Source organism: Curtobacterium sp. MR_MD2014, assembly GCF_000772085.1.
GTDB lineage: Bacteria > Actinomycetota > Actinomycetes > Actinomycetales > Microbacteriaceae > Curtobacterium.
Genome location: NZ_CP009755.1, coordinates 2,178,563 through 2,293,905, shown reverse-complemented (window position 1 = coordinate 2,293,905; position 115,343 = coordinate 2,178,563). Strand labels below are relative to the sequence as shown.

Genomic DNA, 115,343 nt, shown 5'->3' with positions numbered 1-115,343 from the left:
TTGTTCGGACCGGCCCCGCGCCCCTCGGCGACCTCCTGCACCATGCACCGGGCGACGATGTCGCGGGGCGCGAGGTCCTTGATGGTCGGGGCGTACCGCTCCATGAAGCGCTCGCCCGAGGCGTTGCGGAGGATCGCGCCCTCGCCGCGGGCACCCTCGGTGAGCAGGATGCCGAGGCCGGCGAGGCCGGTCGGGTGGAACTGGAAGAACTCCATGTCCTCGAGCGGCAGACCCTGGCGCCAGACGATGCCGACGCCGTCACCGGTCAGGGTGTGCGCGTTCGAGGTCGTCTTGTACATCTTGCCGAAGCCGCCGGTCGCGAAGATCACGGCCTTGGCGTGGAAGACGTGCAGTTCACCGGTCGCGAGCTCGAAGGCGACGACGCCGGCGGGCTGCTGGCGGGTGACCCCGTCGTCGCCGACGACGTCGACCATGACGAGGTCCAGCGCGTAGAACTCGTTGTGGAACTCCACGCCGAGCTTGACGCAGTTCTGGAACAGCGTCTGCAGGATCATGTGGCCCGTGCGGTCGGCCGCGTAGCAGGCCCGGCGGACGGGGGCCTTGCCGTGGTCACGCGTGTGCCCACCGAAGCGCCGCTGGTCGATCTTGCCCTCGGGCGTGCGGTTGAACGGCAGGCCCATGTTCTCGAGGTCGATGACGGCGTCGATCGCCTCCTTCGCCAGGATCTCGGCGGCGTCCTGGTCGACCAGGTAGTCACCGCCCTTGATCGTGTCGAAGGTGTGCCACTCCCACGAGTCCTCCTCGACGTTGGCCAGGGCCGCAGCCATGCCGCCCTGGGCCGCACCGGTGTGCGAGCGCGTCGGGTAGAGCTTCGAGATGACGGCCGTCTTCGCCTTCGGGCCGGCTTCGATGGCGGCACGCATGCCGGCACCGCCCGCGCCGATGATGACGATGTCGTGCTGGTGGTGGTGGACGGTGGTCTCGCTCACTGGGGCCTTTCGGGGTGGGTCAGCGCGCCGGCGGGGTGGTCGCGGCGTGCGCGTGGGTCTACGGCGCGGTGCTCGTGGCCGAGCCGTGCTGCTACTGCGCGGGGCAGAACGACGGCAGGTCGGCAGCGGCGGCGCCGGCCGGGCACGGGTCGAACGTCCAGCAGACGAGCAGGCCGAGCACGACCAGCGCGACGCACGCGATGAGCACCGCGAGCAGCAGGGTCTTCCGGATGCCGGGCTTCGCGACGTAGTCGTTGATGATCGTCCGCATGCCGTTCGAGCCGTGCACGAGGGCGAGGACGAGCATCAGGGAGTCCCAGACCTGCCAGAAGGGGTTCGCCCACTTGCCGGCGACGAAGGCGAAGTCGATCTGCTTGACGCCTTCGCCGGCGACCATGTTGACGAAGAGGTGGCCGAAGATCAGCACGACGAGCAGGACGCCCGAGGCGCGCATGTAGATCCACCCCCACTTCTCCCAGTTGGTGGTGCGGCGGGCTGCTGCGGCCGAACGAGGCGGCTCGACGATCTGCGTGGTCATGTCCGTGGGTCCCTTCGCCTACTGGAAGTCCGCGACGAGGTTCATGAGCTGACGGGGCAGGAAGCCCGCGATCAGGACGGCCCACACGACCAGGACGATCCAGAACATGGTGCGCTGGTACTTCGGCCCCTTCGACCAGAAGTCGACCAGGATGATCCGCAGCCCGTTCAGCGCGTGGAAGACGATCGCCATCACGAGCGCGATCTCACCGATGTTCATGATCGGCGTCTTGTAGGTGCCGATCACGGCGTTGTACGCCTCGGGGGACAGGCGCACCAGCGCGGTGTCGAGGATGTGCACGAGCAGGAAGAAGTAGATCGCGACACCGGTGATGCGGTGCAGCACCCAGGACCACATCCCCGTGGACCCGCGGTACAGCGTTCCTTCGAGCTTCCGGGACGCACGGGGCGCCTCGATCGTCACTCTCGGTTCGACGATCGTCGTCCCGCCTGCGGTCTGCTCGGCCATGAGCGAGTCCTCCCATAGGACGGGCTCGTCCGATCGGCGAGCCCTTGCCGTTCGTGTTCGTGTGGAACACGACCCATCCTATGCGCGTGCGCTGACACTCTCGTCCCACCCGACACGGAGGGTCCGGGACAGGGTCGGCGGAGCCCCGATCGTGCGGGCGGTGTCGTGGTGTGCGAGGAGCTGGTCGCCGACGGCCTCCCACGTGGTGCCCTCGACCCGGAGACGCCCGGCCGAGCCCATCCGTGCGGCCGCCGCCGGGTCCGTCACGAGCCCGAGCACGGCGTGACGGAGTGCCTGGGGCACGTCGGGGTCGTACAGCTCGCCGTCGAGGCCGGGCGCGACGAGGTCGATCGGGCCGCCCGATGCCGGCGCGACGACCGGCAGGCCACTCGCGTGGGCCTCCTGCAGGGTCTGCCCGAAGGTCTCGGCCGGACCCGTGTGCACGAAGACGTCGAGCATCGCGTAGGCGTCGGCCAGGGCGTCGCCGCGCAGGGGTCCCGTGAACGTGACGTCGAGGTGTCGCAGCCGACGCTCGAGGGACGCACGCGACGGCCCGCCGCCGGCGACGACCAGCCGGATGCCCGGGACGCCGCCGAGCTCGGCGAGCCGCTCGACCTCCTTCTCGGGCGCGAGTCGACCGACGTAGCCGACGATGGTCTCGCCACCCGGTGCGATCCGCCGCCGCGCCACACGGACGTGCGCCGAGCGTCGCCGGTCCGGGTGGAACAGGTCGGTGTCGACACCGCGGCCCCAGCGGGCGACGCGGGGCACGCCGTCCTCGGCGAGCATCGCCGCGGTCGCGCTGGACGGGGCGAGCGTCAGCGACGCCCCCGCGTGGATGCGGCCCAGGATCCTCCTGACCAACGGGACGGTCGCGGTCAGCCCGTTGCGGCGGGCGAACCCGGCCACGTCGGTCTGGAAGACGGCGACGGAGGGGATGCCGAGCCTCCCGGCGGCCGTGATCGCGCGACCGCCCAGCAGGAACGGGCTCGCCGCGTGCAGCACGTCGGCGCCGGAGGCGGCGAGGATCGTGTCGAGCACGGGGTGGGGGAGCGCGACCGGGAACTGCCGGTATGCCACGGCGGGCACCCGGTGCACGTCGAATGACCGGTAGCGCTCGACCCGGGTCCCCGAGCGGAACCGAGCGAGACCGGGGGTGTCCGGGGCGATCACCACCGCGCGGTGGCCGCGGCGCTCCAGGTGGTCGAGGACCGCCAGGACGCTGGTGGTGACGCCGTTCAGGGTGGGCAGGAAGCTCTCGGTCACGACGGCGACGGTCCGCTGGGACGTGCCGCGCTCCACGCTGCGTGCGCTCATGGTGCTGTCCATGGTCCGCGCGCGCCGTGACCGGCCGGGGCGGTGCGGGTGAACGGGCGGCGCGCAGCCGGTGAACTCGCGCTGCGCTGCGAGCCGGTCGGGAGGCGCGGGGCACGGTGGTCCCGTCGGCTGCGGCCCGTCCCGGTGCGAGCGGCCGCTGCGGGCACCCGCAGGAGCGGTGCGGCGGTCGTCCGGGTGGCGTCCAGGTCACGTCCGGCGACACCGGTACGGTGAGCGGGTGGCAGACGCACTCGAGGACTTCTACGCGATCATCCCGGCCGGCGGCATCGGTTCCCGCCTCTGGCCGCTCTCGCGCGCCGACGCGCCCAAGTTCCTGCACGACCTGACCGGCTCCGGCGCGTCGCTCCTGCGGCAGACCTGGGACCGGCTCGCGCCGCTCGCCGGCGAGCAGCGGATCATGGTCGTGACCGGGCGGGCGCACCGAGCAGCCGTCGAGGCACAGCTGCCCGGCGTGGCCGACCACAACGTCGTGCTCGAGAGCGAGCCGAAGGACTCGACCGCGGCCATCGGGCTCGCCGCCGCCATCCTGCGCCGCCGTGAGCCGGACGTGGTCATCGGCTCGTTCGCGGCGGACCACGTCATCGGTGACGCCCGGGGCTTCCGCCGCTCGGTGCGCGAAGCCGTCGCCGCCGCACGCGCCGGGTACGTGACGACCATCGGCATCACCCCGACCGAGCCGGCGATCGGCTTCGGCTACATCCACGCCGACGGCGCCGCGCTCCCGGTCGAGGGTGCGTCGACGGTGCACGCGGTGAAGTCGTTCGTCGAGAAGCCCGACCTCGACACCGCCCGCGGCTACCTGGAGGACGGCTCGTACCTCTGGAACGCCGGCATGTTCATCGCGCGGGCCGACGTGCTGCTCGCCGAGATCGGTCGCACGAAGCCCGAGCTGCTCGCCGGCATCGAGGAGCTCGCCGCGGCGTGGGACACCTCCTCGCGCGGCGCGGTCGTCGACGCGATCTGGCCGGGGCTCGAGAAGATCGCCATCGACTACACCGTGGCCGAGCCTGCCGCCGCCGCGGGGCGCATGGCCGTCGTGCCCGGCGACTTCGACTGGGACGACGTCGGCGACTTCGCCTCGCTCGCGAAGCTGCAGTCCGGCGGGCGGGCGAACAACCTCGCCGTGCTCGGCGACGGCGCACGGATCCTCGCCGACTCGTCGAGCGGCATCGTCGTGGCGCACAGCCAGCGGCTCATCTCGCTCATCGGGGTCGAGGACATCGTCGTCGTCGACACCCCGGACGCGCTGCTCGTCACCACGAGCGCGAACGCGCAGCGGGTCAAGGGTGTGGTGGACGCACTGAAGCTGAGCGGTCGGGGGGACGTGCTCTGACGGTCCGCCGACCTGGTGTACGGTGATGTTCCGGTCGCGGGGGCCGGGCTGACTCGGGGGAGTGCTGATGGGGGACATCCAGTTCGAGACTTCGGACGCGAGTGCGCTCGCACGTGTCGCGCGACGAGCCGCTGACACGTTGCGAGGGCAGGCCGGTCCGCGGTCGGGCGCCGTCGCATCCGCGCTCGACGACGCTGCTGGCTCGTACGCCGACCGGTTCCGTGAGGCGGCCGTGGTCGAGGCCGAGGACCGGGCACGACTGGCGGGCGTGCTGGTCGACCTCGCCGACCAGATCGACGCCGCGGTCGCTGCTGCGGAGCGCGAACGGGAGCGCCAGCGTGACCACGCCGACTGGAAGGCGCGTGACGCCGACCGGAAGCGGGCGGCGTCCGTGGCCGAGGCCTTCGCCGGTTCCGCAGGACGATCGGTCGTCGACGCACTGGAGCGCTTCACCGATCCTGAGCCGGCGACCGAACCCGAGCCGAGGCCGGAGGTCGACGCCGAGTTCCGCGGTCGGGAGCGTGCGCGCTACGGCGACGGAGCGAGCCGTGGCAGGAGTTCTGCCGATCCGAGCGCGCTCCGGGCCTTCGTGACGACGACCTCGGGACTGGACACGACCGCGTCGGCCGAGTCCGAGCGCGTGCGATCGGCGTGGTCCTCCTTCCGGTCCTCCTGCGCCTGGGTCACGGTCGACCGCGCGAGCATGCCGGCGGGTTTCGCGCGCTACGTGCGCGAGAACGACGAGGATCGGAGCTGGATCGGCAGGATCGCCGACGCCTTCGGGGCCGCCGGCGGCAGTGGGTCGCTGTCGAACGCGGCTCTCGACATCGCGGCGACCGGACAGGCGGCGCCTGCCCTCCAACGGCTGTTCGCGGAGCACCTGACGCCGACGGAGGTCGCGGAGCGCTGGGCTGCGCTCGGGCTGACGACGGCCGACGCCAGCGTGTTCGACGGTTTCCCGACGGACGTGCTCGCGCGACTCGGGAACCTCGAGGGTGTCCCGTACTGGGCGCGGAGTACGGCGAACGCCCTCGTGCTGAACCAGCGACTGGTCGACGTGGAGCGCCAGATCGAGCAGCTGGAGCGGACGGTCGCATCGGCGGGTGACGGCTCACGGGTGTTGGCGCGGGAACTGACGGCGCTGTACGCGGACCGCAAGGCCCTCCGGAACGTCAATGCTGCGTTGACGAAGAAGGGCTCCGACGGGAAGCGCTTCCTCATCGCTCTCACGGATGATCGACCGCCGCTCGCTGCCGTCTCGATCGGCGATCTGGACCGTGCGAAGTCAGCGACCTGGGCTGTCCCTGGTATGGACACCACGACAGCGGACATGACGACGTGGGCGAGGGCCGCTCAGAACATCGCCGATGAGCAAACGGACGTTGCGGACACCACAGACGTCGCAGACCCTTCGGATCGAGCAGTCGTCGCTTGGGTCGGCTACACCACCCCGGGACCACAGGATGTGCTCCTCATGGCCAAGGCGAAGGAGGGCGGCAAGCGTCTCGCAGATTCGATCCGCGGGTTCTCAGCCGTCCGCGGAACTGATGACGTGCAGACGAACGTCGTGGCGCACTCCTACGGCACGACCGCGGGCGCTGTGGCTCTGGCCGAGCGGGGTGTCCACGTTGATCGGTTCGTCGCACTGGGTTCTGCCGGGCTGCCCGATGGGCTCGACGATGCGCAGCAGCTGCACGCAGACCAGGTCTTCGCGGCTCAGGCGAAGGACGGCCCCACCGGCGAGTCCGGACAGGGTGACGAATGGGCGACGTTCGGCCGGGAGAAGAGCCTCGCCCATCGCGTCGACCCGACCGCGCAGGGTTTCGGAGCGACCGTGTTCGGCGCCGACGGCGGGACTGGGAGCGAGGGGCAGACCCTTGCGTCGGTCCTGCATCACGCCCCGGTGTTCAAGGACCACCGAGGTTACCTGGACCGTGGTACCGAGTCACTGCACAACGTGGCACTCGCCACCTCAGGTCAGGACGAGTTGCTGACCGGGGCGCGAGATCGATGACCCGGTCCGACGAAGGAGGAGGCACATGAACGCACGACACCGTGCTCGTCGCGCACTCGCGGCGACGGCGGCGCTACTGGCAGTCGTCGTCGTGACCGCCGGATGTGCCGGGCAGCAGGATGATGCAACCCGACCGACTGAGAGGACGTCCTCCGTGGACGCAGACACTGCGAAGCGAAACATGATCGACATCGTCGATCAGACAACGGCCGCGCTCGGCGGCGAATGGGAGACGCGGACGTCTCCCGATTACGTCGAGAGCTGCCAGCTGTCGAGCGACGAGGAAGGAGCTCGGTGGGTGTACCGAGTTGCTCGAGCAGAGTCCGCCGACGTCGAGGCGGACGCTGCTGCTGCCTCCGATGTCTGGAGGTCCGCCGGTCTGACCGTGGACCGACTCGCTGACTCCAAGGGGCCGGCGGTGGTCGCTCGCGGCGGCGATCGCGTCGAGATGATCCGTTTCTTCGCTTTCCCCGGCAACTACAGCATCCAAGCGCTCTCGATGTGCTTCGCTGGCGACGCAGACGAGATCGAGGAGCAGCAGGCCGACGAATGACCCGCGATCCCGGGTTCGTGGTGTCCTGGCCGTGCCGGATCAGCGCGCGCGACCTCGCAAGCCTCATCGTCGTCCTCGCGCTCGCGGGACTGAGCACCGGGTGTGCGTCCCGAGCGGTCGAGACGAGGACGGCCAGCGCAACGGATCCGATCGTGGACGCAGTGACCGCGAAGCAACAGATGATCGCCGCTGTGGACGACGCCACCGAGCTCCTCGGCGGAGTGTGGACGGCGCGGACCGGACCGGACGCAGCGGAGCGGTGCTCGTTGCCGGACGGGGAGCGCGGAGCACACTGGCGGTACCTGACGGGGAGCGCGATCGAGGGGCGGCCGGAGGAAGACGGCTCGGCGATGGCCGACCACTGGCGTGCGCAGGGCAAGCGCGTGACCGCGCGGGACACGAGCACCGGGCCGGTGGTCTTCGGTGGGGGAGGCGGGGACATCGCGTCCATCAGCTTCTACGCGGTCTCCGGCAACTACACCGGCCAGGCCGTCTCGCTGTGCTTCCCCGGCGACGCCGACCGCATGGCCGAGGACGACGCCGACGAGGTCGAGTGAGCCTCCGAGGACGAGACGCCGGAGCGTCTCGAGAGGAGACGAATGTCTGCCGAGCTGACCATGCGGCGCCTGACGAGCGTTGCCCTCACACCCCTCGCATTGCTGATCGTCATCAGCGGTTGCACGCAACACCCTCCGGTCGGCGAGACGCTGTCCGACGATGGAAGGACGGCCCAGGTGGACCCCGAGACTGCTCAGCGGAAGATGACCGAGCTCGTCGACAGGACCGCTGCGGCGCTCGGGGGCGAATGGGTCACCACGCAGGGTCCGGACTACGTCGACAGCTGCACGCTCCCCGACGGTGGACAAGGAGCCAACTGGGTCTACCTGACCACCAGGACGGACGGAGGGGGCAATCCGGACGACGATGCTGCGGCGGTCACGAAGACCTGGCAGTCCGCGGGCATGACCGTCGGACGAGTCGCGGATCCTGACGGCCCGGTCGTCGTCGGACGGGGTGGAGCCTCGACCGCGCTGATCGATCTGTACGCGTTCCCGGGCAAGTACACGCTGGAGGCCGAATCGCTCTGCTTCGCGGGGAGTGCCGACGAGATCGAAGAGGAGCAGAGCAGCGGGTCCTGATCCGCTCCGTCGAAGGAGGATGCGCATGCACGCAGGACGGCCCGCGCGTCGTCTGACCACGACCACGGGTCGAGGAGCAGCAGGCCGACGGGTGACGCACGGAGCATCGTTCACGGCGGTCTCCGTTCGCCGGAGCAGCGAGCGGATCGTCGCGAGCTCCGCCGTCGTCTTCGCGCTCGCGGGTCTGCTGCGCGGCTGTGTCCCCAGCGCGACCGACACAGCGACGGACCGACGAACGGAGTCCTACCCGGATGCAGCGACCGCGAAACAGCAGATGATCGACGCCGTGGACGATGCAACCCGACTCCTCGGCGGGCACTGGAAGGCGCGAGCCGGACCTGACCACCCCGAGGACTGCGTCCTGTCCGACGGCGAGCAGGGTGCGCAGTGGCGGTACCTCTCGGGGAGCACGCTGGCGGGTGACCCGTCCGAGGAGGGCGCCCGGATTGCGGAGCACTGGCGTGGGCAGGGGCTGCGGGTCATCGTCCGTGATCCAGACGACGGACCGGCGGTGCTCGGGCGCGGCGGTGAACAGATCGCTTCGATCAGTGCGTACGCCTCCCCCGGCAACTCCACGGTCCAGGCAGTGTCCCTGTGCTTCCCCGGCGACGCCGACCGCATTGCGGAGCAGCAGGCCGACGAGTGATGCAGGACCGTCGTCTGGTGCTTCCGTGCACGAACGACGGCAGGTGTCGCTCGCTGTAGCGCTCCACCACGAAATCCTCGGATCGTCCCCCGGACCGGGTCCCCGGGGGACGTCGGCGTTACGAGCGCGTTTCGTCGGGGTCGCGATCGGGTAACTGATCCCAGCAGTCCCTCAGGGGCGTTCTGTACCGGCCCGACGGTCGTGTACTGTCGCCACGATCGCCCGGAACGCACGTGGTCCGGGCACCGCCCCCCGGAGGAACCAACCCGTGACATCTCGTACCCGCAAGGTCCTGCTCAGCGGCCTCGCGCTCGCCGGCACCATGGCCGTCCTGGCCGGCTGCTCGGCTGCCCCGTCCGACACCACCTCGGCGAAGAAGACCGACTTCCGCCCCTGCATGGTCTCCGACGCCGGTGGCTTCGACGACAAGTCCTTCAACCAGCTCGGCTTCGACGGCATGGTCGACGCGGCGAAGGAGCTCGGCGCCGACTACAACAAGGCCGAGTCCAAGGACGCCACGGTCTACGACTCGAACATCGAGCAGCTCGTCAACCAGAACTGCAACATGATCATCACGGTCGGCTTCAACCTCGCAGACGCCACGAAGAAGCAGGCAGCTGCGAACCCCGACACCGAGTTCGCGATCATCGACGACAACTCGATCGACGCGAAGAACGTCAAGCCGATCACGTTCGACACCTCGCAGGCCGCCTTCCTGGCCGGCTACGCGGCGGCGTCCTACTCGAAGACCGGCGTCGTCGGCACCTTCGGCGGCATGCAGATCCCGACCGTCACCATCTTCATGGACGGTTTCGCGGACGGCGTGAAGTACTACAACGAGCAGAAGAAGAAGGACGTCAAGGTCGTCGGCTGGAACGTCGAGACCGGCAAGGGCTCCTTCACCGGTGGCTTCGAGGCGGGCACGCAGGCCAAGTCGGTCGCGCAGACCCTGCTCGACCAGGACGCCGACGTGATCCTGCCCGTCGGTGGCCCGATCTACCAGTCGGCCGCCGAGGCGATCAAGGACGCGAACAACGGTTCGGTCCTGATCGGCGCGGACAGCGACCTCTACGAGGCCGACCCCCGCTACAAGGACATCGCCTTCACCTCGGTGATGAAGGGCATGCGCCCGGCGGTCAAGGACGTCGTCGAGCAGGCGGCGGACGACAAGTTCTCGAAGGAGCCGTACGTCGGCACCCTGAAGAACGACGGCGTCGGCATCGCGCCGTTCCACGACTACGAGTCCAAGGTGGACTCGGGTCTGCAGGACGAGCTCGACAAGATCAAGTCGGGCATCATCGACGGCTCGATCACGGTCGAGACGCAGTCGGACAAGTAGTCGGGTGAACGCGGGCGGGGGATCGATCCTCCGCCCGCGTTTCCGCGCGTCCACCGATGGGTGACGCGCTGACCAACAGGAACGCAGTAGACAACATGAAGCTCGAGCTCCGCGGAATCACCAAGCGGTTCGGCCCCCTGGTCGCGAACGACCACATCTCCCTCACGGTCGAACCCGGTGAGGTGCACTGCCTCCTGGGCGAGAACGGTGCGGGCAAGTCCACCCTGATGAACGTGCTCTACGGCCTGTACCAGGCGGACGAGGGCGAGATCCTCCTGGACGACGTCGTCCAGGACTTCGACGGCCCCGGCGACGCCATGCGCTCCGGCATCGGCATGGTGCACCAGCACTTCATGCTCGTGCCGGTGTTCACCGTCGCCGAGAACGTCATGCTCGGTCAGGAGCAGACGACCTTCGGTGGTCGCCTCGACCTCGCCGGGGCCCGCAAGCGCGTCCGCGAGATCAGCGACCGCTTCGGCTTCGACGTCGACCCCGACGCCCGCATCGAGGACCTGCCCGTCGGCGTGCAGCAGCGCGTCGAGATCATCAAGGCGCTGTCCCGCGACGCGAAGGTCCTCGTCTTCGACGAGCCGACGGCGGTCCTGACGCCGCAGGAGACCGACGAGCTGATGGGCATCATGCGCCAGCTCCGCGAGGCCGGCACCGCGATCGTCTTCATCACGCACAAGCTGCGCGAGGTGCGCGAGGTCGCCGACCGGATCACGGTGATCCGCCTCGGCAAGGTCGTCGGCGAGGCCTCGCCGACCGCGACGAACAACGAGCTCGCTGCGCTCATGGTCGGCCGGGCCGTCTCGCTCGTCGTCGACAAGACGCCCGCGTCCGGCGGCGAGGACGCGCTCGTGGTCGAGGGCGTGACCGTCACCGACCCGTCGGGCGTCGTGCTCGTCGACGACGTCTCGTTCACCGTCCGCCGCGGCGAGGTCCTCGCCATCGCCGGCGTGCAGGGCAACGGGCAGACCGAGCTGACCGAGGCGATCATCGGCCTCGAGCCCGTGCACGCGGGTCGCATCACGCTCGACGGCAAGGAGCTCACCGGTCGCACGGTGAAGCAGGTCCTCGACGCGGGGGTGGGCTTCGTGCCCGAGGACCGCAAGGAGGACGGCCTGGTCGGGGAGTTCACGATCGCCGAGAACCTCATGCTCGACCGCGCCGACCACGACGAGTTCGTGCGGGCCGGCACGATCCGCGCCGCCGAGCGCGACGCGTTCGCCGACGAGAAGATCGCGGAGTTCGACATCCGCACGCCGTCCCGCACCACGGCGGCCGGTCGGCTGTCGGGCGGCAACCAGCAGAAGATCGTCCTCGCCCGCGAACTGAGCCGCGAGCTGCGGCTGTTCGTGGCCGCGCAGCCCACGCGCGGCATCGACGTCGGCTCGATCGAGTTCGTGCACAAGCGCATCGTCGCCACCCGCGACACCGGCGTCCCGGTCATCGTCGTCTCCACGGAGCTCGACGAGGTCGTGGCGCTCGCCGACCGGATCGCGGTCATGTACCGCGGCGGCATCGTCGGCATCGTCCCCGCGGACACCCCGCGCGACGTCCTCGGCCTCATGATGGCCGGGGAGATCCCAGAAGGAACGGAGCTGGCAGCGTGAGCACCCCCACGCCAGACAACACGCAGCCGGCGACCCCGGCCGAGGCACCCACCGACGACCGCATGCAGGACGTCGAGGGCACCACACACCTCATGACGGACTCGGCGGACGACACCGAGCGTCGGGCTGCCGGCGGTGACCGCTGGAGCACGGCGCTGCAGAGCATCGTCAACGGCTCCGTGCTCGTGACCGTCCTCGCCGTCGTCCTCGCCCTCGTCGCCTGCGGCATCCTGATCGCCGTCACCGACGAGAACGTCCGCGCGGCAGCCGGGTACTTCTTCGCCCGCCCCACCGACACCTTCCAGGCCGTCGGCACCGCGGTCGGTGGCGCGTACCGGTCGCTCTTCCAGGGCTCGGTCGTGAACTTCGGCGCGAGCTCCTTCGCGCAGGCCATCGCGCCGATCACGCGCTCGGTCGACTACGCCGTACCACTGATCGCCGCGGGCCTCGGCATCGCGCTGTCCTTCCGGGCCGGCCTCTTCAACATCGGCGGCCAGGGTCAGATCCTCATCGGTGCCGCCGCCGCCGGCTGGGTCGGCTTCTCGTTCGACGGCCCCGCCGCGATCCACATCCCGCTCACCGTCGTCGCCGGCATCGTCGGCGGTGCGGTCTGGGGTGGCCTGGTCGGGATCCTCAAGGCCCGCACCGGTGCCAACGAGGTCGTCCTGACGATCATGCTCAACTACGTCGCGCTCTACCTCGTCAGCTACCTGCTCCGCACGCCGGGGCTGCTGCAGGCGCCGGGCAGCTCGAACCCGATCTCGCCCGCCACGAAGGAGAGCGCGGTCTTCCCGGCGCTGTTCGGTCCCCGGTACGGCATCGACCTCGGCTTCGTCGTCGCGCTCATCGCCGTGGTCGTGGTGTGGTGGCTCGTCAACAAGTCGTCGCTCGGCTTCCGCTTCCGCACGATCGGTGAGAACCCGCGCGCCGCCCGCGTCGCCGGCATGAGCGTCCCCGCGCTCACCATCTGGGTGATGGTCATCTCCGGTGCGCTCGTCGGCATCGCCGGCGCCTACCAGGTGCAGGGCGCCGTGACCTCGGGCTTCACCTCGGGCATCGACGCCGGCATCGGCTTCGACGCGATCACGGTCGCCCTCCTCGGCCGTTCGAAGCCGTGGGGCGTGTTCTGGGCCGCGATCCTGTTCGGCGTCCTCAAGAACGGCGGCTACGCCATGCAGGCCGCGAACGACATCCCGATCGACATCGTCGGCGTGATCCAGGCGCTCATCGTCCTGTTCATCGCCGCACCGCCGCTCGTCCGCGCGATCTTCCGCATCCCGCAGCCGGGTGCGCGTCGTCGCGGTCGTGCCGCGAAGAACTCCCGGAAGGCGGTCGCCGCATGAGCACCACCACCACCGCGGCGCCCGCACCGGCGCTGTCCGACCGCCCGATCGAGACGACCCGGAGCTGGAAGGCCCCGATCGGCTTCGGCGTCTTCACCCTGCTCGCGCTGCTGTTCTTCGGCGTGCTCCACCGTGCCGGCGACACCACGTTCCGGCTCGCGAACGGCGGTGACTTCTTCGCGCTGCCGAACGTGCCGCTCCCCGCGACCGGTACCGGCATCGTCGTCATCGTCCTGCTGGCGCTCGCCACCGTGTACGCCGTCGTCGAGGTCCGCGCGAACCGCCGGATCCCGCTCTGGCTGACCGCGGTCTTCGCGGTCGTCTTCGTCGTCGGCTTCCTCGCCTGGTCGGCCGCCGGGGACACCATCCCCGTGCCGGGCCTGCTCCTGGGCGCCCTGGGCCTCAGCGTCCCGCTCGTGTTCGGTGCCCTCGGCGGCGTCATCTCGGAGCGTGTCGGCGTCGTGAACATCGCCATCGAGGGCCAGTTCCTCGCCGGTGCGTTCACCTCGGCGATGATCGCCTCGTTGACCGGGTCCGCGTGGGTCGGCCTCGTCGGTGCGCTCGTCGCCGGCGTGCTCGTCTCGTTCCTCCTGGCGGCGTTCAGCATCAAGTACCTGGTCGACCAGGTCATCGTCGGTGTCGTCATCAACGCGTTCATCTCGGGCCTGACGGGCTTCCTCTACTCGCAGGTGCTCTCGCCGAACGAGCAGACGCTCAACATCGGCGTGCGCTTCCCGAAGCTCGAGATCCCGGTCCTGCACCAGATCCCGGTCATCGGCCCGGTGTTCTTCGAGCAGACGGTCGTCGTCTACCTCGCCTACGTCGCGGTCGCGGTCGTCACCTTCGCGCTGTTCAAGACCCGCTGGGGCCTGCGCCTCCGCGCGGTCGGCGAGCACCCGCAGGCCGCGGACACGGTGGGCATCAACGTCGCGCGGACGCGCTTCTGGAACGTCTCGCTCGCCGGCGCGATCGCCGGTCTCGGCGGCGCGTACTTCACGCTCGACGCGGTCGGCCCGTTCACGAAGGACATGACCGCGGGCGCGGGCTACATCGCCCTGGCCGCCGTCATCTTCGGTCGCTGGGACCCGATCCGCGCGACGCTCGCGGCGCTGCTGTTCGGCTTCGCGTCGAACCTGCAGAACATCCTCGGCGCGATCGACTCGCCGGTGCCGAGCGAGTTCCTGCTCATGCTGCCCTACGTGGTCACGATCTTCGCGGTCGCCGGCCTGGTCGGGCAGTCGCGCGGACCGGCGGCCGCCGGCAAGCCGTACACCAAGAGCTGACGGCCTGGAGGCGCGGCACATGACCGACACGAACCCTTCCGGTGACCAGGAGGTCACCACCGGCCCCGCGACCGGCGAGCCGTCCTGGACGGACCCGGCCACGAGCCTCCCGTCCGACCCTGACACCGTGATCGACGCGAGCGTCGACGTCGACTGGAGCGCCCTGCGGGACGCTGCGACCGCCGCGATGCGGCGGGCCTACGCGCCGTACTCGTCGTTCCCGGTCGGCGCTGCTGCGCTCACCGACGACGGACGGATCGTCTCGGGCTGCAACATCGAGAACGCGTCGTACGGGGTCACCCTGTGCGCCGAGTGCTCGCTCGTCTCGCAGCTGCACATGACCGGCGGCGGCAAGCTCGTCGCGTTCACCTGCGTGGACGGCGACGGTGCGACGCTCATGCCGTGCGGCCGGTGCCGGCAGCTGCTGTTCGAGCACTCGACCGAGGGCATGCTCCTCGAGACGGTCTCGGGCATCCGCACGATCGACCAGGTGCTCCCCGACGCGTTCGGGCCCCGCACCCTCGCGACCTACCAGCAGGAGCACTGACATGGCAGTCGAGCCCTTCGACACCGTCGACCTCATCCGCACCAAGCGCTCCGGCGAGGCCCTGGCCACCGCCGAGATCGACTGGCTCGTCGACGCGTACACGCGCGGGTACGTCGAGGACCCGCAGATGGCGGCCCTGGCGATGGCGATCTTCCTCAACGGCATGGAACGGCGGGAGATCAAGGACCTGACGCTCGCGATGATCGCGTCGGGGGAGCGGATGTCGTTCGACGCCCTCGGCAAGACCACGGTGGACAAGCACTCCACCGGAGGCGTCGGGGACAAGATCACGCTGCCGCTCGCGCCGCTCGTCGCGTCGTTCGGGGTGGCGGTGCCGCAGCTCTCCGGCCGCGGACTCGGCCACACCGGTGGCACGCTCGACAAGCTCGAGTCGATCGCCGGATGGCAGGCGTCGATCTCGAACGACCGCATGATGGAGGTGCTCCGCGACGTCGGGGCGGTCATCTGCGCGGCCGGCTCGGGACTGGCACCGGCGGACAAGAAGCTCTACGCGCTCCGTGACATCACCGGCACCGTCGAGTGCATCCCGCTCATCGCGTCGAGCATCATGTCGAAGAAGATCGCCGAGGGCACGGGTGCGCTCGTGCTCGACGTCAAGTTCGGCTCCGGTGCGTTCATGCCGACGTACGAGGCGTCGAAGGAGCTCGCGCAGACGATGGTCGACCTCGGCAACGACGCGGGCGTGGCGACCTCGGCGCTGCTCACCGACATGGAGGTCCCGCTCGGCCTGACGATCGGGAACGCGCTCGAGGTCCGGGAGTCGGTCGAGGTCCTCGCCGGCGGCGGCCCGTCCGACGTGGTCTCGCTGACGGTCGAGCTCGCGTCGGAGATGCTGCGGCTCGCCGGGCTGCCGGACGCCGATCCGGCGGCAGCGCTGGCCGACGGTCGGGCGATGGACACGTGGCGCCGGATGATCGAGGCTCAGGGCGGCGACCCCGCTGCGGACCTGCCGGTCGCCCGCGAGCGACACGTGGTCACGGCGACGGAGTCGGGTGTGCTCGTCCAGCAGGACGCCCTGCCGTTCGGCATCGCCGCGTGGCGTCTCGGCGCCGGCCGGGCCCGCGCGCAGGACCCGGTGCAGGCGGGAGCCGGCATCGAGCTGCACGTCAAGCCCGGCGACACCGTCACCGCGGGCCAGCCGCTCTGGACGCTCCACACCGACGAGCCGGCGCGCTTCGACCGCGCGCTGGAGTCGCTCGAGGGTGCGTGGGCGATCGGGTCGTCCGCGCCCGAGCGCGGCCCCATCGTGCGGGAGCGCATCACCGGCTGAGCGCCGCGGCCGCCACCCGGCCCCACCGACCGGAGGCTCCCCACTCGTCTGTGGGGAGCCTCCAGTCGGTCCGTCCGTCTGTTGTGCACAGGTGCCGACGCGGCGTCGGCGACCACCGCTAGCCTGGGAGCATGAGCGCCGACGCCCCGACCTACCGCCTGCCCGACGCCGGAGCGGTCATCGACGACCTGCCCAAGGTCTCGCTGCACGACCACCTCGACGGGGGTCTGCGCCCGGCGACCATCGTCGACCTGGCGGACGAGGCGGGCATCGAGCTGCCGACGACCGACCCCGAGGCACTCGGCGCGTGGTTCGCCGAGCAGTCGAACAGCGGCTCGCTCGTCGAGTACCTGAAGACCTTCGACGTCACGACGTCGGTGATGCAGACCGCGCCGCAGCTGCACCGTGTGGCGAAGGAGTTCGTCGAGGACCTCGTGGCCGACGGGGTGGTCTACGGCGAGATCAGGTGGGCACCGGAGCAGCACCTGCGGGGTGGGCTGACGCTCGACGAGACGGTCGAGGCGGTGCAGGCCGGCATCGAGGAGGCGGTCGACGCCGCGGGTGGCGCGATCCGGATCGGCCAGCTGGTCACCGCGATGCGTCATGCGGACCGGTCGCTCGAGATCGCCGAGCTCGCCGTCCGGCACCGGGACCGCGGCGTGGTCGGCTTCGACATCGCGGGGGCCGAGGCAGGCTTCCCGCCCGCGAACCACCGTGCGGCGTTCGAGTACCTGGCATCCGAGCTGTTCCCGGTGACGGTCCACGCCGGCGAGGCCGACGGGCTGGCGTCGATCCGCTCCGCGCTGGTGGACGGTCGGGCGCTCCGCCTCGGCCACGGCGTCCGGATCTTCGAGGACATCACCCTGTCGGACGCCGGTGACGGCTCCACGCTGGCGTCGCTGGGCGAGATCGCGTCGTGGGTCCGCGACCGCGAGATCCCCCTCGAGGTCGCGCCGCAGTCGAACCTGCAGACCGGTGCGATCGCCGCGTGGGGCGACGACCTCGCCGACCACCCGTTCGACGTGCTGTACCAGCTCGGCTTCCGCGTGACGGTGAACACCGACAACCGCCTGATGAGCGGCACGTCGCTGTCGCGCGAGCTCGCCCTGCTCGCCGGCACCTTCGGCTACGACCTCGACGACCTCGCCGCGTTCCAGATCAACGCCGCGCTCGGCTCGTTCCTGCCGCTCGAGGACCGCGAGGAGATCATCGCGACCATCACGGCCGGACACCAGGAGGCCTAGCGATGTCCCTGCCGCCGCTGCCGGACGACGCCGTCGTGCTCGGAGCGAGCGCGTCCTCGTGGCGCGACGCGCTCCGGCTCGCCGGTGCCGCGCTCGTCACCTCGGGGTCGGCGACGCCGCCGTACACCGACGCGATGATCGACCTGGTCGAGGAGCACGGCCCGTACATCGTCATCTCACCCGGACTCGCGTTCGCGCACGCCCGGCCGGGGCCGGCGGTGCTGCGGGACGGGCTGGCCGTCGTGACCCTGCGCGAACCGGTGTCGTTCGGGCACCCGCACAACGACCCGGTGTCGGTCGTCCTCGGGCTCGCGGTCGCCGAGGTCGGGACGCACCTCGAGTCGATCGGCGACATCGCGAACACGTTCAACGACGCCACCGTGACCGCGCGGCTCGCGGCGGCGGGCTCGGCGGACGAGGTCCGGACGATCATGGGGGTGTCGGCGTGAAGATCGTGACGATCTGCGGTGCGGGGATCGGGTCCAGCGGGATCCTCAAGGTGAACGCGGAGAAGGCCCTCGCCACGCTCGGGCTGTCGGCGTCGGTCGTCGCGGCGGACGTCGCCTCGGTGCGCGCCGTGGCCGAGGACGCCAACGTGATCCTGACCAGCCAGGAGTTCGTCGAGGCGATCGGGGAGACCTACGCCGAGGTCATCGTGATCCGGAACCACTTCGACCAGGGCGAGATCACGGCCGCGGTCGACCGGGCGCTCGGGGAGCACTGAGCAGCTCCCGACGCTGCCTCTAGAGTTGGGGCATGAGCACGGAGAACCCGCTGAACGACCCCGCCGCCGACCCGTTCGAGGTCGCCCGCGACGCCGCCGCCGTCATCGCCGACCGGTCCGGCATCGAGCGGCACGACATCGCCCTGACCCTGGGCTCCGGCTGGGGCAAGGCCGCCGACATCATCGGCGAGACGGTGTCCGAGATCCCCGCGGCCGAGGTCCCCGGCTTCAGCGCCTCTGCGGTGCCCGGACACTCCGGCACGGTCCGGTCGATCCGTCTGCAGGACGGCCGGCACGCACTCGTCATCGGTGCACGGACCCACTACTACGAGAACCACGGCGTCCGTCGCGTGGTGCACAGCGTCCGCACCGCCGCGGCGACCGGGGCGTCGGTCATGGTGCTGACCAACGGCGCCGGCGGCATCAAGGAGCACTGGACGCCCGGCACTCCTGTCCTCATCAGCGACCACATCAACCTGACGGCGGACAGCCCGCTCGAGGGCGCCACGTTCGTCGACCTGACCGACCTGTACTCGGCACGGCTGCGCGAGGTCGCGAAGTCGATCGACCCCACCCTCGACGAGGGCGTCTACACGCAGTTCCGCGGCCCGCACTACGAGACCCCGGCCGAGGTGCAGATGGCGAAGACCATCGGCGGGCACATCGTCGGCATGTCGACCGCGCTCGAGGCGATCGCCGCCCGTCAGGCGGGCATGGAGGTCCTCGGCTTCTCGCTCATCACGAACCTCGCCGCGGGCATCCAGAAGACCCCGCTCTCGCACGCCGAGGTGCTCGAGGCCGGGCGCGAGGCCGAGCCGGTCATCGCGGACCTCCTCGCCCGCGTGGTGGCGGCGCTGTGACCCGGCACGAGGGTGCCTCGGACGGCGCCATCGCGGACGGCGACCTCGGTGACGGCGGTGCCCTCGCCGCCGTGGACGAGGACGTCCTGTCCCGCGCCCGCGCGTGGGTGGAGCAGGACCCGGACGACGAGACCCGTGCGGAACTCCAGCAGCTGATCGACCGCGGCGACGCCGAGGAGCTCGCCGCGCGGTTCGCCGGTCGCCTGCAGTTCGGCACCGCCGGCCTCCGTGCCGAGCTCGGCGCCGGGCCGCAGCGCATGAACCGCGTCGTCGTCACGCAGGCCGCGGCGGGGCTCGCGCGCTTCCTGATCGACACCGGTCGTGACCGCAGCGTCGTGATCGGCTACGACGGCCGGGTCAACTCCGACGTCTTCGCCCGCGACTCCGCCGAGGTCATGCGCGGCCTCGGGCTCGAGGTCACCCTCCTGCCGTCCGCGCTCCCGACGCCGGTGCTCGCGTTCGCGGTGCGCCACCTCGGTGTCGGCGCGGGCGTCATGGTGACCGCGAGCCACAACCCGCCGCGGGACAACGGCTACAAGGTGTACCTCGGGGGCGAGGACGACGGCTCGCAGATCGTCCCGCCGGTCGACGGCGAGATCGCCGCGGCGATCGACGCGGTCGCCGCGGGGGACGTCCGCGACCTCGTGCGCTCCACCGACTACACGGTCGCCGGTCCGGAGCTCGCCCGGGCCTACGTCGACGCGACCGCCGCGACGGTGCCGGCCCCGACCCTCCCGATCGACGCGCAACCGAAGGTCGTCTACACGGCGATGCACGGCGTCGGGTGGGAGACCGCGCGAGCCGTGTTCGCCGCGGCGGGGTTCGCCGAGCCCGCCGTCGTACCGGAGCAGATCGAGCCGGACGGCGCGTTCCCGACGGTGTCGTTCCCGAACCCGGAGGAGCCGGGTGCGATGGACCTGTCGATCGCGCGTGGTGTCGCGGTCGGGGCCGACCTGGTCATCGCGAACGACCCCGACGCCGATCGCCTCGCCCTGGCGATCCCCGACGGTGCCGGCTCGTTCCGTCGCCTGTCCGGCAACGAGGTCGGTTGGTTGCTCGGCTGGCGGGCCGCCGCTCGTGCGCAGGCCGCGGGCTCGTCGGACGGGTCGGGTGTGCTTGCGGCGTCGATCGTGTCCTCGCCCGCGCTCGCCCGCGTCGCGGAGCGGTACGGGCTCGGGTACCGGGACACCCTGACCGGGTTCAAGTGGGTCTCCCGCGTGCCCGACCTGGTGTTCGGGTACGAGGAGGCGCTCGGCTACCTCGTCGACCCCGGCGTCGTCCGCGACAAGGACGGCATCTCGGCGGCCCTGGCGCTGCTCGACCTCGCCGTCTCGCTCGCAGCCGAGGGCCGGACCGTCGCCGACCAGCTCGACGCCTTCGCGGCCGAGTTCGGGGCGTTCGCCTCCGGGCAGGTGTCGACCCGCGTGGACGACCTGTCGCGGATCGGGGAGATCATGGCGTCGCTGCGGTCGTCCGCGCCCTCGTCGCTCGGCGGCCGTACGGTCACCGGGGTGACGGACTACTCGGACGGGGTGGAGGGCTTCCCCCCGTCCGACATCCTGCGCTACGACCTCGAGGGCGGCGCGCGGGTCATCGTCCGCCCGAGCGGCACCGAGCCCAAGGTGAAGGTCTACATCGACACGGTGGCGGCTTCGCCGGCCGAGGCGCAGGCGCTCGTCGACGCCCTCGCCGCCGACGTGCGGCCCCGCGTGTCGTAGCGGCGCGGCGCTGGTCCGCCGCGCCGCCGCCGCTGGCGGCGCCGGCCGCGCCTGCGGTGCGGGTGCCGCCCGTGCCGCTGTGCGGATGCCGCCGGTACCTGCACAACCGGAAGCACCTCACGCCACGCAATCACGTGGCGCGAGGTGCTTTCCGTTGTGCACGAGCAGCTGACACCACCGATAGGCATCCGGGTACCACGGGACCGAGGACGAGCGCGAACCTCGTCGGGCGGCCGGTCCTCCTGCACAGAGCGGGGACGAGCGCTCGCTGCTCACAGGCACGGCCGGGAGGCGCGTGACCGGTCTGCGCGCGCGCCACGCTCAGGACATGGCGACGTTGGAGATCCTGGTCGGTGGCGGCGCGGACGAGACCGGGCGGCGCGGGCGGGACCACCGCGATCGCGCGCTGCGGGGAGAGCTCGTACGACTGGCCCCGGGCCGGTTCGTCGTCGCGGACGACTGGCGACGGGCGACCCCGGGGGAGCGGCACATCGCTCGGATCAAGGCGTTGCACGATCGGCTCGCCCCGCGACTGGTCGTCTCGCACGCCTCAGCCGCGGCGTTGCACGGGCTACCCTGGCCCGGCGAGTTCCCGGTCCCGATCGAGGTGATCGATCCGCTGCGATCCACCGGTCAGTCGCTGCGCTCCGTGCACAAGCGGGCCGGCGCGGGGCGCACACTCCGGACGTCGTACATGGTGGCGAACGGGCGAGCCCTGACCGACCTGGCGAGCACGGTGGTCGACCTCGCCGTGGCGTACCCGCTGCGGACGAGCGTGCCTGCGGTGGACCGTGCGCTCGCCCGCGGATCCAGCCTCGATGAACTCCGCGCGACACTGGACGAGAGCACCGCCGTACAGTTCCGAGCGAGGGCGGAGCGGGCTCTGGAGCTCGCAGACGCGCGCTCCGGGTCGCCGGGCGAGTCCGTCGCTCGCGTGGCGCTCGACGAGGTCGGCGCGCCGAGGCCGATGCTGCAGCAGGAGTTCCGCGACGGCTCGGGATCGATCGGCGTCGTCGACTTCTGGTTCGCCGACCAGGGCGTGGTCCTCGAGTTCGACGGTCGAGTGAAGTACGCCGACCCGTCCATGCGTGGCGCGGGCATGACGGCCGAGGACGTGCTCGTCGCGGAGAAGCGGCGCGAGGACCGGCTTCGTCGCCACCCTGACGTCCGAGCGCTCGGCCGGATCAGCGTCGTCGAGACGGACGACACGGAGCGGCTGCGCTCGGTGCTGCGCGCCGTCGGGGTGCCGACGGCGCGCGGCCACTTCACGACCGTCCGGTGAGCGATCCTCCTGCGGACGGCGGCCGGCGCGACGTGCCCGGACACAACCGGAAGCACCTCGCGCCACGGAACTGCGTGGCACGAGGTGCTTTCGGTTGTGCGGCGCGGCGCGCGGCGCGCGGCGCGGCCGCGGCGCCCGACCCGCGGCGCGCTACGCGAGCTCGAGCAGCACGTGGCCGGACGAGATCGTCTGGCCGACGGGGGCGTTCAGGCCGGTCACGACCCCGTCGCGCGGGGCCTGGACGGGCTGCTCCATCTTCATGGCCTCGAGGACGACGAGCAGGTCGCCCTTCACGACGGTGTCACCCTCGGCGACCGCGAGCTTCACGACGGTTGCCTGCATCGGGGACGTCACCGAGCCCGAGGACACGAGTCCGCCCTTCACGCCGGACGACCGGCGCTTCGGGGGAGCGGAGGGACCGGCCGGACGCCGACCGGCGGCACCGGCAGCGCCACCGCCGACGATCGAGGGCATGGTGACCTCGATGCGCTTGCCCTGGACCTCGACGACGACGCTCTCGCGGGCGGCCGGTGCGGGGAGCTCCTCGGGGAACCGCTCCAGGCCGGGATGTCGTTCTGGAAGTCCGTCTCGATCCACTGCGTGTACACGCTGAACGGCGTCTCGTCGTCCGTCGCGAACGCCGGGTCCGACACGACCGCACGGTGGAAGGGCAGCACGGTCGGCAGTCCGGTGACCTCGAACTCGGCCAGGGCGCGGCGCGACCGCTCGAGCGCCTCTTCGCGGGTGGCGCCGGTGACGACGAGCTTCGCGAGCATGGAGTCGAACGAGCCGGAGACGACGTCGCCGGAGACCACACCGGAGTCGACGCGGACGCCGGGGCCCGACGGCGCGGTGAACGCGTGCACGGGACCGGGTGCCGGGAAGAAGTTCCGACCCGGGTCCTCGCCGTTGATGCGGAACTCGAACGAGTGACCGCGCGGGGCGGGGTCCTCGTAGTCGAGCGTGCCGCCCTCGGCGATGCGGAACTGCTCGCGGACGAGGTCGATGCCCGTGACCTCCTCGGAGACGCAGTGCTCGACCTGCAGGCGGGTGTTCACCTCGAGGAACGAGACCGTGCCGTCCGCGCCGATGAGGAACTCGCACGTGCCGGCGCCGACGTAGCCCACCTCGCGCAGGATCGCCTTCGACGACTCGTACAGGCGCGTCTGCTGCTCGGGCGTCAGGTACGGCGCCGGGGCCTCCTCGACGAGCTTCTGGTGCCGACGCTGCAGCGAGCAGTCGCGCGTGGAGACGATGACGACGTTGCCGTGCTCGTCGGCCAGGCACTGGGTCTCGACGTGGCGCGGCTTGTCGAGGTACTTCTCGACGAAGCACTCACCGCGTCCGAACGCGGCGATGGCCTCGCGCGTCGCCGATTCGAACTGCGAGGCGACCTCGTCGCGCGTGCGTGCGACCTTCAGGCCACGGCCGCCGCCGCCGAAGGCCGCCTTGATGGCGACCGGCAGACCGACCTCGTCCGCGAACGCGATGACCTCGGCAGCGTCCGCGACGGGCTCGATGGTGCCCGGCGCGAGCGGCGCGCCGACCTTCTCGGCCACGTGCCGCGCGGAGACCTTGTCCCCGAGCTGCTCGATCGACTCCGGCGAGGGGCCGATCCAGGTGAGCCCGGCGTCGATGACGGCACGGGCGAAGTCGGCGTTCTCGGCGAGGAACCCGTACCCGGGGTGCACGGCGTCGGCCCCGGACCGGCGGGCCACCGAGATGATCTTGTCGACCACGAGGTAGGTGTCCGCGCTCGTGGTGCCGTTCAGCGCGTAGGCCTCGTCGGCGAGGCGGGCGTGGAGGGCGTCGCGGTCCTGGTCGGCGTACACCGCGACCGAGGCCTTGCCAGCGTCGCGGGCCGCGCGGATGATGCGGACGGCGATCTCGCCGCGGTTCGCGATGAGGACCTTGCTGATACGGGGCATGGTACGTCAGCGTATTCGTGCAGCGGCGGCCGGTTTTGACCGGCACGTACAAAGAAACAGCGTCCAGCAGTGTGGATGTCTACAGCGCCCACAGATCGTGCCAGGCGACGCCGAAGCCACGGAGCAGCATCGACCGCAGGACCGGCAGCGACAGCCCGACCACGGCCGACGGTGCTCCGTCGATGCGCGTGATGTACGCCGCGGCCCGTCCGTCGATCGTGAAGGCGCCCGCGACCTCGAGGGGCTCGCCCGTCGCGACGTACGCGTCGATCTCCTCGATCGACACGTCCTCGGCGAAGGTCAGCACGGCGCTGTCCACGGCGACGACGTGGTCGCCGGCGACGACCAGCGTGGACCCGCCCGGCGCGACGTCACCGAGGTGACCGGCGATGCCCAGCGGCCCGCCGTCTGCCGCGTCCACGTGTCGGACGGGAGGCACGGTGCCGGTCCGCCCCGCGCCTCCAGGCCGGTCCCCGGTCGCGTCCGGGGCCGTGTCGAGACCGCGGTCGAGGCGCCGGTCCACGACGCAGTGGCCGCTCCACAGGGTGCCGCCGCCCGCGGCGAGCATCTGCCGCCACCGTTCCTTCGCGACCTCCGGGTCGTGGGGCTTGCCGTGCAGGACGCCGTCCACCTCGAAGGCGGAGTCGCCGCCGAACACGAAGCCGTCCACGGCGGACCCGGCGACGCGGGCGTCCGCGACGGCGTCCGCCTTGGCGACCGCGAGGAGCCCGACGAGCTCCGGACCGGTGAGCTCTCGGCCGAGCGCGGCCCGCGCGGCGACGACGGCGGCGTCCTCGTCCACGCCCGGCGCGACGAGCACCGGCTCGATGCCGGTCTGCGCCAGGAGCGCACGGCGGGCGGGGGAGGTACTCGCGAGGTACAGACGCATGGGAACATCGAACCATGGGTGAATCCGTCGGAACGCTGCTCGAACTCGACGTCACCGGGATCGCCCACGGCGGCATCTCGGTGGCACGGCACGAGGGGCGTGTGGTCTTCGTCTCGGACGCGGTGCCGGGCGAGCGCGTCGTCGCGCGCGTGACCGAGGACCGCAAGAAGTCGTTCTGGCGTGCCGACACCGTGTCCGTCCTGTCGCCGAGCGAGCACCGGGTCGACCACGTCTGGCCCGAGGCCGCCCTCGACCGCGACCCCGCCGTGCGCGCCGGCGGTGCGGAGTTCGGGCACATCGCCCTGCCGCACCAGCGCACCCTCAAGCACGACGTCCTGGTCGACGCCTTCGCGCGGTTCGCCCGAACGGACCTCACCGAGGTGCTCGGACACGACGTCGCCGTCGAGGCCGCCCCCGGCGACGAGGAGTCGAACGGCCTCGGCTGGCGCACGCGCGTCCGGCTGCACGTCGACGAGGACGGCACGGCGGGCCCGTTCGCCTCGCGCTCCCACACGGTGGTGCCGGTGGCCTCGCTCCCGCTCGCCTCCGCGCGCGTGCAGGAGAGTGCGCCGCTCGGGCGCGGTGCGATGCCGGGCGCGTCGGTCGTCGACGTCCTCGCGCCGAGCGGCGCCGAGGGGGCCCGGCTCGTCATCGACGAGCAGAAGCCCACCGTCGTGACCGAGCTCGTGGGGGAGCGTTCGTTCACCGTCGACGACAACGGCTTCTGGCAGGTCCACCGCCAGGCGCCGGCCGTGCTCACCGCGGCCGTGCAGGACCTGGTCGACCGTGACCGGCTCGACCCGGAGGGGCAGCACCTCGACCTCTACGGCGGCGTCGGACTGCTCGCGGCGGCACTCGGCGACGTCGTCGGCCCGAAGGCCCGCATCACGAGCGTCGAGAGCGCGGCCCGGGCCACCGAGCACGCGCAGGAGAACCTGGCGGAGTGGATCGGCGCGCGTGCCGAGACCGGCCGCGTGGACCGTTGGCTCGCCCGGACGGCCGCCGACGCGTCCCGACCGGAGCTGCAGCGCTTCCGCGCCGGCACCGTCGTGCTCGACCCGCCGCGGTCCGGCGCAGGCCGCGAGGTCGTCGTGCAGGTCGCCGCGCTCCAGCCCGCGCAGGTCGTCTACGTCGCCTGCGACCCGGTCGCCCTGGCGCGCGACGTCGCGACCTTCGCCGACCTCGGGTACCGGCTCGACGCGCTGCGTGCGTTCGACCTGTTCCCGCACACCCACCACCTCGAGGCGGTCGCGCGGCTGGTCCCGATCGCCTGACCCCGGGTCCGCAGTGTGACGCGGTGTCCCACAACTCGGAGCCTGGGTCCGACCTGGGTATCCTTGGTCGGTGATCGCTCCCGGCGACAGGGGCCGGGCGCGCATCGGAACGAGAGGTCACCGTGGCAGCAGACACGAACACCAGCAGCGGGACGACCGGACTGGCCACCAGGCCCGTCCGCGTCGCGATCGTCGACGACCACGAGTCCGTGCGGCTCGGCATCCAGGCGGCGTGCCAGAACGAGGGGTTCGAGGTGGTGCTCACCGCCGCGAGCGTGCCCGAGTACGTGGCCCAGCTCGGCGGGCGTGAGGTCGACGTCGTCGTGCTCGACCTGTCGCTCGGCGACGGCTCGACCGTGACCGCGAACGTCAAGGGTGTGCAGGGCACCGGCTCCGCGGTGCTCGTCCACTCGATCGCCGACCGCGTCGCGAGCGTGCGCGAGGCACTGGCCGCAGGGGCGGCCGGCGTCATCCCCAAGTCGTCCGCGACCAAGACCGTGATGGCGGCCGTGGCGACCGTCGCCCGCGGCGACGTGCTCAACAACCTCGAGTGGGCGAGCGCCATCGACGCCGACCGCGACTTCGCCAAGGCGCAGCTCGGACGCCGCGAGCGCGAGATCCTGCACCTCTACGCCTCCGGGCTGCCGCTCAAGCTCGCGGCGCAGCAGCTCGGCATCGGGTACTCGACGGCGCGTGAGTACCTCGACCGCATCCGTGTGAAGTACGTCGAGGTGGGGCGTCCGGCGCCGACGAAGGTCGACCTGCTGCGCCGCGCGGTCGAGGACGGCATCCTGCCCGGGCTCGACTCGGGCATCGACCCCGACACCGACGGCCGCTGACCCCGATGGCCACCACGGCCGGACCGGCACGGTCGGCGGGTGTCCCGGCCGGGGCGCCCGACGGGTCGGGCTCCGCGACGGACGACGTCGCGCCGACCGAGGCGGCACCGTTCGGCGTCGACCCCCTGCGCGGTGTGCGACCCGCGCTGACGCAGGCATCGGTCGAACGACTCTTCGCGATCCTCATCGCGGTCGCCGCGGTCGGGTACGGCGCGGTCTACGCGCCCGCCGTCGTGCGGCAGCTGACGTGGCTCGATCCCGTGTGGGGCCCGGTCGCCGCGGCGGTCCTCGGCGCGTCGTTCGTGGCGGTCGGGGTGTCCGCGTTCGCGCAGCGGTTCGCGCAGGTCGCCCAGATCGTGTGCGCGCTGCTGTTCCTCGTCGTGCTCGTCACGTGGCCGCTCACCGTCCGCGAGCCGATCCCGGACGGTCAGTACCCCTGGCCGTGGTGGTTCCTCACCGTGGGGTCGACGGCGGCGGCGATGGGCTTCGCACCGTGGCGCGCGACCGTCTACACCGCGCTCGTGCCCGCCGTCTACGTCGTCGTGCGCCTCACGCCGCTCGGTGGCGACGCCGGGGCCAGCGCGGTGCTCCAGGGCGTGTACTCGGCGATCCTCAGCGGAGCGGTCCTCGTCATCGCCGTGCTCCTCCGTCGGGCCGCCGCTGCGGTGGACGCCGCACAGGCCACCGCGGTGCGGCGCTACTCGCTCGCGATCCGCGAGCACGCGACCGAGGTCGAGCGGGTGCAGGTCGACGCGATCGTCCACGACAGCGTCCTGACCACGCTGCTCTCGGCGGCACGCGCGGACACGCCCGAGGCGAAGGCCCTCGCCGCCCGCATGGCGCGCAACGCCATCGACCACCTCGGCGCCGCTGCAGCCGACCTGCCGGGGGAGGCCCCGCCCGTGACGGTGCACGACCTCCGCGTCCGCATCACCGACGCCGTCGGAGCGCTCGCCGCTCCCGTCCGGCTGCGGGACGCCCCGGTCGGCGGGCTGCGCATCCCGGCGACGATCGCGGACGCGCTCGCATCCGCGGCGTTGCAGGCGTGCGTCAACAGCGTGCAGCACGCCGGCGGGGCAGGGGTCGAGCGGTGGGTCCGTGTCGAGCAACGTGGTGGCGCCGTGCACGTCGAGGTCGGTGACGACGGCGCCGGGTTCGACCTCGCTGCCGTCCCTGCCGCGAGGCTCGGCGTCCGCCGCTCGATCATCGAGCGGGTGCAGGCCGTGGGCGGCACGGCGGTGGTCGCGAGCAACCCCGGGGCGGGTACGCGGGTCCGCCTCGAGTGGCACCCGGAGGTGTCCGCATGAGGGTGTCCCTGCCGGCGAGGATCGCCATCGGGCTCGCCGCGCTGTTCTCCGTCTTCCACCTCGTACTGGGCGTGGCGTCGTTCCCGTTCGTCCGTGACGTCGGTCCGGTGCTCACGTGCATGGCGCTCTACGCCGCCGCGAGTGCCGTCGCGATCTTCCTGCCCGGTCGGACCCTCCCGGTCTGGGCGGCGTGCTTCTCGCTCGCCACCGCGCTGGTCATGCCGGTCATCGCCGCCCCCGTCGTCGACCTGACGGTGAAGGACGACTCGATCACCTGGTGGGTCGCCGCGGTCGGCACGCTCATGGTCGTGCTCGTCGTGCGGGGCCGCCGCGCCTTCGCGTGGGTCGGCGTCGGCTTCGTCACGGTCTTCGGTGTGGTCTGGGCAGGACCGGGTGCCTTCGGGGCGCTCGGACTGGTCGGCAACCTGACGTGGGTCGCCGTCGCCACCGGCTTCGCCGTCGCGATGGACCGGGCGACCCGCACCACGCGCGACTTCATCCGTGCCGAGCAGGAGACCGCGGACTGGCAGGCCGCGCAGGACGCCCACGTGTTCGAACGGCAGTTCCGCCTGAGCCAGACCACCCGGATGGCGCTGCCGATGCTGCAGCAGGTGATCGACCGGGGCGGGGACCTGACCGACGCCGAGCGGGCCGAGTGCCTGCACCTCGAGCAGGCGATCCGCGACGAGATCCGCGGACGATCGCTGCTGTCCGACGACGTCCGTGACGAGGTCATGCGCCTGCGGCGACGTGGGGCCACGGTGCAGCTGCACGACGACGGCGGCCTCGACGACCTGGAGATCGACGAGCTCCGCCGGGTGCACGCCGAGATCGCCGGTGCGCTGCGCCGAGCCCGCGAGGCGGACAACGTGATCGTCCGGACGGTGGCCGAGGGGTCGGAGGCGGCGGTCACCATCGTCGGGCTGCGACTGGACACCGCGGCGAGCGAGTCCGCGGCGCTCGGCGTCGGATCGGACGACGACGGCGACGAGGACGACTCGGTGGTGCTCTGGACCGAGATCCCGCGCCGCGCGACGGTCTGAGGCGGCACCGACAGCCGCCGTCCAGCGAGACGCGCGCGGAAGACCCCTGGGAACGGGGAACGGGCCGGTCCCGAGGGGCCGGCCCGTTCACGACCCGAGCCTGAGCGACAACCCGAATGTCGCCCTGGCTCGCAGCTGGTCGGAGGCGTCGTACCCTAGTCGGCCACCGACCAACGATGTTCTTCTGGGAAGGACACCGAACACAGACAACTATGCCCGCTGCGCGAAGCCGTGTCAGTCGTCATTATGGGGGACAAACCACGCCCTCCCGGTGGTTCCGCGGTCGATGTGTCCCCCGGCCGAGGGGAGACCGACCGGGAATTGCACCCCGCAACCCGAGGTCGACGACCGGGTCGCGCGGTGCGACAGGGGTACATCGTGCCGCCGGTACCCCCGGACGCGCAAGACCCCCGCCGGGGAACGGCGGGGGTCCGTCGAGGGACGTGCGGCGTGCCGCTCGCAGCCCGTCGGTCAGCGCAACGAGCGGGCCCAGGCGCCGGAGCCGTGCTCGAGCGGCCGGCGGAGGCCACGGGCGGACGCGTCCCACCCGGTCCGTGGTGACTCGGTGACCTCGGCGCGACCGGTGGCGGCGACCTCGTCGGCCTGCCGCTGGAGCACGGCGACGACGGCCGCCAGCTCCTCCGGCGAGGGATCGCCCGCGACGACCCGGACGTCGGCGCCGACCGGGCCGTCCGCCGCGGCCGGCACCGCGGCGTCCGCCGGGAGGTGTGCTGCGTGTCGTCCCATCAGAGCGGGATGTTCCCGTGCTTCTTCGGCGGCAGCGACGCGCGCTTCCCGCGCAGCGCCCGCAGCGCCTTGATCACCGAGACCCGGGTCGCGTGCGGCTGGATGATGCCGTCGAGCTCGCCACGCTCGGCCGCCAGGTACGGCGACGCCACGTTGTAGGTGTACTCGTTCGCGAGCCTGGTGCGCACCGCGGCGACGTCCTCGCCCGCCTCCTCCGCGCGCTTGATCTCGGCCCGGTACAGGATGTTGACCGCACCCTGGCCGCCCATCACCGCGATCTCGGCCGTCGGCCACGCCAGGTTGATGTCCGCACCGAGCTGCTTCGAGCCCATCACGATGTACGCGCCGCCGTAGGCCTTCCGCGTGATGACGGTGACGAGCGGGACGGTCGCCTCGGCGTACGCGTACAGCAGCTTCGCGCCGCGCCGGATCACGCCGGTCCACTCCTGGTCGGTGCCGGGCAGGTAGCCGGGGACGTCGACGAGGGTCAGGATCGGGATGCCGAACGCGTCGCAGAACCGCACGAAGCGGGCCGCCTTCTCGCCGGCGTCGATGTTCAGCGTCCCGGCCATCGCCTGCGGCTGGTTCGCGATGATGCCGACGGTGCGGCCCTCGACGCGGCCGAAGCCGACCATGATGTTCGGGGCGAAGAGCGGCTGGACCTCGAGGAACTCACCGTCGTCGACGATGTGCTCGACGATCGTCGTGACGTCGTACGGCTGGTTCGTCGAGTCGGGGATGACGACGTCGAGCTCGTGGTCGGCGTCGGTCGTCTCGAGTTCCGGGGCGACGTCGTAGGCCGGCGGGTCGGACAGGTTGTTGTCCGGCAGGAAGCCGACGAGGGAGCGCGCGTAGTCGAGCGCGTCGGTCTCGTCCTCGGCCAGGTAGTGCGCGACGCCCGAGACGGCGTTGTGCGTCTGTGCGCCGCCGAGCTCCTCGAAGCCGACGTCCTCGCCGGTGACGGTCTTGATGACGTCCGGACCGGTGACGAACATGTGGCTCGTCTTGTCCACCATGATGACGAAGTCGGTGAGCGCGGGGGAGTACACCGCACCACCGGCTGCCGGCCCCATCACGATGGAGATCTGCGGGATGACCCCGGAGGCCTGGGTGTTCAGGCGGAAGATCTCGCCGTACTTGCCCAGGGCGACGACGCCCTCCTGGATCCGGGCGCCGCCGGAGTCGAGGATGCCGATGATCGGCACACCCGTCTTCAGTGCGTGCTGCATCACCTTGACGATCTTCTCGCCGGCGACCTCGCCGAGGGAGCCACCGAAGACGGTGAAGTCCTGCGCGTAGACCGCGACGTTGCGGCCGTGGATCGTGCCGACGCCGGTCACGACGGCGTCGCCGTAGGGGCGCTTGGCGTCCATGCCGAACGACGTCGTGCGGTGGCGGACGAACTCGTCGAACTCGACGAACGAGTTCTCGTCGAGGAGCTGCTCGATGCGCTCGCGGGCGGTGCCCTTGCCCTTCGCGTGCTGCTTCGCGATGGCGGCCTCGCCCGCGGCGGTCACGGCCTCGTGGTAGCGGTCGCGCAGGTCCGCGAGGCGACCGGCCGTGGTCGAGAGGTCGGGGGTGTCTCCTGTGGTCACCCGCTCACCCTACCGGCGGCCACGGCGGGGCCGGTTGGAGGACCCCCACGGTTCCTGCCCGTAGATTTGCGTGCATGTCCACACCCGTCCCGCCGGTCCTGCCGCGTGCCCGTGCCGTCGTCGAGGCCGCCGGTGGGGTGTTCGACGCCGTCGGGCGCACCGGCTCCACGAACGCCGACCTGCTGGACGTCGCTCCCGGTCGGGCGCACGGCAGCGCCGTGGTCACGCTCGACCAGACGGCGGGGCGCGGGCGGCTCGACCGGTCGTGGAGCGCGCCGACCGGGCAGACGCTCGCGGTGAGCCTGCTCGTCCGCGCCGACCTGGCCGACCGCGACCGCGGGTGGCTGCCCCTGGTCGCCGGCGCCGCGATGCGCGACGCGGTGTCCGCCGTGCTGGGCGACGTCGACGCGGCGACCAGGGCCTCCCGTCCGGCCGCCGACGCCGACGACGCGACGCCCGTGCCGGAGCCGCGTGTCCTGGTGAAGTGGCCGAACGACGTGCTCGTCGACGGACGCAAGGTGTGCGGCATCCTCTGCCAGGTCGCCGCCGACGGCAGCGTCGTCGTCGGCGCCGGCGTGAACCTGACGATCCCGGAGGACGCCCTGCCGACTCCCACCGCGACGTCGTTGGCGGTCGCCGGTGCGACCGGTGACGCCGACGGCCTGGCGGACGCGGTGCTGTCCACCTGGACGACGGCCGTCCTGGAGGCGGTGCGTGCGCTGGTGGACGGGGGTGCGGCCGCCGGAGCCGTCCGGTCACACGTCCGCGCAGCGTGCGGCACGATCGGTCGCCGGGTCCGTCTGGAACTGCCCGACGGCACCGTCGACGAGGTCGACGCCACCGGCATCGACGACGACGGTCGCATCACGATCCGGGATCGGGACGGCCGAACCAGGGGCGTCGCGGTGGGGGACCTCACCCACCTGCGCTATGCATGACGGCATGACCGCCGAGCCGCCGCCCGAACGCGTGGTCGCGCGGCTGCGGCCGCACGCGCGCCGACTCGTCCGTCCGGCCGTCTTCGTCGTGGTCGTCGCACTGGCAGGGGGCTTCGGCTTCGGCGTGTTCCGCGCACACCTCGCGTGGTTGAACGCGGTCGTCGCCGGACTGACGGTCCTGCTCGTCGTCCTCGGCGGCCTCGTCCCGCTGCTGCGGTGGATGTCCGAGCGGTACGTGGTGACGACCCGGCGGCTCGTGGTGGTCCGTGGTCTCGGCACCCGGACCCGTCGCGAGCTCCTGCACTCCCGCGGGTACGACGTCACGGTGCGGCGCCGCGGCCTGCAGGGGGTGTGGCGGTCCGGTGACGTGCTCGTCTTCCCCGGCGAGGACACGCCCGTGGTGCTCGCCGACGTCCCGCACGCCGACCTCGTGGTGGCCGTGCTGCACGACCTGGTCGAGGCGCACGAGGCCCGCCGACGGCACCGCGAGCCGGACTGGGACGAGATCGTCGGGGGACCCTCGCGACCCGCCTGGGGCGACCCCGGTCGGTGAGGTGCCGAGCGCCCGGAGTGGGAGTCTTCCTCGTTACCCGGTAGCGTCGTCCCGTGCGTATCTCCGTCATCGGCTGCGGGTACCTCGGTGCCGTGCACGCCGCTTCCATGGCCAAGCTCGGACACGAGGTCGTCGCGGTCGACGTCGACCCGACCAAGATCGAGCGTCTCGCCGCCGGCGAGGCCCCCTTCTTCGAGCCCGGGCTGCCCGAGATCCTGACCGAGGCCCTGGCGTCCGGTCGCATCCGCTTCACCACCGAGATGGCCGAGGTCGCCGGGTCCGCCGTGCACTTCCTCGCGGTCGGCACCCCGCAGGGTCCCACCGGTGCCGCGGACATGCGGTACGTCGACGCCGCGGTCGCCTCGCTCACGCCGCACCTGTCGGCCGGTGAGTTCGTCGTGGGCAAGTCGACCGTCCCGGTCGGCACCGCCGCGCGCCTGGCCGCCGAGGTCGAGGCGGCGGTCCCCGGTGCGACCCTGGTGTGGAACCCGGAGTTCCTCCGCGAGGGCTTCGCCGTGCAGGACACCATCTCGCCCGACCGCTTCGTCTACGGCGTCCCGGAGGGCGAGGCCGGCGAGCGTGCCGTCGCGGCCCTCGACGAGGTGTACGCGCAGGCGCTCGCCGCGGGGACGCCCCGCCTCGTGGTGAACCTGCCCACGGCGGAGCTCGTGAAGATCAGCGCGAACGCGTTCCTCGCGACGAAGATCTCGTTCATCAACTCGATGGCCGAGATCGCCGAGGTCGCCGGCGCCGACGTCACGGCGCTCGCCGACGCGATCGGGCACGACGACCGGATCGGTCGGAAGTTCCTCAACGCCGGTCTCGGCTTCGGCGGCGGCTGCCTGCCGAAGGACATCCGCGCGTTCCAGGCCCGCGCCGACGAGCTGGGCGTGGGGGAGTCCCTCGCCTTCCTGGCCGACGTGGACGCCACCAACCTCCGTCGACGCGCGCACGCGGTCGACCTCGCCACGGAGATGCTCGGTGGGACGGTCACCGGGAAGCGCGTCGCCGTGCTGGGCCTGGCCTTCAAGCCGAACTCGGACGACGTCCGCGACTCCCCGGCGCTCGACATCGCGGCACGCCTGCTCGGGCTCGGTGCGTCGGTGGCGGCGTACGACCCGGAGGCGATCGAGACCGCACGTCAGCTGCACCCGGAGCTCGAGTACGTCGGATCGCCGACCGAGGCGGTCACCGGCGCGGACATCGTGCTCGTGCTGACCGAGTGGTCGGTGTTCCGTGCGCTCGACGCGGCCGAGGTCGCCTCGCTCGTCGCGTCGCCGGTCGTGGTCGACGGGCGCAACTGCCTCGACCGCGAGGCCTGGACCGCCGCGGGCTTCACCTACCGGGGCATGGGGCGCTAGCGCTCCGACCACGCTGACGACGGACGGCCGTTCCCCTCACCGGGAACGGCCGTCCGTCGTCTCCGGGCGCCGTTCCCCTCACCGGGAGCGGCTGTCGGTCGTCTCCGGGCGGGGCGGACCCGGCCGGTGACGTTCAGCCCCGGTGCGGGGTGCGGCGCTCGACGGCCGCGCGGAGGACGTCCCGGTAACGGGAGCCGATGCGCTCGGTCGCGTACTCGGCCGCAGCGGTCGTCGCTCCGGCCTGGTGGCGCTCCCGGGCGTCGGCGTCCGTGAGCGCGCGCACGAGGGCGGCGCGCAGCGCGTCGACGTCGCCGGGCTCCACGAGCAGACCCGAGACGTCGTCACGGACGACGTCCCGGATGCCCGGGAGGTCGCTGGCCACGATCGCCGCGCCGACCGCCGCCGCCTCGAGGAGCGTCACCGGGAGTCCCTCCTGGTCGCCGTTCGCGGCCGGTACGGACGGCAGGGCCACGACGGTGGCGGACGCCAGGGTGGCGAGCACCTCGCTCTTGCCGCGCTGCCCGACGAAGGTGACCGGCAGCCCCGCGGCCTGTCGTTCGAGGCGCTCGCGCCACGGGCCGTCGCCGACGACGGTCAACGACCAGTCGACGCCCTCGAGGCCGCGGAGTGCCTCGACGAGGTTCCCGAAGCCCTTCTTCTCCACCAGCCGGCCGACGGCCACCACGTGCCCGGGCCGCCGGACGGTGGTCGCCCTGGCCGCGACCGCGGGCGCGAGGTCGACACCCATCGGGACGATGCTCGACCGGGCAGGGTCGACACCCCACTCCGTCAGGCGGGCCCGCATCTCGTCGTTGACGGTGGTCACGTGCGCCGAACGCCCGAACACCCAGCGCTTCAGCCGGACCAGCGGCGCGGCGCGGAGCGCGTAGACGTCGCCGCCGTGCGTCGTGACGACGAGGGGCACCCCGGGCGCCGCCAGTGCCGCGACGAGTCCCTGGGGGATCGCCCAGTGCGCGTGGATCACGTCGGGACGTGCGGCACGGACGGCTCGACACACCGCGAGGAACTGCGCCGCGAGGAGTGCCGGCACCTGGAGGAGACGCTTCCGGTCGGCCTTGAGGTTGTCCAGGATCGCTCCGTCGGCCAGGTCCTCGAAGCGCCGCGGGAAGTAGGCGAACCGACGCACCCGGACGCCGTCGATCGTCTCCGAGCGGGCGGCGCCGGCGACCCGCGGTGTCAGCACCGCGGTGTCGAACTCGACCGCTTCCTGCCGTGCCAGGTCCAGCACGAAGGCGGGGACGCCGTCGTCGGGGTGGGCGGGGAAGGTGGATGCGAGCACGAGCAGGCGGGGACGACCGGTGCTGGGGCGGACGGGTGCGGGCAAGGGGGTGCCTTCCGGGTGGACGGTCGTTCGGCGGACGGGTCCCGTTCGATCGGGGACGCCGCGCGGGTTGGTACGCTGCTCGGGGCCCGCGGTGCGACCGCTGCGCAGGCCGGCAGGACCGGAGCAGGAGACCCGTGCGCGTACTCATCCACAATAGCGATTCGCCCCACAACCGAGGGGACCGGGCGATCCTCGCGGGGAACATCGAGCTCGCCCGCCGGCGGTGGCCGGGCTCCGAGATCGTGTCGCTGTCGCAGTACCCCGAGCGCGACGGAGCCTGGTTCGGCATCCGGTTCCTCCCGATGTCGCCGTACAGCACCGGGATCGGCGACCTCTTCCGCCTGCTCCGGGCTGCCCGGACCGCGGACGTCGTCCTCTGGGGCGGTGGCGAGATCCTCAAGGACTACACGAACAAGCTCGGCCTGGTCTACTGGCTGCTGAAGTTCGTGCTCGTCCGTGCGGTCAACCGGCACGTCGTCGGGGCGTTCCAGGGCATCGGCCCGACCTCCGCCGGCATCAGCAAGCGGCTGATCCGAGCGACGGTGGACCTCACCGAGGTCTTCATCGTCCGCGACGAGGAGTCGCGGGAGAAGCTGCGTTCGTGGGGTGTCCGGACGCCCGTCATCGCCTCCTTCGACCCCGCGGTGGTCGGCACCGTGACCGCACCGGACGCGGACGTGCTCGCGCGGCTCCAGCGGACCACCGGCCTGTCGGCGGAGCAGCTCGACGGGTCGGTCGGCATCGGCGTCCGACGCTGGTTCCACTACAAGCGCAGCGGCTGGATCCCGTTCCGCTTCATCCCGAAGGCGCTGCGTCGGTCGCACGTCGAGTCCGCCGACCTCGTGACCTACCGTGCGGCGCTCGCGGAGCTCGTCGACACGGTCGTCGAACGGTGGGACGTCGACGTCGTCTTCTACCCCATGCACATGGAGGCCTCCGAGGGCGACGCCGCGTTCGCGCGCGAGGTCATCGCCCAGATGCGCCACGGCGTCCGAGCGCACGTCGTCGAGGCCGACGAGTTCTCGCCCGCCGAGTACGCCGGCCTGATGTCGCGGAGTCGGCTCTTCATCGCGAGCCGTCTCCACTCGGCGATCGTGGCGACGATCGCGGGCGTGCCGGCCACGGTGCTGTACTACGTCGACAAGGGGCGGCTCTTCTTCGAGCAGATCGGCCAGCAGCGGTACGCCCGCCCGATCGAGGACGCTCTGGAGCCGACCTTCGTCGCCGACGTCGTCGCGTCGCTCGAGGACCTCGACGAGCACCGTGATCGTGTGGTCGCGGACCTCGCCGCCGGTGTGGAGCGCATGACCGGTGCCCTGCACACGGACTTCGCCCGCGGAACCGAGGGCGTGCGGTGAGCCCGACGACGAAGCGGGTCCTGCGACGGGCGGTGCCCATCGCCTTCTACGTCCTGCTCGCGGTGTTCCTCTTCCTCTACGTCCGCAGCGTCGACTGGGGGCAGCTCGCCGGTATCCGCTGGAACTGGTGGTGGGTCGCCGTGGCGACGGTCATCAGCCTCGGCTTCCGGTACTGGGGCGTCGGCATCTGGTTCTTCCTGCTCAGGCGCCTCGGCGCGACCGGCCTGCGGGGGAGCGGTGTCGCGCTGACCTTCGTCTACGCCAAGTCGTGGATGGGCCGCTACATCCCGGGAGCCGCGACCTGGATCATCGGTAAGGTCTACTTCGCCTCGAAGCACGGCGTCTCCCGCGCGCGACTGGGGGTGAGCGGGCTGCTCGAGGGCGCCCTGCAGATCGCCGCGACGCTGGCGCTGGCGCTCGTGCTCCTGCTGATCGATCCGCGGACGCACACGCTCGACCCCTGGATCATCGCGCTCATGGTCGTCGCCTTCATCGGCTGCGTGGTCTGCCTCGTGCCGAGAGTGTTCGTGTTCCTCATCAGCACGGCGTTGCGGATCCTCCGCCGCCCGCCGCTCGACGCCGACGTCGCGCCGAGCCTCGGCACCGTGCTCGGAGGTGCCGGGCTCTACGTCGCCGGCGCCGTGCTCTCGGGGAGTGCGTACTACTTCATCACGCTCGCCGTCTACCCGTCCCTGCGTCCCGCGGACGCGGCGTTCGTGATCGGGGCGGCCAGCATGGCGTCCGCGATCAGCATGCTCGCCGTGTTCGCCCCGGGCGGGCTCGGTGTGCGCGAGGGCGTCCAGGCGCTCCTCCTCGGCCTCGTGATGCCGGGACCGATCGCGCTCGTCGTGGTCGTCGTCACCCGCGTCTGGAGCCTGGCCGTCGACGGCCTCTTCCTGCTCACCGCCGCTGTGCCGACGTGGTTCTCGAAGCGGGGGAGACCGGACCAGGCCGACCCGGCCGGGGTCGAGCCCGCTCCGGGGCGCTGACCGGCAGGTCGGCGGCCCCGTCGACCGGCTCCGACGTCGGCAGGCGGTCAGGCGGTCGTGATCACCCCGGGCGCTCGCGTCGGCGCTGCGCTGCGCACCACCGCGGTCACCGTCGCGACGAGACCGACGAGCACGAGCGCGACGAGGACGGCGACGACCGACGGCGGGACCGGTCCGAGCGCCACGTACCGCTCGACACCGGCGGGTGTGACGGGGAACCGCGCGGCGTTCCAGAACCAGCTGGAGACCACGCCGAGTCCGTAGAGCCCGACCGCCGGCAGCGCGATCGACAGTCCGACGGCGGTCCGGGCCCGCGCAGTCGGTCCGCCGGCCATCCGCCGCCACGCGATCGCGCTCACGGCGACCAGGCAGACGATCGCGGGGAAGTAGTAGCGGCCCTGCGTCGCGGCGACCTCGGTCGTGGTCAGGTAGGCGTGGGCACTCGTGTAGGTCTGGATCGCGATGAGCAGTGCCGGGAAGACCGCGAGCACGACGACGGCGCGGCGGTCCGGACCCTTGCGGAAGGCGAACGCCACGACGACGGCGAGCGTGACGAGGGTGAGCACGCTGGTGAGCACGTCACCGATCGAGACCTGGGCCTTGATGCCGGGGCTGCCCCAGAAGGTCCGGGCCAACGTCCCCCAGCTGACGTCGAGGAAGTGCGACAGCGTCGGGTGCTCGCCGGGAGGGAACTCCTTGGGCGGACGCATCGCGGTGTACCCGTTCGGCTGCACCCGCCCGTACGCCAGGACGTTGTGGACCCACCACCAGGCGCCGATGCCCGCGGTGACGGCCATCGTCACGACCGTCCGGACGAGTCGGGTGCGGAGCGGGAGCAACCCGCTGCCGGCGACGAGCACGACGAGCGCGGCGAAGGGGACGGCGGGGAGTCCTGTCCCCTTGATCCACACGAGGCCGCCGAGCACGACACCGAGGGCGAGCGTCATCCGCCAGCGGTGGTCGCCGGTCAGCAGGCGGACCGTGAGCCACGCGACCACGGCCGCGAACAGCATCACGGGAGCGTCGTTCGACACCGAGGACGCGATCGAGGCCAGCTGCGGGATGCCGAACAGTGCCAGCGCCCCGACCAGGCCCGCGCGAGGTGAGCGGGTGAGTCGCCGGACCGAGGCCCAGGTCAGGAGCGGGAGGAGGGTGACCGCCGCCACGTCGACGAGGCGCAGCACGAGAACGGCGTGGTCCCACCGGAGGCCGGCGAAGTGGACGGCCTTCAGGACCAACGCCCCCACCAGGTAGGCGGTGGGCGGGTGCTGCGTCATCTGGTCGACGGTGCTCGACTCACCCGGAGCACCTCCGAGCAGCTCCGCGAAGTCCGACCACTCGGACTTGGGCAGGGTCGCCTGCTGCGCGGCCGCGGCCTGCACCGCGTTGAGCACGTGCATCTCCCCGGGAGCCACCCACGGGGCACCCGTCGCGAGGTGCACCGTCGCGTCGATGTGCGCGGTCTCGTCAGGAGCCTGGAACACGGGGACGACCAGCGCCCACACGAGCAACCAGAGCCCGAACGTGACCGTGACCACGGCGACGGCCACGCGCTCCCCACGATCGACGGGCGGTGCGCTGTCTCGGAGTCCGGGCGTCGTCACCGGACCATCCTACGGACGGCGCGGGAGCGGCTGGACTCAGACCTCGGGGACGCGGACCGTCTCCGGCGTCGCGTCCGCGCGCCGGGCGGACTCCTGCTCGACCCGGTCGGGGTGGTACACCCACACCTTGTAGAGCCAGAAGCGGAAGATCGTGCCGAGCCCCAGCCCGATCACGTTGCCGGAGATGTTGTCGGCGAGTGCCGAGGTGAAGCCGAGCGCGTAGTGCGAGACCGCCAGGCAGCCGAGCGAGATGACCATCCCGCCGAGGGACACGACGACGAACTCGAAGCCCTCCTTCGCAGCGACGGAGCGGCGCTGGTGCCGGAACGTCCAGTACCGGTTGCCGATCCAGTTCACGAAGATCGCGACCGTCGTGGAGACGACCTTCGCCCAGAACGGACCGCTGTGCACCTCGTCCGGTGAGAGCACCGTGGCACGGAGGACGTTGAAGACCCCCAGGTCGACGACGAAGCCGATCGCCCCGACCACGCCGAAGCGTGCGAGTTGTGCGATGAGTCGCCGCACGTGCTCTCCTGATTCCGTAGAGTTGGCCGGGACCGGCCAGCGGTCGGAACGGGGCAGATCGATGATCGGCCTCGACGGATTGTAGTCGAGCGGTCGCGGACCGAGGTCCGGAATCGCGGAAGGAACGCACAGGATGGCGCTGCACGTCGGAGTGATCGGTGGGGGACAACTGGCGCGGATGATGGTCCCCGCCGCCGTCGAGCTCGGGCTCGAGATCAGCGTCCTCGCCGAGGGGCCCGGGATGTCCGCCGCGATCGCCGCCACGGCCGAGGGCGACCACCGCGACGTCGACACCGTCCTCGCCTTCGCGCGCGGCGTCGACGTCGTGACCTTCGACCACGAGCACGTCCCGCAGGACGTCCTCCGTCGCCTCGTCGACGAGGGCGTCGCGGTGCACCCGGGGCCGGACGCGCTCGCGGTCGCGCAGGACAAGATCACCATGCGCCGACGGCTCAGCGAGCTCGGCGTCCCCGTCCCGGACTGGGCGGCCGTCGAGGACCGGTCCGCCCTCGCCGCCTTCCTGGCCGACCACGGCGGACGCGCCGTCGTGAAGACCCCGCGTGGCGGCTACGACGGCAAGGGTGTCCGTGTCGTCTCCGACCCGTCCGACGTCGACGACTGGTTCACCGCCGTCGCCGAGCTCGGCGACGGGCAGGCCCTGCTCGTCGAGGAACTCGTCCCCTTCACCCGCGAGCTCGCGCAGTCCGTCGCACGTCGCCCCTCGGGCCAGGTCGTGGCCTGGCCGCTCGTCGAGACCGTGCAGCGGGACGGCGTCTGCGCCGAGGTCATCGCGCCGGCGCCGGCCGCCGCGGGACGACTGGCGGACGCGGCGGAGTCCCTCGCGGTCCGGATCGCCGAGGAGCTCGGCGTGACGGGGGTGCTGGCGGTCGAGCTGTTCCAGACCGCCGACGAGCGGATCTTGGTGAACGAACTCGCGATGCGCCCGCACAACACCGGGCACTGGTCGATCGACGGGGCGACGACGAGCCAGTTCGCGCAGCACCTGCGCGCCGTCCTCGACCTGCCCCTCGGCACGACCGGCATGCACGCGCCGGCGGCCGTGATGGTCAACGTCCTCGGTGGGCCGGCCGACGGCGACCTCACGGCCCGCTACCCGGCCGCACTGGCGGACTTCCCGGAGGCCGGGTTCCACTTCTACGGCAAGGCCCCTCGTCCCGGCCGCAAGGTCGGGCACGTCACGGTGCTGGGCGAGGACGTGGACGACGTCGCCTACCGCGCCCGCGCCGCGGCAGCGCACTTCGACGACTGACCGCGTCCTCGCCGGTCTGCTGGACGGACGCCTGGCCCTCACCCGCCGCTAGGCTCGTGCCGTGACCGACACCACCGCCGCCACCGCACCGCTCGTCTCGATCATCATGGGGTCCGACTCGGACTGGCCGACCATGCGTGCGGCCGCCGACATCCTCGGGGAACTGGGCATCGCGTTCGAAGCCGACGTCGTCTCGGCGCACCGGACGCCCGACAAGATGGTCGACTTCGCCCGTGCCGCAGCCGACCGGGGCATCCGTGTCGTCATCGCCGGAGCCGGTGGAGCGGCGCACCTGCCGGGCATGGTCGCGTCGTTGACCACGCTGCCGGTGATCGGGGTCCCCGTGCAGCTCGCGCGCCTCGACGGGCTCGACTCGCTGCTCTCGATCGTGCAGATGCCGGCCGGGATCCCGGTCGCGACCATGGCGATCAACGGTGCGGCCAACGCCGGTCTGCTGGCCGCGCGGATCATCGGCACGACCGACGCCGGGGTCCGATCGGCCCTCGCGGAGTACGCCGACGGACTCGAGCAGGTCGTCGAGCGGAAGGCACGCGCCCTGCGCGAGGCGCTCTGAGCGCTCGCGGGCGGCCGTTCAGGACACGCTGACGGCGCCCGTCCTGCCGTCGACGCTGACCGTCGTGGTGCCGGCGGTGGTGGAGGTCGTCGCGGTCCACACCGGGGCCGAAGCCGGACCACCGAGCACCACCGAGACGAGCGTGCTGCCCGGCACCGCTCCGAGAGCCGAGGTGGCCGCGCGGTCCGCCGTGACCTGCAGGCCCTCGGTCCGGGACACGTCCGACTGCCGCGTCGCCGCGTCGCTGTCCTTGGGGAACGGGCCCGACGTCACCCGGCCCAGCGTGGCCGACACCACGGACTGGGTACGTGCGCCGTCCGGACCGGACACCAGGACCGTCCAGTCGTCCCCGGAGCCGGCGATCGAGATCACGGTCCCGCCGCCGGCGGCGGCGATGCCCTGCTCGGCAACGGCCGCCCAGTCGACGGTGGCCGGTGCGTCGGCCCCGCTGCCGTTGCCCGTTCCCTGACCGCTGCCGTCGGCGGGGGCGTCCTCGGTCGGGCCCGCGCTCGACGTGTCGCTGCCCGCCGTCGGGGTGCCGGCCGGCTCCGGGACCGGGGCGGAACGCGTGGGCGTCGGGCTGGTGCTCGGCGTCCGGGTGGCGGCGGACGCCGACGTCGAGGGTGCAGGGTCGTCGGCGCGGGAGCACGATGCGAGGGTGGTGCCGAGCCCGGCTGCAAGCGCGATCGCGGTGACGATGGCCGAGGTACGGTGAGGACGCGTCATGGGTGTGATGATCGCAGCACTGTGCGACGATCCGTCCGCCCGACACGGTGGCGCGGAGGATCGGTGCAGTCCCGTGACCGGTGCTGCGCCAGGTTCGGAGGCATCGTCGTGCCGGCTGGTCGTCGTGCCCGTCGGTCGTCGTGCCCGCTGGTCGTCGTGCCCGACGGGGTCAGAGGTCCGCGTGCAGCTGCCAGACCTCTTCGGCGGAGTCCCGCCAGTCGAACATCCGTGCCCGGTCGGGTCCGGTGACGGCGAGTCGTGACGCGAGCACCGGGTCGTTGACGACCTGGAAGACGGCCTGTGCCAGGCGCTCCGGGTAGCACTCGAGGTCGTGGCGGGCCACGGTCACGCCGGCGTCCGCAGCGACCTCACGGACGGCGGCGTCGTCCGAGTGCACGACGGGGGTGCCGAACGACATTGCCTCGACGACCGGCAGACCGAAGCCCTCGGCGAGGCTGGGGAACACGAAGACCGTGGCCCGGTCGTAGGCGACGGCAAGGTCGGCGTCCTCGATGCGCCCGAGCACCTTGACCCGATCGGGCGCGAGCCCGGCGGCCTCGGCCGTGCCGTGGACGTCCACGTCCCCCCACCCGTCCGGGCCTGCCACGACGAGGGGGACGTCCGCGGGGGCGGCGGGGTGGGCCATGGCCCGGATCAGGTGGCCGAGGCCCTTCCGCGGCTCGAGCGTGCCGACGGCGAGCACGTAGCGCTCGGGGAGTCCGAGGCGTTCGGCGCGCAGGTCGGCGTCCGGCGGGACGGCGAGTCGTCCGCTCGGTGCGCCGCCGATGACCCGGATGCGCTCGTCGAAGCGGTGGATGCGGTTCAGTTCGGCTGCCACGGCGTGCGTGGGGACGACGACCGCGTCCGCGTGGCGCCAGGCGCGCTTGACCATCGACTTGTGGAAGTGCACCCCACGGGGCGTGAGGGTCTCGGGGTGCGTCCACGGCACCACGTCGTGCACGGTGACGACGGTCTGGTGACCCGGGTCCTGGAACCGGTCGTGCCGGACCAACGGCGCCAGCACGCTCGGCGCGTGGACCATGCCGGCAGAAGCCCCTCTGGCCAGCCCGGCCTGCCACGCGAGGGCGAGCTCGCGTCGGCCGAGGGGGAGACGGTCGAACCCGGCGAGTCCGGGGAGCAGGGTCCGGAGGCGGTCGAGGTCGGCGGCCGGCGCTGCGGACACGACGGCCTCCACGTCGCATCCCGGCGGTGCCGTCGCGACGAGCTGCCGGGTGAGCTCCTCCGCGTACCGCCCGATCCCGCCGGGAACGGGCGAGATCACCTGGTCGAGGATCACACGGAGGGTGGTCATCGGTGGCTCCTCGTGGTGCTGGTGGACGGGCTCCGACCCTACCAGCGGGGTCCGCTCGCTCCTGGGTGCGTTCGGTCGTGGCACGGTCGTTCGTTAGGGTTGGACGGACCGAAGGGGACCCTTGGCAACAACAACCGCACCGGGGCGCAGGCTGCGCGCCCTCCACGCTGCTCCGCTCGTCCGCGTCCTCGAGAACCCCTGGACCCTGCGCCTGACGCTCGTCCTCTTCGTGCTCGTGGGCGCGGTGTTCTCCGTCGCCGTCCACATGCCGGTCGTCGACGGCGTCGGCAACGTGCCCTACGCGGGGACCATCGCGCCGGACGAGAACCGACACATCGCGAACATCCTGTACTACGCGGGGCGCAGCGTCTGGGCCGGTCCCGTCATCACGGACGCCCCGGCGAGCCTGCTGCAGATGGGCGAGATCGAACGCTTCCCGAGCTACGTCTACTACTACGTGATGAGCTTCCCGGTGAAGCCGCTGCTCGACCTCGGCGCACCGTACTCGGTCATCGTGGTGGCGCTGCGCTTCGCCAACGTCCTGATCGCGGCGGTCGGTCTCGTGGTCGTCCACCGCCTGGTCCGCACGATGGGTACGGCGCCCTGGGTCGCGACGCTCGACGTGGTGCTGCTCGCGGGCACCGGCCGGTACGAGTGGCAGGCGGCTGCCGTCACGTACGACACCCCGGCCAACACGCTGTTCTTCCTCTGCCTGCTCTTCTGCGCACGCCTGATCCGTTCGAGCGGACACGCGTACTCGGACCTCTTCCGTGCCCTCGTCCTGGGGGCCCTCGCCATCGTGGTGAAGTACACGTTCGTCCCGTTCGTGCTCGTCGCGGTCGCGGTCGCCGTCGCCCTCGTGCTGCAGCGGGACGGTGTCCGCACGTTCGCACACCCGGTGCAGCGCTTCCGTCGGGTCTTCGCGGAACACCCGGTGACGTCGTCGCTGTGGGCGTTGCTCTTCGTGGTCACCGCGGCGGTGCTGCTCGAGCGCATCGGCGGCAACCTCCTCGTCTACGGCCAGTTCAACCCGTCCTGCACCAAGCTGCACACCCACCAGGAGTGCCTGGCGTTCGACATCTACCGGCGGAACTACTGGGCGGCGAGGGCGCACGACCTCGGGATCGTCAACGCCGTACCGCAGACGCCGTTCGACCTCTTCGAGTTCGTCGGCAGCTGGATCAGCGCCTACTTCCAGAGCATGTTCTTCTACCGCGGGCGCAACACCGTGTGGCAGGTCTCCACCGTCGTGCAGATCGCCGGCGCGGTCACGTTCGTCGTCGCGGTAGTCGCGACGCTGCTGTCCTTCCGGAGCCTCGTCCGGACGCGGGCATCGGTCTGGGGGCTCTTCGTCGCCGGGAGCTACGTGGTGGCGATGTTCTTCTTCAACCTCCGGACGTTCATCCGGCTCGACAACGAGTACGCCTTCTCCGGTCGGTACCTGTTGCCGGTGCTGCCGTTGATCTACGTGTTCGCGATCATCGCCGGTGTGGCACTCTGGCGCACGCTGCCGCACTGGTGGCGTCGGGTGCTCGTCGTGCCGGCGGTGCTGCTCGGCGTCCTCACCCTGGTGACGTACGCCGGACCGATCGCGTTCTTCACCTACGCGCGCGGCGAAGGCTGGTACACGCCGATCGCGCTCCACCTGCTGCCGAGCTTCCTGACGGGAGTCGCCTCGTGACCGAACGTCCCACCGAGCCCGACATCGGCGACACGATCGCCGGTGACGACCCGACGATCCGGACCGGTCAGGTCCGCCCACGGCTCTCCCGACGGCACTGGTCCGTCGCGCTCGTGGTGCTGGTCGTCGCCGTGCTGGCCGTCGGCTACGAGTTCCTCTCGGCACCCAACGCGCAGGTCATCGGCGCCTGCCGGGTGGTCGCGGGCGCGTCGCCGGCGTCGCACACCGAGTGCTCCGGCGACGACCTGGCCGGCCGTGACCTGTCAGGGATCGACCTCCGACTCGCCGACCTGTCCGGAGCGGACCTGCGAGGCGCCGACCTGGACGGAGCGATCCTCTACGGCGCCGACCTCTCGGGTGCCGACCTCAGCGGTGCCCGGGTCCGGGACGCCGACCTCACCCAGGCGGACCTCAGCGGCGCGACACTCTCCGACACCGACTTCACACGCGCCGGCATCAACGGCATGAACGTCGAGGACACCGTCCTGGCAGCGTCCACCTTCTCCGAGTGGGTCACGGACTCGGACCCGGTCCAGGTGACCCTGACCGCGGGCACGCAGCCGGGGATCGAGAAGAACACCTGCGCGAAGCGGGAAGGGCTGTTCTACCCGGGACAGAACGGCGTGACGTGCACGCTGTCGACGGCGGCGGAGTACGACGGCACCCTGGAGTACACGCGGAACGTCGAGGTCAAGCTGCCACCCCAGGTCGACGTCCCCTCGACGGTGGCGCTCCGGGTGGGGCAGCAGGTGTCCGTGCAGTTCCAGGCGGACAGTCCGTTCCCGGCGGTCGTCACGGCCTTCTCGGCATCGCTGCCCGCGGGCCTCTCCTGGGACCCCGAGACGCTGACCGTCACCGGTGTGCCCGAACGTGCGGGCACCACGAAGGTCGAGTTCATCGCGGACAACGGCAAGCAGGTCCGGACCCCGGTGACGTTCCGCATCGGGCGCTGACCGTCCCACCGCACCAGCGGGAGGACGGGCACCGGGCCGCCGCGGGCAACGGGTGCCGACGTCGACGGGGCACGAGACCCTCCGGTCTCGTGCCCCGTCGTCGTCCTCGTCCGGTCAGGCGGTCAGGACACCCGCAGCCGCGGCGGCGTGGAGGGCGTCCCTCCAGTCACGCATCGGCGCCAGGCCGGCACGTCGCCAGCCGTCGTGTCCGAGGACACTGAACGCCGGCCGGGGCGCGGGACGGACGAACGCGGAACTGTCCGTGGGCAGCACGCGTTCCGGGTCCAGCCCGACCTCCTCGAAGATCGCCCGCGTGAAGTCGAACCAGGAAGCCCGGCCACCGTTCGTGCCGTGGTAGATGCCGGCAGGAGCACCAGCGTCGAGCATCGCGACGATCTGGTCGGCGAGGTCGGCGGTCCACGTGGGCTGCCCGACCTGGTCGGTGACGACGCTCACGGTGTCGTGCGACGCCGCCAGCCGCACCATGGTCTTCGCGAAGTTCGGGCCGCCGGCACCGTAGAGCCAGGCCGTCCGCACGATGTACGACCTGTCCGGCGCGACGGAGCGGACCGCTGCCTCGCCGGCGGACTTGGTCCGCCCGTAGGCGCCGAGGGGCCGCGTCGGCTCGTCCTCGGCGTACGGGGTCGTCCCCGTGCCGTCGAACACGTAGTCCGTCGACACCTGCACCAGGCGTGCGCCCGTCGCCGCCACCGCGGTGGCGAGGACCTCGGGACCACGGGCGTTCACGGCGGCGGCGGCGTCCTCGTCGGACTCCGCGTCGTCGACCTTGGTGTACGCCGCGGCGTTGACCACGACGTCGTGTCCGGCCACCGCGTCGGAGACGGCAGCCTGGTCGGTGACGTCGAGGTCTGCGCGGGACAGGGCGGTGACGTCACGCCCTGCCAGCGATCGCTGGAGGTCCTGACCGAGCATGCCGGCCGCCCCGGTGATCAGGTAGCGCGTCATGCGATCGCCGCGCGCTCCTTGAGCGGCTCCCACCATGCGCGGTTGTCGCGGTACCACTGCACGACGTCGGCGAGGCCCTGCTCGAACGGCACCCGGGGCTCGTACCCGAGCTCCGCCTGGATCTTCGAGATGTCGACCGAGTAGCGCAGGTCGTGGCCGAGACGGTCGGCGACGCGGTCGACGTACGACCAGTCCTTGCCGGTGGCGTCGAGCAGGAGCTGCGTGAGCTCCTTGTTCGTGAGTTCGGTGCCGCCGCCGATGTTGTAGATCTCGCCCGCACGACCGCGGGTCAGGACCATCGCGATGCCGCGGGTGTGGTCGTCGACGTGCAGCCAGTCGCGGACGTTGTCGCCCTCGCCGTACAGCGGGACGTGCCGGTCGTCGATCAGGTTGGTGACGAAGAGCGGGATGACCTTCTCGGGGAAGTGGTACGGCCCGTAGTTGTTCGAGCAGCGCGTGATCGAGAGGTTCAGCCCGTGCGTCCGGTGGTAGCTCCGGGCGAGCAGGTCGCTCCCGGCCTTCGACGCCGAGTAGGGCGAGTTCGGCTCGAGCGGGCGGTCCTCGGCCCACGAACCCTCGCTGATGGAGCCGTAGACCTCGTCGGTGGACACGTGCACGAAGCGCTCGGTCCCGTGTCGGAGCGCCGCGTCGAGCAGGCGCTGGGTACCGACGACGTTCGTCTCGACGAAGATCCCGGAGTCCCGCACCGAGCGGTCGACGTGCGACTCGGCGGCGAAGTGCACGATCGCGTCGACCGTCGGGACGACCTCGTCGAGCTTCGCGGCGTCACGGATGTCACCCTGCACGAACGTGTACCGCGGCGAGTCCGCCACGGGCGCGAGGTTCTCGAGGTTGCCCGAGTAGGTCAGTGCGTCGTAGACGACGACCTCGGAGCCCTCGAGCCCCGGGTAGGCGTCCTCGAGGGTCCGACGGACGAAGTTCGAGCCGATGAAGCCGGCCCCTCCGGTGACGAGGATCTTCACGCTTGGTTTCCTTTTCGTGGCCGATGTGCGTCGGTCACGAGGAGCCGACGGCGGTCGGGGTCGAGTGTAGCGGGGGCCGGTCCGGCCTCAGTCGCCGTACCGCGCGAGCTTCTGCAGGTCGAGCTGTTCCTCGGCCAGGGTCCGGTTCAGGCGTGTCAGGTCGGCCACCACGCCGATCGTGATCGACAGGAGTGCGCTGATCATGAGCACCATGCCCAGGATGAGCGACTGCAGGTGGTTGCCGCCGCTGTCCGTCCACAGCAGCACGAGGTACCGGACGAACGGGATCAGCCCGGCGACCCCGAAGACGGCGCTCACCCAGGCGAAGAGCGCCATCGGGCGGTACATCAGGTAGACCCGCGCGATGGCGGACCCGGACTGGAACATGTGCTGCCAGATGTTCTTGAACAGCCGGGACTCGCGCGTCTTGGCGTTCGTCGTGATCGGGATGCTGGCGATGGCGAGCCGCTTGTAGCCCGCCTGCACGATCGTCTCCATGCAGTAGCTGAAGCGGGTGACGATGTTGAGGCGGATGAGCGAGTACTTCGAGTAGGCGCGGAAGCCGCTCGCGGCGTCCGGCAGGTCGAGGCCGGCGGCCCGGCTGGCGACCCAGGAGCCGAAGCGCTGCATCGACTTCTTGAAGCCGGAGAAGTGCTCGATCGTCCGGGTCTGCCGGTCGCCGATCACGATGTCGGCCTCTCCCCGCAGGATCGGCTGGACGAGGTCGGCGATCTGCGACTGCGGGTACTGGTTGTCGCCGTCCGTGTTCACCACGATGTCGGCGCCGTGCAGCATGGCGTAGTCGACCCCGTCGCGGAAGGACCGCGCGAGTCCCATGTTCCTGGTGTGCCGGACGAAGTGCCGGACACCGTGCGCCCGGGCGACCTCGACCGTGCGGTCGGTCGAGCCGTCGTCGATGACGAGGACCTCGATCTCGTCGACACCGGGGATCGAGGTCGGGATGGTCTCGAGCACCGACGGGAGGGTCTGCTCCTCGTTCAGGCAGGGGATCTGGACGAACAGTTTCACGGGTGGTGGGTCCTGGGGGTCGTCGGCCGGGCTGCAGCCCGGGATCTTCGGGTCCCGGCCACACGGCCGGACGCGTGTCTTCGCGGACACACAGACGGTCGAGTCTACGCACAAGCGGGAACCGAGTCGAGAACGCCGTGGCCGGCCGTGCCACGATGGAGCGATGGCACCCCTCAGGTCGGCGATCGCCCGCGTCCTCCGGCGCGCCGGGACCACCCCCGCTGCGCCCCCACCGCTCGTCGGCTTCGTCGTGCACGGGGCAGGAGGGGTCCACCCGGCGTCCGCGCACGTCCGGGTGACCGGTCGGATGTCCGCACTCGCCGCGGACGGCCTCGCACGGACCGTCCAGGTCGACCCGGTGCGGTGGGCCGACGGTTCGGACACCGCGCACCTCGACGCCGTCCTGGTGCAGCGCGACGCGTTCCCGCTCGCGTCGCTCGACGCCGCGCTCGCGCGGGCACGCGACGAGGGCACGCGGATCGTCGCCGAGGTGGACGACGACTTCTTCACGCCCGAGGCGCGTGCCCGGCTGGCCCGTGCCGAGTACGCGCCGGACCGGCTGGCGTCGGTCGAACGGCTCGTGCGGTCCGCCGACGCGGTCGTGGTCGCCACCGAGCAGCTGCGGGAGGTGCTCGCGGCGCAGGGCGTCGACGCGGTCGTCGTCCCGAACGGCGTGCAGCCGGGACTCTGGCCCTCCCGTCCTGCCGAGCCGCCGAGCACCGGCGACCGGCGCGTCCTGTACATGGGCAGCGCGACGCACGCGGCGGACCTCGAACTCCTCCGCCCGGTGTTCGAAGGTCTCGTCACTGAGGACGGTCGCCGGGTGCGGCTCGAGGTGATCGGTGTCACCGGGGAGGACGGCACCTGGTTCGACCGGATCACGCTCCCCGAGGGGGCGACGCACTACCCGGCGTTCGTCGCCTTCCTGACGGGGCAGGCCGATCGGTGGTCCGCCGGGGTCGCGCCGCTGACCGGAGAGCGGTTCAACGACGCCAAGAGCGACCTGAAGTTCCTCGAGGTCACGATGCTCGGCCTGCCGTTCGTCGGCTCCGCCCGACCGTCCTACGCGGGTGCGGACCGGAACGGCGGGCTCCTCGTCGGCGACGACCCCGAGGAGTGGCGGACCGCGCTGGACACCGCGTTCCGGGAGGGCCCCGAGCGCAACCGCCGCGCACGTGCGTACGTCGCCGCCCAGCGGGTCGTCTCCGCGGGCGCTCCGAACGCCGGGGAGCGGGCCTGGCGCCGCGCGCTCGGGATCGGCTGAGCGAGCCGGTCTGCCCGGGCCCCGGCAGCGTCGTCGGCCGGGTCGCCGTCGCGGTGCGGCCCACCGACATCCCGCTGCGTCGCCTTGCTAGGCTGCCCCGGTGCAGATCCGCGAACTGAAGATCCCCGGCGCGTGGGAGTTCACGCCCGTCCAGCACGGCGACGCACGAGGAGCGTTCCTCGAGGCGTACCGTGCCGACGTCCTCGAGGACACGGTCGGTCACCCGCTCGACCTCCGCCAGGTGAACATGTCGATCTCGTCCGCCGGTGTCGCCCGCGGGATCCACTACGCCCTCGTCGCCCCCAGCCAGGCCAAGTACGTCACCGCCGTCCGCGGGGCCTTCATCGACTACATCGTCGACATCCGTGTCGGGTCGCCGACGTTCGGCCAGTGGGACGCGGTCCGCATCGACGACGTCGACCGCAGGGCCGTCTACCTGTCCGAGGGACTCGGCCACGCCATCGTCGCGCTCGAGGACCGCTCGACCGTGAACTACCTCGTGAGCGCCCACTACGACCCGCAGCGCGAGAAGGGCATCAGCATCCTCGACCCGACGGTCGGCCTGGAGCTGCCCGAGGGGATCGGCGAGCCGGTGCTCTCGGAGAAGGACACCTCGGCCCCGACGCTCGAGCAGGCCGCCGAGCAGGGCCTGCTGCCGACCTACGAGGAAGCGGTGGCCTACACCGAGTCCCTCCGCACGAAGAAGTAAGGACGGTCCGATGAAGGGCATCATCCTCGCCGGTGGTTCCGGCACGCGCCTCTGGCCCATCACCAAGGGCATCAGCAAGCAGCTCATGCCGATCTACGACAAGCCGATGGTCTACTACCCGCTGTCGACGCTCATGATGGCCGGCATCCGCGAGGTCCTGGTCATCACGACGCCGGAGTACAACGAGCAGTTCAAGGCCCTGCTCGGCGACGGTTCGTCGCTCGGCATGGACATCCAGTACGCCGTGCAGCCGAGCCCGGACGGCCTGGCGCAGGCGTTCGTCATCGGCGAGGAGTTCATCGGCGACGACAGCGTCGCGCTGGTCCTCGGCGACAACATCTTCCACGGCACCGGCCTCGGCACGAACCTGCGGAAGAACACCGGCGTCGACGGTGCGACCATCTTCGCCTACCACGTGGCCGACCCCACGGCGTACGGCGTCGTCGAGTTCGACGATGCGTTCACCGCGGTCTCCATCGAGGAGAAGCCCGCGCAGCCGAAGTCGAACTACGCCGTCCCGGGGCTGTACTTCTACGACAACTCGGTCATCGAGATCGCGAAGACCATCGAGCCCAGCGCACGCGGTGAGCTCGAGATCTCCACCGTCAACGAGCGGTACCTCGAGGCGGGCAAGCTCGGTGTGCAGGTCCTCGACCGCGGGACCGCCTGGCTCGACACCGGCACGTTCGAGTCGATGATGCAGGCGTCCGAGTACGTCAAGGTCATCGAGGACCGCCAGGGCTTCAAGATCGGCTGCATCGAGGAGATCGCCTGGCGCAACGGGTGGATCGACGACGCGCAGCTCGCCGACCTCGCGGCACCCCTCGTCAAGGGCGGCTACGGCGTCTACCTGAACGCCCTGCTGCAGGGCTGATGGCGTCCCGGCTCGGCCGGCTGTTCGGGCGGACCGCTGCGGCGGGAGCCGAGCGGACGGGTCCCGACGCCACCACCCGCGGTGGTGCGGTCGACGGAGCGGCCGAGCCGCGCCTCCCGGTCGACACGTCCCTCGTGACGGACCGGCCGACGGTCGCACCGGACGGGTTCGACGTCGTCGTGACCGTGCAGGAGCGGACGTTCCGGGACGGAGCGCACCGACCGGCGGTCGCCGCCGCGGTCGCCGCCGGCGCACGCACGGTCGTCGTCAGTGCGTACGACGTGCACGCCGGCCCGACGAGCACCTACGCGCCGGTCGAGCCAGCGGCCGACCACGTGGTCGCGCAGCGCACGGTCACGGCGACCTGGGGCGGCGCGGTCGCCGCGGCACGCGCGCAGCTCCGGTCCGCCACGGTCGTGGTCCAGGACGCCGCGATCACCCTCCCCGAGGGCGCCCACGCCCGGCTCGTCGCGACGGTCGGCCGGGAGGCGCGGGTCGCCGTGGCCGTCGTCCGGTCGGCCGACGACGTGGTGCTGAGCGCCGGCGCGGCCCTGCCCCAGCCGACCGCCCCGGTCGCGTCGCTGCTGCGCGGCCACCCCGCCGAGGACGCCGACGGACTCGACGGCACGGCCGTCTTCGCGGCGGACCTGCCCTGCTTCGCCGCGCCCGTCGCCGCGCTCGCGGACCCCGTCCGCACCGTCGACACCCGCACCGCGGTCGCCCGGCTGACCCGCGACACCGCCGACGACCTGCACGGCGACTGCGTCCTCGTGCCGCTCGGGCGGGCCTACGGCGACCCGGCCGTCCGCGAACGGCGCTACGACGCGGACGCGGCGGATGCGCTCGCGGTCTGGCGAGGACGTCGCGACGAGTACACCGCGCCGGCACTGGAGCGCCTGGGATTCCTCCCGATGCGGGGCACCGCGGACCCGGTCGGTGCGCCCGTGGCGCTCCGCGAACCCGTCGTCCGGGCCGAGCGGGGCACCGAGCGGCTGTCCCTGCGCGACCGCGGGGAACGGCTGCGCTGGTCGCTGCGGATCGCGGCGCACCCGGGGGCACGGGGGGACGACTGGGGGGACACGTTCTTCGCGCGCGACCTCGCGCGGGCGCTGCGGGGTCTCGGGCAGGAGGTCGTCGTCGACCACCGCGAGTCGCACGTCCGGCCCTTCTCCGAGCACCTCGACGACGTCGCGCTGACCCTGCGGGGACTCGACGACACCCCGGTGCACCCCTCGGCGACGAACGTGCTCTGGGTGATCTCGCACCCGGACCTCGTGACGCCGGCGGAGCTGGCACGCTACGACCTGCGGTTCGCCGCCGGGCCGGTGTGGGCCACCCGGGTCGCCGGGGAGACGGGGCTGCCGGTCGCGCCGCTGCTGCAGGCGACCGACCCTGCCCGCTTCCACCCGGGTGCTCCGGACGCCGCGTTCGGCGCGCTCGACACCGCGTTCGTCGGGAAGACCCGACGGGTGTTCCGGCCCGTGGTCCGCGACGCGGTCGAGGCCGGGGTGGACCTCGCGGTGTGGGGCGAGGGCTGGGAGGGGCTCCTGCCCGAGGGCGTGCACCGCGGCGTGTTCGTGGCGAACGACGAGCTACCGGCGCTCTACCGGACCGCCCGGGTGGTGCTCAACGACCACTGGGACGACATGGCGCGGGACGGCTTCCTGTCGAACCGGCTGTTCGACGCCGCTGCCTCGGGGGCGCTGGTCGTGACCGATCCGGTGCCGGGGGTCGACGACCTCTTCCACGGCGCGGTGCGGACGTACACCTCGGTCGAGCAGCTCCGCGAGACCGTCCACGCGGGGGAGTCGGCGACGCTCGAGGACCGTGTGGCGCGGGGGGAGCGGATCGGCGCCGAGCACTCGTTCCGGAACCGGGCCGAGACGCTGCTCGACGCCGTGCGTCGCGTCCGCGCGCAGGGCTGACAGGCAGCGCGCCCACGCGGGTCAGCGTCGTCGGATGCGCCGGGCGGCGTCCCCGGCTCGGTCGGCGAGCCGGACGATCCGTCGGGCCCTGACGGCGGCCAGTTCCGCCTCGGTCCGACGGTGCGCGTCGCGCTCGAACTGCACCGTCCGGCGCAGCGAGTCGGCGAGCTCCGCGCTGTCGCGCACCTCGTCCTCGAGCGCGGCGATGCGGCCGTCGCGGTCGGCGATCGAACGCCCGAGGGACCGGAGGGCCTCCAGCCGCTGCTGTGCGACGACGGGCTCCGGCGCACCGAGCGAGGTCGAGCCCGCACGGCGCAGGACCTCGGCGATGCCGTCGTCACGAGTGAAGGGTCCGCCCCCTGCCTCGTCGTCGGTCACGAAGCGGAGTGAGAAGACGGCCTCGAGCACCCCCTCCTGCAGCCGGCGCCAGTCGCGCATGCCGTGGTGCCGCGGGCTCGGCGTGAGGTCCGGGTTGTCGTCGTAGGCGCGGCCGGTGACCTCGACGCGGTGCGCGTACTGCGCCCAGGACCGCCACGGCAGGTGCAGGACCTCGAGCGCGAGGCCCTCCGGCACCGGAGCGCCGTTCGCCACGCTCGCACGGTGGTTGCCCTGCACGACCGTGACCGCCGGGTCGCCGACGTGGACCGTGTTCGCGGTGGGCGGGGCGATGAGACCGACGGCCCGGAGCTCCTCGACGGACCGCTCGTCGCGCCAGTGCAGGCGTTCGATGCCGGCCCCGGACTCGGCGAGTTCGCCGGTCAGGTTGACGACCGGCACGAAGAACGCGCCGATCACCGGGTCGAGGCGTTCGAAGACCTGTCGGACGGTGAGCGTCCGGTCGACGGGCAGGATGAACTCGTCGGCGTCCGCGTTCACCACCCAGTCGGCTCCGTGCACCGACGCGGCGTCGCGGGCCATGCCGGTCACGACGGTGCCCTGCTGCTTGCGGTGGACGGGGTCGTGGCGCAGGTCGACGGTGACGTCGTCGCGTTCGGCGAAGGCTTCGAGCAGGGCGCTCGTCCCGTCCACCGAACCGTTGTCGGTGATGACGAAGACGTCGAAGCCCTGGGCGACGTGGTGGTCGAGCCAGGCGGGGATGACGTCCGCTTCGTCGCGGACCATCAGGGTGACGGCGAGGATCATGTGCTGCAATCCGGGTCGGGGGAGGGCGGGTGGGCGTGCTTCCCTGAGAGGTTATACGGGTTCAGCGGGTCCGCGTGGCACGTGCACGGACGGACAGCGCCACGCGCAGCACCGCTCGCAGCGGCCAGAGCCACCACGCGGCGTACTTGCCGGCCAGGAAGCGGTACGCGCTCTCGTGGTGGGCGCGGCGCATCCGCTCCGAGGATCCACGCGTCGCGGTACCGCCCACGTGGGTGGCGACCGCCTCCGGCTCGTACACGTTCCGCAGGCCGAGGCGACCGATGCGCCACCCCAGGTCGACGTCCTCGAAGTACATGAAGTAGGTCTCGTCGAAGCCGCCCAGGCGGTCGTAGACGTCGCGGCGCACGAGCACGCACGCGCCGGACAGCCAGCCGGCGTCACGACGCACCGTGTGGTCGCCTTCCTGCCGGTAGCGCTTCGTCCACGGGTTACCGTGCCAGACGTTCGCGAAGACCGCGTGGCCGAGCCCGGTGCGGAGCGAGGGGACGAGCCGCGCCGACGGGTAGACCGCACCGTCGGGCTCGAGCAGGCGCGGCCCGACGGCCCCGATCGTCCCGTCCGTCTCGGCGGTGGCGATCAGGCGGTCGAGCGCTCCGGGGGCCAGCACGACGTCGGGGTTGGACACGAGGACCCACCGCACGTCGGGGTCGAGCGAGGCGACGGCGCGGTTCACGGCGGCCCCGTACCCGAGGTTCGCGCCGACCGCGACGAAGCGCGCCCCGGCCGTCTCGGTCACGCGGCGGAGTGCGTCGGCGGTCGCCGAGTCGTTGTCGGCGACCACGACCTCGACGTCCCGGCTGCTCGCGGCGGCGGTGGACGCGAGGAACGCGGGCAGCACGTCGCCGGACTCGTACGACACCGTCACGATCGCGGCACGCTGGGGGACCGCACCGCCCCGCTCGGTCCGGTCGCTCATGCGTAGACCCCCATGTGGCGCTCGGCGCAGGCGGCCCAGGTGAACTCGGCGCTCCGTACCCGCGCACGGTGCACGCGCTCCGCCCGGGCGTCGGCGGGCTCGGCGAGCATCGCCGCGAGGGCGTCGCGGATGGCGTCGGTGTCCGGCTCCGTGTACGTGACGGCATCGCCGCCGACCTCGGGGATCGCGAGCCGCCGGGTCGTCAGGACGTCGCCGCCGGAGGCCATGGCCTCGAGCACCGGCAGCCCGAAGCCCTCGCCGGTGCTCGGGTAGGCGGTGACGCGTGCGGCGCCGAGCAGGACGTGGAGTTCCTCGATCGGCAGGTAGCCGAGGTAGCGCACGGGTGCGCCGGGCTCGTCGCCGACGGCGCTGAGCTCGGCCCGCGCCTCCTCGTCCCAGCCGAGGCCTCCCGCGACGAGCAGCGGTGGGACGGCGGCGCCCCGACTGCGGAGTGCTCGGTGCGCGGCGAGGAGCGCCGGCACCTGCTTCCTCGGCTCGACGGTCCCGAGGAACGCGATCCAGGTGGTGTCCGGGCCGAGGTCGTGTGCGGCGCGGAAGGCCGCCGTCTCGGCGGCGGACGGCACGCGGAAGACGGTCGCGTCCACCCCGAGGTGCGCGACGACCGTCGCTCGGCGGGCGCGACCGGCCAGCCGGTCGAGCTCGGCGACCGTTGCCGCGCTCGGCGCGACGGTGCCTCGTGCCCACCGCCGTGCGAGCCGGGTCCACGTGCGGAAGAAGGTGCGCTTCAGGCGCGAGTGCGCCGCCGGGTCGGAGAAGAACGTCGCGTCGTGCAGCGTGACGACCGTCCGGGAGGCCCGGATCACCGGGAACGTGTAGTGCGGGCTGTGCAGGACGGTCGCCCCGGTGCGACGGAGCAGCCCCGGCAGACCGACCTGCTCCCACAGCAGCCGGAGCGGCCGCGATGCCGTCCAGCCGGGGGCGGCGTGGTACCGGTGCGTCGGTGCGAGTCCGCGCAGCCACGCGAGGTCGCCGGGCTTCACGACGACGTCGACGCGGACGTCGAGGTCGCCGAGGCCCTGCAGCAGACCGGCGATGTAGCGCGCGACGCCGCCGCGGCTCGGCGGCACCGAGGTCGCGTCGACGAGCACGGGGACTGCCCCCACGTCAGTGGACCTGGCGCTCGGTGGTCTTCGTCCAGGCGATGCCGGACTGGGTGTCCTCGTCGGCGACGACGAAGCGAGCTGCCTCGCGCTGGATCACGATGTGCTCGCCGTTCGGCTTCGCGAGGAACACGTGCACGAAGTACTGTCCGCCGCCGAGCCGCAGGTCCTGCAGGTGCCACTCGACCGTGGCGGTGCCGTCGAGCGGCTCGTGCCGGGTCTGCAGCTGCCGGCTGTCGACACCGAACGCGGGGTGCCCGAGGTGGGTCTCGATCTTGATGCCCGCGCGCCACTCGGGCAGAACGGTGGTGTGCGAGAAGGTCGCGCGGACGACCAGGTCGTCGCCGTGCACGTGCTCCGCACCGGGCTGCTTGCCGGGGATCTCGAGCTCGACGTGCTCGACCTTGCCCGGGGTGGCCTGCTCCTCGGGGTGGTTCGCCTCGACCTCGGCGACACGACGGTCCTCGAGGATCTCGCGGAAGTTCTTCACCGCGAGCCGAGCGGACCCCTGGAACTTGACCTCACCGTGGTGCAGGACCACCGCGGAGTCGCAGAGCTCCTGCACCTGTCCGAGCGAGTGCGAGACCAGGATGATGGTGCGGCCCTGCTCCTGGAACTCGCGGATCTTGTCGAGGCACTTCTTCTGGAACTGCTCGTCGCCGACGGCGAGGACCTCGTCGACGAGCAGGACGTCCGGGTCGGTGTTGATGGCGACGGCGAAGGCGAGCCGGACGTACATGCCCGAGGAGTAGAACTTCACCTGGGTGTCGATGAAGTCACCGATGCCCGAGAACTGCAGGATGTCCTCGAAGCGGGCCTCGGTCTCCTCCTGCGTCTGCCCGAGGATCGCGGCGTTCAGGTAGACGTTCTCGCGACCGGTCAGGTCCGGGTGGAAGCCGGCGCCGAGCTCGATGAGCGCGGCGAGGCGACCCCGGCGCTCGACCGTGCCGGAGCTCGGCTCGAGGATGCCGCCGATCGTCTTGAGCAGGGTCGACTTCCCCGACCCGTTCGGTCCGAGCAGCCCGATGGTGGTGCCGGCCGGGATGTCGAGACTGACGTCACGGAGCGCCCAGAAGTCCTCGCTGTGCCGTCGGCCGGCGCGGCCGAGCGTGACGACGCGCTCCTTGAGCGAGTTGTCCTTGCGGATCGTGAACTTCTTGGAGACGTTCCGGACCGTGACGACGTCCGGGGCACCGGCGAAGGGCGACGCGGGCGAGCCGGCGTCGGTGGTCGTGTCGTTGTCGATGCTCATCGATCAGATCTCCTGGGCGAAGTTGCCCTGCAGCTTGGCGAACACGCGCTGGCACGCGAGCAGGGCCACGAGGCCCACGACCGCGGCGATGCCGAGGCGGAGCAGCAGGTGGTCGGGGTACTGCGCGTCGTCGCCGGCGGACCAGAAGGCCCGGTGGATGCCGAGCACGGCGAGCGTGATCGGGTTGGACGTGTAGAGCGTCAGGAGCCACTCCGGCGCGCGGGTCGCGACCATCTGCCAGCTGTACACGATGGGGGAGCCCCACATGAGCAGGAGCACGAGCACCTCGACCAGGTACTGCATGTCGCGCAGGTACACGTTGAGTGCGGCGAGGAGCAGGGCGAGCGCCGTCGCCCAGATCAGGATCACGAGCGTGGCAGGGAAGAAGAACAGCAGGTCCGGGCGCCACCAGGCGAAGCCGCTCTGCAGCACCGCGGCGACGAGCAGGACGACCAGCTGCACGCCGAAGTTGAAGAGCGCGGACCCGACGCTCGCGAGCGGGTAGATCTCGCGCGGCAGGTAGACCTTCTTGATGAGCCCCGCGTTGCTCACGATCGACGCGGTGCCGGACGCCACGATCTCGCTGAAGAGGCCGTACAGCGTCAGGCCGGAGAAGACGTAGATCGCGAACTCGGGGATGTTCCGCGAGGCCCCGAGGATCTGGCCGAGCACGAAGTAGTAGATCGCGAGCTGCACGAGCGGCCGGATCAGCGTCCAGGCGAAGCCCAGCACGCTGTCCTTGTACCGGGACTTCAGGTCGCGGCGGATCAGCAGGTCGAGGAGCTGCCGGTGCGCGAGGACCTCACGGATCGAGCCCACCACGGCGGACGCCGGACGCCCTGCCGGGACCATGCGTTCCTGCCGGAGGCGTTCGAACCGCTCGCTGACGATGTTGCTCATGGGTTCCTCTGTGTTCGTGCGCTGGGACGGGTGCACCGGGGCGACGGACAACTGTACAACGGTGCCCGCGTGTGCCCGGTGTGGACGTCAGCGCCCGTTCCTGCTCTCCCGCATCAGCCGGACGCGGTCCTGCACCTTGGCGCGGAGCCCGCCGACGCCGTTCTGCCGCAGGTACCAGGTGGCCAGCCGGACGTCGCGGACGACGCCGTGGCGGCTGTTGGCGATCTCGTGGAACTCCATCTCCCGCTGACGTGCCGGGCTCAGCGCGACGCGCGGACGGCTGCCGGCCGTGACGGAGCCGGCCGGCACCGCGGCGTCGTGGGCGCGGTCCGCCGCCGGCTGCGGGTCCTTGCAGAACTCGACGAGCGGGGCGAGCGCGCGCTCCCACGTGAAGTCGTCGCGGACGCGACGGACCGCGTCCCGAGCCGCCTGGGCGGCCTCCGGGTCGTACAGCATCGACTCGAGGGCCGCGGCGAGTGCGTCCACGTCGCGCTCCTGGACCGCGACGCCCATGCCCTCGGCTGCGACGAGGTCGCCGAAGCTGTCGCCGTCGGTCGTGACGATCGGCAGGTTCGCCCACATGTAGTCGAGGATGCGGGTGCGGAACGAGAAGGTCGTCTCGATGTGCGCGAAGTGCGTGCTCACGCCGGCGTCGGCCTCGAGCAGGTAGTTCTGTCGGTCGTCGAGCGCGACCCACTGCTCGTTGAAGAACACGTGCTTGCCCGTCAGGCCGAGCTCGTCGCTGATCCGGCGGGTCTCCGAGACGATGGCCATCTCGGGCACGTCCGGGTTCGGGTGCGCGACACCGAGGAAGAACAGGCGGATGTCGTCGTGGCGTTCGGCGACATGCGCGATCGCGCGGACGAGCGACGGGGTGTCGAACCAGTTGTAGATGCCGCCGCCCCAGATGACGACCTTGTCGTCCTCGCCGATGCCGGGGGTGACACCACGGATGGCCTTGCGCTCGTGCTGCGGGGGCTTCGAGTCCAGGCCGAACGGCGCGATGGCGATCAGCTTCTGCAGGTTGTCGTCCGCCAGGTAGTTGTCCGGGTTGACGCGGCCGACCGCCGCGAGCTGGCCGAGCCAGAACAGGCGCTGACGCTCGGAGGCACAGAGGAAGAAGTCCCCGCGCTCGAGCTGCGCGTTGATGACCTCGGTCGTGCTCGTGACCTGGTTGCGCCACCCGACGTCGCCGTTGTCGCGGGCCTGCTCGAGCTGCTCGAGGTGCATCGGGTCGTACAGGTCGACGACCATGATCTTGTTCGACTGCTGCAGGGTGGTGAAGTGGTGCAGGGCGTAGCCCTGGAAGAAGATGACGTCCGCCCACTCCTCGTGCTCCCGCATCGCCCGCTCGTGCTGCAGCGGGACGCGGGCGACGTCGAAGGCGTCGGACTTGCGGTTCGCCACGTTCCAGGTGACCAGGCGCACGTCGTTGTCCGGGGCGAGGGACTCGGCGATCTTCCACGCGCGCATGCCGGGGCCGGCCATCTTCTCGCCCAGGGCGTCGCCCGTGATGACGAGGACCTTGGTGCGGTGCATCGGCGCCTCGACGTCGAAGGACTCGAGGATCGCGCGGTAGCCCTCGAGGAAGTACCCGTCCTCGAACAGCGGCTTGAAGGCGTCGCCGAACAGGCGGAACACGTCCTTGTCGCTCCGCACGCGCTGCGCCTGGATGCGGCGACGCTCCTCGGACAGGCGCGGCAGGTCGGCGACGAACTGGTCGAGCGCGAAGAACCCGGCGACGGTCTCCTTCGAGATCGGCGTCAGCGGATCGAACTCGTCGGGCGCACCCGTGAAGCGGCGGATGTCGAACTCCTGCGAGTCCCGTCCGCTCTTGGCGACCGCGCGACGGGCCAGGAGCGCGAGGGCCGCCGGCAGGAACACGCCGAGGTTCTCCTCGGACAGGTTCTTGTAGAGCAGGTGCAGGGCGTTCCGCTCGAGCAGGTACATCTCGCGGTGGTCGCCGAACGACTTCATCGAGCCGTGGTGCTTGTGGAAGACAACCGATCGCGGCGCGAACCGGACGCGGTAGCCGAGCAGGTTGAGCCGCCAGCCCAGGTCGACGTCGTCGTAGAACATGAAGAGGCCGTCGTCGAAGCCGCCGACCTCGAGGAAGACGTCACGGCGGACGAACAGCGCCGACCCGGTTCCGAAGAGCAGGTCACGCGGCTCGTCGAAGCGGCCGTCGTCGACCTCGGCGATGTGCGCCTTGTAGCCCATCCCGAACCAGCTCAGGCCGGACTCGACGAAGTCGATGGTGCGGCCCTCCCAGTCCAGGACCTTGCTCGCCACGGCGGCGACGCGCGGGCTCGGGGCGAACCCGGCGATGCCCTCCTTCACCCAGTCCGGGTGCGGCTTGGCGTCGTTGTTGAGGAACGCGACCACGTCGCCGGTCGCCTCGCGCGCGCCGAGGTTGCTGCCGCCGGTGAAGCCGAGGTTCTCGGGGGAGACGATGATGCGGACGTTCGCCCGGTCGCCGAGCTCGGCGCGCAGACGTGCCTCGCTGTCGTCGCCGGAGCCGTTCTCGACCACGACGATCTCGAGCCGGTCGGCCGGCCAGTCCACCTCGCTGAGCCGGGCGATGCACTCGAGCGTGTCGTCCGTGCCGCGGAAGTTGATGACGACGACGGACACGCGGGGCGCGAAGGTGGACATGGGAGGACTCCGTACGTCGGCTTGCGGGGGCGCCCTCCGGGACGGAGCCCGGAAAGCGGCACCACTATACCCGGGCGCTCTCGGCGGACCGGGGGCACACGGCCTGCGAGACTGGTCCCGTGGACGTCTCCGTGGTCATCGTCGACTGGCACCAGCCCGAGCTCACACGGCGAGCGATCGACTCCGTGCGGTCGCAGCGGGTCGACGCCGATGTCGAGGTGGTGCTCGTCGTGAACGAGGCGGACGACCGCACCGTCGCGGCCTACCGCACCGACCTGCCCGCGGTCGTGATCGTCGCCGAGCCGACGAACGCGGGCTTCGCCGGCGGGGTCGCGCGGGGCATCGCCGCGGCCTCGGCCCCCGTCGTCGCGCTCCTCAACAACGACGCCGTCGCCGACCACGGCTTCCTCGCTCGCGGCCTCGCCGCGCTCGCCGCAGGCGGGGACCGGGTGGCCGGGGTCGCCGCGACGGTCGTGCTCGAGGGCGGCTTCGTGCCCGTCCCCGCCGCGGCGGCCCCCGGTCCGGACGACCTGGTGGGCGTCGACGGTCGACGGTGGCGCCGCGACGCCGACGGTCGCACGCTGGTGAACGGCACGGGGGTCGTGCTCGACCGCTCGGGCAACGGCCGGGACCGCGACTGGCTGCGGCCGCTGCAGGACGCCCCGGAGACCGCGCCGCTCTTCGGGTTCTCCGGCGGGGCGGTCCTCCTGCGCCGGGACGCCCTCGCCGACGTCGGGGGCTTCGACGAGTCCCTCTTCATGTACTACGAGGACCTCGACGTGTCGTGGCGGCTCCGGCTCGCCGGGTACGAGGTCCGCCATGCCCCGGACGCGGTCGTCACCCACCGTCACGCGGCGAGCTCCGGCAGCGACTCCCCGCTGGTGCGGTACCAGAGCATGCGGAACCGCCTGGCGGTCGTGCTGCGGAACGGTTCGCCGCAGATGGTGCGCCGGGTCGTCCTGCGGACGCTCGCACGCGCCGCCCGGGACCTGGTCCGCCCCGCAGGTGGACAGCTGACGCCGGCCCAGTGGGCGCGACTCGGTCGGGAGGCACCCGGTCTCGTCGGGCACGCGCGTCGCGCCCGACGTGGGGACGGCACGGGCGCTGCGGCACGTCGTGCCGTCGAGTCACTGCTCGACGCCGGCGCCTGAGCGCCGTCTCAGGAGCGAGCGGCGGCGGGGTGGAGCCGGTTCCCCGCCGGACCGGCGGGGAACCGGCGGCGGTGCGGTGCGCCTCCCGGACGGGGGTCGACGCGGGGGCTGTGTGATCACTGTGACGGAGGTACAGTTTCGTGACACGTGTGGTCTGGACCGTGGACAGGGTCGTTCCGGACCGCTCCCGGAGCACGTGCTCGCTCGCACCCGTCGTCCGCCCCTCAGGAAGGCCCCCGACGTGAAGAAGCTCCTCGCCATGGCTGCGAGCGTGCTGGCGGTCGCCAGCGTGCTCGTCGGTCTGCAGGTCTCCGGTCCGACCGCATCGCAGGAGCCCGCCTCGGCGCTCAGCGGGTCGTCGTTCCAGGCCGGCAACATCATCTCCGACGCCAACTTCTACGACGGCACGGCGATGACCGCCGACCAGGTGCAGGCCTTCCTGGACAGCCAGGTGTCGTCCTGCACGAACAGCAACTGCCTGCGCAACGGCCGGTTCTCGATGAACAGCCGCGGTGGGGACGCCATGTGCTCGGCCGTCACCGGCGGTTCGTCCCTCTCCACCGCGCAGATCGTCACCCGCGTCAGCGCGGCGTGCGGGATCAGCCCGAAGGTGCTCCTCGTCACGTTGCAGAAGGAGCAGAGCCTGGTCACGAACCGCGGTCCCTCCGCCGCGGTCCTCGAGCGCGCCATGGGCTACGCCTGCCCCGACAACGTCGGCGGCCGATGCGATCCCGCGTACGCCGGTGTCGGCAACCAGATGTACTGGTCCGCCTGGCAGTGGAAGCGGTACAGCAACCCGCCGGGGACGAGCAACTACTTCACCTGGTTCAACCCGGGCGCCACCCGCAACATCCAGTACAACGTGCCCGTGTCCTGCGGCACGAAGCCGGTGAACGTGCAGAACAAGGCGACGGCCGCGCTGTACTACTACACGCCCTACACGCCGAACACCGCCGCGCTGAACAACCTGTACGGCACCGGTGACGGCTGCTCCGCCTACGGCAACCGCAACTTCTGGCGCATGTACAGCGACTGGTTCGGGAGCCCGACCGGCAAGGCGACGACCGCGAAGGGCAGCCTCGACGGGGTGTCGACGGCCTACAACGCGGTGACCGTCAACGGGTGGGCGCTGGACACCGCCACGAAGGTGGGCACGAAGGTCGTCGTCACCGCGGGGTCGGTCACCGGGACGTTCGCCGCGACCGGCAACCGACCGGACATCGGCGCCGCCTACCCGGCAGCCGGGCCGAAGCACGGGTTCAGCGCGACGCTGACGGTCCCGGGCGGGGCGCAGCAGGTGTGCGTCACGGCGAAGGCCGCCGACGGGAAGAGCGACGTGTCGCTCGGGTGCCGGTCCGTGACCGTGGCGGAGGGGTCTCCGACGGGGTCGCTCGACTCGGTCGTGGCGAACCAGGGCGGGACCGTCACCCTGACCGGGTGGGCCGTCGACCCCGAGGCCAAGGGTGCGATCGGCGTCCGGATCTACCGTGACGGCGCCTACGTGACCCGCGTCAGCGCCGGGACGATGCGGTCCGACGTCGCGGCGAAGTACCCGGCGCTCGGCGGCGGACACGGGTTCTCGACCACGGTCCGCACGACGGTCGGCACGCACGAGTACTGCGTGACCGGGGTCAACGTGAAGGCCGGATCGGACCGCAGGATCGGGACCTGCCGCACCGTGGTGACGCCCGGCAGCACCCCGATCGGCAAGATCACCGCCATCAAGACGACGTCGAGCTCGATCCGCGTGTCCGGTTGGGCGATCGACGGGGACTCGACGGAGTCGCTCACCGCTCGGGTGATCATCGACGGAGCCGGTCACGGCATCCGGGCCGACCGCGCCCGCCAGGACGTCGCGAAGACCTACCCGGCGTGGGGGACCGCGCACGGCTTCTCCGGCACGTGGAAGGCCACTCCCGGCAAGCACACCGTGTGCGTCCAGGTGAACGGCGTCGGCGCAGGGCCGGCGTCGGCGTCGATCGGGTGCAAGCAGGTGACCGTGACGAACGCGAAGCCGATCGGCAGCCTGGACGCCGTGACGGGTGTCTCGAAGGCGGTGCAGGTGTCCGGGTGGGCGATCGACACGGACACGCCGGGGACGTCGATCCCCGTGGACGTCTACGTCGACGGGGTCGGCAAGCGCGTCGTCGCCAAGACGTCGCGTCCCGACGTCGCCGCCGCGTACTCCGGCGCCGGCGCCGCGCACGGGTTCTCGGTGAAGCTCCCGGCGAAGACCGGGTCCCACTCGGTCTGCGTCTACGCGATCGACTCGCAGGCGGGCGCGAACACCACGCTCGGGTGCCGGACGGTGAAGGTCCCGTAGACCGGGCGCGGACCGTGCCCGGTCCGCCCACGACGGCGGCGACGCACCTCGACGGTGCGCCGCCGCCGTCGTCCGTTGTGAGAGGATCGTCCGGTGCTCGAGACCAGACCGCCCGCGCCGGGGGCGACGGACGGTGCAGCCGGCGGGACGACGACCCTCCGTCGGCGACTGACCACGGTCGCGGTCCCCGTCGTCCTCTGGTTCGTCATCGCTGCCCTCGGGTGGTTGCGCCTGACACCCGAGGTCCGGAACACGCTCTGGGCCGAGGACGGCAAGGTGTTCCTCGAGGAGCAGTACCGACTCGGCTTCGCGGGGGCGCTCTTCCACGACTACGCGGGCTACCTCCACGTCGTCCCGCGGATCGTGATCGCGATCGCCAGCGAGATCGCCCCGATCGACCGGTTCGCGGTGACCGTCTCCGCGCTCTGCGTCGCCGTCACGGCAGCGGTCGGTGCCGCGGTCTGGGTCCTGACCGCGGGCGTGCTCCGGTCCGTCGTCGCCCGGCTCCTGCTCGCCCTCGTCCCGGTGCTCGTGCCGCTCGGGCCGGTCGAGATCCAGGCGAACGCCGCGAACCTGCACTGGTTCCTCATGTACCTCGTCCCCTTCGCCCTGCTCGCGCCGGTCCGCTCGTGGACGCGGGGGATCGTGCTCGGCGTCGCGACGCTGCTCGCCGGCCTCACCGAGATCCAGGTCGTCGCGTTCTTCCCGCTCTTCCTCCTCGGCGTCCGAAACCGCCGTCGTTGGCCGGTGATCGCGGGCACGCTCGTCGGCGGTCTCGCCCAGGTCGCGACCACCCTCGCCCACCCGCGCGCAGCCCCGAACGTCGAGCACAACTCCGTCGGGGACATGCTGCTCGGGTACGCGGTGCAGCCCTTCGCGGGCTCTGCCACGTGGAGCATGTCGCGTGTCGGTGAGGTCATCGCGCACCACGGCACCTGGATCGTCGTCGCCCCGCTCGTGTTCGCCGCGCTCCTCGCCGCGCTCGCGTTCTGGGCCGGGGGATCGGCGCAGCGCTGGGTGCTCGGTTCGATGCTCTGGGGCTCGGCCGCCGTCTGGTTCGGTGCCGTCGCGCTGAACCCGAACGCGATGCTCGCCTTCGCGCACTTCGACACGGTGCAGTGGCTGGGCAACTGGACCTTCCGGTACTCGGCGGCCGGATCCATGTACGTCATCGCTGCGTTCGCCGTCATCGCGGACGTGGCGCTGAGCCGTGGCGTCCGCGTGCCCGGCGTCGTGCACCCGCACCCGCAGGATGCGCCCCGGCGCGCCCTCGCGTGGCTCGCGACGACCGCTGGTGCGCTCCTCGTGCTGGCCGTCGTCAGCTCCTTCGTCGCGAACTTCGAGATGCACGCGTCGAGCCGGCAGGGCGGCCCGTTCTGGGACCAGCAGGTCCAGACCTCGGAGACCGAGTGCGAGCTCGACCCGGACCGCGACGCCGCGCTGCAGATCGCCCCCGGCCCGCAGTGGGCCGTGACGGTGCCGTGCGCCGTCATCGACCAGGACGCCGAGCGCTGACCGCGCCGGACCACCCCGACCGTGAGCAGGACATGACCCGCAACACCGAAGCCAAGCCCCTCGTGATCGTGCCGACCTACAACGAGGCCGAGAACATCAAGGACATCGCGGCACGGATCCTCGAGACCGTGCCCTCGGCAGGGCTCCTCGTGGTGGACGACGGCAGCCCGGACGGCACCGGCGACCTCGTCGAGGCGATGGCCCGGACCGACGAGCGGGTCCACCTGCTCCGTCGCTCCGGCAAGCTCGGCCTCGGGACGGCCTACGTCGCCGGGTTCCGCTGGGGTCTCGAGCACGGCTACGACCTGCTCGTCGAGATGGACGCCGACGGCTCGCACCCGGCCGACCGCCTGCCGGCGCTCATCGCCGCGGTCGCCGACGCGGACCCGTCGGACGACGTCCTGCTCGCCATCGGTTCGCGCTGGATGCGCGGTGGCTCGGTCGTGGACTGGCCCAAGCGCCGCGAGTTCCTGAGCCGTGGGGCCAACACCTACGCGCGCATCATGCTCGGCATCGACGTGCACGACATCACCGCCGGGTTCCGCGTCTACCGGGCGGACGCGATCGCGCGCATGGACCTCGGGTCGATCGACTCGAAGGGCTACTGCTTCCAGATCGACATGACCATCCGGACCCACGACCTCGGTGGGCGGATCGTCGAGGTGCCGATCCGGTTCCGTGACCGCATCCACGGCGTCTCGAAGATGAGCAAGGACATCATCGTCGAGGCGATGGTGCGGACGACGCAGTGGGGGCTCCAGCGCCGGTTCCGACCGCGTTCCCGACGCTAGGGACGTCGGCCGCGGCCACGGTCACGGCCACCGCCGGCCACCGGCCAGCGGCCGCGGGCTCGCCTGCGAGGGCAACGCGGTCGCCTGCGACGGCAGCACGGTCGGCAGCCGCGCACGCTCAGGGGTGCGGGCGTTCCTCGAGCCGGGGGAGCCGCACGCGCCACGACCGTCGGCGCGCCGCGACCACGAGCACCGTGACGAAGAGCATCAGGCCCGCGCCGTGCAGCAGGTAGCTCTCGGCCAGGCTCGTCACGCCCAGGAGCACGAGGACCGCCGCGGGCCAGACGTAGGCCACGCCGGGGAAGGTCGTCGCCGTCACCCACGACCGGGCGAAGGCGAGGAGTCCCGCTCCGAGGAGCAGCAGCATGCCCGCGAGGCCGACCTGCAGCCAGGCGTCGACGGCCGCGTCCAACCCGGACGTGAACCGGGCGCCGGACGGATCGATGAACGTGACGAACGGCACGACGGGCTCGCTCGGCCAGGTCCCCACCCAGCCCCAGCCCTGGATCGGCTTCTGCTCGATGAACGTGCGGATCTGCTCCCAGAGCTCGAGCCGTGTCGTCGTCCCACCGGCAGCTCCGATGCGGGGGAGCACCCGTGCGCGGGTCACGACGAGCACCACTCCCGCCGCCACGACCAGGGTGGCGAGGACGCCGTCGAGCAGCGGCCGGACCGAGGGCCGTGCGTGCCGCAGGGTCCAGAGGGCGAGCGCGGTCCCGGCGAGGGCGATCGTCGCGAGCCCGGTGATCGGCGACTGCACGAGCATGAGCGTCACGACCGCGCCGCCCATGGACGCGACGGCACGCCACCGGGCCACCGAGCGGGTGAGGAACTCCACGACGAACGTCACCAGGGCGGTCACCGCGATGAAGCCCATGAAGTTGCGCGTCCCGCCGATGCCCTGGATCGGACCGCCGAAGGCGATGTCACCGCGGATGCCCAACGCCGGGATCGGCAGGTCGAGCACGAGCCCCGACAGCACCTCGAGCCCGAGCGACACGACCAGCAGGATGCGGAAGGCGTCGCCGCACGCCCGGATGACCTGGACGAGGTCGCGACCGAGCGCGAGGTACAGTCCGAGTCCGACGAACCCGACGGTGGCGGTGAGCCCGCGCAGGGCGACCCAGGAGTACTCGCTCCACAGCACGCTCAGCGCGCAGTACCCGACGAAGACGAGCAGTGACAGCGGCAGGACGCCGTGCCACTCGATCCGGTAGCGCTGCCCGAGCAGGCTGAGCCCGGCGAGCACGGCGAGGGTCACGAGCACCGACCAGGTGCCGGCAGGACCCACCAGGACGCGGACGGTCGGCTCGCCGAACGCGAAGAGCACGATGGTCGTCGCGAGTGCCTGGCTGAACCGACCGCCGGCGGAGAATCCGATCCAGGCGGACAGGTAGCGGCGCGCGCGGATGCGTCGCGTCGTCCTGCCGTCCGTCATCCGTCCAGTCTGACGTACTCGGCCGCACGGGACCTGCGCCGTACCGGAGCGTCGATATCGCGGATCGTCGATCGCTCGCTAGCGTCGGACCCCGATGACATCGACGAGGGACCGGCTCCGACGCTCGGGCGCGGCCGTCGGGGTGGGGCTGCTGGCGGCGCTCGCGGCGTGGGTTCGACTCGGACCCGTCGCGCGCGGTACTGCCTGGGCCGAGGACGCAGGGCTGTTCTTCCGCGAGCACCTCGCCCTCGGGTCGGCCGCGAGCGTCGTCGAGCCGTACGCGGGGTACCTGCACGTCGTCCCGCGACTCGTCGTGGACGTCGGGTTCGCGCTGCCGATCGCCTGGTACGCCCTCACGGTGACGACGCTCTGCTGCGTCCTGACCGGAGCTGCGTGTGCCGGCGTCTTCGTCCTCGCCGCGGACGCCGTCCCGTCGGCGGTGCTCCGCGTCGTGCTGGCCGCGGTGCCGGTCCTGCTGCCCACGGCGCCGTGGGAGGTGCTGGGGAACGCTGCGAACCTGCACACCACCGCCCTCCTGCTCGCGCCGTGGGTGTTCGCCCACCGTGCCCGGACCCGGACCGGGGCGGTGACGCTCGCCCTGGTCGCCGTGCTCGTCCTCACCACCGAGGTCCAGGCGCTGCTCTTCCTGCCGCTGCTCCTGCTCGCCTGGGTGCCGGGACGCGACCGAGCCCGGGCGACCGGAGCGTCCGCCGGACGCGCCGACGCGGCGTCCGCTGCGGTGCCCCCCGCATCGTCCGCGGTGCCCTCCCGCCGTGCGCGCGTCCTCCGCGCGCTGCCCGTCACCGTCGCGGCCCTCGGCGCTGGGGCCGCGCAGGTCGTGACGGCCCTCACCACCGACCGGGACTCGCCGCGGGGCGACCCCTCGGGCCGCGACGTCGCCTCGGGGTACCTGCTGCAGACCGTCGGCGGCCTGTGGCGAGCGGACCTGGCAGCGGTCGGCCGCGCGGTCGTGGCCTCGGGCTGGTGGGTGGTCGGGGTCCCCGCTGCGGTGCTCGTCGCGATCGTCGTCACGGCGGTCGTCGTCGGACTGCGGGAGCGACGCCGTCGTGCGGTGCTGCTGGCGTCTGCCCTCGCCGTGGGGTCGGTCGTGGTGTGGTCGGCGGCACTGCTGGCCAACGCCTCGGCGAACGGACGGTGGTCCCGGTCCGACCCCGGCGCGCTGCTCGACGCGACACCCTCGCGCTACGCGGCCGCGGCCGGCATGCTGCTGAGCGCAGCGCTGGTGGTGTCGGCGTCGGTGCTCGTCGGACACGTGCTGCGGTCGGACGCCCTGCACGCCACGGGCACGGACGCGGGCACGGACGCGGGCACGGGCACGGGCACGGACGCGACCGTCGTCGGTGGGCACCGGTCGGTCCGGGTGGTCCGCCGCGCCCTCGGGTGGACGGTCGTCGCGGTCCTCGCGGCCACCTGGGTCGCCGCCTTCCCCGGTACGGCCCAGCGTGCGACGGGGCCGGAGTGGTACCCGCAGGTGGTCGCCGCCGAGGCACGGTGCCGACAGGACCCTGCCGGGACGGTGATGATCGGGGCGCTGCCGTGGGAGGCACGGGTGCCCTGCGTGCTGGTGCTCGGCACCGGTGCCACCGGGCGGTGACGCCGCCCCTCAGCCCGACGTGGCGCGGAAGGCGCGTTGCGCGAGGGGAGTGCGCGGCCCGTCCCCGGTCGACGGCGGTTCCTCGTTCACGAGCACGATCCGCGTCTTGATCGCGACGAGGGCGAACAGCACCCAGTTCCCCTGGTAGAGCAGGCGCGACTCCGCGAGCGCCTGCACGAGCAGTGCGACCACGACGAGCAGCGGGAAGAGCGAGACCGGATCGAACGGCCGCTGCACGAGCCCGGGACCGTAGGACTCCCGCACGGCCCCCGACCACGACCTGCCGAAGGTGGTCAGGACGTACACGAGGAAGAGCGCCAGACCGACCAGGCCGGTCTGCATCCACACGTCGAGCGCCGCATCGTGCGCCTGCAGGTACTGGACGCCGTTCCGCGGCGCGAGTTCGGCGAGCATCGGGATGTTCGGCCACCAGTAGCCGATCCACCCCCAGCCGAGCACCGGGTGCTGCTCCGCCAGACCCACGACCGCGGTCCAGATCGTGCCCCGGCCCGTCAGGTCGGACGAACGGCCGAGCAGCGCCAGCAACGGAACGCGCGCGGCGACGGCGGCGACGACCAGGACGACCAGGCCGGCGACCACCGCGAGCACACGCGGTCCCCGGCGCCCGCTCGGGACGCGTCGGATCCACAGGGCGACCAGGAGGGCAACGACCACCGCGACCACGGCCAGGAACACCGTCGAGGACCGGGTGAGCAGCAGGGTGGCGGCCGCCACGACCAACCATGCGACCGCCCGGCCCCGGCGCATCCGGCCGTCGACGAGCTGCACCGCGACGGCGATCGCCGCGAGCAGGGCGACCATCGCCAGCAGGTTGGCGTTGCCCGGCAGACCCTGGATGCGTCCGCCGGTGAACAGCTCGGCGCGCGAGAAGTAGAAGGCGTCCGGGATGTCCCGGTCGCCGTAGTCGGTCCAGATCGGCGCGATGGGGTGCCTCACGACGACGGCCACCACGGCCTCGAAGACCAGGGAGAGGCCGACGACCCAGCGGAACGCGGTGCTCGCGGCGTCGAGGATCCGGCGCCAGGAGAGCGTCGACGCGATCGCGAAGGCGACCAGCGCGCAGACCACCTGCGCCACGATGCTCGCGAGCGTCGCCGGTCGCCAGTGCGACCACGCAACCGACACCAGGCACCAGGCGAGGAAGAACCAGAGCGCGCGGGGCGTCCGGGTCAGCGGCGGTCGCGCACGCACCACGACGCTGATGCCCCAGGCGGCCTCGATCGCCCAGATCGTCGCGGCGCCGTACCACGTCGTCGTGTTCGGGACCGCGTCACCGGCGAACATCGTCAACAGGACGGTCACGGCGAGGGCGAACGCCTCACGCTCGGACACGGTCCCGCGGGCGATCGGCCAGGTGTTCGTCACGGGAGACAGGCTAGCGCCCCCGGTTCAGCGCTCGAGCGACGCGAGCGCCGAGCTGAGCCGGTCGCCGAGTGCCGGGGCGAGCGTCGTCGCGAACGTCGCCGTCAGGTGCGTCGGGTCGCGGTGCGTCACGACCCCGCCGATCACCGCGGGGCACGTGGTCCGGTCGCAGTACCAGTCCGTCATGTCGACGTACCGGGCACGGTCCCCGATCGCCGCAACGGCCTGCTCGCTGCCGTCGAAGGCCGCCAGGGCCTGGTCGCGCGGGAGGTCGCAGGCCCCGGTGGTCGGGCCCTGCATCTGCGCGAGGCACGCGATGACGTCGTCGCGCGCGGTCGGGTTGTCGCGGATCGCGATCACCGGGACGCCCGCGTCCGTCGCCGCCCGCCACGCGCCGACGAGACCGTCGACCACGGTCGCGTCGTTGCTGCTGCCGTCGGGGACGATGACCGGGCTCTTGGTCGCCGCGTGCGTCACCACGACGGCGTCGAGCTCGTCGTCGTGCTGCCGGACCCAGTCCACGGCGTTCTGCTTCCAGCCCTGGCAGCTGTCGGTGTAGCCCTGCGTGGGGGCCTGCTGCACGGCCGTCGTGAAGTAGCAGCCGATGTGCCCGGCGACGTCGATGCGCCAGTGCTCCCGCTCGGCGACCGCGCGGTAGGCCGTCATCAGGGCGTTGTTGTGCGAGTCACCGACGGCGAGCAGGTGCTTCCGGTACCCGGTCCTCGGTCCCAGCGCGCAGACGTTGAAGTCGGCCGTCGTGTTCGACCAGCAGTCGCCCGAGTTCGCGTCGTCGTGCTGGGCGGCGGCCGGGGCGGGCACCCGGACGTCGGCGAGGCGCGGGTTGACGCACGGGTCGTCCGAGCCGATGCGCGCGGCCGCGCCGAAGCAGTCGACGTCCCCGCGCGTCAGGCGCTCGGCGAACGCGGCCGCCTGCACCTGCTGGACCTGCACCGCGGCCAGCGTGCCGGCGCCGAGCGCGACGACGGCCACCGACGCCACCACGCCGAGCACGGCGACGCGTCGCGGACGGACACGTGCGGAACGGACCCGGGCGCGCAGCGGCTCCTCGACGAGCAGCGTGGACGCCGCGGCGAGGACGAGTGCCCCGACCAGGACCGCCACCTTGCTCGTGGTGCCGAGCGGGTGGCCGAGCACGATCGGCAGCAGGACGACGGCGGGCCAGTGCCACAGGTAGACCGCGTACGACGTCCGGCCGACGAACGCGACCGGCGGGGTCCGGCCGACGACGTCGAGGCCGCTGCGGGCACCGAGGGCGACCACGAGCGCGGCCGACACGACGGGCAGGAGCGCCGCGGTGCCGGGGTAGGGGGTCGTCGGCGTGATCACGAGGACGGACGCGACCAGGCCCGCGACGCCCAGCCACGTGCCTCCCGTCCGGACCGCACGCGCCCGACGCGAACGGGCGACGGCGAGCGGGACCGTCGCGACCAACCCGCCGAGCGCGAACTCCCACGCACGCGTGGCGGTCGAGAAGTAGGCGATGCCGGGCGCGGTCTGCGTCTGCACGACCGACCACGCGAGGGAGAGGACCGCGACCGTGCCGAGCAGGAGGCGTGCCGTGAGGACGGGGTCCCGACGCCGGGCGCGGGCGAGCACGGCGCCGAGCAGCACGAGGAGCACCGGGAGCGCGATGTAGAACTGCTCCTCGACCGAGAGCGACCAGAAGTGCTGGAACGGCGACGGCCGGTTGTCGCTCGCCAGGTAGTCGACGGCGTCGGACGCGAGCTGCCAGTTCTGCAGGTACACCGTCGACGCGATCAGCTCCCGCCCGTACTGCCCCCACAGCGAGCTCGGGACGAGCAGCAGCACCGCGGCGCCCGTGGCCAGGAGCGTCAGGAACGCGCCGGGCAGCAACCGCCCGGCACGTCGTGCCCAGAAGGCGCCGAGGCGGATGCGCCCCGTCGCGGCCTGTTCGCGCACGAGGTGGCCGGTGATGAGGAAGCCGGAGACGACGAAGAAGACGTCGACCCCGACGAAGCCGCCGGGCAGCCGGTTCGGCCACAGGTGGTACAGCACGACGGCCAGCACGGCGAAGGCGCGCAGGGCCTGCACGTCCCATCGGGTCGACTCGGGGCGGCGCGGCTCGGACATCGCGGGGAGTCTATGCGAGAGCGGTTCGTCGATGCCCCGGTCGGCTCCGGCACCACGGGCGGCGCCGAGCGGACGCCGGTCCCCGCCCGGTACGCTCGCGGCATGTTCCTCGGCATCACCAACACGCCACGCGACTACGCCTGGGGTTCCACCAGCGCGATCCCCGAACTCCTCGGCCGCACCGTCACCGGTGCACCGCAGGCGGAGCTCTGGCTCGGCGCGCACGCGGGGAGCCCCAGCGTCGTCGTGAACCCGGCGATGGTGGGCGGTGCCGACACCCTGCGCGACTGGATCGACGCCGAGCCCGAGGCCGCGCTCGGCCCGGACCGCAGCGGCCTGCCGTTCCTGCTGAAGCTCCTCGCGGCGGCGGCACCCCTGTCGCTCCAGGCGCACCCCACGCCCGAGCAGGCCCGCGACGGCTTCGCGCGCGAGGAGGCCGCGGGGACCCCGCTGGACGACCCGGCGCGCAACTACAAGGACCCGTTCCCCAAGCCCGAGCTCGTCGTCGCCCTCAGTGACCGGTTCGAGGCGCTCAGCGGCTTCCGCCCGGTCGGTGACACCGTGGCCGAGGTCGAGTCGCTCGACGGCGGGAGCGGACGGCTCGGGCCGCTGCTCGCGCACCTCGCGCAGGGGCTCGAGGACACCGTGCGCTGGCTCGAGACCGCCGATGCGTCGGCGCTCGCCGTGGTGCAGGCGGCGTCCGACCTCGCCACCGCCCTGCCGGAGGACGACCGCACCCCGAACGTGCAGACGGTGGTCGACCTGGCCGCCGCGTACCCGGGCGATCCCGGCGTGGTCGTGTCGATGCTCATGCACCGCGTCACGCTCCGGACCGGCGAGGCGATGTACCTGCCCGCGGGCAACGTGCACGCCTACCTCGACGGGCTCGGCATCGAGCTCATGGCGCCGTCGGACAACGTGCTCCGGGGTGGCCTGACGGCGAAGCACGTCGACGTCCCGGAACTCCTGCGGGTGCTCGACTTCACCGCGTACCCGGCACCGGTGCTGACCCCGGAACGCCTCGACCAGGGCGTCGACCGGTTCGCTCCGGACGGGGTCGGGTTCGCGCTGGTCCGCGTCACCGGCGACGGTCGTCCGGTCGGCCTCGGCACCGGCGGTGTGGCACCGCTCTCCGGCCCGAGCATCGCGGTCTGCACCACGGGCGCCGTGACCCTCGTCGGCGCGCGGTCCGCGACCCTGCTCCGCCAGGGGGAGTCCTGCTACGTCACGCCGGACGAGGGCGACGTGACGGTCGAGGCCGACGCCGCGACCGGTCTGACGTCCACGGTCTTCATCGCGACCGGTGCGTGAACACGCAGCGGCCTGCAGCCCGAGGGGACGGTGCCGTCCGCTAGCGTGACGAGCATGAGTTGGCTGGTCACCGGCGGTGCCGGGTACATCGGGTCCCACGTCGTCCGCGCGCTGCGCGCCGCAGGGATCGACACCGTCGCGTTCGACGACCTGTCGAGCGGGTTCCGTGCCTTCGTGCCGGAGGACGTGCCGTTCGTCGAGGGGACGATCCTGGACGGCGACCTGCTGGCCAGCACCCTCCGTGCGCACGCGGTGACCGGCGTCGTGCACGTCGCCGGCTTCAAGTACGCCGGCGTCTCGGTCGAGCGGCCGCTGCACACCTACGAGCAGAACGTCACCGGTACCGCGACCCTGCTCCGGGCGATGGCGGAGAACGGCGTCACCAAGGCCGTGTTCTCGTCGAGCGCCGCGGTCTACGGCACACCCGACGTCGACGTCGTCGTCGAGGACACCCCGAAGGCACCGGAGTCGCCGTACGGCGAGTCCAAGCTCATCGGCGAGTGGCTGCTCCGGGACATGGAGGTCGCCGCCGGGTTCGCGACCACCTCGCTCCGCTACTTCAACGTCGTCGGGTCGGGGGAGCCGGACCTGTACGACGCCAGCCCCCACAACCTGTTCCCGCTCGTGTTCGAGGCGCTGCTCGCCGGCCGGGTGCCGCGCATCAACGGCGACGACTACGACACCCCGGACGGCACCTGCGTCCGCGACTACATCCACGTCGCCGACCTCGCGCACTCGCACGCCGTCGCGGCGCAGAAGCTCGAGGCGGGCGAGCAGCTCGAGCGCGCCTACAACCTCGGCAGCGGGGACGGCGTGAGCGTCCGGCAGATCATGGACGCCATGGCATCGGGCACCGGGATCGCGTTCGAGCCCGAGGTCGCGCCCCGGCGTCCGGGTGACCCCGCCCGGATCGTCGCGACCGGCGAGGCCGCCGCGCGCGACCTCGACTGGGCGATGCGGCACTCGCTCGACGAGATGGTGTCCAGCGCCTGGGAGGCCCGTCGCCGCGTCGGCTGAGGCCCGGGCACGGCGGTGGGAGTGCGCAGTGTGTCCCCCGATCGCCGGACAGACGGCCTGCGACACGCCCGTACGGGGGACATGACACGCCGCAGCGGTCAGCACCTTCTATGATCCGCGACTTGACGGAACGGAATCACACCGCTGTAATTACAGGCAGCGGCTTCGGTCGTTGCAGGCCGTCGTCGACATGTCAGGGGTGATCAGGGTGAACGGTTCCGACTTCCACGCCGGCGTGCCGGAGGACTGGCACGTCGACCCGGTGTCGCTCGGTGTCCCCGGTGTCCGCCGTGCCGAGGGCGACGAGGAGAACCCGCTGTCGTGGCAGGTCGACTCGCTCTGCGCCCAGACCGACCCCGAGGCGTTCTTCCCCGAGAAGGGCGGCTCCACCCGCGAGGCGAAGAAGATCTGCGGGTCGTGCGAGGTCCGGTCGCAGTGCCTCGAGTACGCGCTCGAGAACGACGAGCGCTTCGGCATCTGGGGCGGCCTCTCCGAACGCGAGCGCCGGAAGCTCCGCCGCCGCGCCTGACGCACCCACCGCGCCGCGCGCAGCGCGACGGGCGTCGGTCGGCCAGGAGGCGCGTCCCGCCTCCGCCACCCACCGTCCGTTGATGGTGCGCACAGGTTGACGGCGCGCCGTTCCCGCAGACCGGTCCCGCGCCTCCAGACCGTAGAGTGACGCGCGTCATGCAGCCCAGTCCCGCGCAGCCCCGGTCCGCCCAGCCCCGCGTCACCGCGGTCCTCGTGACCGCGAACGGCGGCGAGCACCTCGACCGGACCCTGGACGCCCTCGTCGCCCAGACCCGGCACCCCGACAACCTGGTCGTCGTCGACGTCGGTTCCACCGACGGGTCGACGGCCGAGCTCGCCCTGGGCGGGTCCGCCGGGCTCGTGCGCCTGCCCGCCGGGCGCCCCTTCGGCGAGGCCGTCGCGGCGGGGGAGCGCGAAGCGCCGACCGCCGACGGCGACGACGGGACCGACGCAGCGCCCGACGAGTGGCTGTGGCTGCTCGGACACGACAACGCTCCGGCACCGACCGCACTCGCCGAGATGCTCTCCGCGGTCGAGATCGCGCCGTCCGTCGTGGTCGCCGGGCCGAAGCTCGTCGACACGGACGACCCCGCACGGATCCGTGCGTTCGGGGAGAGCACGACGCGCGCCGGCCGATCGCTGGCCCTCGTGCAGGACGAGCTCGACCAGGGCCAGCACGACCGGCACACCGACGTGATGGGCGTGTCCGCCGCCGGCATGCTCGTGCGCCGCTCGGTCTGGCGCGAACTCCGCGGCTTCGACCCGGCGCTGCCGGACGTCGACGCCGCGCTCGACCTCTGCATCCGTGCGCGCCTCGCCGGACACCGCGTCGCCGTGGTGCCCGAGGCCCGCGTGACGAGTGCCGGACCGATCGAGGAGTTCGGCCGCAAGCGCGTCTCCGAGGGGCGGCGCGTGCGCCTGCACCGCCAGGCGCAACTGCACCGCCGGCTGACGTACGCCCCCGCCGGGCTGCTCTGGTTGCACTGGCTGCTGCTCGTGCCGACCGCGCTCGTCCGGGCCGTCGGCCACCTCGTCGCGAAGCACCCCGCCGCGGTCTCCGGTGAACTCGCCGCCGCCCTCGCCGTGGCCTTCGGTGGCGGCGTCCGACGAGCGCGGGCGAACGCCGCGCGGACCCGTCGGGTCGGGTGGGCGGCCATCGAGCCCCTCCGTGTCAGCTGGCGCCGGGTGCACGAGCGACGGACCACCTCGCGCGACGTCGAACTCGCCCGCGTCGAGGACGCCCCGATCGCGCGGGCGTCGTTCCTCGGCGACGGCGGCGTGTGGGTCGTGCTCGCGGCGGCCGCGCTCAGCGTGGTGACGCTGTACCCGCTGCTCGGCACCCCCGCGGTCACGGGCGGCGGACTCCTGCCGCTCAGCACCTCGGTCGGGCGGCTGTGGCAGAACGTCGGCTACGGCTGGCACTCGGTCGGGACCGGCTCCACCGGCCCGAGCGACCCGTTCGCCGCCGTGCTCGCCGTGCTCGGCTCGATCACCGCCTGGTCGCCGTCGACCTCGGTCGTGGTCGTGCTCCTGCTCTCGTTCCCGCTCGCCGCGCTCGGCGCCTGGTTCGTGGTCCGCAAGGTCACCACCCGCACCTGGGTGCCCGTCGTCGGTGCCGCGCTGTACACGATCACCCCGACGCTCGTCGGCGCCGTCACGACCGGACACCTCGGGGCCGTCATCGCGCACGTGCTGCTCCCGTGGCTGCTGCTGGCGGTGCTCGAGGCGCACCGCTCGTGGGCATGGGCGTCCGGCGCGTCGCTGCTCTTCGCGGTCGTCGCGGCCTCGGCGCCGTCGCTGCTGCCGGTCCTGCTGGTCGGGTGGGTCGTGTCCCTCGTCGTCGGCTGGCGGCGTGCGCACCGTCGGGTCTTCATCCCGGTCCCCGCCGCCGTGCTCTTCCTGCCGCTCGTCCTGGCGCAGGTCGCCCGCGGCAACCCGCTCGCCGTGTTCGCGGACCCGGGCGTCCCCTCCGCCACGCGCGCCCCCTCGGCGCTCCAGCTCGCGGTCGGGCAGCCGCTGCCGGACTGGAGCGGGTGGCTCCCCGCGACGACGCCCCTCGGGCTCGCGGCGTCGGTCCTGCCCGTCGCGATGGCCGTCCTCGCGCTGCCGGTCGTCATGCTCGCGGTCGGGGCGCTCCTCGGACACCGCTGGGCCGTCGCCGGTGCGGCGCTCGTCCTGGCGCTCCTCGGCTACGCGACGGCCTTCGGTGCGACCCACCTCACCGTCACCGGGGTCGGTTCGACCACGACGATCGTCTGGCCCGGCAGCGCCCTGTCCGTGACGGCGCTCGGCATCGTGCTCGCGGCGTCGATCGGCATCGACGTGCTGCCGCGGACCGCCCCGGTCACCGCACTCGTCGCGGCGGTGTTCGCCGGGGTCGCGGTCACCCCCGCCTTCGCCGCGTCCACCCTCGGTGACACGCTCCTGCAGCCGACCACCGGACGGGTCCTGAGCGCCTACGTGAACGCCGAGGCCCAGGCCAACCCGGACGTCGGCACGCTCGTGGTCGACCCGCAGACCGACGGCTCCCTCGCGGTGTCGCTCGAACGCGGCCAGGGCTCGACGCTCGACGACCAGACGACGCTCGACTCCACCGCGCTCCGCCTCAGCAGGTCGGGCGCGCAGCTGGCGACGCTCGCCGGGAACCTCGCCAGCCGCAGCGGGTACGACCCCGAACCCGCGCTCCGCGAGCTCGGCATCTCGTTCGTGCTGCTCGACGACGCACCGGACGCCGACGCGGCGCAGCAGGTGCACGACCGTGCGGCCGGAGCGATCGGCCAGGACGCCCGGTTCACGAGCATCGGCGAGACCACCTCCGGTCGGCTCTTCCACTACGAGGGGGACGTCGACCGGGTGTCCACCGGTTCGGCCGCGACCCAGGCGACGCACGTGCTGTACCTTCTCGTGCTCGGCGTGGTCTTCGGCGCCGCGGCCCTGCTCGCCGTCCCGACCGCACCGCGTCGCCGCCGTGCCACCTCGAACGTCATCGAGGCCGAGGAACCCGCCACCACCTTCGACGAGGAGCGCGACGAATGAGCACCGAGCACCGGTCCGTCCGACGGTGGGTCGTCCGCGGGACCGCGACCGCGGTCGCCGTGGTAGTCGCCGCCGGTGCCGTGACGGCCGCGCACGCGATCGGCACCGAGAGCACCGCGCTCCGCCCGGCCGGGCGACTCGTCACACCGGTGCCCGCCGACGCCGAGCGTGTGTGCGCCGGCAGCGCGCTGCGGCTCTCGGACGAGTCCGGGAACGACGCGACGACGGCCAGCACCGTCGGGTCGTCGGAGGTCGCGACCGGCACCACCGGCAGCACCGTCGACCGGTCGACCCTCGGCTCGTCGACCACCGGCGGCAGCGACCCCCAGCTCCTCACCGCGCCCGCCGGTGACAGCACGCCGCAGGTCGCCGGCAGCACCTCGCAGAGCGTGTCGTCGGGGGACCTCGTCGGCTTCGGCGCGGCGTCCTGCGACGACCCCGGCCAGTCGACCTGGCTTGTCGGCGGCTCCACCGAGACCGGCCGGACCAGCCTCATCACGCTGTCGAACCCGACGGACGTCAACGCCACCGTGGACCTCGACGTGTTCGACGCCTCCGGTACCGTGCAGGCGCCCGGGACCACCGGCATCGTGGTCGCACCGAACACGCAGAAGGTCGTGCCGCTGTCCGGTTTCGTCGCCGACCAGGGATCGACGGTCGTGCACGTGACCTCGTCCGGCGGGCAGATCGTCGCGCACATGCAGGAGAGCATCGTGCGGACGCTGACCCCGGGCGGCTACGACGTCGTCTCCGGCGGCGCCGCACCGGCGCGGACGCAGGTGATCCCCGCGGTCGTGCTGAGCGGCGCCGAGGAGGCGCAGCGCGGGGACGACACCGAGGACGCCACCCCGGTGCTCCGCCTGTTCGTCCCCGGCGACCGCGCTGCACGCGTGACCGTCGGCATCACGACGGCGGACGGCGGCGGTTCGACGGTGAACGCGACCGCTGAGCCCGGGGTCGTCACCGACGTCGCCCTCGACGACTTCCCGGACGGGCGGTACTCGCTCACGGTGACGTCGACGGAGCCGCTCGTCGCGGGGGCCCGCACCACGAAGCCGACCGACGACGGTCGGACCGACCTCGGCTGGTTCGCGTCCGCGGAGCCCCTCGGCGACCGTGTCGTGACCGCGGTCGCGCCCGGCGGCGGGTCGCGGATGAACCTCGTCAACCCGACGCGGTCGGACGCGACGGTGACGATCACCTCGGGGGACCGTGAGCAGGAGGTGGACGTCGCCTCGGGCAGCACGGCCACCGTGCAGGTCCCCGTGTCGACGCAGCTCGAGCTCACCGGCGCCGAGGGGCTCGTCGCGGGCGTCAGCTACGACGCGGACGACGGCATCGCCGGCTTCCCGGTGCGGCCGGCGACGGAGGTCTCGACCCCGGTGCGCGTCTACCCCTGACGCCGTCTACCCCTGACGCCGGGGCCCGTCGGTCAGCGGTGGCGGTGCCCGACCGGCGCGTCGTCCCTGTCGGTCACCGGTGGCGGTACCGGTCGGGTGCCGGGTCCGGCCGTGGGTGCTGGTCCGTGTCGGTCACCAGTGGCGGTACCGGTCGGGAGCCAGGTCCCACGGGTCCTTGTCGATGAGCTCGCCGACCGCACGGAACACCGCGGTCTCGATGATCACGCGGCGGTCCGTGTCGTCCTTCTCCGGACTCCGGGTGACCCGCTCGACAGGGATCCGGAACAGCGTCACGCGCCGGTCGCCGCGGTCGACCCGCCAGCGGGGGAGGCGGTCCGGCAGCGTCTGGTCGGTCGGCATGTCGGCCACCTGGAACACCACCCCGGCGAGCTCGTCCGGCCAGAGCCCCACCAGGTAGTGGGCGGTGTCGCCGACGATGCGGTCGAACGTCTCGGCGCGCGTGATGACGGGCGCGAGCTCCGGTCCGGTGACACTCGACCGGCCACCGCGTCCGTGCCGTGACCGACCACGGGCGCGGTCGACGGGGGTGACGGTGGGGTGCTTCCGACGCATCCCGCCATCGTACGCGGCGAGGGCGTGGCCGACCCCGGCGTCGGCCCTCGGCAGGCCGTCGCGGTGGTGCGCCCGGTAGGGTCGGTGCCGGTATGGACGTACGGATCTGCAGCAAGGTCGCCTGTGGCGCGAGCGCCTCGGCGACCCTGACGTACGACTACGGCGACTCCATGGTCGTCGTCGGGCCCCTCTCCACCCGTGTCGAGCCGCACGGGTACGACCTCTGCGCCCGCCACGCGGCCCGCCTGCGCGTGCCCCGCGGCTGGGACGTCGTGCGGCGCGAACCGATCCGGCGGGACGCAGCGCCCGCCGACTGAGGCCGCGCACCGCGGTCCCGGTGGCCCACGCCGCCGAGCGACGGCCGCCGCGTGCGTCGGTTCCGGTGGCCCGCCCGCCGGAGGTGAGTCGGTCCGTCCAGCGTCTCCCGGTTCGGCCTGGAGGCCCGCCCGACGTCCGTGACGTCGTCTGACGGTCTGCGCCTCCCGGCGTGCCAGACTGACGCCATGTCGACCGAGACCCGCACCGCCGCCCCGTTCCGCGTCGCCGACCTCGCCCTCGCCGAGGCGGGTCGCCACCAGATCCGCCTGGCCGAGAACGAGATGCCGGGCCTGATGGCCCTGCGTCAGGAGTTCGGGCCGTCGCAGCCGCTCGCCGGTGCGCGGATCGCCGGGTCCCTGCACATGACGGTCCAGACCGCGGTCCTCATCGAGACCCTCGTCGCCCTCGGCGCGCAGGTCCGTTGGGCGAGCTGCAACATCTTCTCCACGCAGGACGAGGCCGCCGCGGCGGTCGCTGTGGGGCCGACGGGGACACCGGCGTCACCCGCGGGCGTCCCGGTGTTCGCGTGGAAGGGCGAGACGCTCGACGAGTACTGGTGGTGCACCGACCGCATCTTCGACTGGAGCGCCGAGGCTGCTGCCGCGGGGGAGTCGTGGACGGGGCCGAACCTCATCCTCGACGACGGCGGGGACGCGACGATGCTCCTGCACACCGGTGCGGACGCCGAGGCCGCCGGACGTGCTCCGGAGCCGGGGGCCGACGCGAGCGCCGAGTGGCGGATCGTGCTCGCGACCGTCGCCGCGTCGCTCGAGCGCTCCACCGACCGCTGGACCCGCATCGCGGCCGAGGTGCAGGGCGTCACCGAGGAGACCACCACGGGCGTGCACCGGTTGTACGAGCTCGCTCGGAAGGGCGAGCTGCGCTTCCCGGCGATCAACGTCAACGACTCGGTGACGAAGTCCAAGTTCGACAACAAGTACGGCATCCGGCACTCGCTGCCCGACGGGCTCAACCGGGCCACCGACGTGCTCATCGGCGGCAAGGTCGCCTTCGTCGTGGGCTACGGAGACGTCGGCAAGGGCGCCGCCGAGGCGCTCCGCGGCCAGGGCGCCCGGGTCGTCGTGTCCGAGGTCGACCCGATCTGCGCACTGCAGGCGGCGATGGACGGCTACCAGGTCGCCCGGCTGGCGGACGTCGCCGGCGAGGTCGACATCGTGGTGACCTGCACCGGCAACCTCGGCGTCGTCGGGGTCGACGAGGTGCTCGCGCTGAAGCACCTGGCGGTCGTCGCGAACGTCGGACACTTCGACAACGAGATCGACATGGCGGGGCTCGAGGCGCTGCCGGGGGTCGAGAAGGTCGAGATCAAGCCGCAGGTGCACGAGTGGCGGCTGCCGAACGGCCGCTCGGTCCTGGTGCTGAGCGAGGGGCGGCTGATGAACCTCGGCAACGCGACGGGGCACCCCTCGTTCGTGATGAGCAACTCGTTCACGAACCAGGTCCTGGCGCAGATCGAACTGCACACGAGGCGCGAGGAGTACCCGACGGGGGTCTCCGTGCTGCCGAAGCACCTGGACGAGAAGGTCGCGCGCCTGCACCTCGACGCCCTCGGGGTCCGGCTCACCGAGCTCCGGCCGGAGCAGGCCGCCTACATCGGTGTGCCCGTCGAGGGCCCCTACAAGCCGGACCACTACCGGTACTGACCGCGCCGGCGCCGCGCTGCTGCGCGGCTCCCGTCGGGGCGCGGGGCGGCGCCAGCGCCTCAGCGCGGGAAGCCCGGCGGCCGCGCCCCGGCGACGGCCGCCGCACCGTCGAGCAGTGCTGCCCGCCCCCGCAGCGCCCGCACGTCGCGCTCCCGCCGCACCGCGACCACGCCCGCGAGGAACACCTCGGGGTGGACGTCCGGCACCGGGGAGGCGTGCTCCGCGACCGCCGCCGCGAGCATCCGCGCGGCGGCCTCGCGCGCTTCCGGCCGCAGGTCGGCCGCCGACCGGAAGAAGGCCCCGAGGCGGTCCTCGAGCCGCTGCGGCAGCGCCGACACGTCCGCCACCGCTGCCCACGGCACGAGTTCGACCGGCAGCAGGACCTCCACGTCGCGCCGACGTGCGCCGCGTTCGTGCTGCACGAAGGTCCCGGCGAGCAGGTCGCCGAGGCGTCTGGGGCGCGAGCCGAACAGCGCCACGACGAACGCGACGGAGCCCAGGGTGGACCAGAGCTCGAGCAGCCCGACCAGTGCGCGGGTGAAGGCGTGCCGGAACCCGATCGCGCCTCCGTCGACCCGCACCACCCGGGTCCCGGCGGCGTACCGTCCGACGCTCTTGCCCCGCGTGACGGTCTCGACCCCGGCCGGGACGAGCACGAGCACCGTCACCGCGGCCCCGATGCCGAGGGGGAACAGCCACACGGTGTCGGCGCCGGGCGGCCACACCCTCGCGAGCCCGAACAGCAGCATGGCGAGCAGCGCCACGAGGCAGACCCCGTCGAGCAGCGCCGCCGCGAGTCGCAGCACGATGCCGGCCGGCTGCACGTCGAGCGCGACGGCCTCGCCGACGACGAGCTCGTCGGCGGTCTCGTCGAGCGTCCCGCCGAAGCGGGCGTCGGACAGGTCGCGTGGCACGCGCGTCTTCCCCATGGGATCATTCTGTCGTGAGCGGGTCCCCTCGGGGGCCCGGTGTGCGCGATCGGGGGAGGCACGTGGACCTGGAGGCCTACAGCGCGGTGCACGGCGACCGCTGGGACGAGGTCGACCGGCTCGCCCGCGCCCGACACGGGTCGGGCGCGGACGCGGACCGGCTGGTCAGCGGCTACCAGGAGGTCGCGACCGACCTCGCGCGGGTCCGCGGCGTCGCGCCCGGCTCCGCGGTGGGGGACCGCCTGTCCCGCACCGTGTTCCGCGCACGGCTGCGCTTCACGGGCACGCCGGTCGACCCCCTGACCGCCGTCACGACGTTCTTCGCGCGGCACCTCCCGGCGGCGCTGTACCGCATCCGCTGGGTCACGGTCTGGGTCGCGGCGGCAACGGTCGCGATCACGGCGATCGTGGCCGTGTGGATCGCGTCGACCCCGGGAGCGGTCACGACGTTCGGCACGCCGGAGGCCCTGCGGCAGTACGCGACGGAGGACTTCCAGGCGTACTACTCCGACCACGGCCTGGGGGCGTTCACCGCGCAGGTGTGGTCGAACAACGCCTTCATCGCGGCACGCATGGTGGCCTTCGGCATCACGGGGCTCTACGTCCCGGTGTCGATCGTGCAGAACGCGGTGAGCCTCGGCGTCTCCGCGGCGATCATGCACTCGCAGGGGCGGCTCGGCGACTTCTTCCTCTGGATCGCTCCGCACGGTCAGCTCGAGCTGTACTCGGTCTTCCTCGCCGGTGCCGCCGGCCTGATGATCTGCTGGTCGTGGATCGCCCCCGGTGCGCGCACGCGGGCGCAGGCCCTGGCGGAGGACGGTCGAGCCCTCCTCACGGTCGCGGTCGGTCTCGCGCTCACCCTGCTCCTCTCCGGGCTGGTCGAGGGCGTGGTGACCCGCCAGGACTGGCCGTGGCCGGTGAAGATCGGGATCGGCACGGTCGCACTGGCCGCGGTGCTCTGGTACCAGTGGGTGCTCGGCGGCCGTGCGTTCCGCGCGGGTGAGCGCGGTGACGTCGAGGAGTTCGAGCGCGGCGCGACGGCGCTCACCGCGGGCTGAGCCGAGGGCTGCGCCGTGGGTCGTGCGCCCGCCGCCCGCGGCTCAGAGCCGGCCGGCCGCCTTCGCGCGGATGTACGCGTCGGCGACGGCCGGTGGCACGGCCCCGGGCCCACCGCGCACGACCTCGGCGCCGGCCCGGCGTGCGACGTCCCCGACGCCGTCCGCGTCGAGCAGGGTCCGTTCCGCGGCCGCTCGTCGGTAGACGTCGCGCTCGGCACCGGACCCGGCCAGGAGGCGCGACATCCGTCCGTCCCGCTGCTCCGGTGTCCCGTGACCGGCTTCGGCGACCCCGCTCGCCATCCGCTCGACGGCCGGGTCCGCGATGCTCGTGACGACGACGGCGTGCCGTCGCGCGAGCCGGGGGAGCACCGCGAGCAGGTCGGCCGAGGCGCCGACGGAGTCCAGGCTCGACAGGAGCACGACGAACGAACGTGAGGTCGTCACGGCGTCGACGGCTGCCGGGACCGCCGACCAGGCCGTCGCCGCGAGGCCCGGCTCGGCGAGTGCGAGCCGTTCGCCGAAGCGTCGCACCACGTCGGTCCGCGTCGCACCGTGGACCCGGTCGCGGACGGTGTCGTCGAGCACGACCAGCTCGACCCGGTCGCCGGCAGCCGTCGCGAGCGCGCCGAGCAGCAGCGCGGACTCGATGAACGTGTCGAGCCGCGGCTCGTCGTCGACGCGTCCGGCGCCGGCACGACCGGCATCGACGACGATGACGACGCGGCGGTCACGCTCCGGTCGCCACGTCCGGACGACCAGGTCCTGCCGCCGGGCGGTCGCGCGCCAGTCGATCGACCGCACGTCGTCGCCGCGCACGTAGTCGCGCAGGGAGTCGAACTCCGTCCCGTGACCCCGCAGTTGCAGGGTGGTCTCACCGTCGAGTTCGCGGAGCCGGGCGAGCCGGGAGGGCAGGTGCCGACGCGATCGGAAGGGCGGCGTGACCACCAGCGAACCGGGCGCGTCCAGGACGGCCTGCCGGGCGGCGAGGCCGAGCGGGCCGAAGGACCGGACGGCGACCCCGGCGCTGGTGCGACGGCCGCGACGGAAGGGCGTGAAGCGCACCCGGGCGGTCCGGCGTTCCCCGGCGGGCACCGTCGAGCGGATCCGGTGCGGCCCGTGGCCGGCGGAGGGCTCCCACATGTCCCGGACGACCGCGCGCAGCGGCCGACGTCCGTCGTTCGCCAGGACGAGCGTGCCGTCGGCGGTGCTGCCGCGTCGGACCAGCTGCGGCATCCGTCGCTCGACGCGGACCGAGCCCGGATCGGCGGCGAGCAGGACGTCGAGCCCGGCGGCGAGCACCACGACGGCCGCCCACGCCACGCCGCCCCAGGCGCTGCCGAGCAGCACCGTGGGGACGATCGCGACCGCCAGGAGCGCGACGAAGCGACCGGAGACGGCCACTAGAAGGGCACCCGGACCTGCTCGACGACCTGCTGCAGCACCCCGTCCGCCCCGACGCCCTCGAGCTCGGCGTCCGCGGCCACGCGCAGACGGTGCCGCCAGACCGGCAGGAGCATCGCCTGCACGTGGTCCGGCGTGATCGCGTCGTAGCCGGTGAGCCACGCCCACGCCTTCGCGGCGGCGAGGAGCGCCGTCGCACCGCGGGGGCTCACGCCGATGCGGACGGACGGCGCCTGCCGGGTGGCGCGGGCGAGGTCGACCACGTACGCCAGGACGTCGTCGCGCGCCCCCACCGCGCGGACGGCCCGCTGCGCCGCGAGGACCTCGTCGACGCCGAGCACCGGCCGGACCCCGGCGGACCGGACGTCCCGCGGGACGAAGCCGTCCGCGTGCCGACGGAGCACCTGCCACTCGACGTCCCGGGGCGGCACGTCGAGCGTGAGCTTCATCAGGAAGCGGTCGAGCTGCGCCTCCGGCAGCGTGTAGGTCCCCTCGAACTCGATGGGGTTCATCGTCGCGGCGACGAAGAACGGGTCGGGCAGCGGCCGCGCGGCGCCGTCCACGCTGACCTGGCGTTCCTCCATCGCCTCGAGCAGTGCGGACTGCGTCTTCGGCGGCGTGCGGTTCACCTCGTCGGCGAGCAGCACGTTCGTGAAGACCGGGCCCTCGCGGAACGGGAAGGTGCCGGTCGACGCGTCGAACACGAGCGAGCCCGTGACGTCCCCGGGCATCAGGTCCGGGGTGAACTGGATGCGCTTCGTGTCGAGCGACATGGCCGCTGCGAGGCTGCGCACCAGCAGCGTCTTCGCGACGCCGGGGACGCCCTCGAGCAGGACGTGGCCCTGCGCGAGGATGCCGACGATCATCCCGGACACGGCGCCCTCCTGGCCGACGACGGCCTTGCCCACCTCGGCGCGGAGCCGGCCGAAGGCGTCCCGGAGCGCGTCGGTGCCGCCGGTCGGGCGTGCCGTGGCGTCCGGTTCCGTGGCGGGCCGCGTCCTGGTGGTGGACGCAGCGTCGTTCCGGGTCGTGCCGTTCGGTTCCTGGGCGGGTGACGGATCGGTCACGGTCGTGCTCCTCGTCGGTTGCGGTGGGGCGTTCGGGGGGTGGAGGTCTGCGGGACGGGGGCGCCGGTCGCCGCGCGGACGGCACGCTCGAGCTCGTCGAGGGCCGCTGCGCCGTCGCGGAGCGCACGGTCGTCGGTCGTCGGGCCGCCCACCAGGACGGCGCCGACGGCGGGGTCGGGACGACCGGTCGCGCGGGCCGCGGCACGGACGACCTCGTCGACGTGCGCACCGCGGGGGAGCCCGAGGCGGTGCCCGACCCGTCGGAGCGCTGCGAGCCGCAGGGTGTCCAGCGCGTGCGTGCGGTCCCGGGTCCTGGCGTAGAGGCGTGCGCGCCCCTCGGTGGTCTCGGAGGCGCGGACGACCACGGGCATCCGTTCCACGACGAGCGGCCCGAGCCGGCGACCGCGCCAGACACCGGCCGCGACCGCGACGAGGCCGAGCAGCAGCAGGGCGCCGGGCACCCACGACGGTGCGAGCGAGCCGATCGTCGGCGCGGCGTCGGCCGACGTCCGGGTCGGCGTGTACCAGACGAGCCGGTCACCGGAACCGAGCAGGTCGAGTGCGAAGGCGGCGTTGCCCGCGGTCGTGATCGTGTCGTTCCGCAGCGCCCCCGTCGTGCCGACCAGGGTGACGTCGCCGCCGGGCGTGGCGGTCCGGACGATGCCGGCGACGCGGTCGTCCCCGCTGCCGGTCGTGGCGCAGAGGTCGGTGCCGGACGGGACGGGGCCGTCCGACGGCGGGCGGTAGCCCTGGCCGCTCGTGGTGATGCGCTCGGCGGCGGCGACGGCCGGGACGGCGCACCCGGTGGTCGCGACGGTGTCGTCCCCGAGCACGGGGCCGGCGGCGACCACGTCGAGGCCCAGGGCGTCGAGTGCGGCCTGGTCCGTGGTGACCAGGACGACGTGCTCGGCCGAGCGACCGAGTCGGCGGGCGACCCCGGCGTCGAGGGCGCCGGCGGAGTCGTCGACCAGGACCGTCGCACCGCGGAGTGCGTCGCCGTCGAGGCCGTCCACGCGGTCGACCACGTCGACCCGGGTGCCCTGCTGTTCGAGCACCCGGACGAGCGCCCGCGCACCGCTCGCCGTCGTCGAGGTCGGGTCGAGCGGCTCGCGGGACGGGTCGGTGGAGGACTGCACCGCCGCGGTGAGCCCGGCGAGCAGCAGGCCGACGAGCACGATGACGACCCAGAAGGCGACGCGACCGAGCCTGCCCGGGGCGCGGACGACGCGGGTCGCGGTCGCGGCGGCGCTCACGTCGACACCGCCGGTGCGACCGCGGGTCGGGCACCGCGGACCGTCGCCTCGGTGTCGATGACCGAGCGTGCCGTGGCCTCGTCGGCCTCGGTGCCGAGGTACCGGACGTCGTCGAAGGCGCGCGCTGCCCGGTCGATCCGGTCCGCGTGGTCGGGGAACCACGGTGCCGCGCGGCCGGCGACGGCCCGTGCCGTGGCGCCGGGGACCTCGCGCACGAGGTCGCGTTCGGCGAGTCCGCGCGCGACGGCGCGGTACCCGTCGAGGACCGCGGCGGACCAGTCGCCCGCGCGCAGGGCGGAGCGGGCGGCGTCGCCGAGCTCGCGGGCGGACCGGACGTCGTCGGCGTCGAAGACGCTCCCGTCGTCGGACCGCGCGGTGCGGGCCCGCCGACGGGGGAGACCGCGGGCGACGACCACGAGCACGACGACCGCCACGAGCACGACGACCGCGATCCAGAGCACGGACTGCCCGAGGACGGGGGAGTCCAGCCCGCCGCCCGGGCGGAAGGACCCGAGCCACTCGAGCACGTGGCGCGAGGCCCGGTCCCACCAGGTCGCGCGCGCACCGTCGTAGTCGGCTCGCTCGAGCTCGCGTTCGAGCAGTCGACGTGCCTCGTCCGGACCGAGCGTCACGAGCCGCCCGGCCACGGTTGCCCCGGCCACTGCTGCGACGGCTGCTGTGGGCCGGGCCACTGCTGCGTGGGCTGCTGCGGGCCGGGCCAGGGCTGTCCGGGCCCCTGCTGTCCGGGCCAGGGCTGTCCGGGGCCCTGCTGTCCGGGCCCCTGCTGACCGGGCCACGGCGGGCGGGCGACGGCGGGCGCCGGTGCGAACGGGTCCGACGGTTCCCCGGTGTCCAGGTGCGCGGCGATCCGCTGGTCGAGCGCCTCGGTGCGGATGCGGCGGTCGAGGGCGAGGAAGGTCAGGACCGAGGCGCTGAGCACGTCGGTGACGCACTGCACGGCGATGGACAGCAGCGCACCGAGCACGATGGCCACGACGGCCCCGACGCCCACACCGGCGGCCGCGCCCGTCTGCCCGAGCGGGTCGAAGGCGCCGATGGCCAGGACCGTGCCGAACGTGAGCGGGATCGACGCGATCGACCCCGCGATCCCGAATGCGACCTGGACGAGCAGGACGATGCCGAAGGTGCGCCAGAACGCCCCGCGGGTGAGTCGCCACGACTGCGCCGCTGCCGAGAAGACGCCCCGGCCCTCGAGGGCGATCGTGGGGACGGTGAACGCGAACCTCGTCGCCAGCCAGGCGACCACGACGAGTGCGCCGAGGGCGAGCAGGAAGAACGCGCCGATGAAGCCGCCGATGCCGGAGCGACCCGCGACCAGACCGGCCGCGATGCCGACCACGAGTCCGCCGAACACCGCGCCGAGGACCAGGCCCGCGGCGAGCTGCAGCAGGATCCACGCGAGGACCGGCCACCGCCGACCGGCGAGGAGCGCCCAGAGGCCGCGGAAGCTCGCGCGGCGCCCGAGCACGCGCTGCCCGGTGTCCGCCGCGACCGGCGCGACGAGGAAGGCCCGGCCCAGGTAGGCCAGGAAGGGCAGCCCGACCGAGAGCACGAGGAAGAGGGTCACGGACCCGGCGACGACGTCCCCCGCGCCGCTCCCGCCGGCCTCGACCGCCGACGACATGCGCGCCTGCAGCGACTGCTGCCCGAAGGTGCTCGCCAGCGTCGCGAGGAGCCCGAGCACACCGCTGAGCAGCAGGCTCCAGAGGAGCAGGACGCGTGGGTTCCGCCGGAACACCGTGAACGCCCCCGCGAGCACGTCGCCCAGACCGAGCGGACGGAGCGGGACGACCGGGCGCTGCGCCGGCGGTCGCTGCGGACCGGGACCGGGACGCCCGGGGCCGGCGTGCTGCTGCCAGCCCTGCTGGGCCGGCCACGGCTGCTGCCCCGACCACCCTGCGGACGACGGCTGCCCTGCGGGGTGGGACGGGCCTCCCGTCCGGTCCTCGCCCCCACCGGATCCCGGAACCTGCCAGTCGGCCATCGCCGCCCCCTCGTCGTGCTCGTGTCGCGCAGCGGAACGCGCGACCGTGCACCCATACTGTCGCAAGATCCCGGTGCGACGGGTGCTCGGCTATCGTGACTGTGGGTGCCGGCTCTCGGCACCGCCGCCCGTCCCACGGAGTCCATGCACATGACACCGCGCATCCTCGTCGTCGACGACGACCAGGCCCTCGCCGAGATGATCGGCATCGTCCTCCGTTCCGAGGGGTACGACCCGGAGTTCAGCGCCGACGGCAACGACGCCGTCGAGACGTTCCACAGCACGAAGCCCGACCTCGTGCTGCTCGACGTCATGCTGCCGGGGATCGACGGCATCGAGGTCTGCAAGCGGATCCGCGCGGACAGCGGCACCCCGATCATCATGCTGACGGCGAAGGGCGACACCGCCGACGTCGTCGCCGGCCTCGAGAACGGTGCCGACGACTACGTCGTCAAGCCGTTCAACCCGAAGGAGCTCGTCGCGCGCATCAAGACGCGGCTGCGGCCGACGGCGGGGGACGCGTCGGTGCTGCACGCGGGCGACCTGACCGTCGACGTCGCCGCGCACGAGGTCCGTCGCGGCGACACGGTGATCGCGCTCACCCCGCTCGAGTTCGACCTGCTCCGCGCGCTCGCCGAGAAGCCGAACCAGGTCTTCACCCGCGAGATGCTCCTCGACCAGGTCTGGGGCTACCACTACAAGGCGGACACCCGGCTCGTGAACGTCCACGTGCAGCGGCTCCGCGCGAAGATCGAGCACGACCCGGACAACCCGAAGATCGTCACCACCGTCCGCGGTGTCGGCTACCGGGCCGGAGGAGCCTGAGCACCGTGCCGTCGGCGTCGTCCGGTACCGCGGCGGGCGGGGGCGCACCGCGGGCCGGCCGCGGGTTCCCCGGTCGCGCCGCCCGTGTGCGGCGTCGGCTCCGCCGCTGGCTCCGTCGCGGGTGGTACGCGGTCGCCTGGCTGTGGCGCCGGTCGCTCATGGTGCGCAGCGTCGCGATCACCGTCGCGACGACCGGCCTCGCGGTCGCCGTCATCGGTACCGCGGTCATGATCAGCATCTCGAACAACGTCTACGCGCAGCGCCGCGACCAGATCGAGTCCGAGTCGGCCCGGGCGACGATCGTCGCGCAGGGCATCTTCGACGCGGCGACCGCGGCCGAGGACAACAACCAGACCGAGCTGGAGACCCTGCAGAGCGAGGCGCAGCAGGCGATCCTCTCGAACACGACGAGCCCGGGCGGCACGAGCATCGCCATCGAGCGGACGCCCGGCCAGTCGACGCCCCAGACGCTGCAGAACCTCGCGAGCCAGGGCTTCCCGGACGCCGTGATCACCGACGCCCTGCGCCGCGAGGTCGGGAAGGACACCGGGCGACTGAGCCTGCAGCCCGTGCAGCTCGACGACGGCGGCCGCCGCGAGCCGGGCCTGGCCGTCGGGTCCGTCCTGCAGGTCCCGAGCGCCGGACAGTACGAGCTCTACATCGTGTACGACCTGTCCGACGCGCAGCAGACCCTCGACTTCGTGTCACAGACGCTGTCGGTCGGCGGCGTCGCACTCATCGTCCTCATCGCGCTCGTCACCTCGCTCGTGGTGCGGCTCGTCGTCGTGCCGATCCGCGGTGCCGCCGAGACGAGTCGCAAGATCGCCGCCGGCCGGCTCGACGAGCGCATCCCGGTCCGGGGTCACGACGACATCGCGATCCTCGCGCGCAGCTTCAACGACATGGCCGACGCGGTCAGCCGGCAGATCACCCAGCTCGCCGAGCTCTCCCGCGTGCAGCAGCGCTTCGTGTCCGACGTCTCCCACGAGCTCCGCACGCCGTTGACCACGATCCGGCTCGCGGGCGACATGCTCTACGACTCGCGGCACGCCTTCGAGCCGTCGGTGAGCCGGTCCGCCGAGCTCCTGCACGCACAGGTCGAGCGCTTCGAGCTGCTGCTGGCCGACCTGCTCGAGATCTCCCGCTACGACGCCCAGGCGGTGCAGCTCGACACCGAACCCGTCGTGCCCGCCGCGCTCGCCGCCGACATCGTCGAGGAGTTCCGCCCGCTCGCCGACCGTGCCGGCGTCGACCTGCAGCTCGTCACCCCCGGCGGCCACACCACGATGCAGCTCGACGCGAAGCGCATCCGGCGGATCCTGCGGAACCTGGTCGGCAACGCGGTCGAGCACGGTGACGCGAAGCCCGTCCAGGTCGTCGTCGACAGCGACTCCCGGTCCGTGGCGATCGCGGTCCGTGACCAGGGCGTCGGGATGCCACCGGAGGACGCAGCGCGGGTGTTCGACCGCTTCTGGCGCGCCGACCCGAGCCGCAAGCGCACCATCGGCGGCACCGGCCTCGGTCTCGCGATCTCCCTCGGGGACGCGAACCTGCACGGCGGTCGGATCGACGTGTGGTCGCGCCCCGGCGAGGGCTCGACGTTCGTGCTGACCCTGCCGCGTGGCGAGTCGCTCGGCACCGCGACCTCCGCCATCCCGCTGCCCGAACTCGACGAGACCTACGACGGCCCCCGCGCCGTCCGGGGGGAGGACTGATGCGCGCACGACTCCGGACCCTGGTGGTGGTGACGCTCGCGGCGCTCTCCGTGGTCGCCCTCTCGGCGTGCGCGGCGATCCCGACGGGTGGCGGCGTGCGTACCGGGCAGTCGGTGAAGGACGAGGCGATCTCCGGCTTCGAGCTCCGCCCGGACCGACCGGTCGCCGGCATGGACCAGACCGCGATCCTGCGCGGCTTCGTCGCCGCCGGCACCGGCGCGCAGGACGACTACGGCACCGCCCGCGAGTTCCTCGCCACGGGGTTCGCCGAGAAGTGGAACCCGCGCCGCGGCGTCACCGTCCTGCAGGGCAGCGGCGCGATCGAGCGGGTCGCCGACCGCGAGCTCACCTACACGCTGACCGCCAGTGCGACCGTCGACGCCGACGGCGAGTACACCCAGGCGGTCCGGCCGACGACGTCGACCCTGACGTTCCAGTTCGTCCGCGAGGACGGGGAGTGGCGGATTGCCTACGCCCCGGACGGGATCATCCTCACGCCGGTGAGCTTCGAGTCGCAGTTCCAGCAGCACGCGCTCTACTTCTTCGACCCGACGTACCGCTACCTGGTGCCCGACGAACGGTGGTTCCTCGCCCGGTCGTCCACGAGCACCCGCATCGCCAGTGCGCTGCTGGCCGGGCCGTCCGACTGGCTCAAGGGCGCCGTCGTGTCGGCCTTCCCGGAGGGGACGCAGCTCTCGCTCAACGCGGTCACGATCGAGAACGGCTCCGCGCTCGTCGACCTGTCGCGCGACGCCCTCGGTTCGAGCGGCGAGGACAAGGCGCGCATGCGCGAGCAGCTGACCCGCTCGCTCGCGTCGGTCGCCTCGGTGTCGTCCGTCTCGATCACCATCGAGGGGGCGACCTTCGCCGAGCCGGAGCAGCAGGACGCGACGGCGCGTCTCAACCCCGACGTCGACCCGCGACCGCTCGTCGACCGCGACGACGAGGTCGGGTACGCGACGGGCAACGGTCGGGTCGCGGCCCTCGGCGGCGACGCGAGCACGACGATCGCCTCCCTCGACCCGGAGTCGTTCTCGCTCTCCACGTCCGGCACGGTCGCCGCGGTGGGCAACGCCAGCGGCGTGGTCGTGGTCCGCGGTCGGGACGCGCTCCGCATCGACGCGACCGACGGACTGGTCCCGCCGACGCTCGACGACCTCGGCTTCGTCTGGGTCGGCAGCGGTGACGACACGAGCCGGGTGACGGCGTACGGGCTGGGTGGCGACCCGCACGAGGTCGCCACGACGCTGCCACGCGGCCGGCTCGTCTCGTTCCAGGTCTCCCGCGACTCCACACGGGCGCTCGCCCTCATCGAGACGGGCGACGGGCCCGCCCTGTACGTGATGGCGATCGTCCGCGGCAGCGACCGCACGCCGACGGGCCTCGGCTCGCCGGTGCGCGTGCAGGCGACCACGGGTGACGCCGTCGGTGCGGCCTGGGTGAACGACAGCGACGTCGTGTCGGTCGGGCAGACGGAGGCCGGCCCCGAGGTCGTCCGGTCGACGGTCGGCGGCCAGTCGACGACGTTGCCGAAGCCGGACGGGACGGCGTCCTCGGTGGCGGGCGGCAGCGGCGGATCGGTCCTGCTGCGCATGGCGGACGGCACGGTCCTGCAGTCCACCGGCGGCCGCTGGGACACCACGGGGGTCACCGCGGACGTCCTCGGTACCCAGCGCTGACGCGGCACGCGCCGCTCCTGCGGCGCGGCCGCCCCTGCACGCGCGGCGCGGCCGTTCCTGCACACGCGGCGCGGCCTGGAGGCTCGTCCACCGTCCGCCGCGACGGCCCACCTCGGCGGTGTGCCGGGCGCCACGATCGACCCGTGTCCAGGACCGACCCGCGCCGCCGGCGCACCCGCGCTGCCGGCGCCCCTCCCACCGCCCCTGCCACCGACCCGTCTGCCTGGTCGGACGCCGTCGCCGCGGTGCTCGGACTCGTGCTCCCCGTGGCCTGCGTCGGGTGCGGTGCGCCGGACCGGGCGGTCTGCCGGCCCTGCCGTGACGCACTCGACGCCGAGCCGCAGCGACGCCGGCTGGTCGCGGGTGTCCGACTCGACGCGGCCTTCGCCTACCGGGACACCGTGCGGGCTCTCGTCCTCGAGCTGAAGCTCCGTGGCCGGACGGACCTCGTGCCGGTGCTCGCGCCACGGTTCTGCGCGCTCGTCGACCGGGCCCTGGCCGACGTCCCGGGAGCGCTGCTCGTCCGTGTGCCGCCGTCGCCTGCCGGGGCGCGGCGACGGGGGTTCGACCCGGTCGTCCTGCTGCTCCGCCGCGCGGGTGCTGCGCGTGGGCGGCCCCGTCGCGCGCCGCGCCGGGCGCTCCGGCGAGTCCGGGGGCGGGTCCCCGCGGACCGGCCCGGCTCCCGGGCCACGAAGCGCGTCGCGCACGGCCAGAAGGAGCGGACGGCACTCGAACGGGTCGAGGCGACGGTGGGCACGCTCCGTGCGGCGCACGTCGCGGGTCGGGACGTCGTGGTGGTCGACGACGTGGTCACGACCGGCGTCACCATGGCCGAGGCGGTCCGCGCGGTCCGTGCGGCCGGGGGTCGCGTGGTGCGGTGCGTCGCGCTCGCCGAGGTCGAGGAGTGACCGCTCGGGCCGCACCAGGACGGTTCGTGCACCGGCCCCGCGGGTGCGGCGGCTGGTCGGCCGGGTGGACGCCGGGTGGCCGCCCGGCGACGCCTGAGCGTCCGGTGGGTGTCCGGCGCGACCCGCCGGCGGGTGGTGACGCCGCTCGGGCCGGGGGTCTAGCCTCGCGGCAAGGCGTTCGGGATCGCCGGATGGAGGCGACGCGCCGAAGTACGGATGGGAGCCGCCACATGGACGTGACGATCACGGGCCGGAACGTCGGGGTCACCGATCGATTCCGCACCTACGTGGAACAGAAGTCCGAGAAGATCGACGTGCTCGCCGACCGCGCCCTCGCCTTCGAGGTGCGCCTCAGCCGCCACAACGAGAAGGCCGGCGGCGCCCAGGGCGAGGACCGCGTCGAACTCACCCTGATCGGCCCCGGGCCCCTCGTGCGGGCCGAGTCCGCCGCCTCGGACAAGTACGCGGCGTTCGACCTCGCCTTCGCCCGCATCACCGAGCGCCTGCGTCGGGCACGTGACCGCCGCAAGGTGCACCGCGGTCGCCACCGCCCGACCTCCGTGGCCGAGGCCGCCGGCACCGGGTTCGAGCACATGGATGTCACGCCGGCCGACGGGCGGCTCATCGAGACCGTCGCGACCGGTGTCGTCGCCGTGGTCGAGGAGTCGCACGACGAGGACGTCGAGCCGTACTCGCCCGTGGTCATCCGGCAGAAGGTCTTCACCGAGGCCCCGATGACCCTCGACGACGCGCTCTACCGCATGGAGCTGGTCGGGCACGACTTCTACCTCTTCGTCGACGCCGAGACCCGGCGCCCGAGCGTCGTCTACCGCCGCAAGGGCTGGGACTACGGCGTGATCGGCATCGACGACGGGAGCGCGGACGGCAGCACCGCCGACGCGGACGCCGCCGGGTCAGCGGCCGTCGCGTAGCGCACCGTCGCCGTCCAGCGGGTGCGTGCGGTCCTCGTCGGACCGTTCGCACCCGCTGCCCTCGTCGGCCGTCCCTGCTCGGTGCAACGCCCGTCTCCCAGCGCAGCGCTCCGGCGGGTTGCTAGCATGACTGGCTGTTCGGATCGCGCAGGTCGCGCGCGACGACCCCGTAAGGAGCTCACGTGGCAAACGTGCTGGAGAAGGTCCTCCGCATCGGCGAAGGACGGACCCTCCGACGGCTGAAGGCGTACGCCTCGGCCATCAACGACCTCGAGGACGACTTCGCGAGCCTCACCGACGAGGAGCTCCAGGACGAGACGAAGGAGCTCCGCGAGCGGTACGCCAACGGGGAGTCCCTCGACGACCTCCTGCCGGAGGCGTTCGCCGCCGTGCGCGAGGCAGCCAAGCGCACCCTCGGCATGCGGCACTTCGACGTGCAGCTCATGGGCGGCGCGGCCCTGCACCTCGGCAACATCGCCGAGATGAAGACCGGTGAGGGCAAGACCCTCGTCGCGACGACCGCCGCCTACCTCAACGCGATCCCGTCGCGCGGCGTGCACGTCATCACGGTCAACGACTTCCTCGCGTCGTACCAGTCCGAGATCATGGGGCGCGTCTTCCGTGCGCTCGGCATGACCACCGGCTGCATCATCGCGAACCAGTCGCCGGCCGAGCGCCGCGAGCAGTACGCGGCCGACATCACCTACGGCACGAACAACGAGTTCGGCTTCGACTACCTGCGCGACAACATGGCGTGGCAGGCCTCCGACATGGTGCAGCGCGGCCACTACTTCGCGATCGTGGACGAGGTCGACTCGATCCTCATCGACGAGGCCCGCACGCCGCTCATCATCTCGGGGCCGTCCTCGGGCGAGGCGAACCGCTGGTTCACCGAGTTCGCGTCGATCGCCACCCGCCTGATCCCGGGCGAGGACTACGAGGTCGACGAGAAGAAGCGCACGGTCGGCGTGCTCGAGCCCGGCATCGAGAAGGTCGAGGACTACCTCGGCATCGACAACCTCTACGAGTCGGCGAACACCCCGCTCATCTCCTTCCTGAACAACTCGATCAAGGCCGTGGCCCTGTTCAAGAAGGACAAGGACTACGTCGTGATGAACGGCGAGGTGCTCATCGTCGACGAGCACACCGGTCGCATCCTCATGGGCCGGCGCTACAACGAGGGCATCCACCAGGCGATCGAGGCGAAGGAGGGCGTCGAGGTCAAGGCCGAGAACCAGACCCTCGCGACCGTCACGCTGCAGAACTACTTCCGCCTGTACCAGAAGCTCTCCGGCATGACCGGTACCGCCGAGACCGAGGCGGCCGAGTTCATGTCGACCTACAAGCTCGGCGTGGTCCCCATCCCGACGAACAAGCCGATGCAGCGCATCGACCAGACCGACCTCGTCTACAAGAACGAGAAGGCGAAGTTCGAGCAGGTCGCCGTCGACATCGCCGAGCGCCACGAGAAGGGCCAGCCGGTCCTCGTGGGCACCACGAGCGTCGAGAAGTCCGAGTACCTGTCGAAGCTCCTCGCGAAGAAGGGCGTCAAGCACGAGGTCCTCAACGCGAAGAACCACGCCCGCGAAGCCGCGATCGTCGCGCAGGCCGGTCGACTCGGGGCCGTCACGGTCGCCACGAACATGGCCGGCCGCGGTACCGACATCATGCTCGGCGGCAACTCCGAGTTCCTGGCCGTGCAGGAGATGCACGCCAAGGGCCTGTCCCCGACGGAGACGCCGGAGGAGTACGAGGCCGCCTGGGACGACGTCTTCGCCCGCGTCAAGGCCGAGATCAAGGAAGAGGCCGACAAGGTCCGCGACGCCGGCGGTCTGTACGTCCTCGGTACGGAGCGCCACGAGTCGCGCCGCATCGACAACCAGCTCCGGGGGCGTTCCGGTCGTCAGGGCGACCCGGGCGAGAGCCGCTTCTACCTGTCGCTGACCGACGACCTGATGCGCCTGTTCAACTCCGGTGCGGCCGAGAGCCTGATGGGCCGCTCGAACGTGCCGGACGACATGGCGATCGAGAACAAGCTGGTCAGCCGGGCGATCCGGTCCGCCCAGGCGCAGGTCGAGGGCCGCAACGCGGAGATCCGCAAGAACGTCCTGAAGTACGACGACGTCCTGAACCGCCAGCGCGAGGCGATCTACAGCGACCGTCGTCACATCCTCGAGGGTGACGACATCAACGACCGTGCGCAGTCGTTCCTCAAGGCCGTGATCGACGACGTCATCGACACGCACACCGGCGAGGGCTCCCCGGACGACTGGGACCTCGACGCGATGTGGACCGAGCTCGGGACGCTGTACCCGATCTCGATCTCCATCGACGAGGTCATCACCGAGGCCGGTTCGAAGGGCAAGGCGACGCGCGAGTTCCTGGCACGCGAGATCCTGTCCGACGCCAAGCTCGCGTACCAGCAGCGTGAGGAGCTCCTCGGTGACGAGGCCATGCGCGAGCTCGAGCGCCGCGTCGTCCTCTCCGTGATCGACCGTCGTTGGCGGGACCACCTGTACGAGATGGACTACCTCAAGGACGGCATCGGCCTCCGCGCGATGGCACAGCGCGACCCGCTGGTCGAGTACCAGCGCGAGGGCTACGCGCTCTTCCAGAGCATGATGGGCCAGATCCGCGAGGAGTCGGTCGGGTACCTGTTCAACCTCGAGGTCCAGGTGCAGTCGGACGGCGACAACGCGGTCATCGAGGCGAAGGGGCTCGGGGAGTCCGAGGCCACCGGCCTCGAGTACTCGGCGCCGTCGATCGACGGCGAGGTCGAGGTGCGCGACGAGCGCGGACGCCTGGAGCAGGCCGCCACCGCTCGCGCGCAGCGCGCACAGGCCGAGGCCGAGGCAGAGGCCGCCGGTCCGGAGCAGGGGTCGGCGTTCGGCAACGCGGCGACCGCCTCCGGACAGGCCGCCGCGGGGAACCGCGCGGAGCGTCGTCAGGCCGCCAAGAAGGGCTGACGCCCCACGACGACGGACGGGAGGCGCGGTGCCGGACGGCACCGCGCCTCCCGTCCGTCGTGTCCCCGGTGCGGGATCAGAGCACCCCGATCGCGGTCGCTCGCCAGCGCCCCTGCCGCAGCTCGAGCCGGAGCGCGACGGCACGCGCGTGGCTGCGCGTGTGCACCACCACGGCTGCCTCCGCGACGCCGGGCGCCGGCTCGCAGACCCGGACGCTCCCGACCTGCAGGATCGGGCGGGCGCGGGACCGTCTCCCGATCGACCGCGCCCGAGCGCCGAGGGCGGCACGCTGCAGCAGGTGCCGCTGCACGTCCTCGGTGATCCAGCGCGCGATGCTGTCGACCTCGCGCCCACCGGTCAGGACCTCGACGACGCACAGCCCGAGTGCCCGCGCCGTGTCGGCGACGTCCGGTGTCGCCGTCGTGGTCTCGGACGACGTCCCGGCCTCGGCGCCGTCCGCGACGTCGGGGTGGCCCCTGCCCGCCGCCACGAGCTCCCGGTGCTCGGACTCGCTCCTCGGTGTCGTCCCGGTCACCGGGGCGAGCGTCCGCGGTACCGGTCCGCTCTGGTCGTCCGCCGTGATCGGACGCGCTTCTCCTGCCGCCATGTCCCCTCCGGTCCCGAGCGTACGGACGAATGGCGCATGTGAAATACCGACGTCATCGTGCTTGTGGAGGGGCGTCGTTCTCCACAGACGGGCGCACCTAGACTTGCCGGGTGTCGACCCTCAGTGATCTCGTCCTCGCGCAAGGCCGGTCCTCGGAAGCGGACGTGGAGTGGCTCCACCTGCTCGTGGGGGACTGGCAGCTCCTCGCCGACCTCTCCTTCGCGGACATGGTGCTGTGGGTGCCGACGGCCGTGGACGGCTCGTTCATGGCCGTGGCGCACGCGCGTCCGAGCTCGGCGGCGACCCTGTTCTACCGCGACATCGTCGGGCAGGAGATGCGTGAGGAGTGGCGCGACCAGGTCACCCAGTGCTTCGCGAGTGCGACGGTCGTCGACTCGGCCGAGCCGGACTGGTACGAGGACACGCCGACCCGGGTCCGTGCGATCCCCGTGCTCCGCCGGCTGACCACGAACAGCACCGAGACGACCGACCGTCCGATCGCCGTGGTCACCCGGCACTCGAACCAGGACGAGATGCGGACGCCGAGCCGCCAGGAGCTGAACTTCACCGCGAGCGCGAACGACCTGTTCGGCATGATCGCGACCGGTGACTTCCCGGACCTCGGGGCGCCGGCTGGTCCGCGCCGCGGTGCGCCCCGCGCGAGCGACGGTCTGCTCCGCCTCGACACGAACGGCACCGTGACCTTCGCGAGCCCGAACGGCCTCAGTGCCTTCAACCGCATGGGCTTCGAGGGGGAGCTCGAGCGGAAGTCCCTCGCCGAGGTGACCACCGAGCTCATCGGCTCGAAGCTCGACGTGGACGAGTCCCTCCCGCTCGTCGTGACCGGTCGTGCGCCGTGGCGCGCCGACGTCGAGGCGAAGGGCGTGACGGTGTCACTCCGGTCGATCCCGCTGCGTGACCACGGGGAGCGCATCGGCGCCATCGTGCTCTGCCGCGACGTCACCGAGCTGCGGCACCAGGAGCGTGAGCTCATCACCAAGGACGCGACGATCCGCGAGATCCACCACCGGGTGAAGAACAACCTGCAGACGGTCGCGTCGCTGCTGCGGATCCAGGCCCGACGGACCCACTCCGACGAGGCCCGCACGTCACTGCAGAACGCGATGCGCCGTGTCGCCGCGATCGCCGTCGTGCACGACACCCTGTCGACCGGTCTCAGCCAGAACGTCGACTTCGACGAGGTGTTCGACTCGGTGCTCAAGCTCGTGACCGAGGTCGCCGCGTCGCACAACACCACCGTCCGCCCGAAGAAGACCGGCGAGTTCGGCGTGCTGCCCTCCGAGGCCGCGACGCCTCTCGCGCTCGGGCTCACCGAGCTCGTCACGAACGCCGTGGAGCACGGGCTCGACGGGCGCGACGGCGAGGTCGAGATCGTCGCGAACCGCGCCGACGACCACCTCGACATCGAGGTCCGTGACAACGGTGTGGGCCTGCCCGAGGGCAAGGTCGGCTCGGGTCTCGGCACGCAGATCGTCCGCACGCTCATCCAGGGCGAGCTCGGCGGCACGATCGACTGGCACACGCTCACCGGCAGCGGGACCGAGGTCACGATCACGATCCCGTTCCGCTGGCTGACGGCCGCCGGCGCCCCCTAGGCCGACGCGTCGCGGGCGTGTTCGTGTGGCGTCCGTTGCCCGTGCACAACCGGAAGCACCTCGCGCCGCGGGTATCCGTGGTGCGAGGTGCTTCCGATTGTGCGGCCGTCCCACGGCAACGGCGGGCGACGGCGGTCGTCCTGCGGGCGACCCCGGGCGGCACCGCACGCCTGCGACGCCCGCGCGCACGACGACGCCCGTCGCTCCCGGGGGAGCGACGGGCGTCGTCGTGTCAGGAGCGCTGCGTCAGGAGGCGCGGCGGGCGCGGGCAGCGCGGCGCTTCAGCGCACGACGCTCGTCCTCGCTCAGGCCGCCCCAGACACCGGAGTCCTGGTTGTTCTCGAGGGCGTACTGCAGGCACATCTCGGTCACGGTGCACCGCGCGCACACCGACTTCGCCTTCTCGATCTGGTCGACGGCCGGTCCGGTGTTCCCAACGGGGAAGAAGAGCTCGGGGTCCGCGGTGAGGCAGGCTGCCTGGTCACGCCAGTCCATGTGTGGTGCTCCTTGATGTCGATGCTCGAACGGCAGGCCGGGGCCGCGGCTCGGGGATCGGAACGCTGGCATGCACAGGGCACGAGGGGAACCTGTGGGGGAGGCTTCCGCTGGGAGCGAGTCTGACGCCCGCTGGACGCTCGGGGGAGAAGCGTCGAACCGCGGGAGACGCACACCACATCGTGCCGTCCAAACGACCTCGAATATCGTTCCATACTGGGATGACCAAATCAAGGGTCCCGATGCTGGAGGCTTGCTGTGCCCGACACCACCCCGACCGCTCCGGACCACGTCCCGGGCCGCCCGCCGGCCGTCACGACCCTGCTCGTCGTGGTGGGGCTCGAGGCCCTCGCGCTCGTCGTCACGACCGTCGTGCTGCTCGTGGAGTCGATCGTCGCCCCGTCGTCGAGCATCGCCTCGGCCGTCGCGCTCACCCTGCTCTGCGCGGTCGCCGCGCTGTGGCTGGTCTCGCTGGTCGTCGGGCTGCGCAACCGTCGGGCGTGGGTCCGCGCCGGCATCCTCGTGTGGCAGGTGATGCAGGGCGCCCTGGCCATCGGTGCGTTCCAGGGCGTGTTCCGGGTCGCCTGGGTCGGCTGGGCCCTCCTGATCCCCGCGCTGCTCGGGCTCACCCTGGTGCTCTCGCGTGCCGTGACGGGGTGGCTCGTCCCGCGCGACGCTCGCGACGAGTAGCCGCGACCCCGGGACGGACGAGAGCGCGCCCCGCTCAACGGGACGTGCCGACGCACGGGAGGCGCGCTGCCAGCTGGCAGCGCGCCTCCCGTCCGTGACGTGGCCGGGTCTCAGACCAGGCCGAGCTTCTTCCGCAGGCTCGCCACGTGCCCGGTCGCCTTCACGTTGTAGAGCGGCAGCTGCACGACGCCGTCCTCGTCGACGACGACCGTCGACCGGATCGTGCCGGTGACGATCTTCCCGTAGTTGTTCTTCTCGCCCCACGCGGCGTACGCCCGGTGCACCGCCAGGTCCGGGTCGCTGAGGAGCGGGAAGGTCAGCGCCTGCTCGTGCTGGAAGGTCTTGAGCTTCGCGGGCTCGTCCTTCGAGATGCCCAGGACCTCGTAGCCGGCTGCCTGGAGCGACGACATGTTGTCGCGGAAGTCGCAGGCCTCGGTCGTGCACCCGGGGGTCGACGCCGCCGGGTAGAAGTACACGATCACCTTGCGACCCCGCAGGTCCGCGAGGCTGTGCTGCGCGCCGTCCTGGTCCGGGAGGGTGAAGTCGGGGGCGGTGTCGCCGGCTGCGAGACGGTCGGTCATGGTGCTCCTGTTCGGTCGCGGCGCCCGAGTGGTCGTGGGCACGCGAAAGTCATGCTAATGTTGTTTCCCGTTGCAGCACGGAAGTGCGAGAGCGACAGACAACTGAACACCATGCGCCTCTAGCTCAATTGGCAGAGCAACTGACTCTTAATCAGTGGGTTCTCGGTTCAAGTCCGAGGGGGCGCACCGCAAGGCCCGGTCGGATCACTCCGACCGGGCCTTCTTCGTTCCCCGGGACGGTCCGGTCGGCGGCCCCGGAGGGCGACACGCGCGGACTGCAGTCGGGGCGCAGATCCGCGACCAGGATCTCGGACGTGCTCTCGAGTCCGCCCCGGGGCGGCCTCAGGTGGTCGGGAGGTCGACCACGCGCGTCCCGCCGACGAGGGGTGCGAGGGCACCGCCCGTCGCCGCCGCGAGCTCGGCACCCAGGACGTCGAGCGCGTCCTCGGGGACCCAGAGCGTGAACCCGACGGTGCTGCCGTAGGTCGGTGGGTCGAAGGTCGCTCCGTGCTGCTGCACCCACTGCCGCAGCACGTTGTCGATGCGGCCGGCGTCCGCGTGGGGCGCGGTGACGTCGACGCGGGTCAGCTCGACGCGCTGCAGCGTCGTGGCGCGGTCCAGCGTCTCGGACACCGAGGTCGAGTACGCGCGGACGAGTCCGCCCGCACCGAGCTTCACCCCACCGAAGTACCGGGTCACGACGGCGACCACGTCGGTCAGGTCGCGGCGACGCAGGACCTCGAGCATGGGGACCCCGGCGGTCCCGGACGGCTCCCCGTCGTCGGAGGACCGTGCCTGGTCGCCGAGCACCCCCGTGACCATCGCGGAGCAGTTGTGCCGGGCGTCCCAGTACCGGCGGCGGACCTCGGCGACGGCGCGCTCCGCGTCCTCGACCCCGCTGACGGGGACGACCGTGGTGACGAACCGCGACCTCGTGACGACGATCTCGTGCTCGACGGTGCCGGCGATGGTCGACGGGAAGTGGCGGGGCACGTGCTCGAGGGTAGCCGCGCGCCGTCGGCGGCCCGCGCTACCATGGCGTGCACAGCCGACGACTGGGGAGGAGTCCGATCGACATGACGACCGTGGATCCCAGGGGCGGCGCGCTCGACGCTGCCGAGCTCGCTCGTCGACTCAACCTGTTGCTCGACTTCGAGGAGTCGCAGCGCGGCGCTCCCGTGCCCTTCGCGGCGATCGAGGAGTACGTCGCGGCGCAGGGCGGTTCGCTCTCCCGCGCCAAGTGGACGTACATGCTCTCCGGCGACGGCCGACGCAACCGGGACACCGACCTCCTGCGCCTGCTCGCCGGGTTCTTCGAGGTCGACGAACGCTTCCTGCTCGAGGACAGTGCGGTGCCCGAACGGATCGGCGCCCAGATCGCGCTCGTCCGTGCGCTGCGGTCGGCACGGGTGAGCGGCTTCGCCGCGCGGACGTTCCCGGGGGAGCTCTCACCCGAGGCCCTGCGGCGCATCGCCCAGGTGCTCGAGGAGGAGTCGGCACGAGGGGGTGTGGCGTGACGGACCCCTCGGTCGAGGCCTTCTGGGCCCGCGGGGCAGCCGAGGGCTGGTCGGACATCGACCAGGCCGTCGCCGCTGCCGCCGACCACGTCGGCAAGCCGGTCGTCGTGCGCGAGGAGTCGTTCCTCAGCGCCGAGCCGGTCTGCGGGTTCGTGGCGACGCTCGAGCACCAGCACCTCGTGATGATCTCCCCGACGAACTCGGCGACGTTCCGGTCGTTCGTCATCGGCCACGAGCTCGGGCACGTGCTGCACCGGCACTCGGAGCACGCGGCACAGTCGGCCTACGTGCGCGACGTGATCCCGGACGTCCCCGAGTACAAGGTGGAGCGAGCACTCGCGCGCGGGCTGTTCTCGAACACCTACGAGCACGAGGCCGAGCTCTTCGCCGACCGCCTCGCCGCCCTCATCCGGTCGAACCGAGGTCGTCCGAGCGCCTTCCGCGGGGTCTTCGGGTGATCGTCTCCGTCACGATGGCGGTGGTCCTCGTCGTCGGGACGGTGGTGCTGTTCCGACTGCAGCGGGGGCAGGACCGGACGCTCGCGGTGACGTTCCTGCTGTTCACCGCGACGATCGTCACGAACGTCGATCCGCTGTACCGCTGGCTCGACCCGCTCGTCGGTGGCCGCAACGTCGTCACGGTCGTCAGCGACTGCCTGATGATCGCCGGGACGAGCACGCTCCTCTGGGGCGTCGCGAAGGCCGTCGGCGCAGCGTGGCGGTGGCTGCGGACCGCCATCATCGTCGCGTTCGTGGTCGTCGTGGTGGTGGTCGTGGCGGCGTTCCTCGCGCTCGACCAGCCGCCGACCACGACGACGTTCATGCTCGTCGCGGGGCACCAGCCCGCCGCGGCCGTCTACTCGATCGCGCAGACGACCTACCTCGGCACCGCGGTCGGCGCCACCGGTGTGATCTGCATCATGCGCCTGCGGGAGGCCCGGACGGCGGCGGACCTGGTCGGGCTGTGGGTGATCGTGCTCGGCGGGGTCCTCGGTGTCGTGCGGATGGTCGTCGTCGCCGTGATGGACGTCGCACACGTGGTCGGTCGCCTCGACGTCACCCGCGCGCTCACCCCGCCGTACGACGTCACGACGCCCGGCGCGGTGCTCTGCATGGCCTCGGGGATGCTGCTGCTGGTCATCGGCCACCAGCTCTCCCGTCGACGCCGTGCGCGCCGCCTGGACGCCGCCCTGGCCGCCCTCGAGCCGCTGCACGCCCGCATCGGTACCGACAACGCCTACCCGGCGACCGAGGACACCGCGACGCGGCTCAGCCGGACCATCGTGGAGATCAACGACGGTGCCCGCCGCTCGCGCCGACCGCTGGACGCCGACGAGCGCATCGTGCTCGCCGAGGCGGAGTCCGCGCTCGACGAAGCGCTCGCGCCTGCTCGCGACTCCGTCTGAGTCCTGCTCGTCTGCATCGGTCGGATCACGTTCCCGAGCAGCGCTCGACGTTGCGGCGTGCTTCCGTGTAGGGTCTGTAGCACGTGCTACACGGCGGGGTCCCTCGTCGTCGGCACGCCGGGGAGGTCTCGGCCGCGTTGGGGGCGGCCGAGCACCCCCGGGCTCACGCTCCGGTCACGAGCCGGGATCGCGTCGCTGTCTAGACTCGTCGGGTGACCGTCTTCGCCGCCATCGTCCTGTTCCTCGCCGCCGTGTTCAACCTCGTGACCTGGCCGCGCTTCTTCCAGCGGGTCGCGAAGGACAGCCGGGCGCGCGACGCGGCCGGCAAGCCGACGACGTTCTACACGGTGCACCTGGTGCTGCTGCTCATCGCCTTCGCGATCGCCCTCGCCGCCGTGGTCGCGGGGATCCTGCTGCTGGTCTGACGCGGTCCGAGTGGCCACCTGACGGACGGGAGGCGCGGTGCCGGCTGGTACCGCGCCTCCCGTCCGTCCGTGGTCACCACGCGCCCGTGAGACGCCGCCGTGCCGGCGAGACGCCGCCGTGCCGGCGAGACGCCGCTGTATCCGGCGGCGTCTCGCGGCGCCTGCGGTGTCTCGCACGAACGCAGGCGTCTCGAACTGATGCAAGCGTCTCGCGCTGAAGCCGGCGTCTCGCGCCGCCGCCGGCGTCTCGCGCGCGGCGAGCGACCCGGACGGCTCAGGAAGCCGGCGGCAGCGGCGCCCCGAGCGCCCGCTCGAGCCCGAGCCGCGCCACCCGCTCGTCGCCGGTGTCGAGCAGCACGCGGAACGTCTCGTCCTCGCAGACGAACTCCACGCACACCGCGTCGAAGTCGCACGGCTCGATGCGCCACCCGGTGATCAGGTCAGTCGGCACCTGCGTCAGTGCGTCGCGCTCGAAGCTCGTCTCCGCGCGGACGGTGTCGTCGTAGACCCGGATCCGCCCGAAGGTGCCACGCCAGGTGAGTTGGAGGTCGAGCGTGGGGGAGACAGAAGGGTCCGGCACGCGCCGATCGTACCGGCGCGCACCGGACCCTGTCCGGGAGGCGCGATCAGCCGCGGGAGCTGCCCGACCCGTCCTGTCCGTCGCGGCGGACCTGGTTCGCGGGGTCGCGCACACCGATCGGGAACGGCCCGGTCACACCCTCGCGGAGCGCGGCGATGCGGAGGATGCGGTCGCGCTGCAGGAACCAGCCGACGATCAGCAGCGGGATGATGACCACGAGCGAGGCGATCGTGTACGTGCCGACGGGGTAGTCGATCGCCATGAGCACGACCACCGACGCCAGGAACGCGAGCGTCAACCACGAGGTGACCGGAGCGCCGGGCAGCTTGAACGACGGCTCCTTCGCGAGCCCCTGCTTCGCCCACTGCCGCAGCTTCATCTGGCAGAGGATGATCGTGCCCCACGCGGTGATGATGCCGAGGCTCGCGACGTTCAGCGCGATCTCGAACGCCTGCGCCGGCACGAAGTAGTTGAGGGCGACGCCCGCGACGGTGAACGCCGCGGTGAGCAGGATGCCGGCGTACGGCACACCGCCCTTCGACATCTTCGTGGTCCACTTCGGCGCGGAGCCGTTCATGCCCATCGAGTGCAGCGCGCGGCCGGTGGAGTACAGCCCCGCGTTCAGCGACGAGAGCGCCGCGGTGAGCACCACGAAGTTCATGATCGACCCGGCGACGACGCCGACCTGCGGGTTGCCGAGCGACGAGAAGAACGTCACGAAGGGGCTCTGCCCGTCCTTGTACGACGTGTACGGCAGGAGGAGGGAGAGCAGGACGACCGACCCGACGTAGAAGACCGCGATGCGGAAGACGACGGAGTTGATGGCGCGGGGGATGACCTTCTCGGTGTCCTGGGTCTCACCGGACGCGGTGCCGACGAGCTCGATGGCGGCGTAGGCGAACACGACGCCCTGGACGACGAGCACCGCCGGCAGCACACCGTTCGGGATGAGTCCGCCGTTGTCGGCCCAGATCGAGAAGCCCGTGCGGACCGCCTCGCCGCCGGTCTCCACCGGGAAGGCGAAGATCAGCCAGACGAGGGCGATCACGAGGAACGCGACGAGTGCGGCGACCTTGATGAGCGCGAACCAGAACTCGAGCTCGCCGAACACCTTGACGGCGACCATGTTGGCGGCGAGCACGACGACGAGGGCGATGAGCGCGAGGAGCCACTGCGGTGCCGCGGTGAACGCACTCCAGTAGTGGAGGTACAGCGCGACGGCGGTCGTGTCCACGATCGAGGTCATCGCCCAGTTCAGGAAGTACATCCACCCGGCTGCGTAGGCGAACTTCTCGCCGTAGAACTCGCGGGCGTAGGAGATGAACGACCCGGAGGACGGGCGGTGCAGGACGAGCTCGCCCAGCGCGCGCAGGATGAAGAACGCGAAGACGCCGGCGATCAGGTAGGTGACCGCCAGCGCGGGGCCGGCGGTGTTCAGGCGTCCGCCCGCGCCGAGGAAGAGCCCGGTGCCGATGGCCCCACCGATCGCGATCATCTGCAGTTGCCGGGGCTTCAGACCGTGCTGGTAGCCCTCCTGCTCGTGCGAGAAGTCGTTCGCGGGCTTCGCAACACCCGTGTCGTTCTGCGCTGTCATGCGCGCCAACCTACATGCGTGGACGGCCCGGGGTGGAACGGGAGCCCACCCTGAACGACACCACAGGTGTGCCGACGCTGAACGCCCACCGACGCCGGTCCGACAGCATGGACGGATGGACACCCTCCTCCGACTCCTCGTCGCGATCGGGATCGCCCTGCTCGTGACGGCCGCCGCAGCGCTCGTCCTGCACCTCGTGCTCCGGACCATCGCCCGCCGGGAACGCTGGGCCGCGGTCCTGTCCCGGCGCACCAAGCACCCCGCGCGGTCGATCCTGCTCATCGCGCTGCTCTGGACGGCCTTCACGACGAGCATCCCGCACGACGAGGACACCTACCCGTGGCGCGACGAGGTCTCGCACGCCTTCCTCATCGCCACCATCGCCGTCGGCTGCTGGCTGGCGTGCCAGATCGCCATCTTCCTCGAGGACCTCGGCCTGCACCGCTACCGCGTCGACGTCCCGGACAACCGGGTGGCACGGCGCATCCGCACCCAGGTCCTCATCATCCGCCGACTCACGGTCGCCGTGCTCGTCATCATCGCGGTCGGCGCGATCCTGCTGACCTTCCCCGGGGTCGAGGCAGCGGGCGCGAGCGTCCTGGCCTCGGCCGGACTCATCTCCGTCGTCGCGGGTCTCGCGGCGCAGTCCACCCTCGGCAACGTGTTCGCCGGCATGCAGCTCGCGTTCTCCGGGTCGATCCGCGTCGACGACGTCGTCGTGGTCGAGCAGCAGTGGGGGCGCATCGAGGAGATCACCCTGACCTACGTCGTCGTGCACCTGTGGGACGACCGCCGGTTCGTGCTCCCGTCGACCTACTTCACGTCCACGCCGTTCGAGAACTGGACCCGCACCGGCAGCGAGCTGCTGGGCGCGGTCGAGTTCGACCTCGACTGGCGGATCAGTCCGACCGAGATGCGCGGGGAGCTCGACCGCATCCTGTCGACCTCGACGATCTGGGACGGTCGGACCAAGGTGCTCCAGGTCACCGACGCGGTGAGCGGGCTCGTGCGGGTCCGCATCCTGGTGTCCGCTCCGGACGCCGGCGGCCTGTTCGACCTGCGCTGCTACGTCCGCGAGGAGATGGTCGAGTGGGTGCAGCGCGAGCACCCCGACGCCCTGCCCCGTCAGCGGGTGCAGGTCACGCAGGGCACCGAGCGCGTCGGCGAGCGCCGCGCCCGCACCGAGGAGCAGGACGCTGCGCTCTTCCGCGAGGGCGACGAGCGCACCGCGCTGTTCACCGGTCCGATCCAGACGTCCGACATCCGTCCGGACGAGGTCCCGCCCGAGCGCTGACCGCACGCCCTGACAGCCTGCGCTGACCGCACGGGCGTCCGCAGGTCGCGACGCCACGGGACGACGGACGGGAGGCGCGGTACCGGTGGGTACCGCGCCTCCCGTCCGTCGTCCGGTCACCGTCGTGACCGCGACGTGCGTCCTAGCGCTGGCGCGCCTTGACGGCTCGGTCGTCCTCGACGACCGTGCCGAGCGCGACGATCGTCGTCGCGAGCCACGCGATCCACGTGAGGGCCAGGCGCCAGTCGCGCGGCCCCTGCCGGGTGGTCTGCACGACGCTGTAGCCGCTGATGATCGAACTCCACACCGCACCGCTGAACATGAACTTCCGCACGGGTTCCTCCTCCTGGTCGTCCCCGCCACGCTACCGGCCGCTACATTGGAGCGCCGCCGGTCGCCCTGCCGGTCCGCAGAGCGAGGAGACACCGTGCGCCAGGCCGTCATCGGGGGAGTGCTGCTCGTCGTGGGCGCCGTCTGCGTCGCGCTCGGGCTGCTGCCCCTCTCGGACCTCGGCGCGCTGGCCGACCGGGTCGTCCCGGTGCTCGCGTTCGTGCTCGGGCTGACGATCGTGTCGGAGCTCGCGGCCGACGCCGGGGTCTTCGACCGGCTCGCCGACCTGGCGGCCCGGGTCGGCGGCGGGCGCACGATCGGCCTCTGGGCGGCCGTCGTCGTGCTCGCGGTGGTCTGCACGGTCTTCCTGAGCATCGACACCACGGCGGTGCTCCTCACCCCGATCGTCATCACGCTCGCGCGTCGCGTCGGGCTGCCGCCGATGCCCTTCGCGCTCACGACCGTGTGGCTCGCCAACACGGCGTCGCTCCTGCTGCCGGTGTCGAACCTGACGAACCTGCTCGCCGTCGACGGGATCGGCCTCGACGGCCCGATCCCGTTCGCCGGCCTCATGGTGTGGGCGGCGCTCGCCGGGGTCGTCGTGCCGTGCGCGGTGCTCCTCGTGGTGTTCCGCGGGAAGCTCTTCGGCCGGTACACGCCGGTCGACGTGCGACGGCCGCGCGACCCGCTGTTCTTCTGGGCGGCCTCGGTGGTGCTCGTCCTGCTCGTGGTCGCGCTGACCGCCGGCGTGACGGTCTGGGTCGCGGCGCTCGTCGCGGCGGCGCTGCTCGTCGTCGTCGCCGCGTTCCGCGCGCCGTCCGAGCTCCGGCCGTCCCGCGTCCCCTGGGCGACGCTCGTCTTCGCGGCCGGGCTGTTCGTCGTCGTCGAGACCCTGCACGCCACGGGGCTCACCGACCCGATCGTGCAGGCGCTGTCCGGTGGCACCGACACCGGGTCGCTCCTGCTGCTCGGCGGTGCCGGCGGGGTCGCGGCGAACGCGATCGACAACCTGCCCGCGTACCTGGTGCTCGAGCCGGCCGCCGGCCACGAGGCGCTGCGCTACGCGGCGCTCCTGGTCGGCGTGAACGCGGGGTGCCTCATCACGCCGTGGGCCTCGCTCGCGACGCTGCTGTGGCACGCACGGCTGTCGGCCGAGGGCGTGCACCTGTCGTGGGGACGCTACATGGCGCTGGGGTGCGTGGTCGCGCCGCTCACCGTCGTCGCCGGTGTGCTCGCGCTGCAGCTCTGAGGCGGCCGGCTACAGCCAGTCCTTGCTCTTGAACACGCGGTAGAGCACGAGCGACGTCGCGACGATCAGCGACACCGACGCGGCCAGTCCGCTCCAGTGCCCCTCCCCGGGGAACGTCACGTTCTGCCCGAAGAACCCGGTGATGGCGGTCGGGATCGCGATGATCGCCGCCCAGCTCGTCACCTTCTTCATCACGGTGTTCTGCCGGTTCGACGCCAGGTTCAGGTTCGTGTCGAGGACGCTCGACACCGCGTCGCGGAGCTGCTCGACCGAGTCCGCGATCGTCACGAGGTGGTCCTCGACGTCACGGAGGTACGGGCGGATGCCGTCGGCGATCGTCTCGGCGTCGCCGTGCAGCAGGGACCCGACGCTGTCGCGCGTGGGCACGACCTGCCGCCGGAGCACGCCGAGCGCCTTCCGCAGCCGGAAGGACCGGCGCTGGACCTGCTGCTCGCGCGGGTCCCCGTGCTCGAACAGGTCGTCCTCGAGGTCGTCGATGCGTGCCTCGATGTCCTCGACGGCCTTCGTGGCGTGGTCGACGACGGCGTCGAGGAGTCCCCAGACGAGCCAGGGCACCCCGCGGTCGGCCAGGTCGGCGTTCGCCTCCAGCCGCCGTTCGACGGCGCCGAGGTCGACGTCGGGGCCGTGGATGGTCACGAGCGCCCGGTGCGTGACGAAGGCCTTCACCTCGTGCGTGACGAGCTCGCCCTCGGCGTCGAGGCCGTCGACGTCGTAGACGACCAGGAACAGGCTGTCCCGGTAGCGGTCGAGCTTCGGCCGCTGCCCGTGCTCGAGGGCGTCCTCGACCGCGAGCGCGTGCACCCCGAGCTCGTCCTCGAGCTGGTCCAGGTCACCGGGGTCCGGGTCGACGTGGTCCACCCACACGAAGGTGCCGTCGTCGCGCTCCAGCAGGTCCGACACCCGTTCGACGGGGAAGTCCCGCTCCACCGCGGTGCCGTCCCGCCACGCCCGTGTCATGACCATGGCGACGAGCCTAGTGACGGCGCACCGAGAGCCGGCCGCCCCTCCGCTGGTACCGTCGGCCTCGATCCCGGCGCACCGGCCGGAGGGAACGGAGACACCAGCACCCCATGGCAGCAGACACCGACCCGGACCGCTACGCCTTCGTCGTCGCCTCGAACCGCCTCCCGGTGGACCGCGTCGTCGACGAGGACGGCAACGAGGGGTGGCGGCACTCGCCCGGCGGGCTGGTGACGGCGCTCGAACCGGTCATGCGCGCCAACGACGG

General features: G+C 72.3%; 102 protein-coding genes, 1 tRNA gene and 1 pseudogene (2 of these 104 running past the window's edge). 64 read left to right on the top strand and 40 right to left on the bottom strand.

The features are described 5' to 3' along the window. The 4 genes from sdhA to NI26_RS10515 form a co-directional block, all read right to left on the bottom strand. Nucleotides 1-950: the 5' portion of a succinate dehydrogenase flavoprotein subunit gene (gene sdhA / locus NI26_RS10530; protein WP_066655109.1), read on the bottom strand. It extends 844 nt beyond the left edge of the window; 950 of the gene's 1,794 nt are visible here — the first part of the coding sequence; it begins with the start codon at nucleotides 948-950; the stop codon falls past the left edge of the window. Nucleotides 951-1,041: 91 nt separating this feature from the next. Next, nucleotides 1,042-1,488, bottom strand: coding sequence for a succinate dehydrogenase, hydrophobic membrane anchor protein (gene sdhD / locus NI26_RS10525; RefSeq protein ID WP_066655106.1), 447 nt, complete (start codon nucleotides 1,486-1,488; stop codon nucleotides 1,042-1,044). Between the two features lie 18 nt (nucleotides 1,489-1,506). Beyond that, a complete protein-coding gene (sdhC, locus tag NI26_RS10520; RefSeq protein WP_081984941.1) occupies nucleotides 1,507-1,956 on the bottom strand; it encodes a succinate dehydrogenase, cytochrome b556 subunit in 450 nt (149 codons plus the stop codon). Between the two features lie 78 nt (nucleotides 1,957-2,034). Continuing rightward, nucleotides 2,035-3,273, bottom strand: a complete 1,239-nt coding sequence (locus NI26_RS10515) for a glycosyltransferase family 4 protein (protein ID WP_235426345.1) — start codon at nucleotides 3,271-3,273, stop codon at nucleotides 2,035-2,037. A 238-nt stretch (nucleotides 3,274-3,511) separates the two neighbouring features. Here NI26_RS10515 and NI26_RS10510 point away from each other — a divergent pair, with 238 nt between their 5' ends. From NI26_RS10510 to NI26_RS10425, 18 genes are all read left to right on the top strand, one after another. Beyond that, a complete protein-coding gene (locus NI26_RS10510) occupies nucleotides 3,512-4,627 on the top strand; it encodes a mannose-1-phosphate guanylyltransferase (protein ID WP_066655104.1) in 1,116 nt (371 codons plus the stop codon). A 589-nt stretch (nucleotides 4,628-5,216) separates the two neighbouring features. Beyond that, on the top strand, nucleotides 5,217-6,641 hold the full coding sequence (locus tag NI26_RS10505) for an alpha/beta hydrolase (RefSeq protein ID WP_144411333.1): 1,425 nt from the start codon (nucleotides 5,217-5,219) through the stop codon (nucleotides 6,639-6,641). 181 nt (nucleotides 6,642-6,822) lie between these two features. Continuing rightward, nucleotides 6,823-7,194, top strand: coding sequence for a hypothetical protein (locus NI26_RS10500; RefSeq protein ID WP_066655099.1), 372 nt, complete (start codon nucleotides 6,823-6,825; stop codon nucleotides 7,192-7,194). 161 nt (nucleotides 7,195-7,355) lie between these two features. Continuing rightward, the gene (locus NI26_RS10495; protein WP_144411332.1) at nucleotides 7,356-7,751 is read left to right on the top strand and encodes a hypothetical protein; all 396 of its coding nucleotides are present in this window, start codon (nucleotides 7,356-7,358) and stop codon (nucleotides 7,749-7,751) included. A gap of 60 nt (nucleotides 7,752-7,811) precedes the next feature. After that, nucleotides 7,812-8,333 carry a hypothetical protein gene (locus NI26_RS10490; RefSeq protein ID WP_144411331.1) on the top strand — a complete coding sequence of 174 codons (522 nt, stop codon included), beginning with the start codon at nucleotides 7,812-7,814 and terminating at the stop codon, nucleotides 8,331-8,333. A 286-nt stretch (nucleotides 8,334-8,619) separates the two neighbouring features. Continuing rightward, nucleotides 8,620-8,979: a hypothetical protein gene (locus NI26_RS16595; protein ID WP_144411330.1), complete on the top strand. Its 360-nt coding sequence runs from the start codon at nucleotides 8,620-8,622 to the stop codon at nucleotides 8,977-8,979. A gap of 268 nt (nucleotides 8,980-9,247) precedes the next feature. Further along, the gene (locus NI26_RS10480; RefSeq protein ID WP_066655092.1) at nucleotides 9,248-10,318 is read left to right on the top strand and encodes a BMP family lipoprotein; all 1,071 of its coding nucleotides are present in this window, start codon (nucleotides 9,248-9,250) and stop codon (nucleotides 10,316-10,318) included. 95 nt (nucleotides 10,319-10,413) lie between these two features. Further along, on the top strand, nucleotides 10,414-11,934 hold the full coding sequence (locus NI26_RS10475) for an ABC transporter ATP-binding protein (RefSeq protein ID WP_066655091.1): 1,521 nt from the start codon (nucleotides 10,414-10,416) through the stop codon (nucleotides 11,932-11,934). Next, complete coding sequence (locus tag NI26_RS10470; RefSeq protein ID WP_235426344.1) at nucleotides 11,931-13,277, top strand: ABC transporter permease; 1,347 nt, start codon at nucleotides 11,931-11,933, stop codon at nucleotides 13,275-13,277. The genes NI26_RS10475 and NI26_RS10470 overlap by 4 nt, the downstream gene beginning before the upstream one ends. Then, complete coding sequence (locus NI26_RS10465) at nucleotides 13,274-14,560, top strand: ABC transporter permease (protein WP_066655089.1); 1,287 nt, start codon at nucleotides 13,274-13,276, stop codon at nucleotides 14,558-14,560. Before NI26_RS10470 ends, NI26_RS10465 begins: the two co-directional genes overlap by 4 nt. A gap of 127 nt (nucleotides 14,561-14,687) precedes the next feature. Next, the gene (locus NI26_RS10460; RefSeq protein ID WP_066658412.1) at nucleotides 14,688-15,107 is read left to right on the top strand and encodes a cytidine deaminase; all 420 of its coding nucleotides are present in this window, start codon (nucleotides 14,688-14,690) and stop codon (nucleotides 15,105-15,107) included. A 1-nt stretch (nucleotide 15,108) separates the two neighbouring features. Then, nucleotides 15,109-16,398 carry a thymidine phosphorylase gene (locus NI26_RS10455; protein WP_066655087.1) on the top strand — a complete coding sequence of 430 codons (1,290 nt, stop codon included), beginning with the start codon at nucleotides 15,109-15,111 and terminating at the stop codon, nucleotides 16,396-16,398. 131 nt (nucleotides 16,399-16,529) lie between these two features. Next, complete coding sequence (locus tag NI26_RS10450) at nucleotides 16,530-17,642, top strand: adenosine deaminase (protein WP_066655085.1); 1,113 nt, start codon at nucleotides 16,530-16,532, stop codon at nucleotides 17,640-17,642. Between the two features lie 2 nt (nucleotides 17,643-17,644). Continuing rightward, on the top strand, nucleotides 17,645-18,091 hold the full coding sequence (locus tag NI26_RS10445; protein ID WP_066655083.1) for a PTS sugar transporter subunit IIA: 447 nt from the start codon (nucleotides 17,645-17,647) through the stop codon (nucleotides 18,089-18,091). Beyond that, a complete protein-coding gene (locus NI26_RS10440) occupies nucleotides 18,088-18,366 on the top strand; it encodes a PTS sugar transporter subunit IIB (protein WP_066655082.1) in 279 nt (92 codons plus the stop codon). Before NI26_RS10445 ends, NI26_RS10440 begins: the two co-directional genes overlap by 4 nt. Before the next feature lie 32 nt (nucleotides 18,367-18,398). Next, nucleotides 18,399-19,226, top strand: a complete 828-nt coding sequence (locus tag NI26_RS10435; RefSeq protein WP_066655080.1) for a purine-nucleoside phosphorylase — start codon at nucleotides 18,399-18,401, stop codon at nucleotides 19,224-19,226. 71 nt (nucleotides 19,227-19,297) lie between these two features. Beyond that, a complete protein-coding gene (locus NI26_RS10430; RefSeq protein ID WP_066658402.1) occupies nucleotides 19,298-20,944 on the top strand; it encodes a phospho-sugar mutase in 1,647 nt (548 codons plus the stop codon). A gap of 328 nt (nucleotides 20,945-21,272) precedes the next feature. After that, nucleotides 21,273-22,226, top strand: coding sequence for a hypothetical protein (locus NI26_RS10425; RefSeq protein ID WP_066655078.1), 954 nt, complete (start codon nucleotides 21,273-21,275; stop codon nucleotides 22,224-22,226). A 150-nt stretch (nucleotides 22,227-22,376) separates the two neighbouring features. Here the strand turns inward: NI26_RS10425 and NI26_RS10420 are convergent. Both NI26_RS10420 and NI26_RS10415 read right to left on the bottom strand, forming a co-directional pair. After that, nucleotides 22,377-24,154, bottom strand: a pseudogene (locus tag NI26_RS10420) (acetyl/propionyl/methylcrotonyl-CoA carboxylase subunit alpha). Between the two features lie 79 nt (nucleotides 24,155-24,233). Next, nucleotides 24,234-25,043, bottom strand: coding sequence for a Maf family protein (locus NI26_RS10415; RefSeq protein WP_066655076.1), 810 nt, complete (start codon nucleotides 25,041-25,043; stop codon nucleotides 24,234-24,236). A 14-nt stretch (nucleotides 25,044-25,057) separates the two neighbouring features. On the opposite strand from NI26_RS10415, the gene NI26_RS10410 reads away from it, so the two are divergent. The 4 genes from NI26_RS10410 (at nucleotide 25,058) to NI26_RS10395 (ending at nucleotide 29,506) form a co-directional block, all read left to right on the top strand. Continuing rightward, the gene (locus tag NI26_RS10410) at nucleotides 25,058-26,317 is read left to right on the top strand and encodes a class I SAM-dependent RNA methyltransferase (RefSeq protein WP_066655074.1); all 1,260 of its coding nucleotides are present in this window, start codon (nucleotides 25,058-25,060) and stop codon (nucleotides 26,315-26,317) included. A 122-nt stretch (nucleotides 26,318-26,439) separates the two neighbouring features. Continuing rightward, nucleotides 26,440-27,156 carry a response regulator transcription factor gene (locus NI26_RS10405; RefSeq protein WP_066655072.1) on the top strand — a complete coding sequence of 239 codons (717 nt, stop codon included), beginning with the start codon at nucleotides 26,440-26,442 and terminating at the stop codon, nucleotides 27,154-27,156. 5 nt (nucleotides 27,157-27,161) lie between these two features. Next, the gene (locus NI26_RS10400; RefSeq protein ID WP_066655071.1) at nucleotides 27,162-28,463 is read left to right on the top strand and encodes a sensor histidine kinase; all 1,302 of its coding nucleotides are present in this window, start codon (nucleotides 27,162-27,164) and stop codon (nucleotides 28,461-28,463) included. After that, nucleotides 28,460-29,506, top strand: coding sequence for a hypothetical protein (locus NI26_RS10395; protein ID WP_144411329.1), 1,047 nt, complete (start codon nucleotides 28,460-28,462; stop codon nucleotides 29,504-29,506). Before NI26_RS10400 ends, NI26_RS10395 begins: the two co-directional genes overlap by 4 nt. Before the next feature lie 471 nt (nucleotides 29,507-29,977). Here NI26_RS10395 and NI26_RS10390 read toward each other — a convergent pair whose 3' ends face one another. Both NI26_RS10390 and NI26_RS10385 read right to left on the bottom strand, forming a co-directional pair. Further along, nucleotides 29,978-30,253 carry an acyl-CoA carboxylase subunit epsilon gene (locus NI26_RS10390; RefSeq protein WP_066655069.1) on the bottom strand — a complete coding sequence of 92 codons (276 nt, stop codon included), beginning with the start codon at nucleotides 30,251-30,253 and terminating at the stop codon, nucleotides 29,978-29,980. Next, nucleotides 30,253-31,848 (bottom strand): acyl-CoA carboxylase subunit beta, encoded by a 1,596-nt coding sequence (locus NI26_RS10385; protein WP_066655068.1) that lies wholly within the window; start codon nucleotides 31,846-31,848, stop codon nucleotides 30,253-30,255. The genes NI26_RS10390 and NI26_RS10385 overlap by 1 nt, the downstream gene beginning before the upstream one ends. Nucleotides 31,849-31,922: 74 nt before the next feature. Between NI26_RS10385 and NI26_RS10380 the strand changes: the two genes are divergently transcribed. From NI26_RS10380 to NI26_RS10370, 3 genes are read left to right on the top strand one after another with little or no spacing between them, the layout of a single operon-like run. Continuing rightward, a complete protein-coding gene (locus NI26_RS10380; protein ID WP_066655066.1) occupies nucleotides 31,923-32,786 on the top strand; it encodes a biotin--[acetyl-CoA-carboxylase] ligase in 864 nt (287 codons plus the stop codon). A gap of 4 nt (nucleotides 32,787-32,790) precedes the next feature. Further along, complete coding sequence (locus NI26_RS10375; protein WP_066655064.1) at nucleotides 32,791-33,339, top strand: PH domain-containing protein; 549 nt, start codon at nucleotides 32,791-32,793, stop codon at nucleotides 33,337-33,339. Nucleotides 33,340-33,392: 53 nt separating this feature from the next. Continuing rightward, nucleotides 33,393-34,700, top strand: a complete 1,308-nt coding sequence (locus NI26_RS10370) for a UDP-glucose dehydrogenase family protein (protein ID WP_066655062.1) — start codon at nucleotides 33,393-33,395, stop codon at nucleotides 34,698-34,700. A gap of 133 nt (nucleotides 34,701-34,833) precedes the next feature. On the opposite strand, the gene NI26_RS16590 is transcribed toward NI26_RS10370, so the two are convergent. Beyond that, nucleotides 34,834-36,045: a glycosyltransferase gene (locus tag NI26_RS16590; RefSeq protein ID WP_066655060.1), complete on the bottom strand. Its 1,212-nt coding sequence runs from the start codon at nucleotides 36,043-36,045 to the stop codon at nucleotides 34,834-34,836. Between the two features lie 134 nt (nucleotides 36,046-36,179). Between NI26_RS16590 and NI26_RS10360 the strand changes: the two genes are divergently transcribed. Together NI26_RS10360 and NI26_RS10355 are read left to right on the top strand one after the other, a co-directional pair. Then, complete coding sequence (locus NI26_RS10360; protein ID WP_158407757.1) at nucleotides 36,180-37,403, top strand: polysaccharide pyruvyl transferase family protein; 1,224 nt, start codon at nucleotides 36,180-36,182, stop codon at nucleotides 37,401-37,403. Beyond that, nucleotides 37,400-38,392: a lysylphosphatidylglycerol synthase domain-containing protein gene (locus NI26_RS10355; RefSeq protein ID WP_066655056.1), complete on the top strand. Its 993-nt coding sequence runs from the start codon at nucleotides 37,400-37,402 to the stop codon at nucleotides 38,390-38,392. Before NI26_RS10360 ends, NI26_RS10355 begins: the two co-directional genes overlap by 4 nt. Before the next feature lie 47 nt (nucleotides 38,393-38,439). Here NI26_RS10355 and NI26_RS10350 read toward each other — a convergent pair whose 3' ends face one another. Together NI26_RS10350 and NI26_RS10345 are read right to left on the bottom strand one after the other, a co-directional pair. After that, nucleotides 38,440-39,996, bottom strand: a complete 1,557-nt coding sequence (locus NI26_RS10350) for a DUF2142 domain-containing protein (RefSeq protein ID WP_081984937.1) — start codon at nucleotides 39,994-39,996, stop codon at nucleotides 38,440-38,442. A 36-nt stretch (nucleotides 39,997-40,032) separates the two neighbouring features. Continuing rightward, a complete protein-coding gene (locus tag NI26_RS10345; RefSeq protein WP_066655053.1) occupies nucleotides 40,033-40,521 on the bottom strand; it encodes a GtrA family protein in 489 nt (162 codons plus the stop codon). A gap of 133 nt (nucleotides 40,522-40,654) precedes the next feature. Here NI26_RS10345 and NI26_RS10340 point away from each other — a divergent pair, with 133 nt between their 5' ends. Both NI26_RS10340 and purE read left to right on the top strand, forming a co-directional pair. Then, the gene (locus NI26_RS10340; RefSeq protein ID WP_066655052.1) at nucleotides 40,655-41,791 is read left to right on the top strand and encodes a 5-(carboxyamino)imidazole ribonucleotide synthase; all 1,137 of its coding nucleotides are present in this window, start codon (nucleotides 40,655-40,657) and stop codon (nucleotides 41,789-41,791) included. A 61-nt stretch (nucleotides 41,792-41,852) separates the two neighbouring features. Continuing rightward, a complete protein-coding gene (gene purE / locus NI26_RS10335) occupies nucleotides 41,853-42,365 on the top strand; it encodes a 5-(carboxyamino)imidazole ribonucleotide mutase (protein WP_400339135.1) in 513 nt (170 codons plus the stop codon). An 18-nt stretch (nucleotides 42,366-42,383) separates the two neighbouring features. On the opposite strand, the gene NI26_RS10330 is transcribed toward purE, so the two are convergent. Together NI26_RS10330 and NI26_RS10325 are read right to left on the bottom strand one after the other, a co-directional pair. After that, nucleotides 42,384-43,091, bottom strand: a complete 708-nt coding sequence (locus NI26_RS10330; protein WP_066655046.1) for a hypothetical protein — start codon at nucleotides 43,089-43,091, stop codon at nucleotides 42,384-42,386. Between the two features lie 169 nt (nucleotides 43,092-43,260). After that, nucleotides 43,261-44,403, bottom strand: a complete 1,143-nt coding sequence (locus tag NI26_RS10325; RefSeq protein WP_066655038.1) for a glycosyltransferase family 4 protein — start codon at nucleotides 44,401-44,403, stop codon at nucleotides 43,261-43,263. Nucleotides 44,404-44,524: 121 nt separating this feature from the next. Here NI26_RS10325 and NI26_RS17190 point away from each other — a divergent pair, with 121 nt between their 5' ends. Together NI26_RS17190 and NI26_RS17315 are read left to right on the top strand one after the other, a co-directional pair. Continuing rightward, nucleotides 44,525-46,084 carry a DUF4175 domain-containing protein gene (locus tag NI26_RS17190; protein WP_144411327.1) on the top strand — a complete coding sequence of 520 codons (1,560 nt, stop codon included), beginning with the start codon at nucleotides 44,525-44,527 and terminating at the stop codon, nucleotides 46,082-46,084. Further along, entirely contained in the window at nucleotides 46,081-47,037 is a 957-nt protein-coding gene (locus tag NI26_RS17315) for a pentapeptide repeat-containing protein (RefSeq protein WP_066655036.1), read from the top strand. Before NI26_RS17190 ends, NI26_RS17315 begins: the two co-directional genes overlap by 4 nt. Nucleotides 47,038-47,151: 114 nt before the next feature. On the opposite strand, the gene rfbD is transcribed toward NI26_RS17315, so the two are convergent. From rfbD to NI26_RS10300, 3 genes are all read right to left on the bottom strand, one after another. Continuing rightward, a complete protein-coding gene (gene rfbD, locus NI26_RS10310; protein ID WP_066655032.1) occupies nucleotides 47,152-48,003 on the bottom strand; it encodes a dTDP-4-dehydrorhamnose reductase in 852 nt (283 codons plus the stop codon). Beyond that, the gene (gene rfbB, locus NI26_RS10305) at nucleotides 48,000-48,986 is read right to left on the bottom strand and encodes a dTDP-glucose 4,6-dehydratase (protein WP_066655030.1); all 987 of its coding nucleotides are present in this window, start codon (nucleotides 48,984-48,986) and stop codon (nucleotides 48,000-48,002) included. Before rfbB ends, rfbD begins: the two co-directional genes overlap by 4 nt. Before the next feature lie 87 nt (nucleotides 48,987-49,073). Next, on the bottom strand, nucleotides 49,074-50,015 hold the full coding sequence (locus tag NI26_RS10300) for a glycosyltransferase family 2 protein (protein WP_066655029.1): 942 nt from the start codon (nucleotides 50,013-50,015) through the stop codon (nucleotides 49,074-49,076). 163 nt (nucleotides 50,016-50,178) lie between these two features. Here NI26_RS10300 and NI26_RS16575 point away from each other — a divergent pair, with 163 nt between their 5' ends. The 4 genes from NI26_RS16575 to NI26_RS10280 all read left to right on the top strand — a co-directional run bounded on the left by NI26_RS16575 (nucleotide 50,179) and on the right by NI26_RS10280 (nucleotide 54,787). Continuing rightward, the gene (locus tag NI26_RS16575; protein ID WP_066655028.1) at nucleotides 50,179-51,279 is read left to right on the top strand and encodes a hypothetical protein; all 1,101 of its coding nucleotides are present in this window, start codon (nucleotides 50,179-50,181) and stop codon (nucleotides 51,277-51,279) included. Nucleotides 51,280-51,379: 100 nt separating this feature from the next. Beyond that, nucleotides 51,380-51,988: a dTDP-4-dehydrorhamnose 3,5-epimerase family protein gene (locus NI26_RS10290; protein ID WP_066655027.1), complete on the top strand. Its 609-nt coding sequence runs from the start codon at nucleotides 51,380-51,382 to the stop codon at nucleotides 51,986-51,988. 10 nt (nucleotides 51,989-51,998) lie between these two features. Continuing rightward, the gene (gene rfbA, locus NI26_RS10285) at nucleotides 51,999-52,862 is read left to right on the top strand and encodes a glucose-1-phosphate thymidylyltransferase RfbA (RefSeq protein WP_066655026.1); all 864 of its coding nucleotides are present in this window, start codon (nucleotides 51,999-52,001) and stop codon (nucleotides 52,860-52,862) included. After that, entirely contained in the window at nucleotides 52,862-54,787 is a 1,926-nt protein-coding gene (locus NI26_RS10280; RefSeq protein WP_066655024.1) for a glycosyltransferase family protein, read from the top strand. The genes rfbA and NI26_RS10280 overlap by 1 nt, the downstream gene beginning before the upstream one ends. Nucleotides 54,788-54,808: 21 nt before the next feature. Here NI26_RS10280 and NI26_RS10275 read toward each other — a convergent pair whose 3' ends face one another. The 6 genes from NI26_RS10275 to NI26_RS10250 form a co-directional block, all read right to left on the bottom strand. Continuing rightward, a complete protein-coding gene (locus tag NI26_RS10275; protein ID WP_066655022.1) occupies nucleotides 54,809-55,930 on the bottom strand; it encodes a glycosyltransferase family 2 protein in 1,122 nt (373 codons plus the stop codon). A 61-nt stretch (nucleotides 55,931-55,991) separates the two neighbouring features. Then, a complete protein-coding gene (locus NI26_RS10270; protein WP_066655019.1) occupies nucleotides 55,992-56,867 on the bottom strand; it encodes a glycosyltransferase family 2 protein in 876 nt (291 codons plus the stop codon). Next, entirely contained in the window at nucleotides 56,864-57,991 is a 1,128-nt protein-coding gene (locus tag NI26_RS10265) for a glycosyltransferase family 4 protein (protein ID WP_200884100.1), read from the bottom strand. The genes NI26_RS10270 and NI26_RS10265 overlap by 4 nt, the downstream gene beginning before the upstream one ends. A 1-nt stretch (nucleotide 57,992) precedes the next feature. Next, complete coding sequence (locus tag NI26_RS10260) at nucleotides 57,993-59,240, bottom strand: ABC transporter ATP-binding protein (protein ID WP_066655015.1); 1,248 nt, start codon at nucleotides 59,238-59,240, stop codon at nucleotides 57,993-57,995. Nucleotides 59,241-59,243: 3 nt separating this feature from the next. Beyond that, complete coding sequence (locus NI26_RS10255; protein WP_066655013.1) at nucleotides 59,244-60,140, bottom strand: ABC transporter permease; 897 nt, start codon at nucleotides 60,138-60,140, stop codon at nucleotides 59,244-59,246. Nucleotides 60,141-60,227: 87 nt separating this feature from the next. Next, nucleotides 60,228-62,795 (bottom strand): glycosyltransferase, encoded by a 2,568-nt coding sequence (locus NI26_RS10250; RefSeq protein WP_081984933.1) that lies wholly within the window; start codon nucleotides 62,793-62,795, stop codon nucleotides 60,228-60,230. 119 nt (nucleotides 62,796-62,914) lie between these two features. On the opposite strand from NI26_RS10250, the gene NI26_RS10245 reads away from it, so the two are divergent. The 4 genes from NI26_RS10245 (at nucleotide 62,915) to NI26_RS10230 (ending at nucleotide 68,575) form a co-directional block, all read left to right on the top strand. Continuing rightward, a complete protein-coding gene (locus tag NI26_RS10245; RefSeq protein ID WP_066655011.1) occupies nucleotides 62,915-63,946 on the top strand; it encodes a glycosyltransferase family 2 protein in 1,032 nt (343 codons plus the stop codon). Between the two features lie 241 nt (nucleotides 63,947-64,187). After that, the gene (locus NI26_RS10240) at nucleotides 64,188-66,269 is read left to right on the top strand and encodes a hypothetical protein (RefSeq protein WP_066655009.1); all 2,082 of its coding nucleotides are present in this window, start codon (nucleotides 64,188-64,190) and stop codon (nucleotides 66,267-66,269) included. Between the two features lie 93 nt (nucleotides 66,270-66,362). Continuing rightward, complete coding sequence (locus NI26_RS10235; RefSeq protein WP_066655008.1) at nucleotides 66,363-67,784, top strand: hypothetical protein; 1,422 nt, start codon at nucleotides 66,363-66,365, stop codon at nucleotides 67,782-67,784. A gap of 32 nt (nucleotides 67,785-67,816) precedes the next feature. After that, nucleotides 67,817-68,575, top strand: a complete 759-nt coding sequence (locus NI26_RS10230) for a polyprenol monophosphomannose synthase (RefSeq protein WP_066655007.1) — start codon at nucleotides 67,817-67,819, stop codon at nucleotides 68,573-68,575. Between the two features lie 118 nt (nucleotides 68,576-68,693). Here the strand turns inward: NI26_RS10230 and NI26_RS10225 are convergent, their stop codons facing one another. Further along, nucleotides 68,694-70,013, bottom strand: a complete 1,320-nt coding sequence (locus NI26_RS10225; RefSeq protein ID WP_066655006.1) for a hypothetical protein — start codon at nucleotides 70,011-70,013, stop codon at nucleotides 68,694-68,696. A 94-nt stretch (nucleotides 70,014-70,107) separates the two neighbouring features. Between NI26_RS10225 and NI26_RS16920 the strand changes: the two genes are divergently transcribed. Further along, nucleotides 70,108-71,628, top strand: a complete 1,521-nt coding sequence (locus tag NI26_RS16920; protein ID WP_066655004.1) for a hypothetical protein — start codon at nucleotides 70,108-70,110, stop codon at nucleotides 71,626-71,628. 9 nt (nucleotides 71,629-71,637) lie between these two features. On the opposite strand, the gene NI26_RS10215 is transcribed toward NI26_RS16920, so the two are convergent. Both NI26_RS10215 and NI26_RS10210 read right to left on the bottom strand, forming a co-directional pair. Beyond that, nucleotides 71,638-73,014: an O-antigen ligase family protein gene (locus NI26_RS10215; RefSeq protein WP_081984932.1), complete on the bottom strand. Its 1,377-nt coding sequence runs from the start codon at nucleotides 73,012-73,014 to the stop codon at nucleotides 71,638-71,640. 24 nt (nucleotides 73,015-73,038) lie between these two features. Continuing rightward, complete coding sequence (locus NI26_RS10210; RefSeq protein WP_066655002.1) at nucleotides 73,039-75,123, bottom strand: acyltransferase family protein; 2,085 nt, start codon at nucleotides 75,121-75,123, stop codon at nucleotides 73,039-73,041. 102 nt (nucleotides 75,124-75,225) lie between these two features. On the opposite strand from NI26_RS10210, the gene manA reads away from it, so the two are divergent. From manA to NI26_RS10185, 5 genes are all read left to right on the top strand, one after another. Beyond that, the gene (gene manA, locus NI26_RS10205; RefSeq protein ID WP_066658397.1) at nucleotides 75,226-76,434 is read left to right on the top strand and encodes a mannose-6-phosphate isomerase, class I; all 1,209 of its coding nucleotides are present in this window, start codon (nucleotides 75,226-75,228) and stop codon (nucleotides 76,432-76,434) included. Between the two features lie 54 nt (nucleotides 76,435-76,488). Beyond that, complete coding sequence (galE, locus tag NI26_RS10200) at nucleotides 76,489-77,451, top strand: UDP-glucose 4-epimerase GalE (RefSeq protein WP_066658396.1); 963 nt, start codon at nucleotides 76,489-76,491, stop codon at nucleotides 77,449-77,451. Nucleotides 77,452-77,641: 190 nt separating this feature from the next. Further along, nucleotides 77,642-77,980, top strand: a complete 339-nt coding sequence (locus tag NI26_RS10195; RefSeq protein ID WP_081985311.1) for a WhiB family transcriptional regulator — start codon at nucleotides 77,642-77,644, stop codon at nucleotides 77,978-77,980. 158 nt (nucleotides 77,981-78,138) lie between these two features. Next, complete coding sequence (locus NI26_RS10190; RefSeq protein ID WP_144411325.1) at nucleotides 78,139-81,018, top strand: glycosyltransferase family 2 protein; 2,880 nt, start codon at nucleotides 78,139-78,141, stop codon at nucleotides 81,016-81,018. Beyond that, nucleotides 81,015-82,418 (top strand): DUF5719 family protein, encoded by a 1,404-nt coding sequence (locus NI26_RS10185; RefSeq protein ID WP_066654999.1) that lies wholly within the window; start codon nucleotides 81,015-81,017, stop codon nucleotides 82,416-82,418. Before NI26_RS10190 ends, NI26_RS10185 begins: the two co-directional genes overlap by 4 nt. Before the next feature lie 132 nt (nucleotides 82,419-82,550). On the opposite strand, the gene NI26_RS10180 is transcribed toward NI26_RS10185, so the two are convergent. Next, nucleotides 82,551-82,991 carry a metallopeptidase family protein gene (locus tag NI26_RS10180; RefSeq protein ID WP_066654996.1) on the bottom strand — a complete coding sequence of 147 codons (441 nt, stop codon included), beginning with the start codon at nucleotides 82,989-82,991 and terminating at the stop codon, nucleotides 82,551-82,553. 92 nt (nucleotides 82,992-83,083) lie between these two features. Between NI26_RS10180 and NI26_RS10175 the strand changes: the two genes are divergently transcribed. Both NI26_RS10175 and ahcY read left to right on the top strand, forming a co-directional pair. Then, nucleotides 83,084-83,308: a DUF3499 family protein gene (locus NI26_RS10175; RefSeq protein ID WP_066654995.1), complete on the top strand. Its 225-nt coding sequence runs from the start codon at nucleotides 83,084-83,086 to the stop codon at nucleotides 83,306-83,308. Between the two features lie 186 nt (nucleotides 83,309-83,494). Then, a complete protein-coding gene (ahcY, locus tag NI26_RS10170; protein ID WP_066654992.1) occupies nucleotides 83,495-84,973 on the top strand; it encodes an adenosylhomocysteinase in 1,479 nt (492 codons plus the stop codon). Between the two features lie 59 nt (nucleotides 84,974-85,032). Here the strand turns inward: ahcY and NI26_RS10165 are convergent, their stop codons facing one another. Next, nucleotides 85,033-85,902, bottom strand: coding sequence for an RDD family protein (locus tag NI26_RS10165; protein WP_081984930.1), 870 nt, complete (start codon nucleotides 85,900-85,902; stop codon nucleotides 85,033-85,035). Between the two features lie 62 nt (nucleotides 85,903-85,964). On the opposite strand from NI26_RS10165, the gene NI26_RS10160 reads away from it, so the two are divergent. Continuing rightward, on the top strand, nucleotides 85,965-86,960 hold the full coding sequence (locus NI26_RS10160; RefSeq protein ID WP_066654991.1) for a stage II sporulation protein M: 996 nt from the start codon (nucleotides 85,965-85,967) through the stop codon (nucleotides 86,958-86,960). 42 nt (nucleotides 86,961-87,002) lie between these two features. Here NI26_RS10160 and NI26_RS10155 read toward each other — a convergent pair whose 3' ends face one another. Genes NI26_RS10155 through NI26_RS10135 form a run of 5 tightly spaced genes read right to left on the bottom strand, consistent with a single transcriptional unit; the run spans nucleotide 87,003 to nucleotide 92,686 of the window. Further along, nucleotides 87,003-88,361, bottom strand: a complete 1,359-nt coding sequence (locus NI26_RS10155; RefSeq protein ID WP_066654985.1) for a DUF58 domain-containing protein — start codon at nucleotides 88,359-88,361, stop codon at nucleotides 87,003-87,005. After that, the gene (locus NI26_RS10150; protein WP_396137169.1) at nucleotides 88,361-89,428 is read right to left on the bottom strand and encodes an AAA family ATPase; all 1,068 of its coding nucleotides are present in this window, start codon (nucleotides 89,426-89,428) and stop codon (nucleotides 88,361-88,363) included. The genes NI26_RS10155 and NI26_RS10150 overlap by 1 nt, the downstream gene beginning before the upstream one ends. After that, nucleotides 89,425-90,681, bottom strand: coding sequence for a DUF4350 domain-containing protein (locus NI26_RS10145; RefSeq protein ID WP_066654979.1), 1,257 nt, complete (start codon nucleotides 90,679-90,681; stop codon nucleotides 89,425-89,427). The genes NI26_RS10150 and NI26_RS10145 overlap by 4 nt, the downstream gene beginning before the upstream one ends. Further along, nucleotides 90,678-91,343, bottom strand: coding sequence for a DUF4129 domain-containing protein (locus NI26_RS10140; protein ID WP_066654974.1), 666 nt, complete (start codon nucleotides 91,341-91,343; stop codon nucleotides 90,678-90,680). Before NI26_RS10140 ends, NI26_RS10145 begins: the two co-directional genes overlap by 4 nt. Then, complete coding sequence (locus NI26_RS10135) at nucleotides 91,310-92,686, bottom strand: glycerophosphoryl diester phosphodiesterase membrane domain-containing protein (protein WP_066654973.1); 1,377 nt, start codon at nucleotides 92,684-92,686, stop codon at nucleotides 91,310-91,312. Before NI26_RS10135 ends, NI26_RS10140 begins: the two co-directional genes overlap by 34 nt. A 150-nt stretch (nucleotides 92,687-92,836) precedes the next feature. On the opposite strand from NI26_RS10135, the gene mtrA reads away from it, so the two are divergent. The 6 genes from mtrA (at nucleotide 92,837) to secA (ending at nucleotide 101,711) form a co-directional block, all read left to right on the top strand. Then, on the top strand, nucleotides 92,837-93,511 hold the full coding sequence (gene mtrA, locus NI26_RS10130; RefSeq protein WP_066658387.1) for an MtrAB system response regulator MtrA: 675 nt from the start codon (nucleotides 92,837-92,839) through the stop codon (nucleotides 93,509-93,511). A 5-nt stretch (nucleotides 93,512-93,516) separates the two neighbouring features. Further along, entirely contained in the window at nucleotides 93,517-95,226 is a 1,710-nt protein-coding gene (mtrB, locus tag NI26_RS10125) for an MtrAB system histidine kinase MtrB (RefSeq protein ID WP_235426343.1), read from the top strand. Continuing rightward, nucleotides 95,226-96,905, top strand: a complete 1,680-nt coding sequence (locus tag NI26_RS10120; RefSeq protein WP_066654971.1) for an LpqB family beta-propeller domain-containing protein — start codon at nucleotides 95,226-95,228, stop codon at nucleotides 96,903-96,905. The genes mtrB and NI26_RS10120 overlap by 1 nt, the downstream gene beginning before the upstream one ends. Before the next feature lie 143 nt (nucleotides 96,906-97,048). After that, on the top strand, nucleotides 97,049-97,813 hold the full coding sequence (locus NI26_RS10115; RefSeq protein ID WP_158407756.1) for a phosphoribosyltransferase family protein: 765 nt from the start codon (nucleotides 97,049-97,051) through the stop codon (nucleotides 97,811-97,813). Nucleotides 97,814-98,043: 230 nt separating this feature from the next. Then, the gene (gene hpf / locus NI26_RS10110) at nucleotides 98,044-98,745 is read left to right on the top strand and encodes a ribosome hibernation-promoting factor, HPF/YfiA family (protein ID WP_066654967.1); all 702 of its coding nucleotides are present in this window, start codon (nucleotides 98,044-98,046) and stop codon (nucleotides 98,743-98,745) included. Between the two features lie 182 nt (nucleotides 98,746-98,927). Next, nucleotides 98,928-101,711, top strand: a complete 2,784-nt coding sequence (secA, locus tag NI26_RS10105) for a preprotein translocase subunit SecA (protein WP_066654965.1) — start codon at nucleotides 98,928-98,930, stop codon at nucleotides 101,709-101,711. Nucleotides 101,712-101,787: 76 nt separating this feature from the next. Here the strand turns inward: secA and NI26_RS10100 are convergent, their stop codons facing one another. Further along, nucleotides 101,788-102,246, bottom strand: a complete 459-nt coding sequence (locus NI26_RS10100) for an Rv3235 family protein (protein ID WP_144411321.1) — start codon at nucleotides 102,244-102,246, stop codon at nucleotides 101,788-101,790. A gap of 182 nt (nucleotides 102,247-102,428) precedes the next feature. Here NI26_RS10100 and NI26_RS10095 point away from each other — a divergent pair, with 182 nt between their 5' ends. Beyond that, nucleotides 102,429-103,934 (top strand): sensor histidine kinase, encoded by a 1,506-nt coding sequence (locus NI26_RS10095; protein ID WP_066654961.1) that lies wholly within the window; start codon nucleotides 102,429-102,431, stop codon nucleotides 103,932-103,934. Nucleotides 103,935-104,180: 246 nt separating this feature from the next. Here the strand turns inward: NI26_RS10095 and NI26_RS10090 are convergent, their stop codons facing one another. After that, on the bottom strand, nucleotides 104,181-104,429 hold the full coding sequence (locus tag NI26_RS10090; RefSeq protein WP_022904217.1) for a WhiB family transcriptional regulator: 249 nt from the start codon (nucleotides 104,427-104,429) through the stop codon (nucleotides 104,181-104,183). 258 nt (nucleotides 104,430-104,687) lie between these two features. Here NI26_RS10090 and NI26_RS10085 point away from each other — a divergent pair, with 258 nt between their 5' ends. After that, the gene (locus NI26_RS10085) at nucleotides 104,688-105,119 is read left to right on the top strand and encodes a hypothetical protein (RefSeq protein ID WP_066654959.1); all 432 of its coding nucleotides are present in this window, start codon (nucleotides 104,688-104,690) and stop codon (nucleotides 105,117-105,119) included. Between the two features lie 110 nt (nucleotides 105,120-105,229). On the opposite strand, the gene bcp is transcribed toward NI26_RS10085, so the two are convergent. Further along, nucleotides 105,230-105,700, bottom strand: a complete 471-nt coding sequence (gene bcp, locus NI26_RS10080) for a thioredoxin-dependent thiol peroxidase (protein WP_066654958.1) — start codon at nucleotides 105,698-105,700, stop codon at nucleotides 105,230-105,232. A 113-nt stretch (nucleotides 105,701-105,813) separates the two neighbouring features. On the opposite strand from bcp, the gene NI26_RS10075 reads away from it, so the two are divergent. Then, nucleotides 105,814-105,886, top strand: a tRNA-Lys gene (locus NI26_RS10075). 156 nt (nucleotides 105,887-106,042) lie between these two features. On the opposite strand, the gene NI26_RS10070 is transcribed toward NI26_RS10075, so the two are convergent. Beyond that, on the bottom strand, nucleotides 106,043-106,693 hold the full coding sequence (locus NI26_RS10070; protein WP_066654956.1) for an IMPACT family protein: 651 nt from the start codon (nucleotides 106,691-106,693) through the stop codon (nucleotides 106,043-106,045). Between the two features lie 83 nt (nucleotides 106,694-106,776). Between NI26_RS10070 and NI26_RS16915 the strand changes: the two genes are divergently transcribed. The 4 genes from NI26_RS16915 (at nucleotide 106,777) to NI26_RS10050 (ending at nucleotide 109,047) form a co-directional block, all read left to right on the top strand. Continuing rightward, nucleotides 106,777-107,217 carry a hypothetical protein gene (locus NI26_RS16915; protein ID WP_066654954.1) on the top strand — a complete coding sequence of 147 codons (441 nt, stop codon included), beginning with the start codon at nucleotides 106,777-106,779 and terminating at the stop codon, nucleotides 107,215-107,217. Beyond that, complete coding sequence (locus tag NI26_RS16910) at nucleotides 107,214-107,675, top strand: ImmA/IrrE family metallo-endopeptidase (protein WP_066654952.1); 462 nt, start codon at nucleotides 107,214-107,216, stop codon at nucleotides 107,673-107,675. The genes NI26_RS16915 and NI26_RS16910 overlap by 4 nt, the downstream gene beginning before the upstream one ends. Further along, nucleotides 107,672-108,622: a hypothetical protein gene (locus tag NI26_RS10055; protein WP_066654950.1), complete on the top strand. Its 951-nt coding sequence runs from the start codon at nucleotides 107,672-107,674 to the stop codon at nucleotides 108,620-108,622. Before NI26_RS16910 ends, NI26_RS10055 begins: the two co-directional genes overlap by 4 nt. A 212-nt stretch (nucleotides 108,623-108,834) precedes the next feature. Then, nucleotides 108,835-109,047, top strand: a complete 213-nt coding sequence (locus NI26_RS10050; RefSeq protein ID WP_066654946.1) for an SCO4848 family membrane protein — start codon at nucleotides 108,835-108,837, stop codon at nucleotides 109,045-109,047. Nucleotides 109,048-109,321: 274 nt separating this feature from the next. On the opposite strand, the gene NI26_RS10045 is transcribed toward NI26_RS10050, so the two are convergent. After that, the gene (locus NI26_RS10045; RefSeq protein ID WP_066654944.1) at nucleotides 109,322-109,627 is read right to left on the bottom strand and encodes a hypothetical protein; all 306 of its coding nucleotides are present in this window, start codon (nucleotides 109,625-109,627) and stop codon (nucleotides 109,322-109,324) included. Nucleotides 109,628-109,673: 46 nt separating this feature from the next. Beyond that, entirely contained in the window at nucleotides 109,674-111,221 is a 1,548-nt protein-coding gene (locus NI26_RS10040; protein WP_066654943.1) for an amino acid permease, read from the bottom strand. Between the two features lie 115 nt (nucleotides 111,222-111,336). Here NI26_RS10040 and NI26_RS10035 point away from each other — a divergent pair, with 115 nt between their 5' ends. Beyond that, entirely contained in the window at nucleotides 111,337-112,515 is a 1,179-nt protein-coding gene (locus tag NI26_RS10035) for a mechanosensitive ion channel family protein (RefSeq protein ID WP_066654941.1), read from the top strand. A gap of 142 nt (nucleotides 112,516-112,657) precedes the next feature. On the opposite strand, the gene NI26_RS10030 is transcribed toward NI26_RS10035, so the two are convergent. Beyond that, nucleotides 112,658-112,849, bottom strand: a complete 192-nt coding sequence (locus NI26_RS10030; protein ID WP_058728987.1) for a hypothetical protein — start codon at nucleotides 112,847-112,849, stop codon at nucleotides 112,658-112,660. Between the two features lie 93 nt (nucleotides 112,850-112,942). On the opposite strand from NI26_RS10030, the gene NI26_RS10025 reads away from it, so the two are divergent. Continuing rightward, nucleotides 112,943-114,094, top strand: a complete 1,152-nt coding sequence (locus tag NI26_RS10025; RefSeq protein WP_066654936.1) for an SLC13 family permease — start codon at nucleotides 112,943-112,945, stop codon at nucleotides 114,092-114,094. A gap of 9 nt (nucleotides 114,095-114,103) precedes the next feature. Here NI26_RS10025 and NI26_RS10020 read toward each other — a convergent pair whose 3' ends face one another. Then, entirely contained in the window at nucleotides 114,104-115,078 is a 975-nt protein-coding gene (locus NI26_RS10020; protein WP_066654931.1) for a magnesium transporter CorA family protein, read from the bottom strand. A gap of 107 nt (nucleotides 115,079-115,185) precedes the next feature. Between NI26_RS10020 and otsA the strand changes: the two genes are divergently transcribed. After that, a protein-coding gene (gene otsA / locus NI26_RS10015; RefSeq protein ID WP_066654929.1) for an alpha,alpha-trehalose-phosphate synthase (UDP-forming) crosses the window boundary here: on the top strand, nucleotides 115,186-115,343 show its 5' end (the start). The gene runs 1,429 nt beyond the window's last position; only the first 158 of its 1,587 coding nucleotides appear in the window; the start codon lies at nucleotides 115,186-115,188; its stop codon lies beyond the right edge, outside the window.

Excerpts from the sequence above, each read along its gene's own strand:
- NI26_RS10040 (WP_066654943.1), bottom strand. The coding sequence starts at position 111,221 with ATGACAGCGCAGAACGACACGGGTGTTGCGAAGCCCGCGAACGACTTC.
- NI26_RS10465 (WP_066655089.1), top strand. The coding sequence starts at position 13,274 with ATGAGCACCACCACCACCGCGGCGCCCGCACCGGCGCTGTCCGACCGC.
- NI26_RS10175 (WP_066654995.1), top strand. The coding sequence starts at position 83,084 with ATGGACGTACGGATCTGCAGCAAGGTCGCCTGTGGCGCGAGCGCCTCG.
- NI26_RS10185 (WP_066654999.1), top strand. The coding sequence starts at position 81,015 with ATGAGCACCGAGCACCGGTCCGTCCGACGGTGGGTCGTCCGCGGGACC.
- NI26_RS10020 (WP_066654931.1), bottom strand. The coding sequence starts at position 115,078 with ATGGTCATGACACGGGCGTGGCGGGACGGCACCGCGGTGGAGCGGGAC.
- NI26_RS16920 (WP_066655004.1), top strand. The coding sequence starts at position 70,108 with ATGACATCGACGAGGGACCGGCTCCGACGCTCGGGCGCGGCCGTCGGG.
- NI26_RS10195 (WP_081985311.1), top strand. The coding sequence starts at position 77,642 with ATGTCAGGGGTGATCAGGGTGAACGGTTCCGACTTCCACGCCGGCGTG.
- NI26_RS10035 (WP_066654941.1), top strand. The coding sequence starts at position 111,337 with ATGGACACCCTCCTCCGACTCCTCGTCGCGATCGGGATCGCCCTGCTC.
- sdhC (WP_081984941.1), bottom strand. The coding sequence starts at position 1,956 with ATGGCCGAGCAGACCGCAGGCGGGACGACGATCGTCGAACCGAGAGTG.
- rfbD (WP_066655032.1), bottom strand. The coding sequence starts at position 48,003 with ATGACGCGCTACCTGATCACCGGGGCGGCCGGCATGCTCGGTCAGGAC.
- NI26_RS10445 (WP_066655083.1), top strand. The coding sequence starts at position 17,645 with ATGTCCCTGCCGCCGCTGCCGGACGACGCCGTCGTGCTCGGAGCGAGC.
- mtrA (WP_066658387.1), top strand. The coding sequence starts at position 92,837 with ATGACACCGCGCATCCTCGTCGTCGACGACGACCAGGCCCTCGCCGAG.
- NI26_RS10120 (WP_066654971.1), top strand. The coding sequence starts at position 95,226 with ATGCGCGCACGACTCCGGACCCTGGTGGTGGTGACGCTCGCGGCGCTC.
- NI26_RS10400 (WP_066655071.1), top strand. The coding sequence starts at position 27,162 with ATGGCCACCACGGCCGGACCGGCACGGTCGGCGGGTGTCCCGGCCGGG.
- NI26_RS10090 (WP_022904217.1), bottom strand. The coding sequence starts at position 104,429 with ATGGACTGGCGTGACCAGGCAGCCTGCCTCACCGCGGACCCCGAGCTC.
- NI26_RS10190 (WP_144411325.1), top strand. The coding sequence starts at position 78,139 with ATGCAGCCCAGTCCCGCGCAGCCCCGGTCCGCCCAGCCCCGCGTCACC.
- NI26_RS10390 (WP_066655069.1), bottom strand. The coding sequence starts at position 30,253 with ATGGGACGACACGCAGCACACCTCCCGGCGGACGCCGCGGTGCCGGCC.
- NI26_RS10415 (WP_066655076.1), bottom strand. The coding sequence starts at position 25,043 with ATGCGTCTGTACCTCGCGAGTACCTCCCCCGCCCGCCGTGCGCTCCTG.
- NI26_RS10425 (WP_066655078.1), top strand. The coding sequence starts at position 21,273 with ATGGCGACGTTGGAGATCCTGGTCGGTGGCGGCGCGGACGAGACCGGG.
- bcp (WP_066654958.1), bottom strand. The coding sequence starts at position 105,700 with ATGACCGACCGTCTCGCAGCCGGCGACACCGCCCCCGACTTCACCCTC.
- NI26_RS10500 (WP_066655099.1), top strand. The coding sequence starts at position 6,823 with ATGATCGACATCGTCGATCAGACAACGGCCGCGCTCGGCGGCGAATGG.
- NI26_RS10410 (WP_066655074.1), top strand. The coding sequence starts at position 25,058 with ATGGGTGAATCCGTCGGAACGCTGCTCGAACTCGACGTCACCGGGATC.
- NI26_RS10275 (WP_066655022.1), bottom strand. The coding sequence starts at position 55,930 with ATGATCCTCGCCGTCACCCTGATGGTCCGCGACGAAGCGGACGTCATC.
- galE (WP_066658396.1), top strand. The coding sequence starts at position 76,489 with ATGAGTTGGCTGGTCACCGGCGGTGCCGGGTACATCGGGTCCCACGTC.
- NI26_RS10270 (WP_066655019.1), bottom strand. The coding sequence starts at position 56,867 with ATGAGCGACCGGACCGAGCGGGGCGGTGCGGTCCCCCAGCGTGCCGCG.
- sdhD (WP_066655106.1), bottom strand. The coding sequence starts at position 1,488 with ATGACCACGCAGATCGTCGAGCCGCCTCGTTCGGCCGCAGCAGCCCGC.
- NI26_RS10515 (WP_235426345.1), bottom strand. The coding sequence starts at position 3,273 with ATGAGCGCACGCAGCGTGGAGCGCGGCACGTCCCAGCGGACCGTCGCC.
- NI26_RS10395 (WP_144411329.1), top strand. The coding sequence starts at position 28,460 with ATGAGGGTGTCCCTGCCGGCGAGGATCGCCATCGGGCTCGCCGCGCTG.
- NI26_RS10230 (WP_066655007.1), top strand. The coding sequence starts at position 67,817 with ATGACCCGCAACACCGAAGCCAAGCCCCTCGTGATCGTGCCGACCTAC.
- NI26_RS10180 (WP_066654996.1), bottom strand. The coding sequence starts at position 82,991 with ATGCGTCGGAAGCACCCCACCGTCACCCCCGTCGACCGCGCCCGTGGT.
- ahcY (WP_066654992.1), top strand. The coding sequence starts at position 83,495 with ATGTCGACCGAGACCCGCACCGCCGCCCCGTTCCGCGTCGCCGACCTC.
- NI26_RS10325 (WP_066655038.1), bottom strand. The coding sequence starts at position 44,403 with ATGACCACCCTCCGTGTGATCCTCGACCAGGTGATCTCGCCCGTTCCC.
- NI26_RS10260 (WP_066655015.1), bottom strand. The coding sequence starts at position 59,240 with ATGAGCATCGACAACGACACGACCACCGACGCCGGCTCGCCCGCGTCG.
- NI26_RS10210 (WP_066655002.1), bottom strand. The coding sequence starts at position 75,123 with ATGTCCGAGCCGCGCCGCCCCGAGTCGACCCGATGGGACGTGCAGGCC.
- NI26_RS10280 (WP_066655024.1), top strand. The coding sequence starts at position 52,862 with ATGGCGTCCCGGCTCGGCCGGCTGTTCGGGCGGACCGCTGCGGCGGGA.
- NI26_RS10250 (WP_081984933.1), bottom strand. The coding sequence starts at position 62,795 with ATGTCCACCTTCGCGCCCCGCGTGTCCGTCGTCGTCATCAACTTCCGC.
- NI26_RS10340 (WP_066655052.1), top strand. The coding sequence starts at position 40,655 with ATGGCGCTGCACGTCGGAGTGATCGGTGGGGGACAACTGGCGCGGATG.
- NI26_RS10165 (WP_081984930.1), bottom strand. The coding sequence starts at position 85,902 with ATGGGGAAGACGCGCGTGCCACGCGACCTGTCCGACGCCCGCTTCGGC.
- NI26_RS10435 (WP_066655080.1), top strand. The coding sequence starts at position 18,399 with ATGAGCACGGAGAACCCGCTGAACGACCCCGCCGCCGACCCGTTCGAG.
- NI26_RS10475 (WP_066655091.1), top strand. The coding sequence starts at position 10,414 with ATGAAGCTCGAGCTCCGCGGAATCACCAAGCGGTTCGGCCCCCTGGTC.
- rfbA (WP_066655026.1), top strand. The coding sequence starts at position 51,999 with ATGAAGGGCATCATCCTCGCCGGTGGTTCCGGCACGCGCCTCTGGCCC.
- NI26_RS16915 (WP_066654954.1), top strand. The coding sequence starts at position 106,777 with ATGACGACCGTGGATCCCAGGGGCGGCGCGCTCGACGCTGCCGAGCTC.
- NI26_RS10455 (WP_066655087.1), top strand. The coding sequence starts at position 15,109 with ATGGCAGTCGAGCCCTTCGACACCGTCGACCTCATCCGCACCAAGCGC.
- NI26_RS10330 (WP_066655046.1), bottom strand. The coding sequence starts at position 43,091 with ATGACGCGTCCTCACCGTACCTCGGCCATCGTCACCGCGATCGCGCTT.
- NI26_RS10255 (WP_066655013.1), bottom strand. The coding sequence starts at position 60,140 with ATGAGCAACATCGTCAGCGAGCGGTTCGAACGCCTCCGGCAGGAACGC.
- NI26_RS10380 (WP_066655066.1), top strand. The coding sequence starts at position 31,923 with ATGTCCACACCCGTCCCGCCGGTCCTGCCGCGTGCCCGTGCCGTCGTC.
- NI26_RS10450 (WP_066655085.1), top strand. The coding sequence starts at position 16,530 with ATGAGCGCCGACGCCCCGACCTACCGCCTGCCCGACGCCGGAGCGGTC.
- NI26_RS10375 (WP_066655064.1), top strand. The coding sequence starts at position 32,791 with ATGACCGCCGAGCCGCCGCCCGAACGCGTGGTCGCGCGGCTGCGGCCG.
- manA (WP_066658397.1), top strand. The coding sequence starts at position 75,226 with ATGTTCCTCGGCATCACCAACACGCCACGCGACTACGCCTGGGGTTCC.
- hpf (WP_066654967.1), top strand. The coding sequence starts at position 98,044 with ATGGACGTGACGATCACGGGCCGGAACGTCGGGGTCACCGATCGATTC.
- NI26_RS16575 (WP_066655028.1), top strand. The coding sequence starts at position 50,179 with ATGGCACCCCTCAGGTCGGCGATCGCCCGCGTCCTCCGGCGCGCCGGG.
- NI26_RS10135 (WP_066654973.1), bottom strand. The coding sequence starts at position 92,686 with ATGGCCGACTGGCAGGTTCCGGGATCCGGTGGGGGCGAGGACCGGACG.
- NI26_RS10490 (WP_144411331.1), top strand. The coding sequence starts at position 7,812 with ATGCGGCGCCTGACGAGCGTTGCCCTCACACCCCTCGCATTGCTGATC.
- NI26_RS10225 (WP_066655006.1), bottom strand. The coding sequence starts at position 70,013 with ATGACGGACGGCAGGACGACGCGACGCATCCGCGCGCGCCGCTACCTG.